This window comes from Streptomyces sp. YPW6 (assembly GCF_018866325.1).
Classification (GTDB): Bacteria; Actinomycetota; Actinomycetes; order Streptomycetales; family Streptomycetaceae; genus Streptomyces.
The window spans coordinates 2,217,397-2,332,739 of the sequence record NZ_CP076457.1 but is presented as its reverse complement, the minus strand read 5'-3'; the positions used below and the strand labels follow the sequence as shown (position 1 = coordinate 2,332,739).

Genomic DNA, 115,343 nt, shown 5'->3' with positions numbered 1-115,343 from the left:
CTTCTCGTAGACCTCGGCCACGTCCGCGAGCTTCTCGCCCTCCGCCCCCATCGCCCACACGGTCAGCGTCTGCTGCTCGTCGGCCGCGACGTCGCCGCCGGAGGAGCCGCAGGCGGAAAGGGTCACGGCGAGGGCGAGCGCTATGCCGGCGGGAGCGGTTCTGGCGATGCGGGACATGGGAGGGCTCCTCCTTGAGCATTCCGGATGCTGCGCGATGCGCTATGTATGCGCTGCCTGTAAGCGCATACATCACTCTGCTCCAGACGTTCGGGAATCCGCAAGAGGGTGGTGGGTCACACTCGTGCAACGTGCTCGACATCCCGGCGTCGCTCCGCCCGGCCTCCCGGCGGCTTGTTGTTGAACCGTAAACGCGGGGTTTGTGGAACAACAGGCGATGTGACCGATTCGTCGCTCAGAGGCTGCGGTCCGCAGCCTGCGGCCTGCCGTCCGCGGCCTGAGACCTGAGGAGCGTGGGGCCCGCGGAGCGTGGGGTCCGCGCCGGGCGGGGGACGGCCGGCGTCTACGCTCGCGGCATGGCCTCATCCGCCGAGCTCTCCCACGACTTCCCGTTCGACCCGGCCTACGGATACGACGCGCCGGACGCGCTGTTGAGGGTCCCCGCCCCGCCCGCCCCCGACGACTTCGACGCGTTCTGGCGCGACCGGTACGCGCGAGCCCGTGCGGTGGACCCGCGGCCGGTCCTCGGGCCGGTGGAGGAGGAGCGCGACGGGGTCCGCGTCCACGGGGTCACCTTCACCTCCGTGGGCGGCGTCCGGCTCGGCGGCTGGCTCGCGCTTCCCGTCGAGGGGCCGGTCCGGTACGGATGCGTCGTCGGGCACGGGTACGGCGGCCGCAGCGCCCCCGGCCGTGCCCTGCCCGCGCCGCTGCCCGGGGCCGCCGTGATCCTGCCGTGCGTACGGGGCATGGGGGAGCGGAGCCGGGTGGACGGCATCCCGGACGCGGCCGACGCCCACGTCCTGCACGGCATCGGCTCCCGCGCGTCGTACGTCATCGGGGACTGCGCGGCCGACCTGTGGTGCGCCGCCTCCGCCCTCACCGCGCTGGTACCCGCGCTGGCGGCGAGCGGACAGCCGGGCGGGCCCCGCCTCGGCTATCTCGGCGAGAGCTTCGGCGGCGGGCTCGGGGCCCTCGCGCTGCCCTGGGACGACCGCTTCGGCGCGGCCCAGCTCACCGTCCCCACCTTCGGCAACCACCCGCTGCGGCTGACCCTGCCCTGCGCGGGCAGCGGCGAGGCGGTCCGGGCGTACCACCGCGAACACCCCGAGGTCACGGAGGTCCTGCGCTACTTCGACGCGGCGACGGCGGCGACCCGGCTGACCCTGCCCACGTTCGTCGCGGCCGCGCTGTTCGATCCGTCGGTGCCGCCGCCGGGGCAGTTCGCCGTACACAACGCGCTGGCCGGGGAGCGCGAGCTCCAGGTGCTGACGGCGGGGCACTTCGCGTACCGGGGGATGGTGGCCGAGGCGGCGGAACTCGACGCCCGGCGGACGCGGTTCTTCGGGGAGTGGCTGGGGTCGGCGGGCAGCGGCTGAGGGCGGCGGGCTGACGGCGGTGGCTGATTCCGGCGCGCAGTCGCTGGAGGGCCCGACGCCCCCGGCGCGCCACCCCCGAGGAGCGCGCCCCCTCAGGCGCAGCCGCAGCTCGCCCGGCGGGTCACCGAGACCGGAAGCTCCAGGGAGACCGGGGCGCGGCCCGGGTCGGCCAGGCGTTGGACCAGGAGCTCCACCGCCTCCTCGCCCAGCCGCCGGATCGGCTGGCGGACGGTCGTCAGGGGCGGGCGGACCAGACGGCTCAGCGGGATACCGTCGAATCCGGTCACCGCCATGTCCTCGGGGACCCGCACCCCGCGCCGCTCCAGCGCCTGGAGCGCCCCGACCGCCATCTGGTCGTTGGCGAACAGCATCGCCTCCGGCCGCTCCACCCCCGTACCCTCGGATCGGTCCAGCAGGGCGTCCGCCGCCAGTGCGCCCTCGGCCTGCGTCATCATCCCCGCGCGCACCTCCGGCCGGGAGGGCGCCGGAAGGCCTGCGTCCCGGCATGCCTCCTGAAAGCCCCGGAACCGGGCCTCGGCGTCCGGCGCCTGCTCCTCGCCGCCGATGAACGCCAGCCGGCGCAGTCCGTGGTCCTCGATCAGATGGCGGGTCAGTTCGCCTTCGCCCTCGGTGTTGGCCACCACGATGTGGTCCAGGTGGTCGATCTCGCGCGGCCCGGCGAGCATCACCACGGGCAGCCGGCGCGATATCACCTCCAGGTCCGCGGTCGGCACGGTCCGCGCCAGTACGGCGAATCCGTCGACCCGGCCCGCCACCTTCGCCACCAGGCTCTCCGGGCCGCCGTCCAGCGAGGCGGCGATCAACAGGGCGTAACCGTGCCGCCGGGCCGCCCGTTCCATGCCCCGGATGATCTGGTCGGAGTAGAGCATGACGGCCTGGTCGTCATCCGCGTCGCTCGCCGCCGCCGCGGACTCGGCGTCCGGGTCCGCGTAGTCCGGGAAGCACAGCCCGAGCACGCCCGTCGTCCGGCTGGCCAGGCCCCGGGCGCTGCCGCTCGGTACGTACCCCAGCTCGCGGGCCGCCTCCATGACCTTCTCGCGGGTCCGGGCGCGTACGGAATCGGGGTTCCGGTAGACCCGGGAGACCGTGGCAATGGAGACGCCCGACCGCTCGGCGACGTCGTACACCGTGGGGGCGCTCACTGGACCCACCGTCCGTCCGCTTCTTCTTCCGCAGCCCCGCGTCCGGCGGTGCGGGTGCGGGGCTGGATGTGCTGGTACCGGCCCGGTGGTCTGTGTGCCGGGCATGGCGATCACGAGGCTCGTGAAAGCGCATTCACCCTAGGTCCTGGGCCGCGCGGGGGGCAAGGTCGCCCGGGTCACGCCGGCTGCCCCTCCGGTGAGGTCCGGGCTGCCTCTCCGGCGCGGTGCCGCCCCCGTCGGCAGGGGGCAGGTCGGCCGTGCGGGGCGGAACGTTCCTCCGGGCGGGTGAGCTTGCGGGCCCGGCCGTCGTGTCGGCGCCCTCTCGCGCGAGGGGGCGCTTTCAGTAAACGGAAGGAATCAGTGTGATCAACTGCAAATGCCACCACATACGCACTATCCGGTCCATTCCGGTACGGGGTGGTCCGGGCCGGCCCCGGAGGTATCAGCCATGTCCCACGTCGGCGTCCCGCGCGGGACGGTCCGAAAGCGCCGATCGCTCGCGCTCCTCACGGCGGGGGTGCTCACGATCCCCGTGCTGGCGGGGTGCAGCTCCGGCGGCGAGGAGACCTCCCGCGGCGTGCCCCAGGACATCGCGCCCGCCGCCCGCGAGACGGTCGCCGACGGTTCGACGGCGAACTGGGCGGTCGACGCGCTGCCCGCCACCTTCAACGTCTTCCAGGCGGACGCGGACAGCGCCACCACCCGGATCACCGGAGCCCTGCTGCCGACCCTCTTCCCGATGGACCGGACGGGGCGGCCGAAGCTCAACCCGGACTACCTGGAGTCCGCGAAGATCATCGAGCGGGAGCCCCGGCAGGTCGTGCTCTACAAGCTCAACCAGCAGGCGGTGTGGAGCGACGGGCGGGAGATCGGGGCCCCCGACTTCGTCGCCCAGTGGCGGGCGCTGCGGGGCAAGGACTCCGCGTTCTGGACCGCGCGCAACGCTGGTTACGAGCGCATCGAGAAGATCGAGCGGGGCGCGGACGACCTCCAGGTGCGGGTCACGTTCTCCAAGCCGTACGCCGACTGGCGCGCGCTGTTCTCGCCGCTCTACCCGAAGGAGATCACCGGGTCGCCGGACGCCTTCAACGACGGCGCGCGGACCACCCTGAAGAACACCGCCGGGCCCTTCGTCCTGCGCGGCGTCAGCAAGTCCAAGGGCACCGTCACGCTGGCCCGCAACCCGCGCTGGTGGGGCGACAGGGCCAAGCTGGACACCCTCGTCTTCCGGGCGGTCGCCCCGAAGGACCGCACCGAGGCCCTCGCCGAGGGGACGGTGGACATCGCCGACATCGACGCGGCCACCGCCGACCGCATCACCCTCGCCCGCCGCGACCGGGGCGGCAACGGCCAGCCCCTCAACCACGGTCCGGGCTCCGAGATCACCCCCGCCCAGGCCCTGCGCTCCTGGGCCCTGGCGCACGGCTCCGACGAGGAGGCGGCGGAGACCGCGCAGGCCGCCCGGAAGAAGAACCGCAAGGCCGTCGCCGCGTACGCCACGGAGCAGAAGGCCCTGCGCGACTTCGCCGTACGCAAGTCCCTGGAGCCCGCCTACACCCAGCTCGCGCTGAACGGCGAGTCCGGCCCGCTCGCCGACGACCGGGTCCGCCGGGCCGTCGCCCGCGCCCTGGACCGTGAGGAGCTGGCCCAGACCGTGCTGGGGCCGCTGGGCCTGCCGGCGAAGCCGCTCGGCAGCCACCTCGCCCTCGCCGGGCAGCCCGGCTACAAGGACGGCAGCGGGGCGCTCGGCGAGCAGAACACCAAGGAGGCCCAGGCCCTGCTGGCGGACGCCGGCTGGACCCGGGGCGGTGCGGCCGAGCCGCCCAAGGACACCAAGGCGGGCAGCGAGGCGGAGAAGAAGGGCGGCAAGGACGACGAGGCCGAGGCGGAGAAGAAGACCGCCGAGGACGAGAAGGACGCCAAGGACGCCAAGGACGCCAAGAGCGAGAAGGACGGGAAGAAGGCCGAGGAGGACGGCGCCGAGGACTCCGCCGCCGAGCGCGAGAAGGACGACCGGGACTCCGAGGACAGCGCCGCCTCCCGCGAGGAGGGCCTCTACATCGTCGGCGACGACAACAAGCCCGGCGCCCCCGCTCCCGCCGCGGCGAACGCCGCCTCCGCCGGTCACGTCCTGGCCCCCGCCCGGACCGCCGCGGTCCAGGGCACCGCCCTGCTCCGCCAGGCCGGTCTCCTCGCCGAGGACGGCGCCGTCGCCGCCACCGACAAGCAGCGCGGGGGAGCCGCCGGGGCGTACGCCCCCGTCGGAACGGCCGCCCCGGCGCCCGCCGCGGCCAAGGGGCAGCTCGGCAAGGACGGCAAGACGCTGACCCTGCGCTTCGTCCTCCCCTCCGGGCCCGGCTCCCAGTCGCTGCGCAGCGTCGGCGACAAGATCGCCGCGATGCTGGAGAAGATCGGGGTCGGCACGGAGATCACCAAGGTCCCCGACGAGAGCTACTTCAAGGACCACATCGCCTCCGGCGCGTACGATCTGGCGCTGTACTCCTGGCCGGCCACCGCCTACCCCGCCACCGACGGACGTCCGATCTACGCCAAGCCGGAGCCGGCCACCGACGGCTCCCTCCTGGTGGAGCAGAACTACACCCGGGTCGGCACCGACCACATCGACCAGCTCTTCGACAAGGCCGCCGCCGAGCTGGACGAGAAGGCGGCCCGGGAGCTGATGAAGCAGGCGGACGCCCGGATCTGGGCCGCCGCCGGATCGATTCCGCTCTTCCAGCGACCGCAGCTCGTCGCGGTCGACAAGAAGCTCGCGAACGTCGGGGCGTTCGGCTTCGCCGCCCCCCGGTACCAGGACATCGGGTTCAAGAACCGGCAAGCGGCCGGTTCCCCCGCAGACCGCAAGAAGTAGCGGGTAACCACCACACCCTCCCGCCGCCAAGCTCAGATACACCTCAAAACCCTTGCCCGCCGGTTTGCCCGGCGGGCAAGGTGGTTTCTGCCCTGACCCGGGCCCTCTCCTCGCTCCCCTTCTCCTCACCCCCCCCCCACAGCTCCACCGCGGTCCCTCAGGACCTGCGCCCACCATCCGGCCACGCCATGGCCCGCAGTACCCCCCCGCCCTGGCTCCGCACCAGGCCGGATCACGGAACCAGACCCTTGACACCGGCTGAATATCGCCTGAATCACACGGGAAGACCGCCCTCGCGGATCAGCCCGGGAAGCCCGGCGCGCCCGAGGCCCGTACGATGGGACAAGCCGTGGCGTGCCGCCCGGCGGGCGTACGAGGACTCGAAGACCGACTGAGACGCCTGATCCCACGATCCGAGAGAAGCGCAAGCCACCCATGCCCACGCGCCACGACATCCGTAACGTAGCCATCGTCGCCCACGTCGACCACGGCAAGACCACGCTGGTCGACGCCATGCTGAAGCAGGCCGGCTCCTTCGCCGCGCACGCTGCCGAGTCGCTCGACGACCGCATGATGGACTCGAACGACCTGGAGCGTGAGAAGGGCATCACGATCCTCGCCAAGAACACGGCGGTGAAGTATCACCCCAAGGACGGCGGGGACCCGATCACGATCAACATCATCGACACCCCCGGTCACGCCGACTTCGGTGGCGAGGTCGAGCGTGGTCTGTCGATGGTGGACGCCGTCGTGCTGCTCGTCGACGCCTCCGAGGGCCCGCTGCCCCAGACCCGCTTCGTGCTGCGCAAGGCGCTGGCCGCGCGGATGCCGGTCATCCTCTGCATCAACAAGACGGACCGCCCCGACTCCCGGATCGCCGAGGTCGTCGACGAGACGTACGACCTGTTCCTGGACCTGGACGCGGACGAGGACCAGATCGAGTTCCCGATCGTCTACGCCTGCGCCCGTGACGGCGTCGCCTCGCTGACCAAGCCCGAGGACGGCACCGTCCCGCAGGACAGCGACAACCTGGAGCCGTTCTTCAGCACGATCCTGGCGCACGTCCCGGCCCCCGAGTTCGACGAGGCCGCGCCGCTCCAGGCCCACGTCACCAACCTGGACGCGGACAACTTCCTCGGCCGTATCGCGCTCTGCCGCGTCGAGCAGGGCGAGCTCCGCAAGGGCCAGACCGTCACGTGGATCAAGCGCGACGGCACCATGTCCAACGTCCGCATCACCGAACTGCTGATGACGGAGGCGCTCACCCGCAAGCCCGCCGAGGTGGCGGGCCCCGGTGACATCTGCGCCATCGCCGGTATCCCGGACATCATGATCGGCGAGACGCTGGCCGACCCGGAGAACCCGATCGCGCTGCCGCTGATCACGGTCGACGAGCCCGCCATCTCGATGACCATCGGCACCAACACCTCGCCGCTCGTCGGCAAGGGCGGCAAGGGCCACAAGGTCACCGCCCGTCAGGTGAAGGACCGTCTGGACCGCGAGCTGATCGGTAACGTCTCGCTCCGCGTCCTGGACACCGAGCGCCCCGACGCCTGGGAGGTCCAGGGCCGTGGTGAGCTGGCGCTCGCCATCCTGGTCGAGCAGATGCGCCGCGAGGGCTTCGAGCTGACCGTCGGCAAGCCCGAGGTCGTCACCAAGCAGGTCGACGGCAAGACGTACGAGCCGATCGAGCGCATGACGATCGACTCCCCCGAGGAGCACCTCGGCGCCATCACCCAGCTCATGGCGACCCGCAAGGGGCGCATGGAGACCATGACGAACCACGGCTCCGGCTGGGTGCGCATGGAGTGGATCGTCCCGTCCCGCGGCCTCATCGGCTTCCGTACGGAGTTCCTGACCCAGACCCGCGGCACCGGCATCGCGCACTCCATCTTCGAGGGCCACGAGCCGTGGTTCGGCGATCTGCGCACCCGTCACAACGGTTCGCTGGTCGCCGACCGCGCGGGCTCGGTCACGCCGTTCGCGATGGTCAACCTCCAGGAGCGCGGTGTCATCTTCACCGAGGCCGGCACCGAGGTGTACGAGGGCATGATCATCGGCGAGAACTCCCGCGCCGACGACATGGACGTCAACATCACCAAGGAGAAGAAGCTCACCAACATGCGTGCGGCCTCCGCGGACACCACGGAGAACGTGGTCCCGGCCCGCAAGCTGTCGCTGGAGCAGTCCCTGGAGTTCTGCCGCGAGGACGAGTGCATCGAGGTGACCCCGGAGACCGTGCGTATCCGCAAGGTCGTCCTGGACCAGCGCGAGCGCAGCCGCGCCGCCTCGCGCGCCAAGCACGGCTGAGCCCGCGCCGGATGACGTTCCTCCGTCTTCCCTGAGCCCCTCCGCGGGGCCCGGGGCGGCCGGAGGCGTACGCTCCGTATGAGCAGGCCCGTCCCGGGGCAGGTCACCCCGTCGGACGGACCGTCAGCACAGGCATTGACACGAGGCCCGGCCCACCACGGACACTGTGGTGGGCCGGGCCTTCGTCAATCGCTTTTCCCGACCGGGGTGTCCGGATATCGGGGGTCGCTCTCCGGAACATGTGTTAACAGTCCGTTTCGGGCGTGTCTGTCTGGGATCACTTTGTCCGGATTTCGGGCACACGAAGGGGTCTGATGTTGTCAAACCGAGACCCTTTAAGTGTGGTTTACAGCCCGGGCGTACTCAATAGTTGGCTGCATTGAGCTCGGGTCAATGGGTCACGCACTGTGGGGAGTGCCGACTCACGAGCACACTCGGGGCACTGAACGATCACCGTCAGGGGTGTCGGTGAATCTCTCCAGTGCCCTTCTTGTAGTCAAAAGTGGACTCATGAGGAGGAAACCCATGCGCGGTGCCAAGAGCGCCAAGTGGGTCGCGGGAGCGGCCGTCATCGCCCTGGCCGCGACTGCCTGTGGCGGCGGCGACAGCAGCGACGAGGGCAAGAAGAACACGTCGGGACAGCCCGCCGGTTACGTCTCGATCGACGTCGGCGAGCCCCAGAAGCCTCTGCTGCCGGCCGACACGAACGAGAGCAACGGCTCCTACGTCATCCAGTCGCTGTTCACCCAGCTGCTGGACTTCGACGAGAAGGGCGAGATCGTTCTCACGAACGCCGAGTCCGTCGAGACCGAAGACTCCAAGACGTGGACCGTCAAGCTCAAGGCCGGCTGGAAGTTCCACAACGGTGAGGCCGTGACCGCGCAGTCGTACATCGACGCGTGGAACTGGTACGCCAACGTCGACAACAAGCAGCAGAACGCGTTCTGGTTCTCGGACATCAAGGGCTACGACGACGTCCACCCGGAGAAGGGTGCGCCCAAGTCCAAGGAGATGTCGGGCCTGAAGGCCGTGGACGACACCACGTTCACGATCGAGCTGAGCAACAAGGTCCCGTACTTCAACTACAAGCTCGGTTACGCGACGTTCGCGCCGCTGCCCAAGGTCTTCTACGACGACCCGAAGGCGTTCGGCCAGAAGCCGATCGGCAACGGCCCGTACACGTTCGAGAAGTGGACCCACAAGAAGCTCATCCAGGTCAAGGCCTGGCCCGAGTACCAGGGTCCGAACAAGGCTGCCAACAAGGGCATCCAGTTCAAGAACTACTCGACCGTCGAGGCCGCGTACTCCGACCTCATCTCCGGCAACCTGGACATGATCCGCCAGGTCGGCCCGCGTGACCTCCCGAAGTACAAGTCGGACCTCGGCGACGGCGCGATCGACCAGCCGTACGCGGCGATCCAGTCGCTGAACCCGGCGTTCTACTCGGACACGTTCAAGGACATCGACCCCAAGGTCCTCCAGGGTCTGTCCATGGCGATCGACCGTGACACCATCACGAAGACCGTCCTGAACGGCACGCGCATCCCGGCGACGAGCTTCACGCCGCCGCAGGTCAAGGGCAACCAGACCCTCGACTCGGACATCCTGAAGTACAACCCGGCCAAGGCCAAGGAGCTCATCAAGGAGGGCGGCGGTGTTCCGGGTAACAAGTTCTCCATCCAGTACAACGCCGACGGTGGGCACAAGGAGTGGGTGACCGCTGTCTGCGAGTCCATCCGCAACGCCACCGGGGTCGACTGCGTGGGCGACGCCAAGCCGGACTTCCCGACCGACCTCGAAGCGCGTGACAACAACGAGGTCAAGGGCTTCTACCGCGGTGGCTGGGTGGCCGACTACCCGGTCAACGTGAACTTCCTCAAGGAGCTCTACCACTCCAAGGCGGAGTCGAACAACGGCCGGTTCTCCGACAAGGAGATCGACGACCTGATGGCGAAGGGCGACAAGGCCGACTCCCTGGAGGAGTCCGTCGCCGCCTACCAGGAGGTCGAGAAGAAGCTGGTCGACAAGATGCCGGCCATCCCGCTCTGGTACTACGCCATCAACGGCGGCCACGGCAAGAACGTCGACAACGTCAAGGTCGACTTCCACGGTGACCTCGAACTGACCGGCGTCACCACCAAGTAACGCCTGCGGGTCATTCCCCAACTGGCCGTCATCCGCCCGCGCCGCCCATCGGCGCGGTCGGAGGCGTGGGGGTCGTCTCTGCGAAGAGGCGGCCCCCACGCCGCAGTTATCCCCACACGGAGGCACCCATGGGGCGCTATGTCGCACGACGACTGCTCCAGATGATCCCGGTCTTCATCGGGTCGACCCTGCTGGTCTTCCTGATGATGTACGCACTGCCCGGCGACCCCGTCAGAGCACTTGCCGGTGAACAGCACGTAGATGCTTCGCAGATCGCGGCACTGAAGGCCGAGTACGGCCTCGACAAGCCGATCTGGCTGCAGTATCTGAACTACCTGGGCAACCTGTTCCAGGGCGACCTCGGCACGCAGATCGGAACGCAGCGTCCGGTCGCCGACGTCATCGCCGACGCGTATCCGATCACCGTCAGACTGGCGATCTTCGCCTTCGTCTTCACGGTCGTCGCCGGTATCTCGCTCGGCATCCTCGCCGGCCTGAAGGCCGACTCGATCCGGGACCGCGGCCTGCTCGGCCTGACGCTGGTGCTCATCTCCATGCCGTCCTTCGTGCTGGGCTTCCTCGTTCAGTACTTCTTCGCGTTCCAGCTCGGCATCGCCAAGCCCAACGTGAGTCTCGAACCCACCAACAGCGAGCTGATCATGCCGGCCATCGTGCTGGCGTCACTGTCGCTCGCGTACGTGGCCCGGCTCACCCGCACCTCGGTCGCCGAGAACATCCGCGCCGACTACATGCGTACGGCTGTCGCCAAGGGCCTGCCGCGCCGCCGCATCGTCGGCATCCACCTGATGCGCAACTCGCTCATCCCCGTCGTCACCTTCCTCGGCACCGACATCGGCGCCCTGATGGGCGGCGCGATCGTGACCGAGGGCATCTTCAACATCAAGGGCGTCGGATCGCTCGTCTTCGAGGCCCTGGCGAAGCGTGAGGGCGCCACGGTCGTCGGGATCGTGACCCTGCTCGTCATCGTCTACCTCGTCTGCAGCCTGCTCGTCGACCTGCTCTACGCGGTCCTGGACCCGAGGATCCGGTATGCCTGACACCACCGCACTCACCAAGAGCACCGACGCTCCGGCCGCCGCGACGCAGGCGCCGACCACCACGGACTCCGGCCCCGCGCCCGGCAAGCCGCGCAGTCTCTGGTCGGACGCCTGGCACGACCTGCGCCGCAACCCGCTCTTCCTCGTCTCGATGGTGCTGATCCTGCTGCTCACCGTCATGGCGATCTTCCCGGGCCTGTTCACCAGCGCCTCGCCGCGCGACGCCAACCTGGCCGAGCACTACCTCCAGAAGCCGAACTGGGGGCACTTCTTCGCCCCCGACTGGCTCGGTTACGACGTCCAGGGCCGTTCCATCTACGCGCGTCTGATCTACGGCGCCCGCGCGTCCATCATGGTCGGCGTGATCGTGACCATCGCGGTCACCATCACCGGCCTGGTGATCGGGATGATCGCCGGCTACTTCGGCGGCTGGATCGACACGATCCTCTCCCGGATCACCGACGTCTTCTTCGGCGTCCCCTTCATCGTCGGCGCCATGGTCATCCTGACCACCTTCGAGGAGCGCTCCGTCTGGGTCGTCATCCTCTCGCTGTCCTTCCTCGGCTGGACCTCGATCGCCCGTGTCGCCCGCGGCTCGGTCATCACGATCAAGCAGGCCGACTACGTGGTCGCCGCCAAGGCGCTCGGCGCCTCCACCACCCGGATCCTGGTCCGGCACATCCTGCCGAACGCCATCGCTCCGGTGATCGTGGTCGCGACCATCGCGCTCGGTGGTTACATCGCCGCCGAGGCCACCCTGTCGTTCCTCGGTATCGGCCTCGCCGAGCCGACGGTCTCGTGGGGTATCGACGTGTCCGCTGCGAAGGACCAGCTCCGCAACGTTCCGACGGTCCTGATCATCCCCTCGGTGATGGTCTCGATCACGGTGCTGTCCTTCCTGATGTTCGGCGATGCGGTCCGCAACGCCCTCGACCCCAAGATGCGCTGAGGGAGGCGTTCGTGACCACCATCGACAAGACGGCTCACGTCCCCGCACCGCGGGAGTCCGTGAGTGGCGACGGTCCACTGCTCGACGTCCGCGACCTGCACGTGGAGTTCCACACCCGCGACGGTGTGGCCAAGGCGGTCAACGGTGTGAACTACACCGTCAGCGCCGGCGAGACCCTCGCCGTCCTCGGCGAGTCCGGCTCCGGCAAGTCCGTGACCGCGCAGACCATCATGGGCATCCTCGACATGCCGCCCGGGAAGATCACGCAGGGCGAGATCCTCTTCCGCGGCCAGGACATGCTGAAGATGTCCAACGAGGAGCGCCGGAAGATCCGCGGCAGCAAGATCGCGATGATCTTCCAGGACGCGCTGTCCTCGCTGAACCCGGTCCTTTCCGTCGGCTTCCAGCTCGGCGAGATGTTCCGTGTGCACCAGGGCCTGTCCAAGAAGGACGCCAAGGCCAAGTCCATCGAGCTGATGGACCAGGTCAAGATCCCGGCGGCGGCGGCCCGTATCTCGGACTACCCGCACCAGTTCTCCGGCGGTATGCGCCAGCGCATCATGATCGCCATGGCGCTGGCCCTGGAGCCGGACCTGATCATCGCGGACGAGCCGACCACCGCGCTCGACGTGACGGTGCAGGCCCAGGTCATGGACCTGCTGGCCGAGCTCCAGCGTGAGTACAACATGGGTCTGATCCTCATCACCCACGACCTCGGCGTCGTCGCCGACGTCGCGGACAAGATCGCCGTGATGTACGCGGGCCGGATCGTGGAGACGGCCCCGGTCGGCGAGCTGTACAGCCGCCCGGCCCACCCGTACACCCGGGGTCTGCTCGACTCGATCCCGCGCCTGGACCAGAAGGGCCAGGAGCTCTACGCGATCAAGGGGCTGCCGCCCAACCTGACGCGTATCCCCTCAGGCTGTGCCTTCAGCCCGCGCTGCCCCAAGGCGCAGGACATCTGCCGTACCGAGATTCCGCCGCTCGCCCCCGTGACCGAGCAGGACGGCCTCGAACTGGTCGGCCGCGGCAGCGCGTGCCACTTCTGGAAGGAGACGATCCATGGCTGAGCTCGACAAGGAGCCCGTGGACGCCGCCCCGAACGTCTCCGACGTGGAGACCGCGGACGCCGCGACCGAGGCGGAGGCCGTAGCCGCCGTCGACGCATCCGTCAGCCAGGGCGAGCCGATCCTCCAGGTGCGCAACCTGGTCAAGCACTTCCCGCTGACCCAGGGCATCCTCTTCAAGAAGCAGATCGGCGCGGTCAAGGCCGTCGACGGGATCTCCTTCGACCTGTACGCCGGTGAGACCCTGGGCATCGTGGGCGAGTCCGGCTGTGGCAAGTCCACGGTCGCCAAGCTCCTGATGACCCTGGAGCGGGCGACGGCCGGCGAGGTCTTCTACAAGGGCCAGGACATCACCAAGCTGTCCGGCCGCGCGCTGAAGGCGGTCCGCCGCAACATCCAGATGGTGTTCCAGGACCCGTACACCTCGCTGAACCCGCGCATGACGGTCGGCGACATCATCGGGGAGCCCTTCGACATCCACCCCGAGGTGGCACCGAAGGGCGACCGGCGCCGCCGCGTCCAGGAGCTCCTGGACGTCGTGGGTCTGAACCCGGAGTACATCAACCGGTACCCGCACCAGTTCTCCGGCGGCCAGCGCCAGCGCATCGGGATCGCCCGCGGCCTCGCGCTCAACCCGGAGATCATCATCTGCGACGAGCCGGTCTCCGCGCTCGACGTGTCGGTGCAGGCCCAGGTCATCAACCTGATGGAGAAGCTCCAGGACGAGTTCAACCTGTCCTACGTCTTCATCGCGCACGACCTGTCCATCGTCCGGCACATCTCCGACCGGGTCGGCGTGATGTACCTCGGCAAGATGGCCGAGATCGGCACGGACACGCAGATCTACGACCACCCGACGCACCCCTACACCCAGGCGCTGCTGTCGGCGGTCCCGGTCCCCGACCCGTCGGCCCGCGAGGGACGCGAGCGGATCATCCTGACCGGTGACGTTCCGTCACCGGCGAACCCGCCCTCCGGCTGCCGCTTCCGCACCCGCTGCTGGAAGGCGGAGGACCGCTGCGCGACGGAGGAGCCCCTGCTCGCGATCCCCGAGCGCTTCGTCTCCGTGGACACCCCGGCGGCGCACGAGTCGGCGTGCCACTTCGCCGAGGACAAGGACGTCGTGCACGCGGCGTGACCGCCTCCGTCGGTCGAACGACGCAGGCCCGGTCCCCCTCCGAGGGGGACCGGGCCTGCGCCGTGTCCGCCGCCCCCCTGCCCGTACGGGGCAACCCCGCATGCGATGTGTGGCGTTATGCGGTGATATGAGGCATTGAGCTACTCGATGACTCTAGGAGGCACTTCATGCGCGGAGCCACACACGTCAGGTGGGCCGCCTGTGCGGTGGCCGTCGCTCTCGCGGCGACGGCCTGCGGCGGCGGTGACGGCGACGGTGGCAGCGGCGGCGGCGCCGACGGCATCGTCAGCTCCTCCTGGGGAGACCCGCAGAACCCGCTGGAGCCCGCCAACACCAACGAGGTCCAGGGCGGCAAGGTCCTCGACATGGTCTTCCGCGGACTCATCCGCTACGACCCGAAGACCGGCGAGGCCAAGAACATGATCGCCGAGTCGATCGACTCGACGGACTCCCAGAGCTTCACGATCAAGCTCAAGGACGGCTGGACGTTCTCCAACGGCGAGAAGGTCACCGCGAACTCCTTCGTCGACGCCTGGAACTACGGCGCCGCCCTGAAGAACAACCAGAAGAACGCCTACTTCTTCCAGTACATCGAGGGCTACGACGAGGTCCACCCGGAGTCCGGCTCCGCCTCCGCCGAGACCATGTCCGGCCTGAAGGTGGTCGACGACCTGACCTTCACCGCCAAGCTCACGCAGAAGTTCTCCCTGTGGCCCGACACCCTGGGCTACAGCGCCTTCGTCCCGCTGCCCAAGGCCTTCTACGACGACCACGACGCCTGGCTCTCCAAGCCCGTCGGGAACGGCCCGTACACCATCGAGGCGTACGCCAAGGGCTCCTCGATGAAGCTGCGCAGGTGGGACGACTACCCGGGCGACGACAAGGCGAAGAACGGCGGCGTCGACCTCAAGGTCTTCACCGACAACAACACCGCCTACACCGACCTCACCGCGGGCAACCTCGACCTCGTCGACGACGTCCCCGCCTCCCAGCTCCGCAACGTCGAGGCCGACCTCGGCGACCGGTACATCAACACCCCCGCCGGCATCATCCAGACCCTGGCCTTCCCCTTCTACGAGGAGGAGTGGGACACCGACGACGCGCGCAAGGTCCGCCAGGGCCTGTCGATGGCGATCAACCGGCCGCAGATCACCGAACAGATCTTCCAGAAGACCCGCACCCCCGCCTCCGACTGGACCTCCCCGGTCCTCGGCGAGGACGGCGGCTTCAAGGAAGGGCTCTGCGGCAAGGAGTGCACGTACAACAAGGACGAGGCCAAGAAGCTGATCGACGAGGGCGGCGGCATCCCCGGCGGCCAGCTGAAGATCTCGTACAACGCGGACACCGGCTCCCACAAGGAATGGGTCGACGCCGTCTGCAACAGCATCAACAACGTGATGGGCAACAACAGGGCCTGCGTCGGCGGCCCCGTCGGCACCTTCGCCGACTTCCGCGCCCAGGTCTCCACCCAGAAGCTCACCGGACCCTGGCGCGCGGGCTGGCAGATGGACTACCCGCTGATCCAGAACTTCCTCCAGCCGCTCTACTACACCAACGCCCCGTCCAACGACGGCAAGTGGAGCAACCAGCAGTTCGACGACCTGGTCGACCAGGCCAACGCCGAGAGCGACAAGGCCAAGGCGATCACCACCTTCCAGGACGCGGAGAAGATCCTCGTCACCGAGATGCCGGTCATCCCGCTCTGGTACCAGAACGGCAGCGCCGGCTACTCGGACCGCATCGACAACGTCGAGCTGAACCCGTTCAGCGTCCCGGTCTACGAGGAGATCACCGTCAAGTGACGCGCTGAGCGACGCGGACGGCCGGGACGCCCGACACGCCGGCGCCCCGGCCGTCTTCGCACCTCCCGCGCCGTCCGCGCCTCCCGTGCCGTCCGCGCACCCGTGCCCCTCGCGCACGCGTGCCGTCCGCGCACCCCGTGACCTTCGCGCACGACCCGCCCGGTACTGCTAGCCACGACCCCCCGGAGCCCCTCATGGGACGTTATGTGATCCGGCGGCTGCTGCAGATGATCCCCGTCTTCTTCGGCACCACGCTGTTGATCTTCCTCATGGTGAACGTGATGGGCGACCCCATCGCGGGCCTCTGCGGCGACCGCCAGTGCGACCCGGCCACCGCTGCCCAGCTGCGCTCCGAGTTCGGCCTCGACAAGCCGGTCTGGCAGCAATACCTGACCTACATGGGCAACGTGTTCACCGGCGACTTCGGCACCGCGTTCAACGGCCAGAAGGTCACCGAGCTGATGGCCACCGCTTTCCCCATCACGATCCGGCTCACCATCGTCGCGGTGGTCTTCGAGATCGTCATCGGCATCACGCTCGGCGTCGTCACCGGTCTGCGGCGCGGAAGGCCCGTCGACACCACCGTCCTCGTCCTGACGCTGATCGTCATCGCCGTCCCCACCTTCGTCACCGGCCTGCTGCTCCAGCTCCTCCTGGGCGTCAAGTGGGGCATCATCAAGCCCTCGGTCTCCGCCGACCCCACCTTCAACGAACTCCTCGTCCCCGGGCTGGTCCTGGCCTCCGTCTCGCTCGCCTACGTCACCCGGCTCACCCGGACCTCGATCGCGGAGAACGCCCGCGCCGACTACGTACGCACCGCCGTCGCCAAGGGGCTGCCCCGGCGCCGGGTCGTCGTCCGGCACCTGCTGCGCAACTCCCTCATCCCCGTCGTCACCTTCATCGGCACCGACGTGGGCGCGCTGATGGGCGGGGCCATCGTCACCGAGCGGATCTTCAACATCCACGGCGTCGGCTACCAGCTCTACCAGGGCATCCTGCGGCAGAACTCCCAGACCGTCGTCGGCTTCGTCACGATCCTCGTCCTCGTCTTCCTGGCCGCCAACCTGATCGTCGACCTCCTGTACGCCGTACTCGACCCGAGGATCCGCTATGCCTGAGCCGCAGACCCCGGACGAAGCGATCTCCCAGGGGGGCGCCGGCGGGCCGACGGACCTCGCCATGGAGGAGGGCACCAGCCTGGAGAAGAACCTCGACGGACCCGACGGCACCGGGCCCACCGGAAAGCCGCGGAGCCTCTGGTCGGACGCCTGGCGCGACCTGCGGCGCAACCCGGTCTTCATCATCTCCTCGCTGGTCATCCTCTTCCTGGTGGTCATCTCGATCTGGCCATCGCTCATCGCGAGCGGCGACCCGCTCCAGGCGGACCTGGCCGACGCCCAGAAGGGGTCCGAGCCCGGCCACCCCTTCGGCTTCGACCCGCAGGGCCGCGACGTCTACACCCGCGTCGTCTACGGCACCCGCACCTCGGTGACCGTCGGCGTCTGCGCGACCCTCGGCGTGGCGATCCTCGGCAGCGTCCTCGGCGGACTCGCGGGCTTCTTCGGCGGCTGGTGGGACGCGGGCCTCTCCCGCCTCACCGACGTCTTCTTCGGCATCCCCGTCGTCCTGGGCGGTCTGGTCTTCCTCTCCGTCGTCACCAGCTCCACCGTCTGGCCCGTCGTCGGCTTCATCGTCCTGCTCGGCTGGCCCCAGATCGCCCGTATCGCCCGCGGCTCGGTCATCACCGCCAAACAGAACGACTACGTGCAGGCGGCCCGCGCACTCGGCGCCTCCAACTCCCGCATGATGCTGCGCCACATCACCCCGAACGCCATCGCGCCCGTCATCGTCGTGGCGACCATCGCGCTCGGCACGTACATCTCGCTGGAGGCGACCCTGTCCTTCCTCGGCGTCGGCCTGAAGGACCCGGCCGTCTCCTGGGGCATTGACATCTCCGCGGCGGCCAACTACGTCCGCAACGCCCCGCACATGCTGCTCTGGCCCGCCGGAGCGCTGGCGATCACGGTGCTCGCGTTCATCATGCTCGGCGACGCGGTGCGCGACGCCCTCGACCCCAAGCTGCGCTGAGGAGCCGATTGCCATGTTGCTCGAAGTGCGCGACCTGTACGTGGAGTTCCACACCCGCGAAGGCGTCGCCAAGGCCGTCAACGGGGTCAACTACTCGGTGGCCGAGGGCGAGACGCTCGCCGTCCTCGGCGAGTCCGGGTCCGGCAAGTCCGTCACCGCCCAGGCCGTCATGGGCATCCTCGACATGCCGCCCGGGAAGATCGCCGGCGGGGAGATCCTCTTCAAGGACCAGGACCTGCTGAAGCTCAAGCCGGACGAGCGGCGCAAGATCCGCGGCCAGGAGATGGCCATGATCTTCCAGGACGCCCTGTCCTCGCTGAACCCGGTCCTCACCGTCGGCCAGCAGCTCGGCGAGATGTTCGTCGTGCACCGCGGCATGTCCCGCAAGGACGCCAGGGCCAGGGCGGTCGAGCTGATGGACCGGGTCCGCATCCCCGCCGCAAAGGAACGCGTCAACCAGTATCCGCACCAGTTCTCCGGCGGGATGCGCCAGCGCATCATGATCGCCATGGCCATGGCACTCGAACCGTCCCTGATCATCGCCGACGAGCCCACCACGGCCCTCGACGTGACCGTCCAGGCCCAGGTCATGGAGCTCCTCGCGGAACTCCAGCGCGAGCTGAACATGGGACTCATCCTGATCACCCACGACCTCGGCGTCGTCGCCGACGTCGCCGACAAGATCGCCGTCATGTACGCGGGCCGCATCGTCGAGACCGCCCCCGTCCACGAGATCTACAAGGCGCCCGCCCACCCGTACACCAGGGGCCTTCTCCAGTCGATCCCGCGCCTGGACCAGAAGGGCCGGGAGCTGTACGCGATCAAGGGCCTGCCGCCCAACCTCACCCGCATCCCGCCCGGCTGCGCCTTCAACCCCCGCTGCCCGATGGCCCGGGACGTGTGCCGCAGCGATGTGCCGCCGCTCTACGAGGTCGACGAACAGCGCCGCAGCGCCTGCCACTTCTGGAAGGAGACGCTCGATGCACGCTGACCGCGAGGGGAACGGGAAGACCGGTGGCGGCGCGGCCGGCTCCACCCTGCTGTCCACCGCGGGCGAGGACACCGCCGCCCCGTACACCGAGGGCGACCCGATCCTCCAGGTGCGCGGCCTCGCCAAGCACTACCCGCTCACCCAGGGCATCCTCTTCAGGCGGCAGATCGGCGCGGTCAGGGCCGTCGACGGCGTCGACTTCGACCTGTACGCGGGCGAGACGCTGGGCATCGTGGGGGAGTCGGGCTGCGGCAAGTCGACCGTCGCCAAGATGCTCGTCCACCTGGAACGCCCCACCGCCGGGGCGATCCGCTACAAGGGCGAGGACATCTCCCGGCTGTCCGGCCGCGCGCTGAAGGCGGTCCGCCGCAACATCCAGATGGTGTTCCAGGACCCGTACACCTCGCTGAACCCCCGGATGACGGTCGGGGACATCATCGGGGAGCCGTACGAGATCCACCCCGAGGTCGCCCCCAAGGGCAGCCGGCGGCAGAAGGTGCAGGACCTGCTGGACGTCGTCGGGCTCAACCCGGAGTACATCAACCGCTATCCGCACCAGTTCTCCGGCGGCCAGCGCCAGCGCATCGGGATCGCCCGCGGTCTCGCGCTCAACCCCGAGATCATCGTCGCCGACGAGCCGGTCTCCGCGCTGGACGTCTCCGTGCAGGCCCAGGTGGTCAACCTGCTGGACCGGCTCCAGGCGGAGTTCAACCTCAGCTTCGTCTTCATCGCGCACGACCTGTCCATCGTCCGGCACATCTCCGACCGGGTCGGCGTGATGTACCTGGGCCGGATCGTGGAGATCGGCTCCGACGCGGAGATCTACGACCACCCCACCCACCCGTACACGCAGGCGCTGCTGTCCGCCGTGCCCGTCCCGGACCCGACCGCCCGCGAGCACCGGGAACGGATCATCCTGCACGGTGACGTCCCCTCGCCCGCCAACATCCCCTCCGGCTGCCGCTTCCGCACCCGGTGCTGGAAGGCGCAGGAGCGGTGCGAACTGGAGGTGCCGCTGCTGGCGGTCCCCGCGGAGTTCCGGCTCGTTGACACTCCGGCCCGGCACGATTCGGCGTGCCACTTCGCGGAGGAGAAGCTCGTGGTGCCGCCGGAGGGCGAACTGGAGACCTCGGGACCGGCGGAGTCACCGGGGCGGGCGGAGTCCCCGGGGCCGGTGGGTACTCCGGGGCCGGAGCAGACCCCGGGATCGACGGGTACCGCCGGACCGAAGGAGCCCCCGGGACCGGGGGAGACCCCGGGGCCCGGGGAGGACGAAACGTCATGAAGCGGCGTCAGGATCGTTAACACGTCAGCAACTCCGCCGTCGCCGCTCCGATATACGAACGCCTCATCCTGAACAGCGTACGGCCGTGCGGGTGCCGTGGTCCGGCCGGAGCGTCGTCCTGGCGCTCCGGCCGGTCGCCCGCCGCCACCTCCACCAGCCTCGTCCTCCTGCTCGCCTGTGCCGCCGCGGCCGTGGCGGCACTCCGCTCCGCCTCCGGCCGTCCCGGTCCTGATGGTCACCGGCGTCGTGGCCTTCGTCCTGCGGCTGCCCGGCATCTGGACCGTCGCCGACGCCCCGGCCCCGGAAGAGCTCCGCGACCGGGCGCTGCTCACCCCGCACGCCGCGCTGGTGGCCGGACTCGCCCCGATCGTGGTGGGAGCGGCGGGCCGCCGTCCCGTGCCGCAGGGCGAGGAGCCCCCGGCCCGTACGGGCCGCAGGGCCACCGGCCGCCCCAGGCCCCCGGCTTCGGCCCTCCGCCGGGCGGCTTCGGGCCCCCGCCCTCGTCCCCGCCGCCCCGCTGGTGAACCGGGGTCGGGCGGGGCGCCGCGGGCGGTTCAGGCGCCGGTCAGCCCCAGCGACCGCTTGAGGAAGTCCACCTGGAGCAGGAGCAGGTTCTCGGCGACCTGCTCCTGCGGCGTCATGTGCGTCACCCCGCTCAGCGGCAGCACCTCGTGCGGCCGCCCGGCCGCCAGCAGCGCCGAGGACAGTCGCAGGGCGTGCGCGACCACCACGTTGTCGTCGGCCAGACCGTGCACGATCATCATCGGCCGCACCTCGGACGCGGGTTCGGACAGCCCGTCGTCGGTGACCAGGGAGCTGGCCGCGTACACCTCCGGCTGCCGGGCCGGGTCGCCGAGGTAGCGCTCGGTGTAGTGGGTGTCGTACAGCCGCCAGTCCGTGACCGGGGCGCCCACCACGGCCGCGTGGAAGACGTCCGGGCGGCGCAGCACCGCGAGGCCCGCCAGGTAACCGCCGTACGACCAGCCACGGATCGCCACCCGGGACAGATCCAGCGGGAACCGCCCCGCGAGCCCCTCCAGCGCCTCGATCTGGTCGTCGAGGGTCAGGGTGAAGTCGTCCCGCACCGCCTTCTCCCAGGCCGGCGAGCGGCCCGGCGCGCCCCGCCCGTCCGCGACGACCACCGCGAAGCCCTGGTCGGCGAACCACTGCGAGGTCAGGTGAGGGTTGTGGGCGGCGAGGACCCGGCGGCCGTGCGGCCCGCCGTACGGATCCAGCAGGACCGGAAGGGGACCGTCCGACTCCTGGTAGTCCGACGGAAGCAGAACGGCGCACGGAATCCGCCGTGCGCCCCCCTCGGTGAGGGTCACGCGGGCGGCGAGCACCGGCTCCTGGGCGAAGCTCGCGACGCGGACCAGGCGCTTCCCGTCCCGCACCACCCACGCGGCGGTTCCGGGTTCCTCGGGGACGGCCGAGACCACCACCGCGAGGGTGCCCGAGCGGACCGCGGAGTGCACACCCACCCCTTCGGAAATCCGCTCGATTCCCAGCTCGTTGACCCGGTACACATGGATCTGCCCGACCTCCGGCTCGACCGCGTCCTCACCGGCCACCGCCGAGACCAGGATGTCCGACTCCCCGATGTCCAGCACCGCCTGGACGTGCAGCTGCGACCCGGTGAGCGGCCGGTCCCCGACCGCCAGCACCCGCGCGCCGCCCTCGTCGGCGATCCGCACCAGCCGCCCGTCCGGCGCCCACGCGGGCACCCCGGGGAAGAGATCGAGCCAGACCGGGTCCTCGTCGACATGGACGATCCGGGTCGCACCCGTCTCCGGGTCCACCGCCAGATACCGCTGACTGCGCTGGTCGCGGGCCTGCACCAGCAGCAGCGGAGCACCCGCGGACGACCAGTGGACCTGGGCCAGGTACGGGAACGCCTCCCGGTCCCAGACCACTTCGGCACGGTCCCCCGCCAGGTCCACCACGAAGAGCCGCACCTCCGCGTCGGGCGTCCCCGCCGCCGGGTAGGCGACCTCGGCCGGCCGGCGCTCCGGGTGGGCCGGATCGGCGATGTACCACCGCTGTACGGGGCTCTCGTCGGCCCGCGCGACCAGCAGCCGGTCCGACTGCGGCGACCACCAGAAACCCCGGTGGCGCTGCATCTCCTCGGCCGCGATGAACTCCGCCAGCCCGTAGGTGACCTCGGGGCCCTCCGGCTCGGCCAGCGCCCGGTCGCCCTCGCCCGCCGCGTCCACCACCCGCAGCGCGCCCTTGGTCACGTACGCGACGTGCCGGCCGTCGGGGGACGGGCGGGGGTCGATCACCGGGCCCGGCACCGGCAGCGCCCGCGCGGTCCCGGCCCGCAGCTCGGCGACGTACACCTTCCCGGACAGCGCGAACGCGGCCAACTCCGCCGCCGCGTCCACCGCGTAGGAGACGATCCCCGACGAACCCTCCCGGGTCCGCTCCCGCCGTGCCCGCTCCCGCGCCGACAGCTTCTCCGTCGAACCGCCCAGCAGAACGTCGGGATCGGCGGCGATCCGCTCCTCGCCGGTCGCCGGGTCGAGCACCCAGAGCCGGGTGGTCCGGTCCGTGCCGGACGTGGAGCGGAGGAAGATCACACGCGTCTCATCCGGTGAGACGGTGAAGGCGCGAGGTGCGCCGAGAGTGAAGCGCTGGGTCCGGGCGTGCTGGCGGGGAAAGGACAGCTTCTGCGAGGTCATGGCTCCGAACCTAGCCGTGAACTCGGCCGCGCGGCACGGTTCGTGCGCCCCTCGTGCTGCCGTGCCCCGATCAATGCGTCGGCACGGAAAGTTATGATCCGTAGCGCTCGGTGGGTAGGAACCTGCTGACCGCTTGTACCCCCGTTCCGACCGTCCGAACGTACCGATGGAGGTGAACCGCCGTGGCGCTCTCGATTTCGGCGGTAGTGCTGCTGGCGATCATCGTCTTCCTGCTGATCCGGAAATCCGGACTGAAGGGAGGGCACGCGGTGGTCTGCATGCTGCTCGGGTTCTACATCGCGAGCTCGTCCATCGCACCGACCATCTCCGATCTGACGACCAACGTGGCGGGAATGATCAGCAGCATCAAGTTCTGACCCGGCCGTCGCCCGACGGGGCGGCGGGCGGGCGCGGGGGCGCGGGGGCACGGGGGGCCTCCGGGCTCGTAGGGTGGTCCCCATGAAGGACCTCCCCGCCCGCCGTCTGCTGCTCGTGCACGCGCACCCCGACGACGAGTCGATCAACAACGGCGCCACCATGGCCAGGTACGCGGCCGAGGGCGCCCACGTCACCCTGGTGACGTGCACGCTCGGCGAGGAGGGCGAGGTCATCCCGCCCTCGCTCGCCCGCCTCGCCGCCGACCGGGACGACGCGCTGGGGCCCCACCGCGTCGGGGAGCTGGCCGCGGCGATGCAGGAGCTCGGCATCACCGACCACCGCTTCCTGGGGGGTGCGGGCGGCTACCGGGACTCCGGGATGATGGGCGCCGAACAGAACGGCCGCCCCGGCTCCTTCTGGTCCACGCCGGTGGACGAGGCCGCCGCCCACCTCGTCGAAGTGATCCGGGAGATCCGCCCCCAGGTCCTGATCACCTACGACCCGGACGGCGGTTACGGCCACCCCGACCACATCCAGGCCCACCGCGTCGCCATGCGCGCCGCCGACCTGGCCGCCGACCCCGCGCACGGCTCCGGCCCCCCGCACGCCATCGCCAAGATCTACTGGAACCGGGTGGAGCGCGAGACGCTGGAGGCCGCCTTCGACCGGCTGCGCAGCACCGCGCCCGACGCCTTCCCCGGCATCGCCGCCGTCGCCGACGTCCCGGGCGTGACCGGAGCGGAGCGGATCACCGCGGAGATCGATGGATCGGCGTACGCCGCGGCGAAGTCCGCGGCGATGCGTGCCCACGCCACCCAGATCACGGTCGACGGCCCGTTCTTCGCCCTCTCCAACGACCTGGGCCAGCCCCTGCTGACGACCGAGTGCTACGAACTGGTGCGCGGCGGACGCGGCGTGGCCGCACCCCGGCGCGAGAGCGACCTGTTCGCGGGCCTCCCGGGCGCGGGCGCGGCGGACACCGAGGGAGGCCCGGCATGAGCGGCACCCCCGACAAGCCCCGCGGCCGCGCTGGCTCCTCCCACGCGCCGCGGCGCAACGCCCCGCCCCGGGAGCCCGAGCACGTCGGGTTCGCCGCCCGGCCGAACCCGGCCCGGATCGCGGCCTACTTGGGCCTCGCGATCCTCGGCGCGCTCGTCGCCCTCGCCGGAACCCTCGTCCAAGCGGCCTGGTTCCCGGGAGGGTTGATCATCGCTCTGGCGGGTTCCGGGGGCCTCTTCTACGGCGGCCGCATCCTGACCCGTACCCAGATCGGCGCACTCGCCCCGGCGGCCGGCTGGTTCATCACCGTGTTCCTTCTGCTGAGCGGCCGGCCGGAGGGCGACTACGTCTTCGGCGACGAACTCGGCCTGGTGCTCTTCATGCTCGGCGGGACGGCCGTCGCTGTGATCTGTGCCACCACCTCCAAAGTGCCTCAATCAGCCATCCACAGCGGCCGGTCCGGTACATGAAGTGCCACGTCCGGGTCCGGAACGACCCTCACAGGTGTGACGCACGGGTGGAGGTTTCACCCGGTCGCGGAGTGTCCGACGGCGGCGGCCAGTATGGTGGTGCGCGCGCCGAGCCGTCCCCTGGCCTGCGGCATGGGGGAAGTACGGGCGGCGGAGCCAATCGGGAGAACCTGCTTTGAGTCGTGAAACTGACAGTTCGTCCTCCGGGCCCCAGGGCCGCGGCGGAGCCGCGTACCCCTCGGGTACGCCGCCGTACGGATCCCGCCAGTATCCGTCGCAGGACGGCTCTGACGAGAACCCGGAATCCGTGGATCCGCCCCGGCCCGAGGAACCCAGGACCGAGACGACGCTGACGACGCGCATCCGGATCAACATCCCCGGTTCGCGCCCCATCCCGCCCGTCGTGATGCGGACGCCGATGGCGGAGAGCGACATCTCCGGCGGCGGCCGTCCCGACGCGGAGCGCACCGGCGCCACCCCGCGCCCCGGCACGCCGCCGGCCGCGCCGGGCGCCGGTGCGGGACGGGCCCCGGCCCGAACGGCGGCGCGCCCGCGGACCGGCCCGGGACGGCGGCCCGGCCGCGGACCCGACGCCCGCGGACAAGCCGGCCCGGGAGAAGAGCGGCAGCGACTGGTTCGCCCGCGCAAGGCGCCGACCGCCGCACCGGCGGCGGGCACGGGTGCTCCCGGCGGCCCCGGCGCCGGCGGTCCGACCGGTCCTGGTGCGGGCGGTCCGGGCGGTCCGGGCGCCGGCAGTCCCGGCGACGCGGGCCACCAGAGCGGACTGGGCGGTCCGGGCTCCGGTGGTCCGGCTGGTCCCGGCTCCGGCGGTCCCGCCGGTCCGGGTGCCGGTGGTCCGGCTGGTCCCGGCGGTCCCGGTGCCGGGGCCGACGGCGGTGCGGGCCGCTCGCGCCCCGACCTGCCGTACTTCTCGGACGCCCCGGCGTCCGGCGGCGGTCCGGGCGCGCCCGGTTCCGGCCCCGCCCGCAGCGCGCTCGACAGCTACGGCACCGAACCGCCCGGCGGCGGACCACGGTCCACCCCCGGTCCCGGTGTGCGTACGCCCGGCCCGGCCGGCCCCACCGCGGGACCGGTCACCGGCTCCTCGTCGCTGACCCCGAACCTCGACGGCGTCCCGGGCCTCGGCGGCCCCGGCCCGATGGTCCCGGGCACCCCCGGCGGCGTACCGCCCCGGATGTCCGACGACACCGCGATCCTCACCCCGCAGGCCCCGGCGCCCGAACCCGGCCCCGGCGGCCACGTCTCGGGCGACACGCTGACGAGCGGCATCCCCGTGGTGCCCAGCGAGCCCCGCGCCACGTTCCCGGGCACCCCCGGCGCCCCCGGCGCCCCGGTGCCGGGCCTCGGCGGTCCCGGCGGTCCCGGCGGACCGGGTGCTGCCGCGCCGGGCCCCGCCGCCCAGCGCCCGGCGCCCCGGCCGCCCCGGCCCCCGCCGCCCCCGCGAAGAAGGGCCGCTCCAAGCTGGTCCTGCTCGGGGTGGCGGTCGTCGCGCTGCTCGGCATCGCGTACGGGGCGGGTCTCCTGCTCAACCACGCCGAGGTCCCCAAGGGCACCACGGTGCTCGGGGTCGACATCGGCGGAGGCACGAAGGAAGAGGCGGTCACCAAGCTCGAAGCCGCCCTCGGAGAGCGGGCCAAGACGCCGCTGACGCTGTCCGTGGACGGCAAGGAGGAGAAGCTCGACCCCGAGAAGGCCGGTCTCACCCTGGACAGCCAGGAGACCGTGCGCGGCGCGGCGGGCAGCGACTACAACCCCGTCTCGGTGATCGGTTCGCTGTTCGGCGGGGAACGCCCCGCCGACCCGGTGATCCCGGTCGACGAGGAGAAGCTCGGCGTGGCGCTGTCCGACCTGGCGGGTGCTTCCGGCTCGTCCAACGACGCCACCATCCGCTTCGAACCGAACAAGGCCATCGCGGTGCCGGGCAAGCCGGGCAAGACGCTGGACGCCGGCCAGTCCCTGATCTCGGTCCGGGACGCCTACCGCGCCCAGGTGCAGACCGGGGAGGCCAACGTGGTCGAACTCCCCGTCACCACCAGCGAACCCACCATCACCCAGGCCGAACTGGACCGGGCGATGAGGGAGTTCGCCCAGCCCGCGATGTCCGGTCTGATCACCATCAAGGCCGGCCCCAAGCAGATCCAGTTCGGCCCGGCCCGGTCCCTGCCGCAGATCCTGTCCATGAAGCCGGTGGACGGCCGACTGGTCGACGTCTACGACAAGAAGGCGATCGAGACGCTGCTGGACGGTGTCTTCGACGGGATCATGGCGGTCAAGGCCGACGGGAAGAAGCACCAGGTCGGCCCGGACGACGTGGCCCAGGCGATGAAGACCGCCCTGAGCGGGACGACCCCGGCCGAGCGCACGGTCACCATCAGCCTGACCGGCGAGGGCTGAGCCCCGGCCGTACTCGCACCACGGCTCCGCCCCCGCCCGGGACTCCCGGCCGGGGGCGGAGCCGTTCCCGCTCCCGGGGGGTCGCGTCGGCAGGCGGCCCGCCCCCGCCCGCCCCATCATGGAGAGACGGGGGCAGGAGACCGGGATCGTCGACGTCTGGGCGGGTGCCGGACCATGGCTGTGTGGCATGTGCGGGACTTCGTGCCGGAGGACCTCGAAGCCGTCGTGCGTCTCGACGGGGAGAGCGGGACCACGGAGGAGCCCGCCGTGTTCCGGCTGTCGGAGGTCGTCGCCGCGCTCCAGGGCCAGAACCCCGGGGTCGTGGCCGTGGCCGACGGGCACCTGGTCGGGGCCGCCGTGGGGCGGGTCGACGGGGAGCGGGCGTGGCTGCTGCGGATCGCCCTGCATCCCGCCTGGCGGAATCTGGGGCTGGGGACCGCGCTGCTGTCCGCGCTGGAGCACCGCGTGCAGGGGGCCGGTGCGGTGCTCGTGGCCGCGGTGCTGCCCGAGGACGAGACCGGGGCCACCGCGCTCGCGAATTCCGGGTTCCGGGTGCACCGGGGGCTCACCTACTACGAGAAGGTCCAGTCGGTGACCGCCGAGGGCTCCGCCGTACTGGCCTCGCTCGGCGCGACCGTACCGCCGGCCGGGCTCTGGGAGCGGCTCGCGGGGATGGCGGAGGAGAAAGGGCTCGTCGAGCGGCGGATCGTCCTGCCGCTGGCGCATCCCGAGATCGCCGACGAGCACGGGGTCGAGCCGCCGCAGGCCGTCGTGCTGTTCGGCCCGCCCGGCACCGGCAAGAGCACCTTCGCCCAGGCCGTCGCCAGCCGGCTCGGCTGGCCGTTCGTCGAGCTGTTCCCCTCCCGGCTCGCCCTGGAGGACGGCCTCGCCAACGGGCTCGGCCGCCGATTCGAGGAGATCGCCCGGCTCGACCACGTCCTCGTCTTCATCGACGAGGTGGAGGAGGTCGCGGGGGCGCGCAACCTCGCCGACCCGGTGTCCGTCGGGGTGGTCAACGAGCTGCTCAAGTCCATCGTGCGGTTCCGCGACCGTGACGGGCGGCTGCTGATCTGCGCCACCAACACCGTCGCCGCGCTGGATCCCGCGTTCCTGCGCCACGGCCGGTTCGACTACGTCCTGCCCGTCGGTCCGCCCGACCACGAGGCCCGGACCGCGCTCTGGGCCAGCTATCTCGCCCGTACGGGAGCGGAGGCCGACACCGCGCTCCTCGCCGACGCCAGCGAGGGGTTCACCCCCGCCGACATCAAGCAGGCCGCCCGGACCGTCGCCCAGGCCGTCTTCGAGCGCACCCTCGAATCCGGCACCCGCGCCCACCCCACCACCGAGGAATTCCTGCGCACCATCAGCCGCACCCGACCCACCGTCACCACCGAGATGGCGCTGGAGTTCGCGGACCACACCATCCGTTACGGGCGTACCTGAGCGGCGCGGGCGCGGCGGCCGTCGGGTACGGCGCCGTCGCGGTCCTTCCCGTACGGGGGACGGTCGGGGAATCCGCCGGGCACCGCGGCGCGAGCGGCCGTCGGCTCCGGAAGCCGATGCCGTGGCCGGGGCGCCGCGGTGGACAGGCGGCGGCGCCACGAGCGGGGGACCATGGGGCCATGAGTCCTCCCGCCGGACCGCCGCGCCCACCCGGCGAAGCCGACCAGATCAAGGTCTGGTTCCGGGTGGCCGCGCGCGGGGACGGGCCGCCGCCGTACGCGACCGAGGGGCTGTGGGCGACCCGGCTCGGCCCGGACACCGCGCGGGTGGACAACGTGCCCTTCCTCCGGGACGGGGTCGCCGAGGGCGAGACCGTACGGTTCCGGACGGACGGCGACGGCGTGCACTGGGCCGCCGGCCGGGTGGCGGACTCGGGCAACTGCACGGTCCGGGTGCTGCCCGTGCCGGACGGTCCGCTCGGGCACGACGTGCGGGCCGTCCACGAGCGGCTCGCCGGATTCGGGCTCACGGGAGAGGTCTTCAGCGCCGATGTCCCGCTGGTCGCCCTGACCGTGCCCGGCGGCGCGGACCTGCGCGGCGTGAAGGCGCTGCTCGCGCGGGGCCGGGACGAGGGCTGGTGGCACTTCGAGGTCTCCTGCGCCACGGACGCCTGGCGGTCGGCGTGACCGTACGGGGCCGGGCGCGCCGGTGGGTCACGCCTCCGGACCGCCGAGCGTCCGGATCACGCGGGCCGGGTTGCCGACCGCCACCACGTTCGCGGGGAGGTCCTTCGTGACGACCGCCCCCGCACCGACCACGGTGTTCTCACCGATGCTCACCCCGGGGCAGACGATCACCCCGCCGCCCAGCCACACGTTGTCGCCGATGGTGATCGGCTCGGCGGCCTCCCACTTGGCGCGGCGCGGTTCGGGGTCGAGGGGGTGGGTCGGGGTGAGGAGCTGGACGTTCGGGCCCAGCTGGACGTCCGCGCCGATGGTGATGCGGGCGACGTCCAGCAGGACCGCGCCGAAGTTGATGAACGTACGCGGCCCGATGGTGGTTCGGTAGCCGTAGTCCACCCGCAGCGGCGGCCGCACCACCACGCCCTCGCCCACCTCGCCGAGCAGCTCGGCGAGCACCGCGCGCCGGGCCTCATGGTCGGCGGCCGGCGTGGCGTTGTAGCGCTCGCTCAGCACGGCCGCGTGCAGGGCGTCCGCCGCCAGTTCGGGGTCGTCGGCGAGATAGGGCTCACCGGCGAGCATGGCTTCCTTCTGGCCGGGCCTGGCGTTGTCGCTCATGAGGTCTTTTCCGTCCGGGGGGTGCGGGACGCTCGCGGTGCTCCGTTCGCTGCGAGCAGTCTGCCCCCGTCGGCGGCGACCGGCGTACGCAGCCCCGGCGCCAGTGCCAGCGTCACCGCCACCGAGAGGCCCGCGACCACCGCCATGCCCGCCGCGGGCGACGTCAGCTGGGCGACCCCGCCCGCCACGGCGGCCCCCACCCCCTGCATCGCGAGCATGCCCGAGGAGCCCAGCCCGAGCGCCTGGCCGCTCAGCTCCCGCGGGGTGAGGGCCAGCAGCCGTTCCTGGAGCAGCAGGCTCGCGGCGAAGCCCACGCTCGCCACGACGACCAGCGCCAGTGCGAGGGGCGGCCCCGGTCGCAACGCGAAGAGCAGATAGGGCGCGGCCAGCAGCAGCCGCAGCGGAGCCCCGAGCCGTGCCCGCGACCCGGGGGCCGTCGTCCGGATCGATCCGGGCTCGCCTGCCCCGGTACGCGCGTCCGCGGCGTCGTCCCCGGTCACCGGCGCTCCGCGTCGCGTCGCTCCGCCGCCCCGCCGCTGTACGCGCCCGACCCCGCACCCTGGTCCGGCCTGAACCGGACGGCCGGCCCCGGCCGCGGCGAACCGCCCGACCAGCGCGTCCCCGGCCAGCATCCCCACGGCCCCGCCCGCGAAGAGGAGCCCCGCGTGCCCGGGGGCGTACGCCACGTACAGGGACTCGCAGCCGACGACGAGCCCGTTGGGCACCCACAGCGCCAGGAACACGTACCGGCGCGGCGTGGACGACCACAGCAGCGCGTTCGTCCGCCAGGTCTCCCGGACCGAGGGCCGCCCGGCCGCCCTGGGCGGCCGGGCGGTCAGCCCGAGCCGGGTCACGGCCGCCGCGACGGCGTACAGGGCCGCCCCGGCCAGCAGCGTGCCGCGCGCCGAGACCAGCGCCACCAGCGCCCCGCCCGCCGCGAAGCCGCAGATCTGCATCGCGCCGCCCGTCATGTTCAGCACCGAGCGGCCGAGCAGGTACCCCTCACGCGGCAGGATCTCGCCGAGCAGCCCGTACCGCACGCCCCCGCCCGGCGACGCGGCCACCCCCGTCACCAGCAGGACGGCGAACGCGGCCCACAACGGCAGTCCGGGGACGGCCTGGACGCAGGCGGCCCCCGCCGACAGCAGGGCCAGCCCGGTCAGCGCGGCGCGTGGCGGGAGCCGGTCCGCCGCCGACAGCAGAGTGAGCGCCCCGGCCACCTGGGCCAGCGAAGGTCCGAACATCGCCAGCGCCGAGAGCAGGGGCGAGCCCGTCCGGGCGTACACGAGGGTGCCCAGGGCCAGGCCGGTCGCGGTCCCGGCGGCCGTCTGCGCGGCGACGGCCGCGAAGAAGGGGGTGAACTCCGGAGTGCGGAACAGTTCGCGGTAGGTGCGCATGGACGGAGTCTCCGGACGGCGTGCCCAGGGCCGTTACTGTTTCGCGCGGACGCGAAAGCCTGGGACGGCCGGGTGGCGCGGGGGTTTCCTGAGCGGAGGCGGCCGGGGCCGATCCGGCCGGCCGGCGACGGGTCGCGGGCCGGCCAGTCCGACCAGGGCGCGGCCAGTCCGACCAGGGCGCGGCCAGTCCGACCGGGGCCGGCCGCCGGGGTCGGCCCGGCCCGGCCGGGCGACGGAGAACGGGGCGGTGGTGGGTGTGGGCTGGTGGCAGGTCAGTGCGGACACGCTGGCGAGCAGCCGGTTCGTCGTCTCGCCGCTCGCGGAGACCGTCGCCTGCCTGCTGCTCCTGGAGCGGGCCACCGCCGCACACCCGGGGGAGCGCGCCTGGCTGAAGACCCATCTGCCCGCCTACCGGCAACGCGCGGCCGCCGATCCGGTCTCCGCGCTGGTGATCCGCTCCGCCCTCGCGCCCCGCTGGACCGCCGACTTCCTCACCCCCGCACCGGTCCCCGCCCCACCGGGCCAGGCCCCGTCCTCCTTCGACGAGGAACTGGCGCGGGTCCGGGCCACCCCACCGGGCCGGGCGCGCGCCGATCTGGCCGAGGCGCTGGGCGGGCCGCTGCCCGCCGCGCTGGACCGGGACGACCTCGCCGAACGCGCCGCCGACACCCTCGCGTGGGTCTGGACGCACACCGTGCGACCCGACTGGCAGCGACGGCAACGGGTCCTGGAGGCCGATGTCATCGCCCGTACCGCCCGGTTGGGGAGGTCCGGCTGGGCCGAGGCCCTGAACGGGATGCGGCCCGGCGTCCGCTGGCTCGGCGACAGCCGCCTGCAGATCAACCCCCATGACAACCCGCCCCGCGAACTGGACCGCGCCCAGCTGCTGTTCATCCCCGTCACCCCGGACCAGTGCTGGGTCTGCTGGGACATCCCGCACCGGTACGGGCTGGTGTACCCGTGCTCCGGCACGCTCGCCGAGGCCCCACGCCTGCCCGTACCCGCCGCTCTGGGGGCGCTGATCGGCCCGGCGAGGGCGGCCGTCCTGTCGCTGCTGGCCAACCCGCTCAGCACGACGCAGCTCGTCGCGCTGACCGGCCAGGGGCTGGGCTCGGTCGGCCGCCATCTGCGCATCCTGCTGGACGCCGGACTGGTCCGCCGTCGCCGGGCGGGCCGGTCCGTGCTCTATTTCCGTACGGAGGCGGGCGACGTCCTGGTGCGCGGCGCGGGCTGAGGAGAGGCGGGAGCGCCCGGTGCACGCCCCCGCGCGCCCCCGGGCCGCGGCCTTGCCTGGCGGGGCGGCGCGCGGATACGCATCAGTACGGGGTGCGCTCCGCATGGTGGGTGCGCATGTACGAGTCGTGACAACGGTGACTATGGGCGCCGCCGGTCGTTGTGACAACTTCTCTCTCGCCGCGACCGACGCGGAGGGACCGAGTGAGGGGGCTGTGCGTGAATCCGGAGTACGCCGCGTACTGCCAGGCGGACCGCCGCTTCTACGACGCACCCCACCGTTCCCTCGGACCGGGCCCGGCCGCCGGTGAGGACAGCTCGTTCTACGCGGCCGTCCGTGGCTCCGCTCCCGAGGGGTGGACCCGCTCCCGGCGCGGTGACTGGCTCTCCTACCACCCCGACGGGCTGCGCCTGCCGCCGCAGGGCTGGAAGATCCACGTCTCCGCCGCGCTCGACAACGCGGCCTCCGTGCTCGACCGGGTCACCGCCCACTGCCTGGAGCACGGGCTCGCCTTCAAGTGCATACCCAGCGCCGGTCTGCTGGGCCTGCGGAACGCCAAGTACGCGGACCGGGCGGGCAGCGGGAAGTTCATCACGGTCTACCCGCCGTCCGAGGAAGCGTTCCCCGAGGTGTGCACCGCCCTGATGCAGCTCCTGGAGGGCGAGCACGGGCCGTACATCCTGAGCGACCTGCGGTGCGGGAACGGGCCCGTGCACACCCGCTACGGCGCGTTCGCCGCCCGCTTCTGCTCCGGTCCCGACGGGCGGCCCGTGCCCGCCGTCGCCGACCCGCAGGGCCGGCTCGTCCCGGACGACCGGAGCCCCGCCTTCCGGGTCCCCTCCTGGGTGACCCCGCCCGGCTTTCTGATGCCGCACCTCGAAGCCCGCGCCGCCGTGGGCCTCGGTGACCTCCCGTACACCGTGGAGAAGGCGCTGCACTTCTCCAACGGCGGCGGGGTCTACCTCGGCCGCGACACCCGCACCGGCGAGCAGGTCGTCCTGAAGGAGGCCCGCCCGTACGCTGGTCTGGCCGCCGACGGAGCGGACGCCGTGGCCCGGCTGGAGCGCGAGCGGACCGCCCTGGAGCAACTGGCAGGGCTGGACTGCGTCCCCGACGTCCGGGACGTGTTCGAGGTCGGCGACCACCACTTCCTGGTCCTCCAGTACATCCCCGGCACCACCCTCAACACCGTCTTCGCCCGCCGCTTCCCGCTCGCCCGGCAGCACCCGTCCGCGGAGCTCCTCGCCGAACACGCCGCGTGGGCGGAGGAGCTGTACGCGAAGGTCGAGCGCGCGGTCGACGCGGTGCACGAGCGGGGCATCGTCATCAGCGATCTGCACATGAGCAACGTGATGGTCGACGAGGAGGCCGGACACATCGTTTTGCTCGACTTCGAGGCGGCCTCCCCGGCCGCCGAACGCCGCCGCCAGATCGTCGCCAACCCGGCCTTCGTCGCCCCGGCCGACCGGCGCGGCACCGACATCGACCGCTATGCGCTCGCCTGTCTGCGGCTCGCCCTGTACCTGCCGCTGACCACGTTGTTCGGCATCGACCGCACGAAGGCCGCCGGGCTCGCACGGGACATCGCCCGTGCCTTCCCGGTCCCGGAGGAGGCGCTGCGACCCGCGGTCGAGGAGATCCTGCGGGACGCGGAGGACGCGGAGGACGCGGAGGACGCGGGGAACGCGGAGGACGTGCGGGATCCGGGGGACGTGCGGAACGCTCGGGACGCGGGATACGCGGGGGAGGGCGACGCGTCCGGGCCCGCTCCGGCAGCGCAGTCCGGTGCGGTTTCGGCCGCGGCCGCCTCGGCTTCGGCCTCCGGCCGTGATTCCGGCAGGGCATCGGCGTCCGCCTCCGGCCGTGATTCCGACGGGGCTTCGGCGTCCGCCACCGACCTCCGCGACTGGCCGCGCGCCCGGGACGCGCTGGTCCGCGCCATCACCGCCTCCTGCACGCCGGAGCGCGACGACCGCTGCTTCCCCGGGGACATCGCCCAGTTCGCCACCGCCACCGGAGGCCAGTCCTTCGCGTACGGCGCCGCCGGGGTCCTCTACGCCCTCCACGAGACCGGCGCCCCGCCCTGCGCCCCGGCCGAGGACTGGCTCCTGCGCCACGCCAAGGACCCGGCGTCCGGCAGCCCTCTCGGCTTCTACGACGGCCTCACCGGCATCGCCTGGACCCTGCACCGGATCGGCCGCACCGCCGAGGCAGCCGATCTCCTCCGGATCGTCCTCGACCAGCCCCTGGAGGGCCTCGCCCCCGGGCTGCACAACGGGTACGCCGGCATCGGCCTCGCCCTGGACGACCTGGCCCGCACCTGTGCCGCCGACGCGCCGGCCCTGTCCGCCGCCGCGGCCCGCTGCACCGACCTCGCCGCCCGCGCGCTCGACGGTCCGCCGTCGCCCCGCACCGGGCTGCTGCACGGCGCGAGCGGCGTCGCGCTGCTGCTGATCCGCCGTTACGCCACCACCGGGGACACCGCCCTGCTCGACCTGGCCGCCGCCGCACTCCGCCGCGACCTGGAACGCTGCCGGGCCGGGGACGACGGGGCGCTCCTGGTCGTCGAGGGCAAGCGGCTGATGCCGTACGCCGGTTCGGGCAGCGTCGGTATCGCGGCCGTCATCGACGCCTACCTCGCCCACCGCCCCGACCCGGACCTGGAGGCGGCGGGCCGGGCCCTGCTCCCGGCCGCGCTCTCCGCCTTCTACATCCAGCCCGGACTGCTCAGGGGCTCCGCCGGACTCCTGCTGCACCTGGCGGCCACCCCGCTGTGCGACCCGGCCGACCGGCAGCGCGCGATCGACCGCCACACCGACCTGCTGGGCAGCCACGCCCTGGCCCACGGCGGCGGACTCGCCTTCCCCGGCGAGCAATTGATGCGCCTGTCGATGGACCTGGCCACCGGAACCGCCGGGGTCCTCCTCGCCCTGGGCGCCGCATCCGGCCGCCCCACCGGACTTCCCTTCCTGCCCGCCGCTCCGGCGGCGGCACACCCCGGCCGCGCGAGCGGCCCCACGAACCGGCCCCGCCAGGGGTCGTCGGACCGGCCCCACCCGGGATCGGTCTAGCACCACCGCCCAAAGCACCACCAATCGTCCCCGAAAGGACATATCATGGCGCTTCTCGACCTTCAGGCGATGGACACCCCGGCCGAGGACTCCTTCGGCGAGCTCGCCACGGGCAGCCAGGTCTCGCTGCTGGTCTGTGAGTACAGCTCCCTCAGCGTGACCCTCTGCACCCCGTGAACCACCCCGGCCGGCCCGTCGGTGAGCACCACCGACGGGCCGGTCGGCCACGTGCCCGCGGGGGCCGTCCCGCCGACCCGAAAGGCGACCACGTGCCGCTGCCGCACCCGGACCCGAGCCCCGGCAGGGCGTCCGGGCCCCGACGGCTCGCCCGGCAGCACCCGGCCGCCCTCACCTGGCTGTTCCTCTGCTCCACCGGCGGAGCGCTGGCCGCCCTCGCCCTGCCCGCCGCCCTGGGCCACACCGTCGACCGGCTCGTCTCCGGCGGGCCCGTGCCCTGGTCCGGGCTGCTGCTCTGCGCCGCCCTGACCCTCGCCGAGACCGGGTTCGACGCGGCGGCCGCCGTGACCGGCACGACCACCACCGCCCGGCTCACCGCGTCCCTGCGCACCCGCACCGCCGCCCGTGTCCTGGCCGCCGAGCCCCGCCGGGCGCTCGCCCTGCCCACCGGCGACCTCACCGCCCGGCTCACCGCCCGCACCGCCGACGCCGCCTCCGCGCCCGTCACCGCCGCCGGAGCCGTCGCGGGCGTCCTCCTCCCGCTCGGCGCGGTCGCCGGGCTCCTCCTCATCGACGTGTGGACGGCCGCCGCCCTCCTCCTGGGCGCCCCCCTCCTCGTCGTCCTGCTGCGCACCTTCTCCCGGGGCACAGCCGACGCCGGGGCCGACTACCAGCGCGCCCAGTCGCTCATCGCCCACCGGCTCACCGAGGCCCTGGAGGGAGCCGACACCATCCGGGCCGCCGGTACCGGCGCCCGCGAACACCGCCGCGTCCTGGAACCCCTGACCGCGCTCGCCGAACACGGCCGCCGGACCTGGACCGTGTACGGGCGGGCCGTCGGCCGCAGCGGCCTCCTGCTGCCGCTGCTCATGCTGCTGGTCCTCGCGGTCGCCGGACTCCGCCTCGGCACGGGCGCGATCGGCGTCGGCGACCTCGTCGCCGCCTCCCGCTACGCGAGCCTCGCCGTCGGCATCGGGTCCCTCACCGGCGCGCTCGGCTCCCTGGCCCGCAGCCGCGCCGCAGCCCGGAGCCTCGACCCCCTCCTCACCCTCGCCCCGCTGCCGCACCGCGGCCTGGGCCCGGTCCCCGACGCCCCCGGGCGCCTCGAACTCCGCGACGTCGGCGTCGAACAGGACGGCCGGCCCCTGCTCGCCGGCGTCCACCTGACCGTCCCGGGCGGCACATCCCTGGCCGTCGTCGGACGCTCCGGCTCCGGCAAGTCCCAGCTCGCCGCGGCCGCCGGGCGGCTGCTCGACCCGGACACCGGCAGCGTGCTGCTGGACGGCGTCCCGCTGGACGCCATGGACCCGGCCCGGCTCCGCCGCGAGGTGGCGTACGCCTTCGCCCGCCCCGCCCTCCTCGGCACCACCGTCGAGGACACGATCGCCCACGGGCCGTGGAACGCCTCACCCGACGCCGTCCGCGAAGCGGCCCGCGCCGCCCGCGCCGACGGGTTCCTCGGGCTGCTCCCGTACGGATACGCCACGCCGGTCGCCGACGCCCCGCTCTCCGGCGGCGAGCGCCAACGCCTGGGCCTGGCCCGTGCGTTCGCCCATCCGGGGCGGCTGCTGATCCTCGACGACGCGCTGTCCAGCCTCGACACCGTGACCGAGCACCACGTGCGCCGCGCCCTCGACGCGCGGGCCGGGCGCTGCACCCGGATCATCGTCGCGCACCGGCTGTCCTCGGCCGCGCGCGCGGACCGGGTCGCCTGGCTGGAGGACGGCCGGCTCCGCGCGACGGGCCGCCACGACGAGCTGTGGGAGGACCCGGGCTACCGGGCGGTCTTCGGCACGGACAGCGGCGGTGCGGACGAAGCGACCACCGACACGGACAGCGGCGGTAGGGACGAAGCGACCACCGACGGAGGCAGCGGCACGGGCGCCACCGCCGACCGCGCGGACACCGGCACGGGCGCCACCGCCGACGGAGCGGACACCGGTACGGACGCCACCGCGCGCTCCCTCACCGCGGCGGAGACACGATGAAGCGCGGCCACGACCGGACGCGCCCCTCGCGCGACACCGCGCGCCGCGTGCGCCCCGCGCGCGACACCGCACGAGAGCCGCGCCCCGCGCGCGACTCCGCCCTGCGCCGGGTCGCCCGCGAGGCGCGGCCCTTCCTGCGGGCGCGTACCGGGGCGATCCTGCGGCTGGCCGGGTGGTCCCTGCTGGAGTTCGCGCAGACCTTCCTCAGCGGCTACGGGGTCGCCCGCGCCCTCGACGACGGCTTCCTCGCCGGACGTCCGGCGACCGGGCTGATCTGGCTGGCGGTCGCCGCCGTCGCCGTGCTGCCCGCCGTCCTCGCCGCCCGCGGGGTGTTCGGCCGGCTCGCCGACCTGGTGGAGCCGCTGCGGGACGGGCTGGTGCGGCGTGCGGTGGCACGGGCGCTGTCGGGCGCCCTCGGCCGTGGCGGCGACGTCAGTACCCGGTCCCTCTCCCAGGTCACCCATCAGAGTGAGATCGCCCGGGACGGCTGGGCCGGACTCGTCCTGACCCTGCGGTCGTTCGTGTTCACGGCCGCCGGAGCCGTCACCGGCCTGCTGGCCCTCTCGCCCGCCCTCCTCCTCATCGTGCTGCCGCCGCTGGTCCTGGGCGCCGCCCTGTTCGTCGGCACCCTGCCGCCGATGGCCGCCCGCCAGCGCGCCTATCTCGCCGCCGACGAGGCGTACGCCGCGCACGCGGGCGAACTCGCCGCCTCCGTGCGCGACATCGCCGCCGCCGGGACCGCCGAGCCGACGGTGGACCGGTCCCGGGCCCTCGCCGAGACCCAGCTCGCCGCCTCCCGTTCGCTGGCCCGCTGGTCGGCCGTCCGCGTGGTGGCCCTCGCGGTCTGCGGCCGGTTTCCGCCGCTCCTGCTTCTTCTGGGGGCGCCCTGGCTGCTGCGGAACGGGCTCACACCGGGAGGGCTCGTCGGCGCCCTGACCTACCTCACCCAGGCGCTGGCCCCCGCCGTCCAGGCGCTGATGACCATGCTGGGCACGGCGGGCGGCCGCCTCGTCGTGGTCCTGGACCGGTTCACGGACGCCCCGCCCCCGCCCGCCGACGCCCCGCGCCCGGCCGCCGAAGCCCTGCCCCCGGCCGCCGAAGCGCCGCTTCCGCCCGCTGACGCCCCGCGCCCGGCCGTTGACGCCCCGATCCCGCCCGCCGCCGACGGCTCGCCGCCCCCACACAACGTCGCCCGCGCCACCCCGGTCGCCGAACTCCACGCGGTCTCCTTCGCGTACGGGCCCCGCGCCCACCCCGTCCTGGACCGGCTCTCCCTGACGGTCGGAGCGGGCGAGCACCTCGCGGTCGTCGGACCGAGCGGCAGCGGCAAGTCGACCCTGGCCGCCGTCCTCGCCGGGACCGAGCGGCCCACCGGGGGAGCGGTGCGCTGGCGGGGGCGTCCGGCACGGCCGGCCGACGCCACATCCGTACGGGTCCTGCTGCCCCAGCACGCCTACGTGTTCAGCGGCTCGCTGCGGGACAACCTCCGCTACCTCCGGCCCGACGTCGGCGACCGGGAGATCGCGGCCATGGCGCAAGCGGTCGGCCTGGACGCGCTGCTCTCCCGGCTCGGTTCCCTCGACGCGGACGTCGAACCGGAACGGCTCTCCCAGGGCGAACGGCAGCTCGTCGCGCTCGGCCGGGCCTATCTCGCCGCCCCGCCGCTGCTGATCCTCGACGAGGCCACCAGTCGGCTCGACCCGGCCGCCGAGACCCGCGCCGAGCTGGCGTTCGCGGCCCTGCCCGGTGCGCTGGTCGTCGTCGCCCATCGGCTCAGCTCGGCCCGCCGCGCCGACCGCACCCTCGTGATGGACGGCCCGCGCACCCGATGCGGCACCCATGGCGAACTCCTGCGCTCCAGTGCCCTCTACCGCGATCTGTCCGGTCTCTGGGAGCCGGAGGACGAGCCGCATGAGGCGGATGCGACACCGGAACCGAAAGCGCCGGAGGAAGAGCGGCCGCGTGGCGGGGAACAGGCCGTCACAGCCACCCCGCCTCCTTCGCCCGTCTGATCGCGTCCAGCCGGTTCCGCGCCCCGGACTTCCGGATGGCGGCGGCCAGATAATTGCGGACGGTCCCCGGGGTCAGGTGCAGTCGTGCGGCGATCCCGGCCACGTTGTCACCCTCCTCGGCCATCGAGAGCACACTCAATTCCCTGGGAGATAACGGCATGTCGGCCACCTGAAGGAGACTGAAGGCCAGCGATTCGTCGATATGCCGTCCGCCGTCCGCCAGCTTGTGCATCACCTCGGACAGGTCGTCCACGGGACGGTACTTGTCGATGTAGCCGAGAGCTCCCGCCTCGTACGCCCGCCGCAGGCCGCGCGGCTGGTCGCTGCGGGTGAGCACGGCGAGCGGATACGTTCCTCCATGCGGTGCGGTGACCGTCTTCACCTCGTCGAGCACGTCCCGCGCGCCCGGACAGTCGAGATCGGTGAGCAGCACATCGGGACCGCGACCGTTCACCGCTGCGCGTATCGCGCCGCACTCGGCGGTGCGGACCTCTATGCCCCGCCCCGTGCCGAGGAGCGATGCCAGCGATGCGCGCCACAACGGCACGGTGTGGACCAGCAGCACGGTTGTCATCAATCTGCCCTCAGCTCTTCTCTCCCGGCCGCCCAACGCGGAATGCGATGGGCTGTGCGCGCCCCGTGACGGGTTTCCAGTTGAGCGCATGGGCATTCGTGTACGCCGACGAACGGGCCGAATATCGCCACCGTTGGGCGCGGAAGGGGGCGTTCGGATGTAAACCGGGAGCGCACATCGCTCACGGACCCATCCGTCTCGCTACGGCAGGGCGCTGGCACGAGTGACGTCAGGCTGATTTCCGCGGATCCACGGGTTCCCGGCCCCGTCAATCCGGGGAATTCCTGTTCGAAGCTCCGGATTCAGTTCAGCAGGGCGCGCGCCGCGTGAGCCTTGCGCCGGATGTTCTCGGCCGTCGTCGGTTCGATCCCGGCGAGGATCTCCGCATATTCCTCCATCTCCGCCGCCCCGCGCAGGAATTCACCGCGCTGGACGAGGAGCTGGGCGCGCTCGTAGCGGAGTCTGGCCGGATGTGCCGGCAGGAGCAGCGACAGCTCGACCGCCCACAGGGCCACGTCCGTGCGCTCGGGCCGGGCCGCCGCCCAGGCCCGGATGTTGTTCAGGATCCGCAGGACGATCTCCAGCGGGCGGGCGGGCGCCATCATCGACGGCTCCAGCGCCGCCCCGGTCGCCCCCGTGACCAGCAGCTCCGCGTCCTGGCCGGTCAGCGGCGCGCCCCCGGCGAACGGATCAACCAGCACCGGGTGCTCCCGGTCGCCGAAGCCGACCACGAAGTGTCCGGGCAGCGCCACCCCGTACACCGGTGCGCCCGCCCGCCTCGCGACCTCGATCCAGACGACCGACAGCAGGATCGGCAGGCCCCTGCGGCGCCGCAGCACCTGCTGGAGGAGCGAGGAGTCCAGCCGCTGGTAGTCGGCCGACGAGCCGCCGAATCCGCAGCGTTCCCCCAGTAGTTCGGCCAGGGCCGAGGCCCAGCCGGCGGGGGAGCGGGAGCCGTGGGGCAGCAGCCCCGCCAGCCGGTCCAGCTCGATCTGCGCGGCGTCCATGCCGTACGGGTCGGGGACGGGCTCCCCCGGCGTCACCGGGACGACCTCGGCCGGGCCCACCGGTCCGGCCTCCGCGCCCAGCAGCAGGCACAGGAAGGCGAGGTCCGGCCGCTCGGACCGGGCCTCCTCGGCGAACTGCCGCCGCCGCTCGGCCGCCCCGGAATCCAGCCCGCTCATGTCCGACCCACGCCCCTGCTCGTCCTGTGCCCGCCCCGGTCCCGGCCCTCGTGCCCGCGGCCCCTCACGCCGAGCGGTAGTGGTGGTAGCGGTGATGGTCCGTGAAGCCCATGCCGTCGTACAGCGCCCGTGCCCCCTCATTGTCCTCCTCGACCTGGAGCCAGGCCGCCGAGGCGCCCTCGTCCAGCGCGCGGCGGGCCAGCGCGGTCATCACCGTCGTGGCCAGTCCGCGCCGTCGCTGCGCGGGGGCGACCTCCACCGCCATGAACCCCGCCCACCGGCCGTCCACGACGCACCGCCCGATCGCGTCCGGCGCGTCGCCGCTCCCCGGCACCGAGGCGAACCAGACCGAGGGGCCGCTGCCCAGCACCCGCAGCACATGCGGTCCTGGGGTGGAGAAGCGCTGGTAGCGGGCGAGCCAGGCCGCGTCCGGCTCCCGGCTCAGACGGACCGCGGACACCTCCGCCTCCCGGTCCCCGACCGGCGCCAGCGCGGCGATCCGGACCTCCGCGGAGACCTCGCGCCGCCAGCCGTGCCGTTCCAGCTCCGCGCACAGGACCTCCTGCGCGCCCTCGGCCCCGGTCGCCGTCTGGATGTACGCGGGCAGGTCCCGCTCCCCGTACCAGCGGCGGACGCGCCCGAACGCCTCGCCGAGCGGCAGACCCGGATCGCCCAGCGGCAGGACGGAGTTGGCGCGCCGGGTGAAACCCCCGGCCGCGCGCAGCCGCCAGTCGCCCAGCGCCTCGCTCTCCACCGGCTGCCAGGCGCGCGCGGTGACGGCCGCCAGCTCCTCGAAGGACGCCGCCGGACCCCGGCGCCGGGCCGGCGCCGCGGGCACGACCTTGCCCGCGACCAGGGAGGATTCCACGATGTGGACGGATTCCCCGCTCTTTCGTGTGATCGACACCACACCGCTCTGCCATGAGGTGAGCACGCCGACCACGTCGGTGAACTCCACGCCCGTGCCCCCGCCGTCCGTCCGCCGTCGCACGGACACGCGTTTGCCCACGTCAGCGGGTGTGATGCGGACTTCCAGCCGTCCGCCGATGGTGAATTCCACAGCTCTGTCCGCCCCTCCTGTTCGGATCGTGCCCGAGAACGGAGATACTAGGGGCGGGCATCGACGACGCCGCGCTCCCGCGCGAGAGCCAACGCCCTACCGAGGAGGAACGACAGCGTGACCTACGTCATCGCGCAGCCTTGTGTCGACGTGAAGGACAAGGCCTGCATCGAAGAATGCCCCGTCGACTGCATCTACGAGGGCCAGCGGTCCTTGTACATCCACCCGGACGAGTGCGTCGACTGTGGAGCCTGTGAGCCGGTGTGCCCGGTCGAGGCCATCTTCTACGAGGACGACACCCCGGAGGAGTGGAAGGACTACTACAAGGCCAACGTCGAGTTCTTCGACGACCTCGGCTCGCCCGGCGGTGCTTCCAAGCTCGGGCTCATCGAGCGCGACCACGCGTTCATCGCCGGACTGCCGCCGCAGAACCAGTAAGCGGCGGCACCCCGCGCGCAGCCCGGTCCCGTACGGCTCGTCCCCGTGCGGGGCCGAGCCGTTTCCCGGTCCCCGCACGGGGGCCGGCGCCGCCGGTCCCCGGCCCGTAGCGCGCCGGTCCCCGACCTGAAGCGTCCGTACCCGAACAGCCCGGGAACGCCCCGAGAAAGCAGAGCCCCGTGTCCGCAGTCTCCTCCCGCCTCCCCGTCTTCCCCTGGGACAAGCTCGCGCCCTTCAAGGCGACGGCCCAGGCCCATCCGGACGGCATCGTGGACCTGTCGGTCGGCACCCCGGTCGACCCGGTCCCCGAGCTGATCCAGCGGGCGCTGGTCGCCGCCGCGGACAGCCCCGGCTATCCGACGGTGTGGGGCACCGAGGCCCTGCGGGACGCGCTCACCGGCTGGGCGGAGCGCCGCCTCGGCGCGGTCGGCGTCACCCACGCCAACGTGCTGCCGGTCGTCGGCTCCAAGGAGCTGGTGGCCTGGCTGCCGACGCAGCTCGGGCTCGGCGCGGGCGACAAGGTGGCCTATCCCCGGCTCGCCTACCCGACGTACGAGGTCGGCGCCCGGCTCTGCGGCGCGGAGCCCGTCGTCTACGACGACCCCACGGAGCTGGACCCGGCGGGGCTGAAGCTGCTCTGGCTGAACTCGCCGTCCAACCCCACCGGCAAGGTGCTGGCCAAGGACGAGCTGACCAGGATCGTCGCCTGGGCGCGCGAGCACGGTGTCCTCGTCTTCAGCGACGAGTGCTACCTGGAGCTGGGCTGGGACGCCGAACCGGTCTCGGTCCTCCACCCGGACGTCTGCGGCGGCCACTACGACGGCATCGTGGCCGTCCATTCCCTCTCCAAGCGCTCCAACCTGGCCGGATACCGGGCCGCGTTCATCGCGGGCGACGCGGCCGTCCTCGGTGAGCTGCTGCTGATCCGCAAGCACGGCGGGATGATGACGGCCGCCCCCGTCCAGGCGGCCACCGTCGCCGCCCTCGGCGACGACGTGCACGTCTCCGAACAGCGCGCCCGGTACGCCGACCGGCGCCTCGCTCTGCGGACGGCCCTGGAGGCGCACGGCTTCCGCATCGAGCACAGCGAGGCCAGCCTCTACCTGTGGGCCACCCGCGACGAGCCGTGCTGGGACACCGTGGCGTACCTCGCGGAGCGGGGCATCCTGGTCGCGCCCGGCGACTTCTACGGTCCGGCCGGCGCGAGCTTCGTCCGGGTGGCGTTCACCGCCACGGACGAGCGGGTGGCGGCGGCGGTCAAGCGCCTGTCCTGACCCCTGCGTCAGGCACGTGCGGCACACGCGGGAGGGCCTGAGGGGTGCGCACCCCTCAGGCCCTCCCGCGTGTGCGTGAGCCGGTCAGCCGATCGGCAGGCCGTTCAGCGGCAGGCCGTCGGTGGGCAGCCCGCCGCCGAGACCGTCGGTCGGCAGCCCGCCGCCGGCGGCCTCGGTCACCCCGCCGACGGCCTCGCCCGCGTTGCCCGCGGCCTGGCCGGCGGTCTCCTGGGCGGCGGGCACGGCGACCTTGGCGGACGTGCCGGCGGTCTCGCCCGCCGCCGGGAGCGCGGTGCCGACGAGCCGGCCGCCGGTCTCCCCGGCGGCCTGGGTGCCCTGCTGGGCGGTGCTGTCCAGGGTGTTGCCGACGTTCGCGCCGTCCAGTGCGGTCAGGCCGCCCAGCTCCGGGGCCGCCGGGAGATCTGCGGCGCTCGCGGCGCCGGCCGCACCGACCACGGGGGTCGCGCCAGCGGCGATCAGCAGCGCGGCACGAGCGATCCGACGGGTCAGGGGGAGGGACATGATGCTCCTTCAGCGGGTTGTGCACGAATCTGTCTGTCCGGTGATCGGACGCACTGACAACCGCTGCGGGGGAGGGGGAGGTTGCGGCGGACCAAGGTAAAGACTGAGTAATGCGTCCGATTATCCGCAGCGGAAGAACCCGGGCAAATAATCCATACCGCCGGGACCCGATGAACCGTCACTTCCCTTGTGGGGCAAGGGGATCGGTGCAGACGGGCACGGAGGCGAGGAGTCGCGCCGAAAGGGCGTGGCCGACCGGGCTCCTTGGCCCGTACGAGTGACGGGGCGTACTACTGAACGACCTGGATCCTGACCGCGGTCGCGCCCGATTCCTCGTCCTTCGCGCGTTCCGTCCGCCAGCCCGAAGCGGCGTCCCAGACCTGGCCGGCATAGCGCACGCGCTCGATCCGCAGCGCCTCGGACTGCGCCACGGCCCAGTGCGCCAGCTCCCAGCCGCGCCGCGGCGAGGCCTTGTCCTCGGTCCGCGAAGAGGCCGCCGGGACGGGCACCGAGACGGTCGAGGCGGCGGAGCTGCCCGCGGTCTTCGCGGCGGGCAGCACGTCCTTGCCGAAGGCCCGCACCAAAGCGGCCCGCACCCGCCCGGCATCCCCCGGGCCCTTCGCCGTGGCGGTCGACGGGGTGCAGTTCAGCGAGGCCGGCCTGCGCCCGGTCAGCGCCGCCGCGAGGAGCGCGGCATCCGGCTCGTGCTTCGCGTACGCCTGCGGGAACCCGCTGCGCTGCACGCGCTGCGCGGCCACGGTCAGCGGCAGCCGGGAGTAGCCCGGGACCTCGGCGAGGTGGTCGTAGAACTCACCGGCGGCGTAGACCGGGTCCATGAGCTGCGCGGGCGTCCCCCACCCCTGCGAGGGCCGCTGCTGGAAGAGCCCCAGCGAGTCCCGGTCCCCGTAGTCGATGTTGCGGAGCGTGGACTCCTGGAGCGCGGTCGCCAGCGCGATCGTCACCGCCCGCTCCGGCATGCCCCGCGTGGTGCCGACCGCGGAGATCGTCGCCGCGTTCACGGCCTGGGCCAGGCTCATCTCGTACCGCTGGGTCTCACCCTCGTCCCCGTCCTTCGCCTCCACCACACAGCGCGGCGGGTTCGAGCCGGAGGAGTCGTACTGCACGACCAGATATCCGCCCAGCGCCGCGAGCACGGCGAAGGCGACCCCGGAGCGGAAGAGGCGTCGTCGGCGAGGGCTGGCTGTCCTGGACACGGGCCCACCGTACTGGAGGGGCCGGGCGGGGCCGCTACCCCTGTCGCTTAGGGTCGGGTCCATGGCCGACAGCATCCTTGACCTCACCCTGGACGGACCGGCGCTCACCGCCCGGCTCGTCGACCTCCCCTCGGTCAGCGGGGAGGAGAAGGCCCTCGCGGACGCGATCGAATCGGCCCTGCGCGCTCTGCCGCACCTCACCGTCGACCGGCACGGCAACAACGTCGTCGCCCGCACGAACCTGGGCCGCGCCGAACGCGTCGTCCTCGCCGGGCACATCGACACGGTGCCGATCGCCGACAACGTCCCCTCCCGCCTCGACGAGAACGGCGTCCTCTGGGGCTGCGGCACCTCCGACATGAAGTCCGGCGTCGCCGTCCAGCTCCGGATCGCCGCGACGGTCCCCGAGCCCAACCGCGACCTGACCTTCATCTTCTACGACAACGAAGAGGTGGCCGCCCACCTCAACGGCCTCGGCCACATCGCCGACGCGCACCCCGAGTGGCTCGCCGGAGACTTCGCCGTTCTGCTGGAGCCCTCCGACGGCGAGGTCGAGGGCGGCTGCCAGGGCACCCTGCGGGTCCACCTGCGGACGACGGGGGAGCGGGCCCACTCCGCGCGCGGCTGGATGGGGTCCAACGCGGTCCACGCGGCCGCCCCGATCCTGGCCGCCCTCGCCGCGTACGAGCCCCGCCGCCCCGTCATCGACGGCCTCGAATACCGCGAGGGACTCAACGCGGTCGGCATCGAGGGCGGCGTCGCCACCAACGTCATCCCGGACGCCTGCACCGTCGTCGTCAACTACCGCTACGCCCCCGACCGCACCGAGGAGGAGGCCCTCGCCCACGTCCGCGAGGTCTTCGCCGACTGCGGCGTGGCCGAGATCGTCGTCGACGACCACTCCGGCGCCGCCATGCCCGGCCTCGCCCACCCCGCGGCCCAGGCGTTCATGACCGCCGTCGGAGGCACGGCCCGGCCCAAGTTCGGCTGGACCGACGTCTCCCGCTTCGGCGCGCTGGGCGTGCCCGCGGTGAACTACGGACCCGGCGACCCGATGTACGCCCACAAGCGCGACGAACACGTGGCCGTCGAGAAGATCACCCACTGCGAGAACCGCCTCCGGGCCTGGCTGACCGGCTGACCTTCCGGCCGGCGGGCGACCGTGTGGACGCACGACATTCCCCCCTCCGTAACCTCCGCCGATCTACGCTGGCCGCACGCAGCACGACCATGACGACCCGGCACGAAGCAGGTCGGTGGAGGGAGCGGAACATGGGCAACGCCGAAGACGCACGGATCCCCGAGGGTGCGGAGGTCCCCGAGGGCGCCGTGAGCCCCGGAGAACAGTGGCTGGGCCCCGTCCTGCGCCGCAGGGAGCAGGTCCAGCCCGGCACGACCGATCAGCGGCTCCTGGACTCCGAGGGCGATTCCGAGTGGGTGCACACCGACCCCTGGCGGGTGATGCGCATCCAGTCGGAGTTCGTCGAGGGCTTCGGCGCGCTCGCCGAACTGCCGAGCGCGATCAGCGTCTTCGGCTCGGCCCGCACCCCCGCCGGATCGCCGGAGTACGAGGCCGGGGTGGCGATCGGCAAGGCCCTGGTCGACGCGGGCTTCGCGGTGATCACCGGCGGCGGGCCGGGCGCGATGGAGGCGGCCAACAAGGGAGCCAGGGAGGCCAGGGGCGTCTCGGTCGGCCTCGGCATCGAGCTGCCCTTCGAGTCGGGCCTCAACCCGCACGTCGACATCGGCGTCAACTTCCGCTACTTCTTCGTCCGCAAGACGATGTTCGTGAAGTACGCCCAGGGCTTCGTGGTCCTGCCCGGCGGCCTCGGCACTCTCGACGAACTCTTCGAGGCCCTGACGCTCGTCCAGACCGGCAAGGTCACCCGCTTCCCGATCGTCCTGTTCGGCACGGCGTACTGGGGCGGCCTGGTCGACTGGCTCCGCGACACGGTGGTGGCCCAGGGCAAGGCGTCGGAGAAGGACCTGGTGCTCTTCCACGTGACGGACGACGTGGAGGAAGCGGTGATGCTGGTCACCAAGGAGGTCGGGCGGTAACTGCCGACGACCGACGACCAGCCGGCCGGGGATGCCGTCGGCAGTCCGCCCGGCGTTCGGGACACCTCCGGCCGGCACGTTCCGAAGGGGCCTTCCGAAGAGACCCTCCGGAAGGCCCCTTCCGTAGGGCCTCTTCGGAAGGCCTCTTCGGAGGGGCCGGCCAGATCCCGCCCGTCCGGCGGCCGAGGACATCTCCTCAGCCCCGCCGGCGCTTGAGGTGCGGGGGCCCGGGGCAGCTCCCGGGCCCCCGCACCCCGGGCAGGCGCCCGGCGGCCGGAGCTGGGCCAGCCCCCCGCACCCCGGGCAGGCGTCGGGCGGCCGGGAGCTACGCCAGTCCCCGCCGCGCCACGGCCGGCGCCCGGTGCCCGGCGATGGACGCCACCATGTCCAGCACCTGCCGTGTCTCCGCCACCTCGTGCACCCGGTACACCCGCGCGCCCAGCCACGCCGACACCGCCGTCGTCGCCAGCGTGCCGATGACCCGCTCCTTCACCGGCCGGTCGAGCGTCTCCCCGACGAAGTCCTTGTTGGACAGGGACACCAGCACCGGCCACCCCGTGTCCGCCATCTCCTCCAGCCGGCGCGTCGCCTCCAGGGAGTGCCGGGTGTTCTTCCCGAAGTCGTGCCCCGGATCGATCATGATCCCGTCCGTCCGCACCCCGAGCTCCACCGCCCGCTCGGCGAGGCCCACCGTCACCCGCAGGATGTCCGCCATGACGTCGTCGTACGCGATCCGGTGCGGCCGCGTCCGCGGCTCCGCGCCGCCCGCGTGCGTGCACACGAGCCCGGCCCCGTAGCGCGCGGCGACCTCCGCCAGCTTCGGGTCCACCCCGCCCCACGCGTCGTTCAGCACATCCGCCCCGGCCTCGCAGACCGCCTCGCCCACGTCGTGCCGCCAGGTGTCCACGCTGATCACCACGTCCGGGTGGCGGCGGCGGACCTCGGCGACGAACCCGACCGTGCGGCGCGCCTCCTCCTCGGCGGTCACCTCCTCGCCGGGGCCCGCCTTCACCCCGCCGATGTCGATGATCGCCGCGCCCTCGGCCACCGCCTGCTCGACCCGGGCGAGCGCCGGCTCGTCCCGGAACGTGGCGCCCTGGTCGTAGAAGGAGTCCGGGGTCCGGTTCACGATCGCCATGATCACCGGCTCGTGCGGACCGAATTCCCGCCGCCCCAGCCTCAGTGCACCGCTGCCCATCCCGTGTCTCCTCCGCTAGCCGCCTGCGAACCGCCTGCCGACCCTACGGCCTTTCGTGGTCGGCCCCGACTTTTGTCGGTGCCGCATGGCACGATCTGAACCGGACGAGGTTGTTGCCCCCGGGGAGATGCGCGTGTTCTGGTTCTTGCTGCTCACGATGGTCGTGGTCGTCACCGCGGTCACCCTCGCGGTGGTCGGAGGCGGTGGGAGCGCGGTGCTCCAGGACGTGCCGCCGGAGCGGTTCACCGACCCCCTGCCCGCCGCCCGTCCGGTCGGCCGGGCGGACGTCGAGGCGCTGCGCCTGCCGATGGCGATGCGCGGCTACCGGATGGCGGACGTCGACGAGGCGCTGTCCCGGCTCGGCGCCGAGCTGGCCGAGCGCGACGCCCGGATCGCGGAGCTGGAATCCACCCTGGCCGGGGACCGGGCGGCCGCGGTGACGACGGGCACCGAGCTGTTCGAGCGGCCCGGTGACCGGCCCGCGGCGGAGCCTGCCGACCCCGCGGACGGCCCCGACCGCACCGAGGAGGACGGCCGATGAGCGGCGCGGCCGCGGCCGCCCCCGACGGCGGGCTGCGCTGCCCCTGGGGCCTGTCCACCGAGGACTACCTCGCCTACCACGACACCGAGTGGGGCCGGGCGGTCCACGGGGACGACGCCCTGTTCGAACGGCTCTGCCTGGAGGCCTTCCAGTCCGGGCTCTCCTGGCTCACGATCCTGCGCCGCCGGGAGACCTTCCGTACCGCCTTCGAGGGATTCCGGATCGAGGCGGTCGCGAAGTTCACCGACGCCGACCGGGAACGGCTCCTGGCCGACCCGGGCATCATCCGCAACAGGGCCAAGGTCGACGCGACCCTCGCCAACGCGAAGGTGCTCGCCGGCTGGCGGGCCGGGGAGCTGGACGAGCTGATCTGGTCCTACGCCCCCGACCCGGCCGGCCGGCCCGCCCCGCGCACGCTGTCGGACGTCCCGGCCGTCACCCCGGAGTCCACCGCGCTCGCGAAGGCGCTCAAGAAGCGCTCGATCCGCTTCGTCGGTCCCACCACCGCCTACGCGCTGATGCAGGCCTGCGGACTGGTCGACGACCACCTCGCGGACTGCGTGGCGCGCGGCGGCGGCAGCAGCACGCCGGGCTGAGCCGCCGCTACTTCCCCAGGTAGACCGGCTTCTCCTTGGCGAGGAACGCCTCCACCGCGATGACGTGGTCCTGCGACGCGCCCGCCCGGGTCTGGAGTTCGTCCTCCTTCTCCAGCGTCTCGGCGAGCGTGTGCCCGGCGCCGTACGCCATCGACTCCTTCAGCGCCGCGTACGCCACCGTGGGGCCGGCGGCCAGGGCGCGCGCCCTGGCCGCCGCCGCCTCCGCCAGCTCGGCCGCCGGGACCACGGTGTTCACCAGGCCCAGTTCGTGCGCCTCCTGCGCGGAGAACGGCCGGGGATCGACCAGCAGCCCGAAGGCGCGGGTCTGCCCGATGAGCCGCGGCAGGGTCCAGGACACGCCCGAGTCGGCGGTCAGCGCGACCCCCGCGAAGGAGGTGCTGAAGGTGGCGGTGTCCGCGACGATCCGGTAGTCGGCCGCCAGCGCGAAGCCGAACCCGGCCCCGGCCGCGACCCCGTTCACCCCGGCGACGACCGGCTTCGGCATCTCCGTGATCGCCCGCACGATCGGGTTGTAGTGCTCCCGTACGGTGCTGAGCGCGTTGCCGTCGCCCGCCTCACGGGTCGCCCGGAGCGTGGCGACATGCTCCTTGAGGTCCTGGCCGACGCAGAAGGCGCGCCCGGTGGCCGTGAGCAGCACCGCCCGTACCGCCGGGTCCGCCTCCGCCTCCAGCAGCGCGTCCCGGAGGGCGACCTTCGCCGCCGTGTTCAGCGCGTTCATCGCGTCGGGTCGGTTGAGCGTGATCGTCGCGAGCCCCTCGCTCACGTCGTACAGAACGGTGTTCGCCTGCTCGTCGGCCATTCCGGTTTCCCCTCGCTGCTCGGGCGTCGTTGCTCCTTGCAGGCAAGCATGGCCGACGCCGACCGGGGCAGGGATGTGACCTGCGTCTAACAATTGGTGCTCACCCGGGGGTCCGAGGTGGCGCAGTATCGCAGCCGGATCGCCGAATTGGGTGGTTTTGGGAAAGCGCGTTGCGCAAGCGATGCAGACCGATGTTGGTCATCGGGGTCGTTGATGCGGGATAATGGCGAAGAAGCAATGTGTTCGATGCCGGTGAGGCAGCGCCTGTCATGGGGCCGCCGGTTGCGATGAGCTGGTTTCAGGAAGGGGAACGAGCATGGCGGCCATGAAGCCGCGGACGGGCGACGGCCCGCTCGAGGTGACAAAGGAGGGGCGGGGCATCGTCATGCGCGTTCCGCTCGAAGGCGGCGGTCGGCTTGTTGTCGAGCTGACTCCGGACGAGGCCGATGCCCTCGGCGACGCGCTGAAGAAGGTCGTCGGCTGACGCGGAACGCCCATCACCTTCACGACTGCCCGGCACGGTTCCGTGCCGGGCAGTCGTGCGTCAGGTCGCGGTCGCCGGTCCCGCGCCGCTCAGCCGCGCCGGACCGCGCAGAGCAGCCCGTCACCGACCGGCAGCAGCGTCGACTTCAGCTCCTGGCTCTCGCGCACCGTGCGCAGCAGCTCCCGCAGCCGCAGCACCTCGGCCGGCTGGGCGGCCGAGTCGACCGTACGGCCGTCCGCGAAGACGCCCTCGAAGCAGACCAGGCCGCCCGGACGCAGCAGGCGCAACGATTCAGCGAGGACGTCGAGGCTCTCCAGCCGGTCCCCGTCGCAGAAGACGAGGTCGTAGCCGCCGTCCGCGAGCCGGGGCAGGACGTCCAGGGCGCGGCCGGGGATGAACCGGGCCCGGTTGGTGGCGAAACCCGCCGCGCGGAACGCCTCCCGGGCGAACTGCTGGCGCTCGGGCTCGGGGTCCACCGTGGTCAGGACCCCGTCCGGCCGCATTCCGTGCAGGAGGTGGATGCCGGACACGCCGGTGCCCGTGCCGATCTCCGCCACCGCTTTGGCGTCCGCGGCGGCGGCCAGCAGGCGCAGCGCGGCGCCGGTGCCCGGTGACACCGGGCGGAGCCCCAGCTCGTGAGCCCGCTCCCGGGCCACGTGCAGTGCTTCGTCCTCGGCGACAAAGGCGTCGGCGAACGCCCAGCTCGTCTGCCGGTTGGCGGTAATGACCCTCTCCTGTCCCCGTAGTTGGCGCAACGGTGACTGTATCCGCTGGACCCGGGAACCCGCAGATGGGACCGGGCGTTGTGCAAGGAGTGGGGAAAGCGCAGCGACCGGGTCCGCGGACCGGACCGGGGAGCTGGGTGGAAGTCCCGGGCGACGCCCGGCCCCAGCAGGGAAAAGGCTTATCCGGAGCTAACGGGCGAGGTGGCTATGGTAGGGGCTCCACTGGACACCACCAGAGCCGACAGGGGAGGTGCGGCTGCGCCTGTGGACCGGAGAGGGGTGCTGCGGCGCCTGCTCGGGTCGGCCGGTGAGCCGAAATCCGTGACCAACATCGCTGACCGTTCTTCCGAAGACTCCGCACCGACCGCGACCTTCGCCTCTGATGCGGACTCTCAGGCGTGGACCCCGCCCTCATGGGAAGAGATCGTCAGCACGCACAGCGGTCGCGTGTACCGCCTCGCCTACCGGCTGACGGGAAACCAGCACGACGCCGAGGACCTGACCCAGGAGGTCTTCGTCCGGGTCTTCCGCTCGCTGTCGACGTACACGCCGGGCACCTTCGAGGGCTGGCTGCACCGCATCACGACCAACCTCTTCCTGGACATGGTCCGGCGCAAGCAGCGCATCCGCTTCGACTCGCTCGGTGACGACGCGGCCGAGCGGCTGCCGAGCCGCGAGCCGTCCCCGCAGCAGATCTTCAACGACACCCACTTCGACGCCGACGTGCAGCAGGCGCTGGACACCCTGGCGCCCGAGTTCCGCGCCGCCGTGGTCCTCTGCGACATCGAGGGCCTCAGCTACGAGGAGATCGCCGCGACCCTCGGGGTGAAGCTCGGGACCGTACGCAGCCGGATCCACCGCGGCCGTTCGCATCTGCGCAAGGCGCTCAAGCACCGTTCGCCCGAGGCCCGCGCCGAGCAGCGCTCCCTGGCGGACGCGGTCCTGGCGGGGGAGGGCGGACTGGCGTGAGTGGCACAGGTCCCACCGGTCCCACCCCTGCCGAAGCGCACCTGGGGGACCGGCTCGCCGCGCTGGTCGACGGCGAGTTGAAACACGACGCCCGGGAACGGGTCCTGGCGCACCTGGCGACCTGCGCCAAGTGCAAGGCCGAGGCCGACGCCCAGCGCCGCCTCAAGAGCGCCTTCGCCATGTCCGCTTCACCCTCGCCCTCCGAGGGCTTCCTGGCCCGCCTGCAGGGCCTTCCCGGGGGTCCCGGCGGCGACGACACGGGCTCCGGCGGACCGCTCGGCGGACCCGCGCCCTTCGCCGACGCGTTCTTCCCCGCGCTGCGCCCCTCCGGCCCCGGCACCCGGGCCGACACCGCGCCCTCGCCGCTGGACGGGTTCGGCTATCTCCCCGCCACCCACGGCTCCACCGCCGTGCTGCGCGGAGGGCCTGCCGCGAGTTCGGCCTTCCGCATACACGAGGTGAGCCGTGACGCGGACCGCTCGCCCTGGCGCGGGCGGCGCTTCGCGTTCGCCGCGGCCAGCGCCGTCTCCCTCGCGGCGATCGCGCTGGGCGGCACGCTGCCGCTGGATTCCGGTCCGGAGTCCCTGCGCGCCGAGGGCGCGGGGAACAACGTCACCCCGCTCGACGCCGGGACCCGCGTCGACAGCGGCGCCCAGGCGGTCAGCCGACAGGGCGGCGGCGCTCTCGCGGTGACCGGCGACGGCCGGGCGGCCCAGCAGCCGGGCTCCGACAGCTCCGGCGCCGGGACGAACGCGGTACCCCCGTCGCTCACCGGGACCCCGGTCGCCCCCGCCGTCACCCCTCCGGTGAACCTGCAGGGACCGCCGACCGCTCCGACGCCGCTGTGCGGCACCTCATCTTTGGGCGCACATCCGTTCACGCTGCCCACGCTGAACCTGTCCGTGCCCCCGCTGATACGCCCGGCGGCCTCCGGCACCCCGCTGCTGGCGGCGGCGCTCGGCAGCAGCGGGGTGCCGAAGACGGTTCCCTCCTCGCTGCCTTCGGGGCCGCCCCCGGCCTCGCCCGCCAACGATCTGGCGAGCCCGCTTTCGCCCCGGCCCTGACGGGACCCTGCGCGGGGTTTCGTAAACCTGGTTGAATTCCCGGGAGGGACGCCTCTGTGGGGCGTACGACAGAGGCCAGTTGCGGGGAGAGCATGGACGACGGGAAGCCCACCGGGCCGCAGGCGAAGTGGTGGAGCCGCCCCACGGCGAGGCGTGCCGACCACGCGGAGCCGGACAGCGGCCCGGCCCAGGCGGGCGCCCCGGACCCGGCGGAACGCAGCGCGCCGGCCCCGGCGGCCGTGCCTGACCCCGCCCCGGCGGCGGACGCCGATGTGCCGGCCCCGACCCCGGTGGCCGAGGACCAGGCGTCCTCCCCGGCGTCAGCAGCCCCGGATCAGGCGTCCACCCTGGCCCCGGCGCTGTCCACCCCGGACCAGGCGTCCTCCCCGGCCCCGGCGTCAGCCGCCCCGGACCAGGCCGTTCCCGGGCCCCGGGCGGGCGGGCAGCCGCTGCACGAGCCCGATGAGTACGGCACCCCGCCCTACGGCGGCCCCGGGCCCTGGGCGCCCGCTCCGCCGGTGCAGCGGCCGACCCCGGCCCACGGCACCGCCGTACCCCCGGAGGCCGCCCAAGCGCCGTCCGCGCAGTACGCCGCGACGAACGGCGCCGGAGCCCCGGCCCCGGCCCCGCGCCGCACTCCGTGCCCGCCGACGGCCACACGCCCCGTACCCCAGCCCGCCGGAGGCTTCGCGGCCCCGCAGCCCGCGCCCGCCGACGCCTTCCCCGCCCCACGCCGCGCCCGCCGACGCCTACGCGCCCCCGCCCCCGCAGCCCCCGGCGGCCCATCTGAACGCCCCGCACACGCCGGTCCCCGGGCAGCAGCCCGCCCACCCGGCGCACGGGCAGCACCAGCAGACGCCGTGGCTCCCCTACGATCCGTGGGGCGCCCCCGGGCAGCCGCTGACCCGGCCCGGTCCCCCCGAGGGCGCCGAGACCAGGCGGAAGAAGAAGCGGCGCGGCGGAGCGTTCGCCGGCGTCCTCCTGCTGGCCCTGGTCGCCAGCGGCATCGGCGGCGGAGTCGGCGCGTACATCGAGCGCAACGGCGGACTGACCACCGTCGAACTGCCCCAGGCGGGCCGCGACAACGGCGACCGGGCCCCCGACAGCGTCGCGGGCATCGCCGCCAGCGCCCTGCCCAGCGTGGTCACCCTGCACGTCAGCGGCACCACCGAGTCCGGCACCGGCACCGGCTTCGTCCTCGACGGCCAGGGGCACATCCTCACCAACAACCACGTCGTCGCCCCGGCCGGATCCAGCGGCGACATCACCGTCACGTTCAGCACCGGTGAGACCGCCTCCGCCGAGCTCGTCGGCAAGGACAGCGGCTACGACCTCGCGGTCGTCCGGGTCCGCGGGGTCTCCGGCCTCAAACCCCTGCCCCTGGGCAACTCCGACAACGTCCAGGTGGGCGACCCGGTGGTGGCCATCGGCGCGCCCTTCGACCTGTCCAACACGGTGACCTCGGGCATCATCAGCGCCAAGGAGCGGCCCATCACCGCGGGCGGCGAGAAGGGCGACGGCAGCGACATCAGCTACGTCGACGCCCTCCAGACCGACGCCCCGATCAACCCGGGGAACTCCGGCGGCCCCCTCGTCGACTCCCGGGCCCAGGTCATCGGCATCAACAGCGCCATCCGCGCGGCCGACAGCGGCCGGGGCCCGGAGTCCGGCGGCCAGTCCGGCTCCATCGGCCTCGGCTTCGCCATACCCATCAACCAGGGCAAGCGCGTCGCCGAGGAACTGATCAGCACCGGCAAGGCCACCCACCCGGTGATCGGCGTGACGCTGGACATGAAGTACACCGGCGACGGGGCGAAGGTCGGCACCAAGGGCGCCGACGGCGGGCCCGCCGTCGCGAAGGACGGCCCGGCGGACCGGGCGGGCATCCGGTCCGGCGACGTCATCACGCAGGTCGACGGCCAGCGCGTGCACAGTGGCGAGGAGCTCATCGTGAAGATCCGGGCCCACCGTCCCGGCGACGATCTCGACCTCAAGCTGACCCGCGGCGGCAAGGAGCAGACCGTGACCCTGAAGCTCGGCTCGGCGAGCGGCACGTGATCCGGTACCCGATCCGGCACGGGCGCGCCACCACGAGGTACCGCACGGACACCTTCGACAGGTACCTTTGAGCGGTCCGGGCAGCAGGCGGCCCCGGGCCGCGATCGCACGGAGAACACGCGGAGAACACGAGGAGCAACAAGGTGTTCAATGACATAGGCGCACTGGAGCTGCTGACGCTCGGGGTGCTGGCCGTGCTGGTCTTCGGCCCCGACAAGCTGCCCAAGCTGATCCAGGACGTCACGCGCACCATCCGCAAGATCCGCGAGTTCTCGGACAGCGCCAAGGAAGACATCCGTTCCGAGCTGGGCCCGCAGTTCAAGGACTTCGAGTTCGAGGACCTCAACCCCAAGACGTTCGTCCGCAAGCAGCTGATGGACGGCAACGACGACCTGGGGCTGAAGGAGATCCGCGAGAGCTTCGACCTGCGCCAGGACCTGGCCGACGTCACCGACGCGGTCAACGGCCGCACCCCGGCCGGGTCCGATACCGCCAACAGTGCGGCGAACGGCTCGGCGGGCGCGTCGGCCGCCGCCCCCTCCACCAGCCTGACCAAGACCGGCGACACGGCTCCTGACCTGCTGAAGAAGGCCCCCGCGCCCGACCGGCCCGAGCGTCCGCCGTTCGACTCCGACGCCACCTGAGCCCCGGTCAATCCCGACTCGTCCGGACGGTATCGCTATTCTCCATCTGTCCGGTTGCGAGGACGCCCAAGCCCGCGGGGGGCGGGCCGCTCCGGATCTTGACCGATCGAGGAGGCGGCCGCGCACATGGAGACGACGAGTCGGACGGATACGGACGGTGTCCCGGGCACGGCCACGGTGGAGGAAGCGCCGCAGGAGGCCCCGGCCGCCCGGCGGGCCGTCGACGGCTACCTGGCGGCGGCCTTCCCCTGGTACGGGCTGGACGAGGCCTTCACGGGCCCGCGCTGGCTGATGCAGGTCGGCACCGCGGCCGACGGCACCGTGCAGCACGGTGCGACGGGGCACGGCGACGAGCCGTCGGTGAAGACGGACGGTTCCGTGGACAAGGAGCGGTTCGCCGCGGTGATCACGGTGGCCGCGAGCCCCGTGCGGCGCACCGGTGACGGGACGGGCGTGCTGGACGCCACCACGGTGTCCTCGGCGGCCTGGCTCGCGGGCTCCGGCCTGCTGGCCTACACCTGGCCGCCGCAGATGGACCACACCCTGCGCGACGACTGGCTCGACCAGCAGACCGAGACGGCCTTCACCCTCGCCGACGACCTCGGCAGCGCGCCCTGGACGACGCTCTCCCTGCCGGTGGACGGGGTTCCGGTGGACTTCCACTACCGCGAGTCCGAGTTCGGCTGGGTGCTGGCCGGGTCCGCCCACGAGGGCGTGCACATCGGGGCGTACGGCCGGGGGATGAGCGCGTACGGCCTCGGCTTCGCCGTCATCAAGGACATCGAGACGTACGGGTAGCGACGGCGAGCAGCACCCCACGCACGCGACAGGGCGGGCCGGATGACCACCGGCCCGCCCTGTCGCGTGCTGTCGCCCTGCCGGAGCCTCAGAACTTGTTGCGCGGGGTGATCCCCAGCGACATGCCCGACAGACCGCGCTGACGGCCGCCCAGCTTCCGCGCGATCTCCCGCAACGCGCCGCCGGCCGGGGAGTCGGGGTCGGACAGGACGACCGGCTTGCCCTCGTCGCCGCCCTCACGCAGCCGTACGTCGATCGGGATCGCGCCCAGCACCGGAACCTCGGCGCCGACCGTCCGCGTCAGCCCCTCGGCGACCCGCGCGCCGCCGCCCGAGCCGAACACGTCGACCATCTCGTCGCAGTGCGGGCACGGCATGCCCGACATGTTCTCCACCACGCCGACGATCTTCTGGTGGGTCTGCACGGCGATCGAGCCGGCCCGCTCGGCCACCTCTGCCGCCGCCTGCTGCGGGGTCGTGACGACCAGGATCTCCGCGTTCGGCACGAGCTGCGCCACCGAGATCGCGATGTCGCCGGTGCCCGGCGGCAGGTCCAGCAGCAGGACGTCCAGGTCACCCCAGTACACATCGGCGAGGAACTGCTGGAGCGCCCGGTGCAGCATCGGACCGCGCCAGACCACGGGCGCGTTGCCCGGGGTGAACATGCCGATGGAGATGACCTTCACGCCGTGCGAGGACGGCGGCATGATCATGTTCTCGACCTGGGTGGGCTTGCCGTCCGCGCCCAGCATCCGGGGGACGCTGTGCCCGTAGATGTCGGCGTCCACGACACCGACCTTCAGCCCGTCGGCCGCCATCGCCGCGGCGAGGTTCACCGTCACCGAGGACTTGCCGACGCCGCCCTTGCCGGAGGCGACCGCGTACACCCGGGTCAGCGAGCCGGGCTGCGCGAAGGGCACCTCGCGCTCGGCGTTGCTGCCGCGCAGCGCGTTCGCCAGCTCCTTGCGCTGTTCGTCGCTCATCACGTCGAGGGTCACCTCGACGCGCGAGACGCCCTCGACCCGGGCGACCGCGTCGGTCACGTTCCGGGTGATCGTCTCGCGCATCGGGCAGCCGGAGACCGTGAGATACACGGTGACAGCGACCACACCGTCAGGATCGATCTCGACCGATTTCACCATGCCCAGCTCGGTGATCGGGCGGTGGATCTCCGGGTCGTTCACTGTCGACAGTGCCTCAAGCACCGCGTCTTCCGTAGCCATACGGAGATGGTACGGCGCGCGGGCCTACGGACGGGTAGCCCCTCAGCGGTCGCCTTCGTCACTCTCGGCCGGGAACAGCACCTGCCGCTCCTCCATGTCCTTCACCATGTCCTGGAGCTCCGAGCGGATCCAGTCCCGGGTGGCGACCTCGCCCAGGCCCATCCGCAGCGCGGCGATCTCCCGCGTCAGGTACTCGGTGTCGGCGATGGAGCGCTCGTTCTGCTTGCGGTCCTGCTCGTGGGTGACCCGGTCGCGGTCGTCCTGCCGGTTCTGCGCGAGGAGGATCAGCGGCGCGGCGTACGAGGCCTGGAGCGAGAGCATCAGGGTCAGGAAGATGAAGGGGTACGGGTCGAACCGCAGGTCCGCGGGCGCGAAGATGTTCCACAGCACCCAGAGGATGATGATCAGCGTCATCCAGACGATGAACCGCCCGGTGCCCAGGAAGCGGGCGATCCGCTCCGAGAACCGGCCGAACGCCTCCGGGTCGTACTCCGGCACCAGCCGCCGGCGCGGCGCCTTCGGCTGGTCCAGCCGGGTGCGCGGCGGCCGCACCAGACCCGAGGAGCCGGTCGAGGACGCCTTCGCCCGCTCATCGCCCGCCACGGCCGACCCCCTCCTCCCCGTGCAGACGCGTCTCGCCGTGCAGATCCGTCAGGTCCGTCTCGCGCCAGTCGTCCGGCAGCAGATGGTCCAGGACGTCGTCCACGGTCACCGCGCCCAGGAGCGAACCGCTCTCGTCCACGACCGGGGCCGAGACCATGTTGTACGCGGCCAGATAGCTGGTGACCAGCGGCAGCGGGGTGTCCGGCGGCAGCGGCACCAGATCGCTGTCGACGATCGAGCTGACCAGGGTGAACGGCGGATCGCGCAGCAGCCGCTGGAAGTGCACCGTGCCCAGGTACTTGCCCGTCGGGGTCTCGTCGGGAGAACGGCACACGTACACCTGCGCGGCCAGCGCGGGCGACAGGTCCGCCTGCCGCACCCGGGCCAGCGCGTCGGCCACCGTGGCGTCCGGGCGCAGCACGATCGGCTCGGTCGTCATCAGACCGCCCGCCGTGCGCTCCTCGTACGACATCAGGCGGCGTACGTCGGCGGCGTCGTCCGGCCGCATCAGCGCCAGCAGCCGTTCCTTGTCGTCCTCCGGCAGCTCGGAGAGCAGGTCCGCCGCGTCGTCGGGGTCCATCGCCTCCAGGACGTCGGCGGCCCGCTCCTCGGCGAGCTTGCCGATGATCTCCACCTGGTCGTCCTCGGGCAGCTCCTCCAGGACGTCGGCGAGCCGGTCGTCGTCCAGGGCGGAGGCCACCTCGACCCGGCGCTTGGGCGAGAGGTGGTGCAGGGCGTTGGCCACGTCGGTGGGGCGCAGCCGCTCGAACGTGGCGACCAGGTTCTCCGCGCCCTGCCCGTGCTCCTCCAGCGAGAAGCCGCTGACCGCCGACCACTCCACCGTCAGCGTCTCGCCCTTGCGGCGCAGCGCCCCGCCGCGCCCCTTGCGGACGAAGTACTTGTCGATCTCCCAGTCGCGGCGGGCCGGCAGCTGCTGGATGGCCACGTCCAGGACGGTGACCTCCTCGTCGTCATCCACCAGCCGGACCCGGCGGTCCAGGAACTCGCCGAGGACGAGCCGTTCGGTGGGCCGCTGCTCGAAGCGCCGCATGTTCACCACACCGGTGGTGATGACCTGGCCGGACTCGACGCCCGTCACCCGGGTCATCGGCAGGAAGATCCGGCGGCGGCTGATCACCTCGACCACCAGGCCCAGGATGCGCGGCGGACGTCCGCCGACCCGCAACATCGCCACCAGGTCGCGGACCCGGCCGACCTGGTCGCCGTTGGGGTCGAAGACGGGCACGCCGGACAGGTGCGAGACGAAGACCCTCGGGGTGACCGCCGCCATCCGCCGCCTCCCTTCGTCCGTCCGTGTCCGTGTGGTCCCGTATCCGGCCGGAACCCGTCGCGCCACCCGACCGGAACCGTTTCGTCCGGTCCGTGGCCGTGCGTCCCCGACCGTCCCGGCCCGCCATCGCCGACCAGCGGGTTTCGCCGGTACGCCGGGATCAGGCTAGCCCGTACCGGCGCGGCGCGCCCCGGCGGACCCGACCGTACGGCTGGCTGCCGGGCGGTGTGCGCCGCACGGGTACGCTGCCGTCTGCTACCCCCGATCGCAGTGGAGAGGCAGTGCGCCCGTGACCTCTTTTGCCCCGGCCGTGCGGAACCATCGCCGGACCGCCCTCGCGCTCGTGCTGTGCGGAGGGCTCACCGTGGCCATGGCCGCCTGCGGCACGGAGGAGGATCCGGACAAGGGGACCAACGGCGTCGCCAAACTCTCCGCCGCCGAGATCGACAAGAAGGCCAGGGCGGCGGCGGACGCGGCCAGTGCCGTACGCCTGTCGGGCACGCTCGTCAGCAAGGGCGGCACCTACCGGCTGGACATGAAGCTCAACGCGGAGGGCGGCATGGGCTCGGTGACCTCGAAGAAGCAGAGCTTCGCCCTGCTGCGGGTCGAGGACGACCTCTTCCTGAAGGCGCCCGCCGAGTTCTGGACCCACGAGGGCAGCGGCGACGACAACGGGACCGCCGACGCGGCGGCCGCCGACAAGCTGGGCGGCAAGTACGTGAAGATCCCCGAGGACGACCCCAGCTACGGCCAGCTGCGCGGTTTCACCGACAAGGAGGTCCTGCTCGACGGGCTCCTCGCACTCCACGGCACGCTCGACAAGGGCGGCCGGGACACGGTCGCCGGACAGCGCACCATCCGGATCCTCGGCGGCAAGGGGGAGGGCGGGGCCTTCGACGTCTCGCTGGAGAACCAGCCGTATCCGGTACGGGTGGCCCGCGGCGGCGGCGGGGGCACGGTCTCGCTGGCCGACTGGGGGCAGGCCTTCCCGCTGGAGGCCCCCGACAAGGACGACACCGTCGACTACGGCGGGCAGCTCCCGAAGTCGTCCGGCTGAGCCCGCGCGGCCGGTCGTCGGGCTGAGGCCCGGGGCTCCGTCGCGGGCCGGTTCAGCGCTTCCCGCGGCGCTTCAGCAGCAGCCGGGGGACCGCCGCCGGGACGGGCTCGCGGGTGGTGGCCGCGGTCGGCAGCGGAACGGCCGCCAGCGAGGAGTCCGGCAGTGCCGTGCTCACGGACCGCGGCGTCAGCCGCACCACCGTGCACGTGCGCGCCCAGCGCTCGGGCATCGCCTCGGCGTCCGGAGCGTTCAGCCGCTTGCCCTTCAGCTCGGCGACCGCCGCCTCCCACTCCTCGGAGCGCGGCGCGAGGAAACGTACCGCCGCACTCCAGGCGACGATCCGGCCCCCCTTGTCCTTGCTGCGTACGGTCACCTCGGCGGTGCCGCCGTCGGCCAGGCCCTCAGGCAGCGGCTGCTCGCCCGGCCCGCCGCCCACCAGGAGCGCCCCGCCCTCGTGCCAGACGTGCCAGACGGCGCGGGCGGGGCCGGAGCACCGGACCCAGACCAGGCCGGACTTCTTGGTGGCCTCCTCGGCGAGGGCCCGCTCCAGCAGGCCGGCGGCGGGGTCGGTCGCGGCGGCGTCAGTCATGGGGCGAGCTTAGACGGGTGGTGCGGGTTCACAGCCAGCCGTTGCGCTTGAGGATGCGGTGGATCGAGAAACAGACCGCCCCGATGACGCCCAGCACCAGCGGATAGCCGTACCGCCAGTGCAGCTCCGGCATGTGGTCGAAGTTCATGCCGTAGACCCCGCAGATCATCGTCGGGACGGCGATGATCGCCGCCCAGGAGGTGATCTTGCGCATGTCCTCGTTCTGCGTGACCGTCGCCTGCGCCAGATTGGCCTGGAGGATCGAGTTCAGCAGCTCGTCGAAGCCGAGGACCTCCTCCTGGACCCGGGCGAGGTGGTCGGCGACATCGCGGAAGTACTTCTGGATGTCGGGGTCGATCAGCCGCATCGGACGCTCGCTCAGCAGCTGCATGGGCCGCAGCAGCGGGGACACGGCCCGCTTGAACTGCAGCACTTCGCGCTTGAGCTGGTAGATCCGGCCCGCGTCCGAGCCGCGCCGGGAGCCCTTCGCCGGGGTGGAGAAGACATCGATCTCGACCTCGTCGATGTCGTCCTGCACGGCCTCGGCCACCGCGATGTACCCGTCGACCACCTGGTCGGCGATGGCGTGCAGCACGGCGGACGGACCCTTGGCGAGCAGCTCCGGATCGTCCTGGAGGCGGTGGCGCAGGGCCCGCAGGGAGCCCTGGCCGCCGTGCCGGACCGTGATGACGAAGTCCTGACCGGTGAAGCACATCACCTCGCCGGTCTCCACGACCTCGCTGGTCGCGGTGAGTTCGGCGTGCTCCACGTAGTGGATCGTCTTGAAGACGGTGAACAGCGTGTCGTCGTACCGCTCCAGCTTGGGCCGCTGGTGCGCGTGGACGGCGTCCTCCACGGCCAGCGGGTGCAGCCCGAACTCCCGCGCGATGCCCGCGAACTCGGCCTCCGTCGGCTCGTGCAGGCCGATCCAGGCGAAGCCGCCCTCCTCGCGCACCCGGAGCATCGCCTCGTGCGGGGTCGGGGTGGCGGGCGTCACCAGCCGGCGGCCGTCGCGGTAGACCGCGCAGTCGACGACGGCGCTGGAGGCGGACGGGTCGCGGGTGGTGTCGTACGCGCTGTAGGGGGCGCTGTTCTTGCGGAAGGACGGGCGCAGGGACGGGCGCACGGCGGCGCGCAGGTCACGGATCATCGACATGCTGGCTCCTTCACGGAGGGCCGTCGGCGAGGGCGTGGAACAGCCCGGAATGGGGACGTGTGCTCACGTCCGCAAAGCGGGCTCCACCGCGCGGGCGCGATGACGGCGTTCGCTACAGACAGGCAAAAGGCGCTACAGGCAGGCAGGAACGAAGGGCTCTTCCGTCACGCGAACCGCTGTCGGGGAGTCGTCCGGACACGACGGTGCCGTCGGCCCCGGGCGACCGACGAGAGGCGTCGGATCAACGGGAAAGGCGAAGCGCGGAAGAGCGGTCGGTACTGCACGGTCGACTTGGATCCATAGCAGTCCCCACCTCCTCCGGCCGGTCCCCCGTGAGGGACGACGTGTCGTCGGGACGAAGAAGAGCGACGCTTCTGCGTGCTGTCCCGACCGGCGGCCAGGCTATCAGCCGCTCAAGGCCCAATCCCGTACTTTGCCCATTCGCTACGCGATCTATGCTCGCCGCATGGCAGAAATTCTCGCTCTGGTCGAGGCCCGGCTCCGTTCCGCCCTCGGGGAACCGGACGCCCGCGCCGATGTGACGTTCCTCGGCACGGACCGTATCGAGGTGCTGCGTTTCCTCGACGGCGACATCGTGCGCTACGCGACGCTCGGCATGTCGGGCGCGCCGATGGCCGACCCCACCTCCCCGCTGGCCGATCCGGTGAAGGGCCCCCGCGCCGAGCTGATCCTCTCCGTACGGGGCGGACTCGCCGACACCGACCAGGTGCTGCGCCCGCTCGCCGTGCTGGCCGCCTCCCCGCAGGTCGAGGGATTGATCGTGGCCCCGGGCGCCTCGCTGGATCTGGGCGAGCCGCTGTGGACCGGGGCGCCGTTCACCTCGGTCCTGGTCGCGGAGCCCGGCGGCCTGGTGGCGGACCTGGAGCTGGACGAGCCGATGGAGGCGGTGCGCTTCCTGCCGCTGCTGCCGATGACGCACAACGAGGCCGCCTGGAAGCGGGTGCGCGGCGCGCAGGAACTCCAGGAACGGTGGCTGACGCACGGTACGGACCTGCGCGACCCGCTGCGCACGTCCGTACCGCTGGACTGACGAACCCTGGTGAGGGGGCGTCAGTCGGCGAAGACCGTCACGCTGTCCTCCAGCGCGTGGGCCGGCTCCAGTTCCTCGGCCTCGTGGGTCAGTGCCGTACGCCGGGCGCCGACGACGGCCGCTCCGGCGAGAGCGGCGAGCGCGGCCACCACGAACGGGACGTGGATGTCGGTCCACTCCTCGATCTTCGGGGCGAGGAAGGGGGCGGCCGCCGCGGCGAACCAGCGGACGAAGTTGTATCCGGCGCTGGCCACCGGGCGCGGGGCGTCGGAGACCCCGAGGGCCAGTTCGGTGTAGACGGTGTTGTTCATGCCGATGAACGCGCCGGAGGCGATCGTGGCGCCGATCGCCGTGGCGTGGCTGCCGTACCCGAGGACCAGCAGGTCGGCGGCGAGCAGCACCAGCGAGCCCCCGAGCACCTTGAGCGAGCCGAAGCGGCGCTGGAGGCGCGGGGCGATGAGCACCGAGAAGACGGCGAGCAGCAGACCCCAGGCGAAGAAGACCGCGCCCGACCTGTACGGGGTCATGTCCAGCACGAACGGCGTGAAGGCCAGGACGGTGAAGAAGGCGTAGTTGTAGAAGAACGCCGAGGCCGCCACCGAGGCCAGACCGCCGTGGCCCAGCGCCTTCACGGGATCGAGCAGCGAGGTCGTGACGGCGGGCTTCGGCTGCTCCTTGAGGAACGCGGCGATGCAGAGGAAGCCGACCGCCATCAGCGCCGCCGTGCCGAAGAACGGGTAGCGCCAGCTGGCGTCCCCGAGCAGTGCGCCGAGCAGCGGCCCGCACGCCATGCCGAGGCCGAGCGCCGACTCGTACAGCAGGATCGCCGCCGCGCTGCCGCCCGCCGCCGCTCCGACGATCACCGCGAGGGCGGTCGAGACGAACAGGGCGTTGCCCAGGCCCCAGCCGGCCCGGAAGCCGACCAGTTCGGCGACGGAGGACGAGGTCCCCGAGAGCGCGGCGAAGACGACCACGAGCGCGAGGCCGGCCAGCAGGGTCCTGCGGCCGCCGATGCGGCTGGAGACGAACCCGGTGACCAGCATCGCGAAGGCGGTGATCAGGAAGTACGAGGTGAACAGCAGCGACACCTGGCTCGCCGAGGCGTTCAGTCCCTGGGCGATGGACGGCAGGATCGGGTCCACCAGGCCGATGCCCATGAAGGCCACGACCGAGGCGCCCGCCGTGGCCCAGACGGCCTTCGGCTGGCGCAGGATGCCGCCTCCCGTCGCTCCTTCGTCGAAAGGATCCTCTTCCACCATGGGCTCTCTCCTTCGCTTCTCCGGCTCGCGAGGTCGACGCGAGGTCGATGCGTCCTGCACAGAATAAGTTAGACAATCTAATAAATGCAAGCTACATGCATTTCCGCCGGGCGGGGCCGCGCTGCGGACGGGTGATCGTCCTTGACGGGAGGGGCGGCGGGGAGGACGGTTGGTGGTTATGAGGGGCGAACCCAGTTGCCCGAAGTGCGGTGGCCGGGTCAGGGCGCCCGGTCTCTTCGCCGACGCCTGGCAGTGCTCCACGCACGGCCAGGTCCACCCGATGCAGCCGGTCGTCCCACCCAGCGTCGAGGCGCTCGGCGTCGTCGTGCACCGCACCCGGGTCCCCGTCTGGATGCCCTGGCCGCTCCCCGTGGGCTGGCTGTTCACCGGCGCCGCCAGCGCGGGCGACGACCGCGGCGGCGGACGGGCGAGCGCCGTGGCCTGCTCCGGACCCGGTCCGCTGGGCGGGATGGGGGAGCTGCTCCTCGTCGCCGAGGAGCTCGGCGTCGGACTCGGCGCCCGCTACGCCGGTATCGAGGGCCCCGACCCCGGCCACCACCTGAACGTCGACGCCGCCCCCGACGCCAAGGTCCACGCCGCCGGCCGCCCCACCCCGCTCTGGCACGTCCGGAACGCCCCGGAGGACCGGGCCGTCTTCGCCGGCGAGGCGCGAGGGCTGTGGCTCTGGGCGATCCTGTGGCCCGAGCAGTCCGGTCTCCTGATGTACGACGAACTGGTCCTGACCGATCTCCGGGACGCCGGGGGAGAGGTGGACCTCGTCCCCTGCGGCGCGCTCACCCCGCGCCTGCTCGCGGTCCCGGAGGCGCCGCCCCGGCAGGGGGCGGGCGAGCGCTAGATCACGTGGCCCGGGGGGCTCGTGCGGCCGGGGGCCCGGCCCGGCGCGGTTATCCTTGACCGGTCCCCCTGTCCGCCCGCGAGCCCCGGAGTCAGCCGTCGTGCGTATCGACCTGCACACCCACTCCACCGCGTCGGACGGCACGGACACCCCCGCCGAGCTGGTCGCGAACGCCGCAGCCGCCGGCCTCGACGTCGTCGCGCTCACCGACCACGACACCGTGGGCGGCCACCGCCAGGCCGTCGAGGCGCTGCCCGAGGGGCTCACCCTCGTCACCGGCGCCGAACTCTCCTGCCGGGTCGACGGCGTGGGCCTGCACCTGCTGGCCTACCTCTTCGACCCGGCCGACGCCGAGCTGGAGCGCGCCCGGGAGCTCGTCCGCGACGACCGGGTGCCGCGCGCCCGGGAGATGGTCCGCAAGCTGCGCGCCCTCGACGTCCCCATCACCTGGGAGCAGGTCGCCCGGATAGCCGGGGACGGCTCGGTCGGCCGCCCGCACGTCGCCGCCGCCCTCGTCGAACTCGGCGTCGTCCCCACCGTCTCGGACGCCTTCACGCCCGACTGGCTGGGCAACGGCGGCCGGGCGTACGCCGAGAAGCACGAGTTCGACCCCTTCGAAGCCGTCCGCCTGGTGAAGGCGGCGGGCGGGGTCGCCGTCTTCGCCCACCCGGGTGCGGTGAAACGCGGCGCGGTCGTCCCCGAGTCCACCATCGCCGCCCTCGCGGAGGCGGGCCTCGACGGCCTCGAGGTCGACCACATGGACCACGACGAGCCCACCCGGGCCCGGCTGCGCGGCCTCGCCCGCGACCTGGACCTGCTCACCACCGGCTCCAGCGACTACCACGGCAGCCGGAAGACCGTCGAACTCGGAGCGTGCACCACGGACCCCGAGATCTACGGTGAGATCACCCGGCGCGCGACCGGGGCCTTCCCGGTGCCGGGCGCCGGTGGAGCCGTCCGCCGCTAGGCCACCAGCACTCCCGCCGTACCCGTTCTCTCCCCGCGCGCCCCTGTGCGTACCGCCGCGTGCCGACGCGCCGCGCCGCCCGCTGCCCCGACCCGCGCCTCCTCCGTACCGCCCGCTCATCTCTCGCAAGGCTCACTGTGTTCGACGTCGCTGTCTTCGGATCCCTTTTTCTCACCCTATTTGTCATCATGGACCCCCCGGGGATCACGCCGATCTTCCTCGCCCTCACCGCGGGCCGCCCCGCCAAGGTGCAGCGCAGGATGGCCCTCCAGGCGGTCACGGTCGCGTTCGGCGTGATCGCCGTCTTCGGTCTGCTCGGCCAGCAGATCCTCGACTACCTCCATGTCTCCGTGCCCGCGCTGATGATCGCGGGCGGGCTCCTGCTGCTGCTCATCGCGCTCGACCTGCTGACCGGCAAGACGGACGAGCCGACGCAGACCAAGGACGTCAACGTGGCGCTCGTACCGCTGGGCATGCCGCTGCTCGCCGGGCCCGGCGCCATCGTCTCGGTCATCCTCGCGGTGCAGCACGCCGACGGCGTGGGCGGCCAGCTCTCGGTCTGGTCCGCGATCGTCGCCATGCACGTGGTCCTCTGGCTGGCCATGCGCTACTCGCTCGTCATCATCCGCGTGATCAAGGACGGCGGCGTCGTGCTGGTGACCCGGCTCGCGGGCATGATGCTGTCCGCCATCGCCGTCCAGCAGATCATCAACGGCGTCACCCAGGTCATCCAGAACTCCTGAGCCGCGCCGGTGCCCCGCACACCACAGCACCCCCGCACGGACCGTCCGTGCGGGGGTGCCTCGTCTTCGGCGGCGCTGTGCGGTGCGCCCCGGGGTGCGTTACGAAGCCGAACTGTCGGCCGGCCGGATGTAGATCCGCTGGCCCGTCGCCGCGGCCTTCTGCACGATCCGGTTGACGGAGGCGGCGTCCACGACGGTGCTGTCCACGGCGGTACCGTCGACGTCGTCGAGTCGCATGATCTCGAAGCGCACAGTGCTTCCCTTCGTCTGATCCTCCTGCTGGAGAACTGCTGGCGCCGATGGGACGTCCCACCGGCAAGACTAGGAACGCGAGGTTTCCCTCGCGTTCCACATGGGTGACAACGATTTGCCACCGTGAAACATTCCCTACGCTAAGGAAATTTTTCGAATGTCTAAATACCCGCCGGTAGCCACGCCGCCACAGACCATGAGGACCGTATGAACGAGGCGGACCCGCAGCTGACCGGAGCCCCCGGAGGAGCCGGCCTCGCCGCCCGTCTGGACCGCACCAACGAACTGCTCCAGCGCATGCTCGTCGAGGTGGCCAAGACCCCCTCGACGCACGCCATCTTCGTGGACGCCGGCTACGTCTACGCCGCGGCCGGGCTGCTCGTCACCGGCACCGAGGACCGGCGCTCCTTCGACCTCGACGCCGAAGGGCTGATCGAGGCCTTCATCGACAAGGCCCGCACGATCTTCGCGGACAGCAGGCTGCTGCGCGTCTACTGGTACGACGGGGCCCGGCGCCGTATCCACACCACCGAGCAGCAGGCCATCGCCGAACTCCCCGACGTCAAGGTGCGGCTCGGCAACCTCAACGCCAACAACCAGCAGAAGGGCGTCGACTCGCTCATCCGCACCGACCTCGAATCCCTCGCCCGGCACCGTGCCATCAGCGACGCGGCGCTCGTCGGCGGCGACGAGGACCTCGTCTCGGCGGTCGAGGCCGCCCAGGGGTACGGGGCCCGCGTCCACCTCTGGGGCATCGAGGCGGGCGAGGGCCGCAACCAGGCCGAACCCCTGCTCTGGGAGGTCGACAGCCAGCGCACCTTCGACCTCGACTTCTGCCGCCCCTACGTCACCCGGCGGCCCGTCACCATGTACGAGGACGACACCCCGGCCCCCTCCCGGGAGGACGTCCGCTTCGTCGGCGCGCAGATCGCCGCCGCCTGGCTCGCCTCCCGGGGCCGGGAATCGCTCGCCGACCTGCTGCCCGGACACCCCTTCCTGCCGGGCTCCGTCGACCAGGATCTCCTGGTGGAGGCCGAGCGGCTCCTCCAGCACTCGCTGCGCGGCCACGCGCATCTGCGACGGGCGCTCCGCGACGGCTTCTGGCAGCACCTGCAGGCGCAGTACTGACCCCGCGGCTTCTCCGGCGGGGTGCGGCCAGGGTCTACCGCGGTCCGGGCGGGCCCGTCAGACGTCCGGCAGGCCGTCCCAGAACGCGGCCAGGGCCTTCGCGGTCTCCTGCGGACGGGCGGTGTTGGGGGAGTGCTCGGCCCCGGCGATCGTCGTACGGCGGGCGCCGAGACGCCGGGCCATGGCGTCGAACAGCTCCACCGGCCACACGTCGTCGCGCTCCCCGGACAGCACGTGGACGGGCAGCCCGGCGGCGGCCAGCTCGTCCACCCGGTCCGGCTCGGCCGCCAACTGGGCCCCGGTGGCGATCAGCTGGGCCGGGTCGTGGGCCAGCCAGCGGCGGCGCAGGTCCGCCCCGTCGCCGGTGTCCGCGTCCTGCGGGGGCTCCATCGCCTGCATCGCCTGCCACACCTCGTCCATGGACAGCGCGGACAGTGCTTCGCTCAGCAGCCGCACCTTGTCCCGCTGGGCCGCGACGACCTCGGCGGGACCCGAGGACATCAGCGTCAGCGAGCGGAACGGGGTGGCGTCCAGCAGGACAGCGGCGCGGGCGATCTGGCCGCCGAGCGAGTGCCCGAGGAGGTGCAGCCGGCCCGGCCCCTCGCCCAGAGCAGCCGCCTGGGCCTGTACGTCCCGGGCCAACTCGGCCTGGGAGTAGCTGTCCTGACGGTCCGTCCCCTGTGACTCGTACTGCCCGCGGCCGTCCACGGCGACCACGCGGTAGCCCGCCCCGGTCAGCGGTTCCAGCAGCGCGATGAAGTCCTCCTTGCTGCCGGTGTACCCGGGCAGCAGCAGGGCGGTGGCGCGTGCCGGGGCGGCCGGCACGGCGTCCAGGACGGCGAAGTCGCCGCGCTCGGTGGCCAGGACACGAGGGCGGGCGCAGGGCGGCGGGGTGAAGGTGGGCGGGCGGCTCATACGGCGAGGCTATCCCCGTCCCGCCCCGCCCCACGCCAACGGGGCGTCCGTCACCTGCCGGCGCCCGCCCGTCCGGGCAGCGGAAACGGCCCCGGCCCCCGCGCGGTGCGGGGGCCGGGGCCGTGGTCGTGCGGTGGTGCCGGAAGCGTCAGCTCTCGGTCGTCACCGAGGCGGCGCCCGCCGGGCGGGTGGCCCGGCGGCGGCGCGGCTTCGGCTCGGCGGCGGCCTCGCTCACCACGGCCTCGGCCGCGGAGACCACGGCCTCCTGCGGCGCGGGCGAGGTGACGCTGCGGGTGGCCCGGCGGCGGCGCGGCCTGGCCCCCGCCTCGTCGGCCGGAGCCTCGGCGGCGGGCTGCTCGGTGGCGACGGCCTTCGGCGCGTCCTTGACCGCCTTCGTGGTGGCCTTCTTCGCCGCGGTCTTCTTCGCCGTGGCCTTCTTCTCCGCGGGCTCCGCCGTCTCCGCCTTCGCGCGGGACTTCGCGGTCTTGGCCGCGCGGGCCTTCGGCTCGGCGGCGGGCGCGGACTCGGTGGCCTTCGCCTCGGACTTCCCGGCCCGGGGCTCGGCCTTCGCCTTCGACTCGGCCTTCGAATCCGTCTTCGGCTTCGTGGCGCGGGCCGGGCGGCGACGCGTCCGGACCTCGGGCTCCGGCTCGGCGGCCGGGGCGATCTGGAAGTCGACCTCGTCGGCCGGCTTCGCGATCCGGGCGCGGCGGCGCGGCCGGACGGCCTTCGGCTCGGCGACCGGCTCGATCACTCCCGCCGCGACGGCCACGGTCTGGAACTCGACGGCGGCCGGGGCGGCCGGAGCCGCGGTGACGGACACAGCCGTCTCCTCGGCCACCGGCTTCGACGCGGCACGGCTGCGGCGACGGCGCGGCTTGGTCTCCGCCTTCGGCTCGGCGTCCGGCTCGAAGACCGGTGCGGCCTCCGCCACGGGTGCGGCCTCCGCCACGGGTGCGGTCTCCGCGACCGGGGCGGGAACCGCCGGGGTCTCGGCGACCGCCACGGCAGCGGCCTCGGGGGCGCCGGAACGCGTACGGCGGCGACGGCGCGGCGTACGCGGTGCTTCGGCCGCCTCGTCACCGGCCGGGGCCACCGGGGCGGCCTCCTTCGCGGGCGCGGGGACCGTGGCGGCGCCCGTCTCCGTGCCGGCCCCGCCACGGGTGCGGCGGCGCTGGCGCGGCGTACGGGTGCGCGGCTCGCGCTCCTCACGGGCGGGGGCCGCGGCGGACTTGCGGCCGCGGCCGCCGGTCTCGCCCAGGTCCTCGACCTCTTCGGCGCGCAGCCCCGCACGGGTCCGCTCGGCGCGCGGCAGCACACCCTTGGTGCCCGCCGGGATGCCCAGCTCCTCGAACAGGTGCGGAGAGGTGGAGTACGTCTCCGGCGGGTCCGGGAACTTCAGGTCAAGGGCCTTGTTGATCAGCTGCCAGCGCGGGATGTCGTCCCAGTCGACCAGCGTGATCGCGGTGCCCTTGGCCCCCGCGCGCCCGGTGCGGCCGATGCGGTGGAGGTAGGTCTTCTCGTCCTCCGGCGACTGGTAGTTGACGACGTGGGTCACCCCTTCGACGTCGATACCGCGGGCGGCGACGTCGGTGCAGACCAGGACGTCGACCTTGCCGTTGCGGAAGGCGCGCAGCGCCTGCTCGCGGGCGCCCTGGCCGAGGTCGCCGTGGACCGCGCCGGAGGCGAAGCCGCGCCGCTCCAGCTGCTCGGCGATGTCGGCGGCCGTGCGCTTCGTCCGGCAGAAGATCATCGCGAGCCCGCGGCCCTCGGCCTGGAGGATGCGGGCGAGCATCTCCGGCTTGTCCATGTTGTGGGCGCGGTAGACGTGCTGGACCGTGTTCTTGACGGTCGTGCCCTCGTCGTCGGGCGACGTGGCGTTGATGTGCGTCGGCTGTGACATGTAGCGGCGGGCCAGGCTGATCACGGCACCGGGCATGGTGGCCGAGAACAGCATCGTCTGGCGCTTGGCCGGGAGCATGGTGATGATGCGCTCGACGTCGGGCAGGAAGCCCAGGTCCAGCATCTCGTCGGCCTCGTCCAGGACGAGCCCGCGGACGTGGGAGAGGTCGAGCTTGCGCTGCCCCGCCAGGTCCAGGAGGCGTCCCGGGGTGCCGACGACCACGTCGACGCCCTTCTTGAGGGCCTCGACCTGGGGCTCGTAGGCCCGGCCGCCGTAGATCGCGAGCACGCGGACGTTACGGACCTTGCCGGCCGTGAGCAGGTCGTTGGTGACCTGGGTGCACAGCTCGCGGGTGGGGACGACGACGAGCGCCTGCGGCGCGTCGGTCAGCTGTTCGGGCTTGGCGCGCCCGGCCTCGACGTCGGCGGGGACGGTCACGCGCTCCAGGAGCGGGAGACCGAAGCCGAGCGTCTTGCCGGTGCCGGTCTTGGCCTGGCCGATGACGTCGGAGCCGGAGAGGGCCACGGGGAGCGTGAGCTCCTGGATGGGGAAGGGGGACGTGATGCCGACCGCTTCGAGGGCTTCGGCCGTCTCGGGGAAAATACCGAGTTCGCGGAACGTAGTCAGGGTGCTGCCTCTTCTGTGAGACGCGGTCCGAGGCGAACGCTGGGGGTCGTACCGTGCCGGGTTGGTCATCCGGCCGTGGTGGGGCCGGGTGGCGCGGGACCACTGCCGTCGCTCGAGCGCTCGTGCCGCTGAGGGGGCCCCTCATCTGCGGTCGTACGTGTCGTACGCACCGCCTGGAGGGCTGTCGGGTCGGAGCCGATCGGGCCTCCGACCGGGCATCCTCATTCAAGGGCGCGCCTCTGGCACAGCACAGTGCTCAGTAAGCGCAATACCACTGTACCCCGGATTCGCGCATGTGTGTTGGACGAATTCATCGGAACGGTACGGCTGCCCCGGCTGACCAGGCCCTTCCGCCCTGCGCCGGGAGGGCTATCGTTCCGTTTCATGGAGACGCCAGACCACGCCACCGACACCCCCGCCGACTCTTCCGGAGCCACCGGGATCGCCACCCAGGACTGGGCCACCGCGGCCGCCGACCCGCAGTACCGCGCCGCGGTCGTGGACCTGCTCGGCGCCCTCGCCTACGGAGAGCTGGCGGCCTTCGAACGACTGGCCGAGGACGCGAAGCTCGCGCCGACCCTCGGGGACAAGGCGGAGCTGGCGAAGATGGCCGCCGCCGAGTTCCACCACTTCGAGCAGCTGACCGAGCGGCTCACCGCGGTCGACGAGGAGCCGACCACGGCGATGGAGCCGTTCGCCAAGGCGCTCGACGACTTCCACCGCCAGACCGCCCCGTCCGACTGGCTGGAGGGCCTGGTCAAGGCCTACGTCGGCGACTCGATCGCGAGCGACTTCTACCGCGAGGTCGCGGCCCGGCTGGACACGGACACCCGCTCCCTCGTGCTGTCCGTGCTCGACGACACCGGCCACGGCAACTTCGCGGTGGAGAAGGTGCGCGCCGCCATCGAGGCCGACCCGCGGGTCGGCGGGCGGCTCGCGCTGTGGGCCCGCCGGCTGATGGGAGAGGCGCTGTCGCAGGCCCAGCGGGTGGTCGCCGACCGCGACGCCCTCTCGACGATGCTGGTGGGAGGCGTCGCGGACGGCTTCGACCTGGCGGAGGTGGGCCGGATGTTCTCCCGGATCACGGAGGCCCACACCAAGCGGATGGCCGCTCTGGGCCTGGCCGCGTAACGCCGGGGCTACTGGGCCGCCGCCGTCGGCCGGGGGAGCCGGCGGCCGGGCGGCCGGATCAGGAGCGAGAGCGTCACCGCTCCGACCGACAGGGCTCCGGTCAGCGTCGCCAGGACATGGCCGCTGTCCAGCGCGGCATGCGTCAGATACGCGCCGAACAGCGCGCCCAGCGTGCCGGTGGGATAGACCGCACGGCCGGCCGGCAGACGGTCGGCCAGTGAGCGGAGCGCCACCCAGGACAGGGCCAGTCCGAGCACGGCGGCGCCGAAGGATTCCCAGATCACAGAGGATCACCTCGCGGGGGTGTGCGGGGCGGGCAAATCGGTCGTAGGCGGTACTACCCTCCGGCCGCCGCGAGCAACCCTCCGACGGCCCTCTCCGACCCGTACGGGAACGGCGGGCGCCCGGCGCCCGGCAGCCCTCTGCACGATGGCCCCGCCCCGGCCGCCCCGACGCGACGGCGCCCCGCGTGACGCCCCCGTGCGCGACGCCCTCCGCGAGACGGTGTCGTACGCGGCGCCCCTCCCGTGTGACGGCTCCGCGCCCGACGCCGGTAGGACGGCTCCGCACGCGACACGGGAGCGGCCCGGCGGGAAGATCCCGCCGGGCCGCTCCCGTGATCAACGCGTCCGGTGGACTACAGCGTCCCGAACCCCACCCGCCGGGTGGTCGGCTCGCCGATCTCCACATACGCGATCCGGTCGGCCGGCACGAGGACCTTGCGGCCCTTGTCGTCCGTGAGGCTGAGCAGCTCCGCCTTGCCGCCCAGTGCCGCGGTGACCGCGCTCTCGACGTCCTCGGCGGAAAGCCCGCTCTCCAGAACGATCTCGCGGGGCGTGTGCTGCACCCCGATCTTGACCTCCACGGCTATGTCCCTCCGACGGTCAGTCCCTGCGCGGCGAACCGCGCCGTACGCAGCCACATTAGCCCGGCGGAAGCGGCGCTCAGGGCCCGACCGGCAACGCCCGCAGCGAACACGGCGCCGGGCGTCCCGTCACGCGGGGGTCAGTGCTGCTCGGCACCGTGCAGCGGGAAGCCCGCGATGCCCCGCCAGGCCAGCGAGGTGAGCAGCTGCACGGCGGTGTCGCGGGGGACGGCGGACTGGCTGGAGAGCCAGTAGCGCGCCACCACCTGGGAGACGCCGCCGAGCCCGACGGCCAGCAGCATGGACTCGTCCTTGGACAGGCCCGTGTCCCCGGCGATCACGTCGGAGATGGCCTCGGCGCACTGGAGGGACACCCGGTCCACCCGCTCGCGCACGGCGGGCTCGTTGGTCAGATCGGACTCGAAGACCAGGCGGAAGGCGCCGCCCTCGTCCTGCACGTACGCGAAGTAGGCGTCCATCGTCGCCTCGACGCGCAGCTTGTTGTCCGTGGTCGAGGCCAGCGCCGTGCGGACGGCCTGGAGCAGCGACTCGCAGTGCTGGTCGAGCAGGGCCAGATACAGCTCCAGCTTCCCGGGGAAGTGCTGGTAGAGCACCGGCTTGCTGACCCCGGCCCGCTCGGCGATGTCGTCCATCGCGGCGGAGTGGTAGCCCTGCGCGACGAAGACCTCCTGTGCGGCGCCCAGCAGCTGATTCCGTCGGGCGCGGCGGGGCAGGCGGGTGCCCCGCGGGCGCGCCGCCTCTGTCTGCTCGATGGCTGTCACGCCGCCTCCCAAATATGTGTTCCAGCACAGCCGGTCCGTGCACGCTGCGCCGTACAGCCATCGTACTTTTGGGTAACCCGGGTGTGCGCGGCGCGGACGCAGAATTTCACGGACCGGACGACTGTGGAAGCCACAGTTCTCTGCGGTCGCGGGTAAACCGGGGCGTTTCAGCGGTAATCGTCCTCGTCGAGGGGAATCACCCGGCGTTGGTCCGCGATGTCGGCCTCATTGGCGGCGGCCGGATCGGTACTCTCCGTCCGCTCGTCCTGTTCCGGCCGGACCTCCGCGCGCTGCTCGGCGGCGTCGGCCTCCGGGGCCTCCGGGCCGGGTTCGTCCGGCTCCGCGCCCTCGAAGGTGTCCGGGTCGCTCGGGTCGACCGTCATGGGGCAGCTCCCTTCCTGTCGTTCCCCCTGAAGCCTAGGAGCTACCCGTCCACCCCGCGATGCGGCCTTGTGACGGCGAACACATGAATCAGTGCGTGATCGTCTCGTAACATTGGCGCATGTCTTCGACCGAGCTGCCGGGTGTCCAGGCCGCCGCCGCAGCGGTGGCCCCCACGGTCAGTGCCGTCCGGGTCGCCGACGGCGAACGGCTGCGCTCCGTGTCCCTGCCGGGGATCGGTCTGAACGTCCGCTGCCGGCCGGGAGACCGGACCGGACTGCCCCCCGCGCTGTACGTGCACGGGCTCGGCGGCTCGTCCCAGAACTGGTCCGCCCTGATGCCGCTGCTGTCCGGCCTGGTCGACGGAGAAGCGGTCGACCTGCCCGGATTCGGCGATTCGCCGCCGCCCGACGACGGCGACTACTCGGTGACCGGACACGCCCGTGCGGTGATCCGGCTGCTGGACGCGGAGGGGCGGGGGCCCGTCCACCTCTTCGGCAATTCGCTGGGCGGTGCGGTCGCCACCCGGGTCGCCGCCGTCCGCCCCGACCTGGTGCGGACCCTCACCCTGATCTCGCCCGCCCTGCCGGAGTGGCGGGTGCAGCGACCGGCCGTCCCCACCGGCCTGCTGGCGGTGCCGGGGGTCGCTTCCCTGTTCGCCCGGCTCACGAAGGACTGGACCGCGGAGCAGCGGACGCGCGGAGTCATGGCACTCTGTTACGGCGATCCGGCACGGGTCTCCGAGGAAGCCTTCCGCCACGCGGTGGCCGAGATGGAGCGCCGGCTGGAACTGCCGTACTTCTGGGACGCGATGACGCGTTCGGCCCGGGGCATCGTCGACGCGTACACCCTGGGCGGCCAGCACGGACTGTGGCGCCAGGCCGAGCGGGTGCTCGCACCGACCCAGCTCGTGTACTGCGGACGGGACCAGCTCGTCTCGTACCGGATGGCACGCAAGGCGTCCGCGGCCTTCCGCGGCGCCCGGCTGCTGACCCTGCCCGACGCGGGGCACGTGGCGATGATGGAGTACCCGGAGGCGGTCGCCCAGGCGTTCCGGGAACTGCTGGACGAGAGCGGCGGGAGCTGATCCGGGGCGTGGGACGACACAGTCGAAAGGGTGCCGGGGCGATCCGCCCGGACGCGACAGCGGCGGAGCCGGGAGGCGAGCGCCCCGCGGCGCCCCCCGCGTCCGGCACCGGCCGCCGCAGGCGGACCGCGCCCGCACCGCCGGGAGGCGAGCGGGACCGGTTCTCCCCGATGGCCGGCGGTGGGCAGGGCCCGTTCCCGCCCGACGCCCCGCAGGTGCGCGGCGGTCACCCCGAACAGCACGAGAGGGGCGGCGGCTGGGGCGGGACCTGGGGCACCGGACCGCAGCCCCGCCAGGGGCACGGGCCCGGCGCGCCCGGCAGCTCCTCGTCTCCCCGGACACCCCGCCGGGACCCCGGCCCGGACAGCGGCCCCGGCGAGGCCCGCCCGCATCCCGGTGAGTCTGCGGGGGCCGTCGGTTCCCAGGACGCCGCCGCCCGGCAGCAGGCCGTGGCCCGCCGGATCTCCGCCCAGCGGGAGGCCCAGCGCGTCGCGGACGGCCGCGCTGCGCAGCGCCGGCCCGGCGGGCCCCGGTCCCGGCCCGCGCCAGGAGTTCGTCGACGCCTTCGACGGCGAGGGCCCGGGACCGCGTCCGCGCCGTCGGCCGGGGCCCCGGACGGCCCGGACGACACCGTGGCCGCGGAGCCCGGCGAACGGAGCGCCCCCCGGGGCGCCAAGGGCCGGACGTTCACCGGGATCGCCGCCGCCGCGGTGACCACCGTGCTCGCCGTCGTGGTGGCCGGCCAGGTAGCCGAGGACGCCGACGGCCGCGCCGCCGCGGCGCGCGCAGGCGAGGTGGACCGGCAGGGCCCCGGCGACGACGCCTCCCGCTCCGACGCCCGCCCGACCCCGGGGCAGCCCACAGTGAAGCCCGAGGTCAAGCCCCTCTCGTACGCCGACAAGATGGCGCAGCCCTTCTCGATCGCCGCCGATCTGAGGGCCACCGGCGAGTTCGAGGCGGTCCCCGGGCTGGCGAAGGCTCCCGGGAAGGGGCAGAAGCACCGCTACCGGATCGATGTGGAGAAGGGGCTCGGCCTCGACGCCGGCCTGTTCGCCGAAGCCGTGCAGAAGACGCTCAACGACAACCGGAGCTGGGCGCACAACGGGGCGATGACCTTCGAGCGCATCTCGTCGGGGCAGCCGGACTTCGTGATCACGCTCGCCAGCCCCGGGACCACCGGCGACTGGTGCGCCAAGTCCGGTCTGGACACCACCGTCGACAACGTCTCCTGCGACTCCGCGGCGACCGACCGCATCATGATCAACGCCTACCGCTGGGCGCAGGGCGCCGACACCTTCGGCCCGGACAAGCTGCTGCCCTACCGGCAGATGCTCATCAACCACGAGGTCGGCCACCGGCTCGGGTACAACCACGTGAACTGCAGCACGCCCGGCGCCCCGGCCCCGGTCATGCAGCAGCAGACCAAGACCCTCGAACTCGACGGCATCACGTGCAAGCCCAACCCCTGGGTCCACCCCAAGGGCTGATCCCCGGGCGCGCGCCGGCCCCACGGGCAGCCCGACAGGAGCTGGCCCGGGCCTGACCCTCCGTGACAACCGACCGCTGTATCGCGACGGAACGCGACCGGTGCGGGAAAGTTACGACGGTTCACCCCTTTCGGTGGCGCGACGGACAACCGTCCGTCGCGCCACCGGCGTATCCGCATAACGTCGTCCCGCTGTGAGTCGCCGGTCCAACGGCGGCTGCCCACAAGGGAGATCGAGGGTGTACTCGTGCGGATCGGACTGCTCACCGACGGTGGTTATCCGTATGCGACCGGTGAGTCCAGGCTCTGGTGCGACCGGCTGGTGCGCGGGCTGCCGCAGCATGAGTTCGACCTGTTCGCGCTGAGCCGCTCCGCCCGCCAGGAGGCCCAGGGCTGGGTCCGACTGCCCTACCAGGTCAGCCGGGTGCGCACCGCACCCCTGTGGACTCCCGAGGACGGCACCCTGCGCGGCAGTGGCGAACGCGGCCTGGTGGCCCGGCTGGTGACCGGCGGCGAGCAGGCCTACGGGCGGCGCGACCGCAAACGCTTCACCGAGCACTTCACCGCCCTCGCGACCGCCGTCAGCACCCCTGACCGGGCCGGCACGGAAGCGGGCGAGGGCCCCGGCGCCGAGCTCTTCACCGCAGGGCTCTACGGGCTGGCCGAGCTGGCCCGCGAGCGCGGCGGACTCCACCTCGCCCTGCGCTCCGAGACCGCGGTGCGGATCCTGGAGGCGACCACCCGGGCCCACGGCGCCGGCCGGACCGTGCGGAGCGCCACCGTACCCGACCACCTCGCCTGCGCCGCCGAGCTGGAACGCGCGCTGCGCCCGCTCTCGCTCGACTGGTACGACCAGGAGAGCCTCGGCGCGGTCGACCTCTGCCACGCGGCCTCCGGCGGGGCGGCCGCTCTCCCGGGACTCCTGGCCAAACGCTTCTTCGGGGTGCCGCTGCTGGTCACCGAGCACGGCGTCCCGCTGCGCGCGCACTATCTCGCCGCCGCGTCCGGCACTCCCTACGGAGCCCCCGTGCGCGCCCTCCTCGCCGCGTTCCACGGCCGTCTCGCCACCGAGATCTACCGGCAGGCCGCGCTCGTCACCCCCGGCAACACGCATGTCCGCCGCTGGCAGCAGCGCTGCGGAGCCGACCCCGCCAAGCAGCGCACGGTCTACCCCGGCATGGCGGCGGAGCGCTTCGGCCCGGTCGGGGAGGACGCCGAACGGCTCGGTCCGGCGGCCGGTGGAGCCGAGGAGGACGGCCTCGGCACGCTGGTCTGGGTCGGCCGGATCGAGCCCGCCAAGGACCTGATCGCCCTCCTCCACGCCTTCACCGAGATCCGCCGCGCCCGGCCCGACGCCCGGCTGCGGATCTTCGGCGCCCCGGCGGAGGGCGACGAGGCCACCACGTACCTCGCGCACTGCACGGCCCTGGCCGCCCAGCTCTTCCCGGACGAGGCCGCCGGCGCCCACACCGAGGGCAGCAGCCCGGTCACCTTCGAGGAGATCGGCGGCCCCGAGATCCCCGATCTCGCCGAGGCGTACGCGGCGGGCGAGGTGATCGTCCTCTCCAGCACCGTCGAGGGCTTCCCGGTCAGCCTCGTGGAAGCCATGTTCTGCGGCCGGGCCACCGTCTCCACCGACGTGGGCGCGGTCGTCGAGGTCATCGGCGGCACCGGCCTGGTGGTACCCCCGCGCAACCCCAAGGCGCTCGCGGAGGCCTGTGTCGCGCTGCTGCGCGATCCCGAGCGCCGGTCCCGGCTCGGCGCCGCCGCCCGGTCCCGCGCGCTCGAACTCTTCACCGTCGAACAGAACCTCGCGGCATTTCGCGGCATTTACCTGGAGCTGATGTCGCACACGCCGGTGCGCCGGGAGGCCGACACGCTGGACGCCCACGGCGATCCGCTGCCGTTCGCCACGCCGCCGGAGGCCCGCCTCCCCGGCCGCTGGACCCGGCCCGGGGCGCACCTGCGGCCCCCGGAGGACAGGGAGCGCCCCGCCGTCCGCGCAGCCGTCGCCGCCGTACCGTTCGGGCCCGCCCGGTCGGCCGGAGCCCGCCTGCCGGACCGCCCCGGCGAGCCCGAACCGGAGCACACGCGGGAGCCGGAGCCCGAGGGCGTCTGCGCGGTCGCGGCAGGACCGGCGGGGGACGGCGATGCGTGACCACTGGGCGCTCGGCGCCCCGGACCTGCGTGCCCCGGATCTGCGCGCCTCGGACCTGCGCGGTCGGGCGGTGCGCGGGCGGGGCGCCCGCTGCCCGGCTTTCTCCGGCCCGGCGGGCTGCCGCCCGGCCTTCCGCGGCGGCCCGTCCCTGCCCGCCGCGGCGGTTCGCCGCCCAGTCGGTCATGCCCCGGTCTTCCCCGGCCCGGCCGACCCCGGCGCCCCGGTCCTTCGCGGTCCCGGCCTTCGCGTCCGGGCTCTTCCCGCGCGGGGCTTCCGTTGCCCGGTCCTTCCCGGCCCGGCAGTCCGCCGCCCGGCCTTCCGCAGCGGTCAGTCCCTCCTCCCCCCGGCTTTCGGCGCCTTGGCCCATCGCGGTCCCGGCCGTCGCGTCCGGGCTGTCCCCGAGCGGGGCTTCCGCCGCCCGGCCTTCCTCGGTCGGGCGGTCCGCTGCCCGGCCCACCACGGCGGTCCGGTTCTCCCCGCCCCGGACCTCCTCGCCCCGGCGGCTCGCCGCCCGGACCTCCCCGAACCGACGCTTCACGACCACGGAGACCTCCCGATGACCCGTCCGGACACCCCGGCGACGACCTCCACAGCCGCCCCGGAACGCGCTGCGGAGATACCTCACCGCGCCTCGGGCCGCCGGGCGTCGGGCGCCACGGCCCGGCGGGGTCCGGCCGACCCGGTGAAAACCCTGCTGCACGACCACCGCGACCTGTGCGAACGGGCCGTGGACCCGCTGGAGATCGCCGCCGGCCTGGAGGCCCACGGCCTCACCGACCGCACGGCCGCCCGCTACCGCCACCGGGACGTCTTCGCCCTCGCCGAGGAGTTGTACGCCCGTATGCCGCCCCGGGCGCACGCCCCGGCCTTCGGCGGAGCCCCCGGAACCCGGCCCGGCCCCGGTCCCGGCACCGACGGGTGGGCCGGCTGGACCCTCCTCGCCCTGCTTCCCGGGGCCGCCTGTCTCGCGACCGCCGGGCTGCTCCGGGCCACCGAGGGCGTCCTCGGGGACGGGACGCGCGCCCTCGTCACGGTCGTCGGCGCGCTCCTCGCCTGTCTGGCGCTCCGGGCGTGCCTGGGCCGGGGGCCCCTGCGCGCCCCCGAGGGAGCGGGCCGCGCCGGCATGTACGCCTGCTGGCTGCTCAGCTACGCGGTGTACGGCGAGGAACTGCTCGCCCAGGTCATGACCGGCGGCCCGGACGGCCCCTGGGGCGGCAGCCCCGCCCCGCTGCTCGGCCTCGCCGCCGCCGTCGCCCCGGCCGCCTGGTGCGCCCACCTCTTCACCGTCCGTGCCCACCGCAAACTCTCCGGCAGCCGCGCCCTGGAGGAGTTCGGCGCGGGCGTGCGCCCCCTGCTCCTGGCAGCCGTCTCCCTCTTCCTCGGCGCGCTGCTGCCCCTGCTGTATCTGGCCGACCTCGCTCTCGGCGGAGGCGGTGTGCCCGTGGCGGCCGTCGCCCTCGGGGTGCTGTTCTTCGTGGCCCGGCTGCTCGCCGTGCACGGACTGCCCGAGCCGGGCACCGTCGCCCTCGCCGCCGCCTGCGCCGTCGAGGCCGCCGCCCCGGCCCTCGTCCTCGGCGCCCGGCTCCCCGGCCTCGAACCCCTGGCCCAGCCTGTGGACGCTCTCGTCTCGGCAGGCGGGACGGGAGGTGTGTCCGCCCTCGCCTGCGGCGGGGCCGCCCTCGCACTCCTGCTGCACGCCGCCCTCGCGCTCTCCCGCGCCTCCGCCCACACCCGGGTCTGACGAGGGACCCGGGGCCGACAGGGCCCGGTCCCGGCCGGCCCCCCCGACGTACCACCCCGCACGACCCCGTATCACCCCGTATCACCCCCGCGGAGCCGACGCCGCGGGCCTCGCCCGGCACCGTACGACCGACTGACCTAGGAGAAACCCGCCATGACCCCCCAGTCCCCCGCACCGGCAGTGAGCCGTCGGCACCGAGGCGGTGCGCGATGAGGGTGCTGCTGCTCGGAGCCAACGGATTCCTCGGCCGATTCGTCGCCGACCGCCTCCTCGCCGACCCCGCCGTCCATCTCACGGCCCTCGGGCGCGGCGACGACGCCGACGTCCGGTTCGACCTCGCGGGCGGCAGCCCCGGGGCCCTGACCCGATTCCTGGACGCCGTCCACCCGGGGGTCGTCGTCAACTGCGCGGGCGCCACCCGCGGCAACGCCCGGGACCTCACCCGCCACAACACCGTCGCCGTCGCGACCGTCTGCGAGGCGCTGCGCCGCAGCGGCTGCGGGGCCCGGCTCGTGCAGGTCGGCTGCGCCTCGGAGTACGGGCCCTCGCAGCCCGGGTCCTCCACGGCCGAGGACGCGGCCCCGCGCCCCGGCGGCCCGTACGGCGTCAGCAAGCTCGCCGCCACCGAACTGGTCCTCGGCTCCGGACTCGACGCCGTCGTCCTGCGCGTCTTCTCACCGGTCGGCCCCGGCACCCCGGCCGGCTCCCCGCTCGGCCGGCTCGCCGAGGCCATGCGCCGGGCCATGCAGGCGGGCGACGGCGAACTCAAGCTCAGCGGGCTCGGCGTGCAGCGCGACTTCGTCGACGTACGGGACGTGGCGCGGGCCGTCCACGCCGCCTCGCTCTCCGCCGCCCAGGGCGTCGTCAACATCGGCACCGGGCGCGCCGTCCGGCTCCGGGACGCCGCCGCGGTGCTGGCCCGCGTCGCCGGGTACGCGGGCGCGCTCCACGAGCTGGAATCGCCGCCGCCGCGGCTGCCCATCGGAGCCCCGCGCACCTCCGCCGAATCCGTCATGGAACACCTCTCCGCCACCCCGTCCCCGTATCCGGACGGCTGCGGAGCCTGGCAGCAGGCCGACGTGCGCACCGCGCGGGACCGGCTCGGCTGGCGGCCCCGGATCAACCTGGAGGAGTCCCTCGCGGACATCTGGATGGAGGCGGCGTGCCGCATCTGACCGCCCCCGCGGACGCCCGCCGGACCGCGGGCGGCGAACAGCTCGGTTTCGGTGTCCCGGGCTACGCCCATCCGCTGCTCGCCCCCGCCGAATGGGCCGAGCTGGCCCGCCCCGGCACCCCGCTGCACTGGGCCGTCCTCAACATCGCCAACGGCCCCGGCTCCCGGCCCGACCCGCACTGCCTGGAGGCGGCGGGCCGGCTGCGCAACGCCCGTGAACGCGCCCTGCACGGCGAGGCCCCGGACGACACCGTCCGCGCCTTCGGCGGCCGACTGCTCGGCCATCTCGACCTGGCCCACGGCGAGCGGCCCTTCGAGGAGCTGATCGCCGACGCCCGGTCCTTCATCGACTGGTACCGCATCGGCGGCTTCTACCTCGCCCGCTGCCCCGCCGACCGCGCCCGGCTGCCCGCCGTCCGGCGGCTCACCGGGACCCTGCACGCCCTCCTGGCGGAGAGCGACAGCGCGGACGGCGGGGGCCGCCTCGTGCTGGGCCACGGCGCCCACCCGTATCCCGGGTACGCGGAGGCCGCCGACCAACTGGTCACCTTCCAGGGGCCGTGGACCGACTACCGCTGGTCCCAGGTGGCCGAGTGGACGGCCGACTACCCGCCGGAGCGGTTCGCGCACTTCGTCCACGGCGTCCCGCGCACCCACCTGGAGGAGGCCATGCGCGTCGCCCGCTGGCAGGGCGCCGGGACGATCTTCTTCACCGACCGGAACGACCGGGACGGCCGAAGCGGACAAAGTGATCCCTTTGCGGCGCTGCCCAGCTACTGGGACGAAATCGTCTCGCGGATCGGACCTGGTATCTCGGAATGAGAAGGGGCGTGGCAGTGTTACGGGGAGAACAACCGTACGTAGCCGACCGTAAGAAGCCGGTCTGCGTAGAATCCGACCACCTGCATTGTTGAGGTTCCTGTGTCGCTGCCACCCCTGGTCGAGCCAGCTGCTGAGCTCACCGTCGACGAGGTCCGCAGGTACTCCCGCCACCTGATCATCCCGGATGTCGGGATGGACGGACAGAAGCGTCTGAAGAACGCCAAGGTGCTGTGTGTCGGCGCCGGCGGCCTCGGCTCGCCGGCCCTGATGTACCTGGCCGCGGCCGGTGTCGGCACGCTCGGCATCATCGAGTTCGACGAGGTCGACGAGTCGAACCTGCAGCGCCAGATCATCCACAGCCAGTCCGACATCGGCCGCTCCAAGGCGCAGTCGGCCAAGGACTCGGTGCTCGGCATCAACCCGTACGTGAACGTCGTCCTCCACGAGACGCGGCTCGAAGCCGACAACGTGATGGACATCTTCGCGCAGTACGACCTGATCGTGGACGGCACGGACAACTTCGCCACCCGCTATCTCGTCAACGACGCCGCGGTGCTGCTGAACAAGCCGTACGTGTGGGGCTCGATCTACCGCTTCGACGGCCAGGCCTCCGTGTTCTGGTCCGAGCACGGCCCCTGCTACCGCTGCCTCTACCCGGAGCCCCCGCCGCCGGGCATGGTCCCCTCCTGCGCCGAGGGCGGCGTGCTGGGCGTGCTCTGCGCGTCCGTCGGCTCCATCCAGGTCACCGAGGCCATCAAGCTGCTCGCCGGTGTCGGCGACCCGCTCGTCGGCCGGCTGATGATCTACGACGCCCTGGAGATGCAGTACCGCCAGGTCAAGGTCCGCAAGGACCCCGACTGCGCCATCTGTGGCGAGAACCCCACCGTCACCGAGCTCATCGACTACGAGGCCTTCTGCGGTGTCGTGTCCGAGGAGGCACAGGAGGCGGCGCTCGGCGCGACGATCACTCCCCAGCAGCTCAAGGAGTGGGTCGACGGCGACGAGAAGATCGAGATCATCGACGTCCGCGAGCCGAACGAGTACGAGATCGTCTCGATTCCCGGCGCGAAGCTGATCCCGAAGAACGAGTTCCTCATGGGGACCGCCCTCCAGGACCTCCCGCAGGACAGGCGCATCGTCCTGCACTGCAAGACCGGTGTCCGCAGCGCCGAGGTCCTCGCGGTCCTCAAGTCCGCGGGCTTCGCCGACGCGGTGCACGTGGGCGGCGGCGTGATCGGCTGGGTCAACCAGATCGAGCCCGAGAAGCCGGTCTACTAGGAAGCGCAGGGCGTTCGGTCCACCAGCACGGGCAGGACGTCGAAGGGGCCGGTCCGCACATCGCGGACCGGCCCCGTTCGCATGCCGGGCCCCGCAGGCCGCGGTGTCCGCCGGGGCGGGATCGACCGCAGACTGGGCGGCCGGACACTCTCCGCAGGCCCTCCCGCCCGCCGGGGCGGGATCGGCGGCGATGTCCGCAGACTGCGCCGGACCCCTCTGCGGCCCTCCTGTCCGCCGGGGCGGGATCAGCCGCAGACCGTGCCGGACTCCGGGACCCGGCCGTTCAGCAGATAGCCGTCCACGGCCCGCTGCACGCACGTGTCCCCGCTGTTGTACGCCCCGTGCCCCTCGCCCCGGTACGTCAGCTCCACGCCGACGCCTTGGCCGAGCTGCCGCACCATCGCCTTCGCGCCGGCGTACGGGGTCGCCGGGTCGCCGGTGTTGCCGATGACCAGGATCGGCGCGGCTCCGGGGGCGCTGACGTCCGGGGTCTCCCAGGCGCCCGCCACCGGCCAACCGGTGCAGCTCATCAGCCCCCAGCCCAGATACTCCCCGAACAGCGGGGACGCCTTGCGGAACTCGGGCAGCGCCGCCTTCGTCTGCTCCAGGGTGAACCGCTGCTTGCTGTCGGCGCAGTTGATGGCGATGTTCGCGGCGTTGGAGTTGTCGTACCGCCCGTCCTCCGAGCGGCCGTTGAGGGAGTCGGCCAGAGCGAGCAGCAGCCCGCCGTTCCCGCCGCCCGCCTCGTCCAGGCCCTGCTCCAGCAGCGGCCAGGTCTCCTGGGAGTAGAGCGCCGACGCGATACCGGTGGTGGCCAGCGTCTGTGTCAGGACCCGGTCGCCGAGCCCGTCGACGGGCTCCTCCTCCAGCTCGCCCAGGAGGTCGGCGATGCCCTGCTCCACCTCCTGCGGGGTGGCCCCGGGCAGGGCGCAGTCGTCGCGTTCCGCGCAGTCCTTCGTGAAGTTGTCCAGGGCGAGCTGGAACCCCTCGGCCTGGCCGAGGGAGGACTGCTCGGCGTTCTTCGTGGGGTCGACGACCGCGTCGAAGACCGCCCGGCCGACCTTGTCCGGGAACAGGTGGGCGTACACGCCGCCCAGCTCGGTGCCGTAGGAGATGCCGAAGTAGTGCAGCTGGTCGTCGCCCAGCACCGTCCGCAGCAGATCCATGTCGCGGGCGGCGTTCGTCGTGCCCACGAAGGGGAGTTCGGGGCCGGAGTTCTCCTCGCAGTCCGCGATGAAGTCCTTCTGCCCCTGGACGAACTGCTTCTCCTCGGCCGCGTCGTCCGGGGTGGAGTCCTCCTGGTAGAGGGCGTCCAGCTGGGCGTCGTCGGCGCACTGGACGCCCTCGCTGCGGCCGACCCCGCGCGGGTCGAAGCTCACCAGGTCGTACCGGGTGCGGAGCCGGTCGTAGTCGGTGCCGAACGCGGGCAGCGTCGCGACGCCGGACGCGCCGGGCCCGCCGAAGTTGAACACCAGCGAGCCGATCCGCCGCTGCTGGTCCTTGGCCCTGGCCCGGACCAGCGCCAGTTCGATCGTGCGGCCGTCCGGCTTCGCGTAGTCGAGGGGGACGTCCATGAAGGAGCACTCCCACACCACACCGCCGGGCAGCGGGGACGGTGACTCGCCGCCGCCCTGGGCCGTGTTCGGGGCCGGGCAGGGGGACCACTCCAGCTCCTGCGAGGACAGGTCGTCGGCGGTGGCGGTCGGCGAGGCGGTCGAGGCCCCGGTCGGTGTCGAGGACCCCTCCCCGTCGCCGTCGTCCGAACAGGCCGCCAGCGGCAGCAGCACGGTGGCGGTGGCGGCGAGGGCGGCGGCGCGCAGGGCGGGGGAAGTCCTCATGCCCCCATCGTGCTGCGGGCCGCCGGGGCGCGCGGCCGGGCGCGGTCCATGCGGGTGGCGGCGGGGCCGGTGCCGCCGTCCGGAGGCGCCTGTTCCCGACCCGCCCTCACAGCTCGCCCTTGCGGGTCAGCTGGTTGAAGGCGAGCCACCCCGGCAGCACCGGCAGCCACAGCGTCATCACGCGGTACAGCAGCACCGCGGGCGCCGCGACCTCCTTCGGCAGCCCGACCGCGATCAGGCCCAGCGTCAGGGCCCCCTCGACCGCACCCATACCGCCCGGCGTCGGGGCGGCCGAGCCGAGCGCGTTCCCGGCGAGGAAGACCACCGCGATGCTCGCGTAACTCAGCTGGGGGACGTCCGGCCCGCTGAACGCCCGGATCGAGGCATCCAGACAGAGCACGAACAGCCCGGTCAGCAGCAGCATGCCGCCGATGCCGGTGAGCAGCTTCTGCGGCCGCTGCACCACGTCCAGCATGCGCGGCACGACCCCGGCGAACAGCGAGCGCACCCGGGTCACGACGAACTTCCGCAGGAACGGGATCGCCGTCACCACCAGCACCAGGACCGCGACCGTCAGCAGACCCGCGATCACGGTCCGGGACGGGGTCAGCGAGTCCGGCGTCTTCTCCGTACCCGTGAGATAGCCGAACAGCGCCAGCAGCATGATGTGGGCGCCGAGCCCGAAGAGCTGGGAGGCCCCGACGCTCGCCACCGCGAGACCGGGGCGTACCCCGGCCCGCTGGAGGAAGCGCGTGTTCAGCGCCACGCCGCCGACCGCCGCGGGGGCGACGATCTTCACGAACGAGCCGGCCACCTGCGCCTGCACGGTCTTCAGGAAGGACACCCGCTCGGGCACGAAGCCCAGCAGGCTCATCGCCGCCGCCACGTAGCTCAGCGCCGAGAAACCGAGGGCGGCCGCCACCCAGCCCCACTCCGCCTGCTCCACGACCGTCCCGAAGTCGGCCTGGGTGACCTGCGAGATCAGGAAGTACGCGGCGATGGCCCCGGCGATGAAGCTGAACAGGGTGCGCGGCTTGATCCGCTCCAGACGGACCGGCTCGACCGGGGCCTGCGGGCGGATCAGCAGCACCTGACGGCGGATCTGGGCGAGCAGATCCTCCTCGCGGGCCTCCTCCAGCGCATCGTCGATGGCGCGCTTCTCGGCCTGCTTCTCGGTGCGCTGCGACTTCCGCTCGGCCTTGGACTCCGCCTTGGACCCGGGCGCGGGGCCGCCCGCCGGCTGTTCGGTCCTCGCCTGCTCCGCCCGAGCCTGCTTGGCCGCGTGCGAGGCCTCCACCACCGCCTCCCGCTCGCGCTGGGAGCGCTCGCGGGCGATCCGGCGCAGCGCCGCCCGCGTGGAGCGGCTCAGCGCGATCGGCTGGAGCAGCGGCAGGCAGTCCGCCACCGCGTCCGGGCCGAGCACGGCCAGCGCCCCGGCGACCGACCGCTCGGCCCCCACCCGCAGGCCCAGCGTGGTCAGCAGCTGGGCCACGTCCATCCGCAGCACCAGATCGCCCGCGGCGATCTCGCCGCCGCGCAGGTCCGTCACGAACGCCCTGCCGGAACGATCCACCAGCAGCGCGTCGCCGGTCAGCCGCCGGTGGGCGATCCGTCGCGACTGGAGGGCCTCCACCTGACGCCAGGCGCCGCGCACCAGATCGTCGGTGATCTCCTCGTCCTCCATCTGGTCCAGCGACCGGCCGCCGATGTGCTCGTAGACCAGCATCACCGCGTCGGGGCCCAGCTCCGACGTGGCGATCAGCTTGGGCGCGTTCGCCCCGGCGGCGATGGCCGCGTACGCGAGCAGCGCCTCCTGCTCCAGCGCCTGGCGCAGCGACTGGATCGAGCGCCGCTGGGTGAGGGTGCGCAGCGTGATCCGCCGCCAGGCCCGGTAGAAGAACCCCTGGGCCTGCTGTTCCCGGTCGACGACGGTGACGTCCAGCGGCGGCCCGTCCTCCAGCGTGACCAGGTAGCGCCGCCCCCGGTCGCCCTGGTCGGTGCTGTCCTTGTCCAGGGCCTCCTCGGTGCGCATCGCCGCGACCGGGCGGAATCCGACGTGCCGCAGACCCGCCATCAGGTGCTGGCCGGTGGGACGGACGTTCGGCGAGCCGACCGCGTACAGCGTTCCGTACGCCACCGTCCAGCCGATCAGCACGGTGAGGACGATCGAGAACGGAGTGGTGTACCCGCCGACCAGCATCGCGAACGCGTCGAGCAGCAGCACCACCCACAGCACCACGCGCCAGCGCGGCCGCCGCGCCATCCCGACCGCCGTCATGTACGCGATGACCGGCGCGAGATAGCCGTGCACCGGATCGGTCAGACCTCCCGTCGTCTGCGGCTGGGTCAGTGCGTCCTGGATGGTGCCGGGCGCGGTCCGCGAGACCCAGAGGTCGGTCGCGAGGGTCACCCCGTGGGCGAGCACGGCGGCGAGCACCCCGTCCGCGATACGGAGCCCGTCCCGTTTGATGAGGCGTTCGATGGCGAAGGCGACCGGCACCAGCAGCACGGCGATGCTGGACACCAGACCCGCCATCTTGATCAGCAGATCGGGCGCCTGCTGGGTGCCCTTGGAGATGTCGTCCTCAAGTCCGGTGGTGGTGCCCTGGGCGAACGCGGCGATCGACAGCAGCACCGCGATCGCGCAGACGCCGATGAGCAGCCGCAGCAGGTCGGAGGGGCGGTGCACCCGGGCGGGGAGCAGCGGCTCGTCCCCGGAGACCCGGTCGGTCAAGGCGGCCTCGGCGGAGGCGAGCGTCGAGCCGGCCAGATGCCCGGTGGTGGACGCCGTGGGGCCGTCGGCACGGGCCGGTCCGGCGGCGGCACGGGGCGACGCGGAGGACTCGGGAGCACCCTGCGGGCGCTCTCCGGCATCGGAGGCGTCCGCCGCCTTCGGTGGCTGCACGCCCTGCTCCTTCGTCGCCTCTGGTTCGTCTTCGTGTTCTGGTATCACCGGTCACCGCCCGCATGATGGTGGCACGGCCCGTAGACGGAGGAGGGCATCAGGGTGCATCGCACGGGCGCGGGAAGCGCAACATACGCTCCTTTGCCCCCACGTGCACGCTGTGTACCCGGGCGGACACCGTTTCGGCCGGGCTGTCGGTGGCGTACGGCAGGATGGGGCGGATGAGCCAGGACCAGACGGACGGGGGCGGCCTCGGCACCGCCCCGCCCGGCGCCGGACCGCCGGACCATCCGGAGCTGCCGGAGTACGCGGAGCGGGTGCTCGACGTGGCCGAGCTGATTCCGCCCGGCCGGGTGATGACGTACGGCGACATCGCGGAGTGGCTGGGCGAGGGCGGCCCCCGGCAGGTCGGCCGGGTGATGGCGCTGTACGGGGCGGCCGTGCCGTGGTGGCGCGTCGTCCGCGCCGACGGCACGCTGCTCCCCGCCCACGAGCTGCGGGCGCTGGACCACTACCGCGCGGAGTCGACTCCGCTGCGCGAGGCGTCCCGCCAGGCGGAGGGCCACCTCCCGCGCATCGACATGCGCCGTGCCCGCTGGGACGGCCGGCAGCCGGGCGGGACCGGTGACTCCGGCGGCACGGGCTCCGGCGGCACGGGCAGGCCCGGCGTCCCGGGCTCCGGCGGTACGAAGGAACGTGGCGCGGGCTCCGCCGGTCCGGGCGGTGCGGGCTCCGCCGGTACGGGCGAGCGTGGCGCGGGCGGTCCGGGCGAGGAAGCTCACACCTGACAGCTTCCGCCATGCGCCCCCGGCAGGAGCGGCCCGACGCGGCCGCCGACGTGACGAGGGACGCAGCGCGGCCGCCGCCTCCCGCGCCGTCGCTGGCGTAGCGTCGTCATCGCGCGGCACGCTCCGCCCCTCTCTCCGGGCTGTTCCGCCTGCCCCGAATCAGTTCCTCATCACCTGTACACCCACCAGGACCGGCGATCCACGTGAGCTCCTCCTCCACCCGGCACAGTCCGCACCGCGAGTCACGGCCGCGGACCACGGCCGCGTACCGACTGGTGCGCACCCCGCCGGGTTCGGTGGATCCCCCTCTCCTGGACGCAGGCCAGCGCGCGGTGGTTGATCACCCCGGCGGCCCGCTGCTGGTCCTCGCCGGTCCGGGCACCGGCAAGACCACCACCCTCGTCGAATCCGTCGCCGCCCGGGTGAACCGCGGCGGCGACCCCGCCCGCATCCTCGTCCTCACCTTCAGCCGCAAGGCCGCCGTCGAACTGCGCGACCGGATGGCGGCCCGTCTCGGGGCGGCCCGGGGCCCGCAGGCCACCACGTTCCACTCGTACTGCTACGCCCTGGTCCGGGCCCATCAGGACGCCGACCTGTTCGCCGATCCGCTGCGCCTGCTGTCCGGGCCCGAACAGGACGTCACCGTCCGCGAACTGCTCGCGGGCCAGCTCGACCTGGAGAAGGAGGGCCTGGCCCGGGTCCGCTGGCCGGACGAACTGCGCGCCTGCCTGACCACGCGCGGCTTCGCCGACGAGGTGCGGGCCGTGCTGGCCCGCAGCCGTGAGCTGGGCCTCGGCCCGGACGCGCTGGCCGACTTCGCCCGCCGCACCGGCCGCCCGGACTGGGGCGCGGCGGCCCAGTTCCTCGCCGAGTACCTCGACATCCTCGACGCCCAGGGCGTCCTCGACTACGCCGAGCTGGTGCACCGCGCGGTCCTGCTCGCCGAGCGCCCCGAGGTCGCGGCGGAGCTGGCCGGCCGGTACGACGCGGTGTACGTCGACGAGTACCAGGACACCGACCCCGCCCAGGTGCGCCTGCTGCACGCGCTGGCCGGAAACCGGGGGCGCGCGCCGGAGCAGACCCGGGGGCGCGGAGAGGAGGCGGGAAGCGGGAGCGCGCCCGGCCAGGGCGCGCGCGCCGGGCGGACGCTGATCGCCTTCGGCGACCCCGACCAGTCGATCTACACGTTCCGCGGCGCCGATGTGAACGGCATCCTGGACTTCCCGGACACCTTCCGCCGGGCCGACGGGCGTCCCGCGCCCGTCGGCGTCCTCACTACCTCACGCCGCTCCGGGGCCGCGCTGCTGGCGGCGACCCGGCTGCTCACCCGCCGGATGCCGCTGAACCGGCTGCCCGCCGACACGGTCCGCGCCCACCGCGAGCCGCACGCCGTCCGGGACGGCGGCCACGTCGAGACGTACACCTACCCGACCGCGTCCACGGAGCTGGAGAACATCGCGGACCTGCTGCGCCGCGCCCACCTGGAGGACGGGGTGCCGTGGCAGGAGATGGCGGTGCTGGTACGGGCCGGAGGCCGCTCCCTGCCCGCCGTCCGCCGCGCCCTCACCTCCGCCGGCGTCCCCCTGGAGGTCGACGGCGACGACCTCCCGCTGCGCCACGAACCGGCCGTCGCCCCGCTGCTGACGGCGCTGCGGGCGGTGGCGACGGCAGCACTGCACCCCCAGCCCCCGGAGGCGGAGGCGTACCCGGAGCGGGACCAGGGCCAGGGCCCGGAGCACCAGGAGGGCCAGGGCCGGGAGCAGCAGCGGGGCCCGGACCCGGAGCAAGACCAAGGCCCGGAGCAGCAGCGGGGCCCGGAGCAGGAGCAGGGCCCGGACCCGCAGCAAGGCCAAGACCAAGACCAAGGCCTGGACCCGGCAGCGGAACTGGACCCGGCGGCGGACCCGGACCCTGATCAGGTCCCTGGCCCGGAGCAAGACCGAGGCCACGGCCCGGACCCGGCGGCGGACCCGGACCAGGAGCAGGGCGCTGAGGCGGACCGGACCGAGGGCGGAGCGGCCCCGGGCGGGACCGGCGGTCCGGGCGGTGCGGAGGCCGGGACGACGTCCTGGCTCGACACCGAGACCGCGCTCACCCTCCTCACCTCCCCGCTCGGCTCCATGGACGCCGCGGACCTGCGCCGCCTCGGCCGCGCCCTGCGCGACGAGGAACGCGCCGCCGGGATACGGATCCCCGCCCCCTCCGACGAGCTGCTGGCCCGCGCCCTCGCCGAGCCCGAACGCCTCGTCACGCACGACCCGGCGTACGCCCACGGGGCGCAGCGACTCGGCGCGCTCCTGCGCAAGGCCCGCGAGCTCCTCGAAGGCGGCGGCACCGCCGAGGAGGCCCTGTGGACCCTGTGGAACGGCACGCCCTGGCCCGGCCGGCTGGAGCGGGCCGCGCTGCGCGGCGGGGCGGGCGGGCGCAACGCCGACCGCGATCTCGACGCGGTGTGCGCCCTGTTCGACACGGCCGCGCGCGCCGAGGAGCGCACCGGCGGCCGCGGGGCCCTCAACTTCCTGGAAGAGGTCGACGCCCAGGACATCGCCGCGGACACCCTCTCCCGGCGGACCGCCCGTCCCGACGCCGTACGCCTGATGACCGCCCACCGCTCCAAGGGCCTGGAATGGCGGCTCGTCGTCGTCGCCGGGGTCCAGGAAGGGCTGTGGCCCGACCTCCGCCGCCGGGGCTCCCTCCTGGAGGCGGACCGCATCGGCCGCGACGGCCTCGCCGAACCCCTCACGCCCGGCGCCCTCCTCGCCGAGGAGCGCCGGCTCTTCTACGTCGCCGCCACCCGCGCCCGCGACCGCCTGATCGTCACCGCAGTGAAGGCCCCCGCCGACGACGGGGACCAGCCGTCCCGCTTCCTCACCGAGCTCGGTGTCGAGCCCCGCGACGTCACCGGCCGCCCGCGCCGCCCCCTCGCCGTCGCCGCGCTCGTCGCCGAACTGCGCGCCACCACCGTCGACCCGGCCGCGTCCGCCGCGCTGCGCGAGGCCGCCGCCGAGCGGCTCGCCCGGCTCGCCGCGCTCACCGACGACGAGGGGCAGCCGCTGGTGCCCGCGGCCCACCCGTACCGCTGGTGGGGCCTGGAGGAGCCGACCCGCTCCGCCGTCCCGCTGCGCGACCGCGACCAGCCCGTCGCCCTCTCCGGCTCCGCCCTGGACCAGCTCGCCAACACCTGCGCCCTCCAGTGGTTCCTGGGCCGCGAGGTGAAGGCCGACGCCCCGGCCACCGCCGCCCAGGGATTCGGCAACGTCGTCCACGTACTCGCCGACGAGGTCGCCTCCGGCCGGACCCCCGCCGACCTGGACGTCCTCATGGAACGCCTGGACTCCGTCTGGAACGGCCTCGCCTTCGACGCCCCGTGGAAGTCCGAGCAGGAGAAGGGCGAGGCCCGCGCCGCCCTGGAACGCTTCCTGCACTGGCACGTCCTGGACCGGGGCGGCCGGACCCCCACCGCGAGTGAGCAGGACTTCGACGTGACGCTGGAGGCGGGGGAGTACGCCGTCCGCATCCGGGGCTCGATGGACCGGGTCGAGCAGGACACCGAGGGCCGGGCGTACGTCGTCGACTTCAAGACCGGCAAGGGCGCGCCGACCAAGGACGAGGTCGCCGCCCACCCCCAGCTCGCCGTCTACCAGCTCGCCGTCCGCGAGGGCGCGGTCGACGAGGCCTTCGGCGGCGACCGCCCCGAACCGGGCGGCGCCGAACTGGTCCAGCTCCGACAGCCCGCCCCCAGGAAGGAGGGCGGCGACGCCTTCCCCAGGGTCCAGGCACAGGAGCCGCTGGCGGGGGAGTGGGTCCTGGACCTCCTCGCCACCGCCGCCGGGAAGGTCCTGGACGAACGGTTCACGCCCACCACCGGGACGCACTGCTCCCACTGCACCTTCCGGGCCTCGTGCAGTGCGCAGCCGGAGGGGCGGCAGGTGGTGGAGTAGCGCCTTCGTCCCCTGCGGCCGGGCTTTCGCGGGCGTGGGCCCGAGGTGTCGGCGGTCCCGGTTACCGTTGTCCGGGTGTCCCCGCGCATCACCGATCCCGAGCAGCTCAAGGAGCTCCTCGGGATTCCGTTCACCCCGGAGCAGACGGCCTGCATCATCGCGCCGCCCGCCCCGCAGGTGATCGTGGCCGGGGCCGGGTCGGGCAAGACCACGGTGATGGCCGCCCGCGTGGTCTGGCTGGTGGGCACCGGACAGGTCGCGCCCGAGCAGGTCCTCGGTCTCACCTTCACCAACAAGGCGGCGGGCGAGCTGGCCGAACGCGTGCGCAAGGCCCTGATCGCCGCCGGGGTCACCGACCCCGACGTCATCGACCCGGACCACCCCCCGGGCGAGCCCACCATCTCCACCTACCACGCCTTCGCCGGCCGCCTCCTCACCGAGCACGGCCTGCGCATCGGCCTGGAGCCCTCCACCCGCCTCCTCGCCGACGCCACGCGTTACCAGCTGGCGGCCAAGGTGCTGCGCGAGGCCCCGGGGCCGTATCCGGCGCTCACGCGCTCTTTCTCCACCCTGGTCAGCGATCTCCTCGCGCTCGACGGGGAGCTGTCCGAACACCTCGTACGGCCGGGGACCCTGGAGACGTACGACACCGGACTGCTGCGCGACCTGGCCGCCGCCAAGCTGAGCAACGCCGATCTGCGCAAGATCCCCGAAGCCGCCGAGGCCCGCCGCTCGCTCCTCGGCCTCACCGAGCGCTACCGGGCCGCCAAGCGCAGCCGCGACCTGCTGGACTTCGGCGACCAGATCGCCCTCTCCGCCGAGCTGGCGCTGACCCGGCCGGAGGTCGGGAGGATCCTGCGCGAGGAGTTCCGGGTCGTCCTCCTCGACGAGTACCAGGACACGTCGGTGGCCCAGCGCCTGCTGCTCTCGGCGCTGTTCGGCAGCGGCGGAACCGGTAGGGACAGCGGCGGAATCGGCAGGGACAGCGGCGGAACCGGTAGGGACAGCGGCGGTGGCACGGAGCCGGGGCCGGCCGCCCGGCCGGCCCCGGGCCGTGCGCCCACGGGTGACGCGGTGACCGGCCACGCCCCTACCGGCCACGCCCCTACCGGTCACGTGCCCACCGGCCACGCCCCCACCGGCCACGCGGTGACCGCCGTCGGTGACCCCTGCCAGGCGATCTACGGCTGGCGCGGCGCGTCCGTCGCCAACCTCGACGACTTCCCCGAGCACTTCCCGCACGCCGACGGCACCCCCGCCACCCGCTACAGCCTCAGCGAGAACCGGCGCAGCGGCGGCCGCCTCCTCCAGCTCGCCAACGGCCTCGCCGAACCGCTGCGCGCGATGCACGAGGGCGTCGAGGCGCTCCGCCCGGCGCCGGGCGCGGAGCGCGACGGCGTGGTCCGGTGCGCCCTGCTGCGCACGCACACCGAGGAGATCGACTGGCTCGCCGACTCCCTCGCCCACCTCGTGCGCACCGGCACCCCGCCCGGCGAGATCGCCGTCCTGTGCCGCACCGCCGGGGACTTTCCCGAGATCCAGGCGGCCCTGGTCGCCCGGGACATCCCCGTCGAGGTCGTCGGCCTCGCCGGACTGCTGCATCTGCCCGAGGTGGCCGACCTGGTCGCCGTCTGCGAGGTGCTCCAGGACCCGGGGGCCAACGCGTCCCTGGTCCGTCTCCTCACCGGCCCGCGCTGGCGCATCGGCCCCCGCGACCTCGCGCTCCTCGGCCGCCGCGCCCGCCTCCTCGTCCACCGGTCGGGCCAGGAGGACGACGCCGACGCGGACCAGCGGCTCGCGGAGGCCGTCGAGGGCACGGACCCGGCGGAGGTGATATCGCTCGCGGACGCCCTGGACACCTTCCTGGTCGCGGGGGACACGGCCGACGACGGGCTGCCGTTCTCCGCCGACGCCCGCGTCCGCTTCGCCCGACTCGCCGGAGAGCTGCGCGACCTGCGCCGCTCGCTCGCGGACCCCCTGATGGACGTCCTGCACCGGGTCCTGGCCACCACCGGCCTGGAGGTCGAGCTGTCCGCGTCCCCGCAGGCACTGGCCGCCCGCCGCCGCGAGACGCTGGCCAACTTCCTGGACATGGCGGCCCGGTTCGCCGCCCTGGACGGCGAGGCGTCGCTGCTCGCCTTCCTGGGCTTCCTGCGGACCGCCGCGCAGTACGAGAAGGGCCTCGACAACGCGCTTCCCGGCGGCGAGAACACCGTCAAGGTCCTCACCGCCCACAAGTCCAAGGGCCTGGAGTGGGACGTCGTCGCCGTCCCCGGCCTGGTCACCGGCCAGTTCCCCAGCAGCCGGTCCCGGGACGCCTGGACCGCCCAGGCCAAGGTGCTCCCGCACGCCCTGCGCGGCGACGCGGCGACGCTCCCCGCCCTGGACACCTATGACGCCCGGGGGATCAAGGCGTTCAAGGAGGAGATGAAGGAGCACCAGCACACGGAGGAGCTGCGCCTCGGCTACGTCACCTTCACCCGCCCCCGCTCCCTGCTCCTCGGCTCCGGTCACTGGTGGGGGCCGTCCCAGAAGCGGACGCGCGGACCGTCCGCCTTCCTGGAGGCGCTGTACGAGCACTGCGCCGCGGGCCACGGCGAGATCGAGGCATGGGCGGACGAGCCCGTCGAGGACGAGGAGAACCCGGCCCTCGCCGAGCACGACGCCGACCTGGCCTGGCCGCTCCCGCTCGACGCCGACGCCCTGGCCCGCCGCCGCGCCGCCCGCGACACGGTGCTGGCGCACCTGGAGCGCATGGCCGGCCAGGGGGAGGACCGGGTGCCGGAGTCCGGGCCCGGCCCCGAGGGCCTGCCGGCGTACGAGCCCTGGCACGACGAGCCCCCTCTCGACGAGCCCTCTCTCGACGAGCCACCGGCCGACGAGGGCTGGGACGGGGACTGGGACACGCTCCCCGCCGAACGCCCCGCGGGACCCGTTCCGGACACAGCCTCGGAGCCCGTACGGGAACGGGCGCCGGCCCCGGGCGCAGCACCGCACATCCCGGCCGCCCGCCACCCGGAGGAGGCCGGCCGGGCCGCGCGCGAACCGCAGAGGGACCCGCAGGAGGACCCGCAGGGGCGGCCGACCCCGGACCACCCGGACGACCCGGACGACCCGCTCACCCCCGAGGAGGCCCGCACCCTCGCCTCCTGGGACCGGGACCTGGACTCCCTCGCCGGAGAGCTGCGCCGTGCCCGCGCCACCGTGCGCGAGGTCCTCGTGCCCGCCGCCCTCTCCGCCACCCAGCTGCTCCGGCTGGCCGAGGACCCCGACGCCTTCGCCCGGGAGCTGGCCCGGCCCATGCCCCGACCGCCGCAGCCCGCCGCCCGCCGGGGCACCCGGTTCCACGCCTGGGTGGAGTCCCGGTACGAGGAGCTGCCGCTGCCCATGCTGGGCCCCGACGAACTGCCCGGCGGCGACGGGAGCGATCCGGAGATCGCCGACGAGCGGGACCTCGCCGAGCTGAAGGAGGCCTTCGAACGCACCGCGTACGCCCGGCGCACGCCGTACCGCGTCGAGACCCCCTTCCAGATCACCCTGGCGGGCCGGGTGATCCGGGGCCGGATCGACGCCGTCTACCGCACGGGCGACACCTACGAGATCGTCGACTGGAAGACCACCCGCCACCGCACCGCCGACCCCCTCCAGCTCGCCGTCTACCGGCTGGCCTGGGCCGAGCTGCACGATCTGCCGCTGGACGCGGTCACCGCCACCTTCCTCTACGTCCGCACGGGCGAGACCGTCCATCCACGGGGACTGCCCGGCCGGGCCGAGCTGGAGCGGATCCTGCTGGAGGAGCCGGACCTCTAGCCGGAGGCCCCAGGGCCGTCCGGCAGGACGCCCCCGGGGCCGGATAGGCTCAAGAACATGAGCGAGACCCCGGACAGCGCCGTCCGTACGTACACCGAACAGCACCGCGCCGCCTTCCTCGACGACCTCGCCGAGTGGCTGCGCATCCCCTCCGTGTCCGCGCAGCCGGAGCACGCCGGGGACGTACGGCGCAGCGCCGAGTGGCTGAACGCCAAGCTCAAGGAGACCGGCTTCCCGGTCACCGAGATCTGGGAGACCCCCGGCGCCCCCGCGGTCTTCGCCGAGTGGCCGAGCGATGACCCCGGCGCCCCGACCGTCCTGGTCTACGGCCACCACGACGTCCAGCCCGCCGCCCGCGAGGACGGCTGGGCGACCGACCCGTTCGAGCCGGTGATCCGGGACGGCCGGATGTACGGACGCGGCGCGGCCGACGACAAGGGCCAGGTGTTCTTCCACACCCTGGGCGTCCGTGCCCACCTCGCCGCGACCGGCCGCACCACCCCCGCCGTCACCCTCAAGCTGCTGATCGAGGGCGAGGAGGAGTCCGGCTCCGCCCACTTCCGCGCCCTGGCCGAGCAGCACGCCGACCGGCTCGCCGCCGACGCGGTGATCGTCTCGGACACCGGCATGTGGGACGAGGACACCCCGACCGTCTGCACCGGCATGCGCGGCCTGGCCGAGTGCGAGATCCGGCTGTCCGGGCCCGCCCAGGACATCCACTCCGGATCGTTCGGCGGCGCCGTCCCCAACCCGGCCACCGAGATCGCCCGGCTGGTCGCCGCCCTTCACGACGAGGACGGAAGGGTCGCCGTCCCCGGCTTCTACGACGGTGTCACCGAGCTCACCGACCGCGAACGGGCGCTCTTCGCCGAACTGCCCTTCGACGAGGCCGCATGGCTGCGCACCGCCAAGTCGGGCGCCGCGTCCGGCGAGGCCGGGTACTCCACGCTGGAGCGCGTCTGGGCCCGCCCGACCGCCGAGGTCAACGGCATCGGCGGCGGCTACCAGGGCGCGGGAAGCAAGACGATCATCCCCTCCTCCGCCCTGGTGAAGATCAGCTTCCGGCTGGTCGACGGCCAGGAACCCGACGACATCGAGAAGGCCGTCCGCGCCTGGGCGGAGTCCCGCGTACCGGCGGGCATCCGGCACACCATCACCTTCCAGCCCGCCACCCGCCCCTGCCTCACCCCGCTGGACCACCCCGCCCTCCAGGCCGTGGCCCGCGCGATGGGCCGGGCCTTCGGACGCGAGATCCTCTTCACCCGCGAAGGAGGCTCCGGACCCGCCGCCGACCTCCGGGACGTGCTCGGCGCCCCCGTCCTCTTCCTCGGCGTCTCCGTACCCTCCGACGGCTGGCACGCCCCCGACGAGAAGGTCGAGCTGGACCTGCTGCTCAAGGGCGTGGAGACGACCGCCCACCTGTGGGGCGAACTGGCCGCGGCGCTCGGCCGATGAACCCCGCCCCACCTCCGTACGACCGAATCCGTACGCCCGATCCACCCAGGGGGAGTAGAAAGCACCTGTGAGCACCTTCGACAACGCCACCGCAGACCGCCCGATCGGCCTCACCGCGCCGAGCGGCATCGACCGCGCGGCTCACCACCGTCTCGACGAAGCGTGGCTGGCCGTGGCGTGGAGTCACCCGACGACCCGCGTGTTCGTCGTCTCCGGCGGGCAGGTGCTGATCGACGACACCCCCGACGGGGGCACCGAGATCGTCATGACCCCGGCCTTCGAGGCCCCGGTCACCGAGACCCACCGGTACTTCCTCGGTACCGACGAGGACGGCGTCAGCTACTTCGCGCTCCAGAAGGACTCGCTGCCCGGCCGCATGGACCAGTCGGCCCGCCCGGCCGGACTCCGCGAAGCGGGTCTGCTCCTCGGCCCCCGGGACGCGGGGCTGATGGTGCACGCCGTCGCCCTGGAGAACTGGCAGCGGCTCCACCGGTTCTGCTCCCGCTGCGGCGAGCGCACCGTCATCGCGGCGGCCGGCCACATCCGCCGCTGCCAGGCCTGCGGGGCCGAGCACTACCCGCGCACCGACCCGGCGGTGATCATGCTGGTCACCGACGACCGGGACCGGGCGCTGCTGGGCCGCCAGGTGCACTGGCCCGAGGGCCGCTTCTCCACGCTCGCCGGATTCGTCGAGCCGGGGGAGTCCATCGAGCAGTCCGTGGCCCGTGAGGTCTACGAGGAGGCCGGGATCACGGTCGGCGAGGTCGAGTACATCGCCAGTCAGCCGTGGCCGTTCCCCTCCAGCCTCATGCTCGGATTCATGGCGCGGGCCACGTCCTTCGACATCCAGGTCGACGGCGAGGAGATCGAGGAGGCCCGCTGGTTCTCCCGCGAGGACCTCACCGCCGCCTTCGAGTCCGGCGAGATCATGCCTCCGTTCGGCATCTCCATCGCGTCCCGTCTGATCGAGCTCTGGTACGGCAAGCCGCTCCCGAAGCCCGGCGCCGTGAACCGGACGACCTGAGGCCGCCCCCCGGACACACGACTGCCCCCGGCGGTGCCGGGGGCAGTCGTACGCGCGACGGACCGTCGCTCGTGCCGGATCAGGCGGCGAGCGCCTGCTTCACCTGGGCGAGCGAGGGGTTCGTCATGACCGACTCGGTGCCCGAGGGGGCCACGATCAGCAGGGTGGGGACCGTCTGGTTTCCGCCATTCGCCTTCTCGACGAACGCGGCCGACTCCGGGTCGTGCTCGATGTTGACCTCGTTGTACGCGATGCCCTCGCGGTCCATCTGGCTCTTCAGCCGACGGCAGTAGCCGCACCAGGTGGTGCTGTACATCGTCACAGTGCCCGCCATGTCGCTGGCGCTCCTTCGTCTCGTCCGTACCGCTGCGCGGCCGGCAGCGTCACATGCGGCCCGGCCGCTCACCGCAGCGCTCCCGCAAGGTTAAGGAACGTACGCGAGGCGACCACCATTCCCGCGACGCCGGCCCGGACCCGCGACCGGCCGCTCCCGCCCGCCCGGGACCGGCGCCGGGGCTGCTCGGGAATGACTCGGCGCCGGGGCTGCGCTGGGACCGGCCGGCCTCCGGGCTGCTTCGGGATCGGCCGACCTCAGGGCTGCTCCGCTGCCGACGGACCTCCGGGCTGCTCCGGGACCGACCGGCACCAGCGCTGCTCCGGCCCCGGCCGGCCTCCGGGCTGCTCCCGGACCGGCCCCGTGCCCGGCCTCGCACCGCCCGCACCGGTACGACGAACAGCTCACGCCTGTGGACAACCGCCGCATCCGCCCCCGGGAACCTGGCAGCATGGCGGGGTGACAGCAGCAACGCACTCCACCCTCTTCCCGCAGGTACCCGAGACCCCGGACGCCGTGCTCGACGGGCTCGACCCCGAGCAGCGCGAGGTGGCGCTCGCCCTGCACGGACCGGTGTGCGTCCTGGCCGGAGCCGGTACGGGCAAGACCCGCGCGATCACCCACCGCATCGCGTACGGGGTGCGGGCGGGCATCCTCCAGCCCGCCACGGTCCTCGCCGTCACGTTCACCAACCGCGCCGCCGGAGAGATGCGCGGCCGCCTCCGCCAGCTCGGCGCGACCGGCGTCCAGGCGCGCACCTTCCACTCCGCCGCGCTCCGGCAGCTCCAGTATTTCTGGCCGAAAGCCGTCGGCGGCGAGCTGCCCCGGCTGCTGGAACGGAAGGTGCAGCTCGTCGCCGAGGCCGCCGCCCGCTGCGAGATCCGGCTCGACCGCACCGAGCTGCGGGACGTCACCAGCGAGATCGAGTGGGCCAAGGTCACCCAGACCGTCCCCGCCGACTACGCGGCGGCCGTCGCCAAGACCCAGCGGGACGCCCCCCGGGACCCGGCGGTGCTCTCCCAGATCTACTCCGCGTACGAACAGCTCAAGCGCGACCGCTCGGTGATCGACTTCGAGGACGTGCTGCTGCTGATGGTCGGCATCCTCCAGGACCGGGGCGACATCGCCGACCACGTGCGCGGCCAGTACCAGCACTTCGTCGTCGACGAGTACCAGGACGTGAGCCCGCTCCAGCAGCGGCTGCTCGACCTCTGGGTCGGCGACCGGGACAATCTCTGCGTCGTCGGCGACGCCAGCCAGACGATCTACTCCTTCACCGGGGCCACCCCCGACCACCTGCTGAACTTCCGCACCCGCCACCCCGGGGCGACGGTCGTCAAGCTGGTCCGGGACTACCGCTCCACCCCCCAGGTCGTCCACCTCGCCAACGGCCTCCTCAGCCAGGCCCACGGGAAGGCCGCCGACCACCGCCTGGAGCTGGTCTCGCAGCGCGACAAGGGACCCGAGCCGGTCTACACGGAGTACGGGGACGAGCCCACCGAGGCCGAGTCGACCGCCCGGCGCATCCGCGACCTCGTCGCCGCGGGCGTACCGGCCGGTGAGATCGCCGTGCTCTACCGGGTCAACTCCCAGTCCGAGGTCTACGAGCAGGCCCTCGCGGACGCCGGGGTCCCCTACCAGCTGCGCGGCGCCGAGCGGTTCTTCGAGCGGGCCGAGGTCCGGGAGGCGGGCACCGCCCTGCGCGGCGCGGCCCGTGCCGGGCGCAACGACTCCCTCCTCGACGGGGCGGAGGACCTGGCCTCCCAGGTGCGGGCGGTGCTCTCCACCAAGGGCTGGACCACGCGCCCGCCCGCCGGATCGGGCTCCGTGCGCGACCGCTGGGAGTCGCTGGCCGCGCTGGTGCGCCTCGCCGAGGACTTCGAGGCCGCGGCCCCGGGGGCGACCCTGACCGACCTGGTCCGGGAGCTCGACGAACGGGCGGCCGCCCAGCACGCCCCGACGGTCCAGGGGGTGACCCTGGCCTCGCTGCACGCCGCCAAGGGCCTCGAATGGGACGCCGTGTTCCTGGTCGGCCTGACCGAGGGCATGATGCCGATCGCCTACGCCAGGACGGACGAGCAGGTCGAGGAGGAGCGCCGCCTGCTGTACGTCGGGATCACCCGCGCCCGCGTCCACCTCTCGCTCTCCTGGGCGCTCTCCCGGTCGCCGGGCGGCCGGGGAGGCCGCAAGCCGACCCGCTTCCTGAACGGGCTGCGGCCGGGCTCGACGGGGTCCGGCGGGCGGGGCGGCGTCGGCGGGGGCGGCGGGATCGACCGGGGCACCGGCCGGGCCGCTGCGATCGGACGGTCCCCGGCCGTCGAGCGCAAGCCGCGGAGCCCGGTGCGCTGCCGGGTCTGCGGCCGGACGCTCACCGACGCGGGCGAGATGAAGCTGATGCGCTGCGTGGAGTGCCCCTCCGACATGGACGAGGCGCTGTACGAGCGGCTCCACGACTGGCGCGCCGGCCAGGCGGCGCTGCTCGGCCAGCCCGACTACTGCGTCTTCACCGAGAAGACCCTCATGGCGATCGCCGAGGCCGTGCCGTCCACCGAGGGCGAGCTGGTCGTCATCGCCGGTGTCGGCAACCGGAAGCTGAGCCGCTTCGGCGCCGATGTTCTGGCTATCTGCGCAGGTGAGACGCTTGATCACGAGCCTGAAGAGGGTGCCGACGGCACCTGAGGAAAACTCGTCCAGAAAATAGTTTGCGCCCGCACCAGTCGTCACCATAGGTTCTTAACCACGGGAACAGCGACTTCTCTGAAGCCCTGGTTCCGTGCTGTACTCAGCTGTACTTATCCGAATACGCAGGACCGGCCCCGGCCGGTCCCATGAGACGCCGAGAGGAGGCGATTGAAGTGATCAGCATCATCGAAACCCAGAAAATGACCGATCTTTCGGTCGTCTCCGCCTGCTCGCTCGATCTCACCCGCTCTGCGGCTGTCTCGCTCCACGCCACCGGTCTGTCCGGCATTTCCGCCGCGCGTCCGCTGTGCCCGGCGAGCCTCCCCGTGACGCGGGAGCGTAATGAGCGACCGATCGAGGCACCGGCGGCAGCAGTAGCGAAGGCAGCACAGGCTCAGGCCTATGCCTTTGCGGCAGCCGGTGCCGGAGTCAAGACGCAGACGCAGATGCAGAACCACACGATGTGGGCCTTCCGTGGGCCTGAACCCTGGAGCGATCCAGCCTGATCCAGCATCAGGCCGGCGCCTTCAGGGCCGCGGAACCCCACTCGGGATCCGCGGCCCTTTTGTTTTGTCCGAACGGACGGAACGGAACGAAGGAGCCTCGGGACAAGCAGGACCTGGTACCAGAAGCCGCCAACCGGCCAACAGGCCGGCACGACCAGACGAGGACACCACCCACCGTGCACACCGAAACGCACGCCCCGTCAGTACCTCTTTCCACCCCGATCGCGCCGCCCGGCTCCACGGAGGACTCCACCTTGACCCCGCTCACCACGCTCACCGCGCTCGACGACGCCATCGAGAACCTCGGTGTGCCCGTCCCGTGCCGCTCCTACGACCCGGAGGTCTTCTTCGCCGAGTCGCCCGCCGACGTCGAGTACGCCAAGTCCCTCTGCCGCACCTGCCCGCTCGTCGAGGCCTGCCTCGCCGGTGCCAAGGACCGCCGCGAGCCGTGGGGTGTCTGGGGCGGCGAGCTCTTCGTCCAGGGTGTCGTCGTGGCCCGCAAGCGTCCGCGTGGCCGTCCGCGCAAGAACCCGGTCGCAGCGTGAACACGGTCTGTGGGGTCCCCGCCCCCGCCCGCAGTCCGCGCTTCGGAACGATCGACCGTCCCTCCACACATGACCCCCGGAATCAGGCACTCATGACCACCCCCACGAAGGAGCCCGTCGGCTCCGCAACCCCCGACGTCACCATCATCGGCGCGAACGACTCGCGCCAGAACAGGACCCGCGAAATGCAACTCATCCCAGAAGCCCTGGCACGTGCGCATATGCACGACCGCCTGCGGGAGGCCCAGGAGGACCGCCAGTCGGTCCGCCTGCTCTCCGCCCGCCGGATGCAGCGCCGGGCGGAGCGCGCCTCGCTGCGCGCCCGCCGCGCGCTGGCCATGGCGGTCATGCACTGACGGACTCGCACGGACCGTCAACGCACTGATCAGCGCAGCCATCACGCCCTGGGGGGCTGTCCGGACACGGGCGGCCCCCCAGGGCGTTCGCGCTGCCGGGCGTCCGGTCGCGGGGATATCGTCAGCAGGTGGACGAACAACCCGAGCCCCCCGAACAGCCCGAGAGGCTGGAACACGCAGAGAAGCCGGAACACGCCGAGGAGCCGGAACACGCCGAGGAGCCGGAGCAGGCCGAACCGCCCGTTGCGGGAGGTGCGGTGTGCGCCCGGTGCGGCACCACCGCCGAAGGCGACACCGTCCCCGTGACCTGGCTCAGCTCCGTGGAGGACGGACGCCGTCTCCACTTCTGCGAGAGCTGCGCCCGCCTGCACATCCGCGCCATCGAGAGCCGCCTCGACTCACTCTGGTGGTGACCGCGGAGATCCCCGGCTGGCCAGGGCCTGTCCGGTGGATCTTGCCCAGGTCCTGATCCGCTGGTCCTGATCCGCCGGGCAGGTCCTATGCCTGAACGGCCTCGCCCTCCGGCTCGCCCGCGTTCTCCGACTTGCCCTCCGGCCCGCCGTCCGCCTCCGGCGCTTCGGCCGCCTCGGCGAGGAATCCCGGCAGCCACTCCTCCAGCTCATCGCGCATCCGCACCGTCGCACCGAGCTGGCACAGAACCCCGATCGTGCTGAGCGTCACGCGGTGGATGAGGACATAGGACGGGGGCAGGTTCAGCTGCCTGCCGAGCTGATGGGCGGGGGAGCGGGGGTCCGCCACCCGGGCCGCCTGGTCGCGGATCCAGCCACGGGTGAAGGCGAACTCCTCCGCCTGCGTGGGCTCGATCAGCGGAAGCAGGTAGTCCAGGACCTCGTCCGAGTCCAGGTCGATGGACTCCTTGACGAAGTTCTCGTCGCACAGCATCTCGTACACACCCGCCGCGTCGCCCGCCAGCGCCATCCTCAGAGAGTCGCCGATGGTGCGCGGCAGCCCACCCGGAAGCCGGTCGACCGTGCCGAAGTCCAGTACGCCCAGCCGCCACGAACCGGCCGGGGCACCCTCTTCCTCCGGATGCCCCGCGTCCTGCGCCGGGGGAAGCAACCGGAAGTTGCCCGGGTGCGGGTCGGCGTGCAGCAGTCCGGTGCGTGCCGGACCGGAGAAGAGGAAGCGGGCCAGCAGCTGACCCGCGCGGTCCCGCTGCTCCGCCGTACCCTCCACGATGACCTCGGACAGCGGGATCCCGTCGATCCACTCCGTCACCAGCACCTGGTCGGCCTGGTGCACCACCTGGGGGATCACCACATCCGGGTCGTCCGCGAACTCCACCGCGTGCTCCCGCTGCGCCTGCGCCTCCAGCTCGTAGTCCAGCTCCTCCGACACCCGGTCGCGCAGCTCCTTGATCAAGGGCTTGACGTCCACCCCCGGGACCAGCGGACCGAGCAGCCGGGCGAAACGACCGAGCTGGGCGAGGTCGGAGAGCAGCGCCTCGCCCGCCCCGGGGTACTGCACCTTCACCGCGACGTCGCGGCCGTCGTGCCACACCGCTCGGTGCACCTGTCCGATCGAGGCGGCGGCCGCGGGAGCGTCCTCGAACTCCAGGAAGCACTCCCGCCAGTCCTCTCCCATCCGCTCGGCGAGCACCCGGTGGACCGTGCGCGCGGGCAGTGGCGGTGCGGCCTCCTGGAGCTTGGTCAGCGCGGCCCGGTAGGGGCCGGCGATCTCCTCGGGGAGCGCCGACTCGAAGACCGAAAGGGCCTGGCCCACCTTCATGGCCCCGCCCTTCAGCTCACCCAGGGTCTTGAACAGCTGGTCCGCCGTCCGCTGCTGCACCTCGCGGGCGACCAGCTCGGCCGACTTGCCGCCGATCCGCTTGCCCAGACCCCAGGTGGCACGGCCGGCGAAGCCGAGCGGAAGCGCGGCCAGCTTGGCCGTACGCGTAACCGCCTTCCGGGGAAGATCAGACATGTGCCCCTCCAGTTCCCAGACTGCCGTGCCGGTCGGGCCTCCGGTGTCACTCCGGCGCCGACGGTCACCCCGCCATTGTGTCCTGCGCCGGAATGCCATTGGAGGGCCGTGTCTCTCCAGCACCCCCGGCCGCTCCGCAGGAGCAGTCCGCATGCGGGCCGATCCGCTCGGAACGCCAGTCCAGCAGCGGCAGAGCGGCCTCCCAGCGGGTGCCGGTACAGGCGGGCAGATCCCCGTCCAGGAACGCCAGAGCATGTGCCGCGGCGAGACCGGCGACCGCCGTCGCGAGCCCCAGATCGCAGGCGGGCACCGTGCCCCGCCGCCCGGAACGCCACTGCGCCAGCATCCGGGGCCACTGCGGATCCCGGTCCGCACGGTTCAGCTCCAGGCACCCCGCGCAGCCCGTGCCGCCGGGCAGGACGAGCGGCCCGACCACCCCGGTGGCCTCGATCACTCCCGCGTAGAGATGAGGAGTGCCCGACGCGATCCAGGGGCCCGCGGTGTCCGTGACGGGTGCGTACACCGCGAGGCCGTCCCGGGGAGCGACGACGATCAGGGACAGGCCGGGCTCTCCGGCGCTCTCCACCGGGCCGGGACCGGGTGCCGAGCGGCGGACGAGCCGACGGGCAGCCACATCGCGCCGCTCTCCCACGGACGCCGGAGACAGGCCACCGGGCGCCACGTCCCAGGGCTCGGTCCGGCCCCCGTCGAGCACCTGCACATGCCCCACTCCCGCACCGGAGAGCACGGAGGCGACGGACGCCCCGACCCGCCCCGCACCCCGCACCTGGACCCGCATCGCCCGACGGGCCTCCATCCGGCGCAGCCCGCCGCCCGGCTCGGGCCGTACGACCGACAGCGAAGCCACGTCGGGACGCCGACGGTCCATCACGTCGGCCCGGCGGCGCAGCACATCGGCTTCCGGACCGGCCGGCCTCGGGTCGTCGAGGAGGCCGGCCTCCGTCAACCGGGCCAGCAGAACGTCCACATGATGCTCCGACAGGTCCAGGGAGCGCGCCTCCTCGTACAGCAGAGGCAGTCCGCGCGTGCCGTCGAGCAGTTCGAGAAAGCTCCCTGTGGCGATGTCCACCGGCCCGAGCGTCACGGCGTGCGCGGGGGTCACACCGAACTGCACGGTGTTCCGCCCGCGCCAGGCGCGACGCAGCGCGGGCTTCAGCATCGGATACATGACTTCTCCCCCCGGGAAACGCCACGGGCACGGGTGCGCCCGTGGGCCTGCTGATCCGCGGAATTCCGTATCGCTGGATCTCCGGATCTCTGGATCTCTGGATCTCCGGAACTTTCCGCTCTTTCCGCAGGACCACCGCCAGCATGCGGGCCCTCCGCGAACCGTGCGCGGAGTTGTCCACAGGTGCGGGCTGTTCATCGGGTAATCCGGTGATGGCGGTCGGCCGTTCCCGGGGCGGGACTTCCCGCCCGGACAGCGGGTAACGTCGTGGCGTGCCCACCGATCCCTCGTACGGCTCCGCCGGGGAGACCCCCGCGCGCAGCGCCGGAAGCCATCAGAGCAGCGCGGCAGCCCATCCGGCCCGCGCCGCGGCGACGAGCGCGGTCGAGGTCCGCCGGAGCACCCGGCGCAGGAAGTCGGTCTCCGCCTACCGTGAGGGCGACCGGACGATCGTGCTCATCCCCGCCCGGATGTCGCAGGCGGAGGAGCGGCGCTGGGTGGGCGTGATGCTGGACAGGCTCGCCGCCCAGGAGAGCAAGCGCCACCTGGGCGATGCGGAGCTCACCGAGCGTGCCGACCGGCTGTCCGCCCAGTATCTCGACGGCCGGGCCAGGCCCGACTCGGTGCGCTGGGTGACCAACCAGAACACCCGCTGGGGCTCGTGCACTCCCGCCGAGGGCAGCATCAGGCTCTCGCACCGGCTGCAGGGCATGCCGGAGTACGTCGTCGACTACGTGCTCCTGCACGAACTGGCGCATCTGCTCGTTCCCGGACACGGCCCGGGGTTCTGGCGGCTGCTGGAGGCGTATCCGCGCACCGAGCGCGCCCGGGGGTTCCTGGAGGGGGTCGTGGCGGCCGATCGGCTGCCGCAGCTGCCCGCCGCCCGCGAGGAGTGAGCCGGGGTCGTCCGCGTTCGCCGATTCTGTACCGGGTGTGTACCGGCTTGGTCCGTTGTCGCCGTTTGCGGTTAGCCTGACGCGACGCATTCACCTTCGGGATGGGGGACGGTCGTTACGCATGGCCAGGGAATTCCAACGCGGCCACAAGGCCAGGATCAGTGATCTCACGGCAGGGACAGACCTGTACGTAGGCGTACAGATCGCCGCACCGGGGCTGACCTTCGACATCAGCTGCTTCGGCCTCGACGCCGACGAGCAGCTCTCCGACGACCGGTACTTCATCTTCTTCAACCAGCCGAAATCGCCCGAGGAGTCCATCCAGCTCCTGGGGGCGCAGTCCGGTGACACCGAGTCCTTCCGCGTCACGCTCGACCGCATCCCGGCAGCCGTCCAGAAGCTCTCCTTCACCGCGACGCTCGACGGCGCGGGGCAGATGTCCCAGATCGGCCCGGGGTACATCCGGATCGTCGCGGGTGGCGAGGAAGTGGTGCGGTACTCCTTCACCGGATCGGAGTTCACCACCGAGCGCGCGGTGATGCTGGGCGACTTCTACCTGAAGGACGTCTGGCGGTTCGCCGCCGTCGGGCAGGGCTTCGACGGTGGTCTGGAAGCGCTCCTGAAGAACTTCGGCGGCGAGGTCGCCGAGGAAGAGGCGCCGCCCGCCCCGCCGGCCGCCGCCCCGGGCTTCGCCCCGCCGGCCCAGGCCGCCGCGCCCCGGCCTTCGGCGTGCCCGCCGCCCCGTCCGCCCCAGGCCCCGCAGCCCGCACCGGCCTTCGGCGCCCCGTCCGCACCCACGCCACCGCCCGCGCCGCAGCAGCCGGTGCACGCGGCACCGACGATCGCCGCCCCGCTGGCGCCTCCCGCCCCGCAGCCCCCCGCACCTCCGCAAGCGCCCCAGGCCCCGTCCCCGTACGGTCAGCCCCAGCCGCAGTTCGGCCAGGTTCCGGGACAGGCCGCCCCGCCGCCCACCGCTCCTTTCGGCCAGTCGGCCCCCGCTCCCTACGGTCAGCCCGCTCCGGCCCCGTACGGCCAGCAGCCCCCCGGCGTCCCGCAGGGCGTCCCCGCCGCGGGCGCGGGTCTCCAGGCGGCCCTGCAGCCGTACAAGGAGGCCGCGACCGGGCAGCGCTGGACCCCGCAGAACCAGCAGCTCATGCGGGTCGACCTGACCATGGGCGGAGCCGGTGTCCTGGCCCGCCAGGGCAGCATGGTGATGTACCAGGGCAAGGTGGACTTCGGCTACAAGGGCGCCGGGTTCGTCGGCCGCGCCGTGGGCAACGCCACCGGCCAGGAGATGCAGCTGATGCGCTGCACCGGCCGCGGCCAGGTCTTCCTCGCCGAGGAAGGCTCCCACCTGCACCCGATCGAGCTCCAGGGCGACGGCATCTGCGTCTCCGCCGAGAACGTCCTCGCCTTCGACGAGTCCCTCCAGTACGAGGTGCGCAGGGTCGAGGGCCACGGCATCCCCGGCGGCGCGCTGTTCACCATGCTGTTCCAGGGCTCCGGCACCGTGGTCGTGAAGACCCACGGCACCCCGGTCGTCCTGCCGGTCACGCCCACCACCTTCGCCGACTGCAACGCGGTGGTCGCCTGGTCGGCCGCCTCCCAGGTGATCGTCTCCAGCCAGGTCCGGCTGCGCCGCAACGCCTACCCGGGACACAGCGGCGAGACCGTGAACCTCCAGTTCCGGGGAGCCCCCGGCAACTTCATCGTCGTCCAGCCCTACGAGGTCTGAGGGAGCCCGTCATGAACCAGCAACTCGCGGGCTTCGCCCCGACCCCCGTCACGGCCCGGATGGAGAACCACGGTTCGGCCATGCTCAAGGTCGCCATGGCTTCCGGGCAGGACCTCTACGCGCGGACCGGCTCGATGGTGGCGTACGAAGGGTTCATCCAGTACGAGCCCAACCCGCCCGCCGCCCGGCAGATCGCCTCCCAGTGGATCACCGGCGAGGGCGCTCCCGTCATGAAGTGCTCCGGCGACGGGCTGCTCTACCTCGCCGACTACGGCGCCGACGTCGTCGTCCTCAACCTGAACAACGAGTCCATCTCGGTCAACGGCACCAACCTCCTCGCCTTCGACGCCCACCTCACCTGGGGCGTCGAGAAGGTCAAGGGGATGGCCAAGTTCGCCGGACAGGGGCTGTGGAACGTCGCCGTCCAGGGCACCGGATGGGTTGCCATCACCTCCCGGGGCACCCCGATCGTCGTCGACTGCGGACGCGGCGAGGACGAGACGTACGTGGACCCGGACGCCCTCGTCGCCTGGTCCACGAACCTCAAGGTCAAGGGGAAGCGCAGCTTCAAGGCCGGGTCACTGATCGGCCGCGGCAGCGGCGAGGCGTACCAGATGGCCTTCTCCGGGGAGGGCATCGTCGTCGTCCAGCCGAGCGAGGACAGCACGGACCGCCTGCGGATCCGGAACTGACGGGGAGGGGGAGCACATCATGCAGAGTCCGCTTTTCAGCCACACCGAGCAGCAGACCCAGGACCGGTACGCGATCCAGAACCCGCAGCTCCTGCGGGTCTCGCTGACCGGCCACGACGACGTCCTCGCCCGCAAGGGCGCGATGGTCGCCTACCAGGGCCTGATGGACTTCGACGGGGAATACCGGTCCAGGAGCCAGCACAGCGCCCGCGTGCGCACCGGCGAGGGCCTGGACCTGATGCGCGTGTCCGGCCAGGGAACCGTCTACCTCGCCAACCTCGCGCAGTACATCCATGTCGTGGACGTCGACCGCGAAGGGCTGACCGTGGACAGCTCGTACGTCCTCGCGCTCGACTCCTCGCTGCACACCGAGGTCATCGCGGTCGACAGCCAGTACGGCATCTCCGGCAGCGGGAAGTACCAGCTCAACATCTCCGGCTCGGGCAAGGTCGCCCTGATGACCTCGGGCCAGCCGCTGATGATGCAGGTCACGCCGGAGAAGTACGTCAACGTCGACGCGGACGCCATCGTCGCCTGGTCCAGCTCCCTGCGCGTGCAGATGCAGGCCCAGACCCACTCCTCCGGCGTCTTCCGGCGTCGTGGCAACACCGGCGAGGGCTGGGAGCTGAGCTTCCTCGGCCAGGGCTTCGCACTGGTCCAGCCGAGCGAGGTCATGCCCCCGCAGAACGCCCAGATCGGCCAGGGCGCCCGCGCCCAGTTCGGCATGGGCCAGCAGGGCTCCCACGGTCAGAACCAGAACAACGCCTGGAACTGACCGGCGCCCGCGGGACACCGCAGCACAGGGCACAGCGGTAAGGGGCGGCCTCCCGAGAGGCCGCCCCTTACCGCTGTCGACCGCGGTCCGCCGCTACAGCCGGGACCGCGTCGCCTCCAGCAACCGGACGACGGAGGTGTCGGCCACGGCGGGCACGTCCTCGTAGCGGAACCAGCGCAGCTCCAGGGACTCCTCGCTGATCCGCTCCGCCGCCCCGGCCGGGGCCAGAGCGGCGTACTGCACATCGAAGTGCCAGTTGCAGGGGGACGGGATCGGGTGCCGGTCCAGCCGGACCGGTCCGCCCGACAGCAGGGTGAGCCCCGTGACGCCGGACTCCTCCGTCGCCTCCCGGAGCGCCGCGGCCTCCAGGGTGGCGTCCTGCGGCTCGCAGTGGCCGCCCATCTGGAGCCACATCCGGAGCTTGCGGTGCAGGGTCAGCAGAACCCTGTCCCGCTGCGGGTCGATCACCAGGGCGCTGGCCGTCAGATGCCCGGCCTCGCACGCCTTCCACATGCTGTCGTCGTGGAGCGCCAAGTGGTCCAGATACGCCTGACGCAGCTGAGCCTGTTCACCGCGCGTGCCGTCGTACTCCTCGGGGGCGTACCCCTTCAGGACGAGGGCGGCGTCGTCGTGCAGGGTCACCGGTCGCGGCCGTCCTTGCCGTCCTCGTCGTCGCCCTTGCTCCCGTCCTGGTCACCGGCGCCCGCCTCGGGCGCCTTCGGCGTGCCGGAGCCCTTCGCCGCCTCCCCGAGCATCTTGTCCAGCTCGGAGAAGTCGGCCTGCTCGTGGTGGACGAAGCCGTCCGGGTCGTCCAGGTCGTGGGCGGTCGGCAGCATGTCCGGGTGCTCCCAGAGAGCGTCCCGCCCCTCCAGACCCCGGGCGTCGGTGAGCGAGGCCCACAGACGCGCGGCGTCCCGCAGCCGGCGGGGGCGCAGCTGGAGACCGATGAGCGTGGCGAATGTCTGCTCGGCCGGCCCACCGGACGCCCGCCGCCTGCGCATCGTCTCGCGCAGCGCGTCGGACGAGGTCAGCCGGGACTTCGCGGCCTCGTGGACCACCGCGTCCACCCAGCCCTCCACCAGGGCCAGAGCCGTCTCCAGCCGGGCCAGGGACGCCTTCTGCTCGGGCGTGTCCTCCGGCTGGAACATGCCCTGCTGCAGGGCGTCCTGCAACTGCTCCGGCTGCGAGGGGTCGAACTGGCC

95 protein-coding genes and 2 pseudogenes (2 of these 97 only partly in view) are annotated in these 115,343 nt (G+C 73.0%); 64 read left to right on the top strand and 33 right to left on the bottom strand.

What is annotated here, in order from left to right; genetic code table 11:
• Positions 1 to 177: the 5' portion of a sugar ABC transporter substrate-binding protein gene (locus KME66_RS10080; protein ID WP_216321119.1), read on the bottom strand. Its footprint begins 1,068 nt before the window's first position; only the first 177 of its 1,245 coding nucleotides appear in the window; the start codon lies at positions 175 to 177; its stop codon lies off the left edge, out of view.
• A 356-nt stretch (positions 178 to 533) separates the two neighbouring features.
• Between KME66_RS10080 and KME66_RS10075 the strand changes: the two genes are divergently transcribed.
• Entirely contained in the window at positions 534 to 1,553 is a 1,020-nt protein-coding gene (locus KME66_RS10075) for an acetylxylan esterase (RefSeq protein WP_216321115.1), read from the top strand.
• A 92-nt stretch (positions 1,554 to 1,645) separates the two neighbouring features.
• Here the strand turns inward: KME66_RS10075 and KME66_RS10070 are convergent, their stop codons facing one another.
• Positions 1,646 to 2,716: a LacI family DNA-binding transcriptional regulator gene (locus KME66_RS10070; RefSeq protein WP_216321112.1), complete on the bottom strand. Its 1,071-nt coding sequence runs from the start codon at positions 2,714 to 2,716 to the stop codon at positions 1,646 to 1,648.
• Between the two features lie 448 nt (positions 2,717 to 3,164).
• Here KME66_RS10070 and KME66_RS10065 point away from each other — a divergent pair, with 448 nt between their 5' ends.
• The 12 genes from KME66_RS10065 to KME66_RS10010 all read left to right on the top strand — a co-directional run bounded on the left by KME66_RS10065 (position 3,165) and on the right by KME66_RS10010 (position 20,418).
• A complete protein-coding gene (locus KME66_RS10065) occupies positions 3,165 to 5,585 on the top strand; it encodes an ABC transporter family substrate-binding protein (RefSeq protein WP_216321109.1) in 2,421 nt (806 codons plus the stop codon).
• A 435-nt stretch (positions 5,586 to 6,020) separates the two neighbouring features.
• On the top strand, positions 6,021 to 7,895 hold the full coding sequence (typA, locus tag KME66_RS10060) for a translational GTPase TypA (RefSeq protein ID WP_073215068.1): 1,875 nt from the start codon (positions 6,021 to 6,023) through the stop codon (positions 7,893 to 7,895).
• A 525-nt stretch (positions 7,896 to 8,420) separates the two neighbouring features.
• Entirely contained in the window at positions 8,421 to 10,040 is a 1,620-nt protein-coding gene (locus tag KME66_RS10055; RefSeq protein WP_216321106.1) for an ABC transporter substrate-binding protein, read from the top strand.
• Between the two features lie 128 nt (positions 10,041 to 10,168).
• Entirely contained in the window at positions 10,169 to 11,098 is a 930-nt protein-coding gene (locus KME66_RS10050) for an ABC transporter permease (RefSeq protein WP_073215063.1), read from the top strand.
• The gene (locus KME66_RS10045) at positions 11,091 to 12,047 is read left to right on the top strand and encodes an ABC transporter permease (RefSeq protein WP_216321104.1); all 957 of its coding nucleotides are present in this window, start codon (positions 11,091 to 11,093) and stop codon (positions 12,045 to 12,047) included. Before KME66_RS10050 ends, KME66_RS10045 begins: the two co-directional genes overlap by 8 nt.
• 11 nt (positions 12,048 to 12,058) lie before the next feature.
• Positions 12,059 to 13,117: an ABC transporter ATP-binding protein gene (locus KME66_RS10040; RefSeq protein ID WP_073215058.1), complete on the top strand. Its 1,059-nt coding sequence runs from the start codon at positions 12,059 to 12,061 to the stop codon at positions 13,115 to 13,117.
• Complete coding sequence (locus KME66_RS10035) at positions 13,110 to 14,252, top strand: ABC transporter ATP-binding protein (protein WP_216321101.1); 1,143 nt, start codon at positions 13,110 to 13,112, stop codon at positions 14,250 to 14,252. The genes KME66_RS10040 and KME66_RS10035 overlap by 8 nt, the downstream gene beginning before the upstream one ends.
• Positions 14,253 to 14,419: 167 nt before the next feature.
• Positions 14,420 to 16,054 (top strand): ABC transporter substrate-binding protein, encoded by a 1,635-nt coding sequence (locus tag KME66_RS10030; protein ID WP_216321098.1) that lies wholly within the window; start codon positions 14,420 to 14,422, stop codon positions 16,052 to 16,054.
• 194 nt (positions 16,055 to 16,248) lie between these two features.
• The gene (locus KME66_RS10025; protein WP_073215048.1) at positions 16,249 to 17,172 is read left to right on the top strand and encodes an ABC transporter permease; all 924 of its coding nucleotides are present in this window, start codon (positions 16,249 to 16,251) and stop codon (positions 17,170 to 17,172) included.
• Positions 17,165 to 18,142, top strand: a complete 978-nt coding sequence (locus tag KME66_RS10020; RefSeq protein WP_073215045.1) for an ABC transporter permease — start codon at positions 17,165 to 17,167, stop codon at positions 18,140 to 18,142. Before KME66_RS10025 ends, KME66_RS10020 begins: the two co-directional genes overlap by 8 nt.
• 13 nt (positions 18,143 to 18,155) lie before the next feature.
• Entirely contained in the window at positions 18,156 to 19,133 is a 978-nt protein-coding gene (locus KME66_RS10015; protein WP_073215043.1) for an ABC transporter ATP-binding protein, read from the top strand.
• A complete protein-coding gene (locus tag KME66_RS10010) occupies positions 19,123 to 20,418 on the top strand; it encodes an ABC transporter ATP-binding protein (protein WP_216321096.1) in 1,296 nt (431 codons plus the stop codon). Before KME66_RS10015 ends, KME66_RS10010 begins: the two co-directional genes overlap by 11 nt.
• A gap of 554 nt (positions 20,419 to 20,972) precedes the next feature.
• Here KME66_RS10010 and KME66_RS10005 read toward each other — a convergent pair.
• Positions 20,973 to 23,099 (bottom strand): S9 family peptidase, encoded by a 2,127-nt coding sequence (locus KME66_RS10005; RefSeq protein ID WP_216321093.1) that lies wholly within the window; start codon positions 23,097 to 23,099, stop codon positions 20,973 to 20,975.
• Between the two features lie 182 nt (positions 23,100 to 23,281).
• Here KME66_RS10005 and KME66_RS10000 point away from each other — a divergent pair, with 182 nt between their 5' ends.
• The 6 genes from KME66_RS10000 to KME66_RS09975 all read left to right on the top strand — a co-directional run bounded on the left by KME66_RS10000 (position 23,282) and on the right by KME66_RS09975 (position 29,490).
• Complete coding sequence (locus tag KME66_RS10000) at positions 23,282 to 23,476, top strand: hypothetical protein (protein WP_010063247.1); 195 nt, start codon at positions 23,282 to 23,284, stop codon at positions 23,474 to 23,476.
• Between the two features lie 82 nt (positions 23,477 to 23,558).
• Positions 23,559 to 24,476: an N-acetyl-1-D-myo-inositol-2-amino-2-deoxy-alpha-D-glucopyranoside deacetylase gene (gene mshB, locus KME66_RS09995; protein WP_216321090.1), complete on the top strand. Its 918-nt coding sequence runs from the start codon at positions 23,559 to 23,561 to the stop codon at positions 24,474 to 24,476.
• On the top strand, positions 24,473 to 24,946 hold the full coding sequence (locus tag KME66_RS09990) for a DUF6113 family protein (RefSeq protein ID WP_216321087.1): 474 nt from the start codon (positions 24,473 to 24,475) through the stop codon (positions 24,944 to 24,946). Before mshB ends, KME66_RS09990 begins: the two co-directional genes overlap by 4 nt.
• Positions 24,947 to 26,443: 1,497 nt before the next feature.
• Positions 26,444 to 27,361 carry a hypothetical protein gene (locus KME66_RS33875; RefSeq protein WP_253208279.1) on the top strand — a complete coding sequence of 306 codons (918 nt, stop codon included), beginning with the start codon at positions 26,444 to 26,446 and terminating at the stop codon, positions 27,359 to 27,361.
• Positions 27,362 to 27,535: 174 nt separating this feature from the next.
• Positions 27,536 to 28,804 (top strand): ATP-binding protein, encoded by a 1,269-nt coding sequence (locus KME66_RS09980; protein ID WP_073215027.1) that lies wholly within the window; start codon positions 27,536 to 27,538, stop codon positions 28,802 to 28,804.
• Positions 28,805 to 28,983: 179 nt separating this feature from the next.
• Entirely contained in the window at positions 28,984 to 29,490 is a 507-nt protein-coding gene (locus KME66_RS09975; RefSeq protein ID WP_073215024.1) for a DUF4265 domain-containing protein, read from the top strand.
• A gap of 27 nt (positions 29,491 to 29,517) precedes the next feature.
• Here KME66_RS09975 and KME66_RS09970 read toward each other — a convergent pair whose 3' ends face one another.
• Both KME66_RS09970 and KME66_RS33870 read right to left on the bottom strand, forming a co-directional pair.
• A complete protein-coding gene (locus KME66_RS09970) occupies positions 29,518 to 30,102 on the bottom strand; it encodes a sugar O-acetyltransferase (protein WP_073215022.1) in 585 nt (194 codons plus the stop codon).
• The gene (locus KME66_RS33870) at positions 30,099 to 31,499 is read right to left on the bottom strand and encodes an MFS transporter (RefSeq protein WP_253208278.1); all 1,401 of its coding nucleotides are present in this window, start codon (positions 31,497 to 31,499) and stop codon (positions 30,099 to 30,101) included. Before KME66_RS33870 ends, KME66_RS09970 begins: the two co-directional genes overlap by 4 nt.
• A 256-nt stretch (positions 31,500 to 31,755) precedes the next feature.
• Here KME66_RS33870 and KME66_RS09955 point away from each other — a divergent pair, with 256 nt between their 5' ends.
• From KME66_RS09955 to KME66_RS09935, 5 genes are all read left to right on the top strand, one after another.
• The gene (locus tag KME66_RS09955) at positions 31,756 to 32,733 is read left to right on the top strand and encodes a helix-turn-helix transcriptional regulator (RefSeq protein WP_216329192.1); all 978 of its coding nucleotides are present in this window, start codon (positions 31,756 to 31,758) and stop codon (positions 32,731 to 32,733) included.
• A 218-nt stretch (positions 32,734 to 32,951) separates the two neighbouring features.
• On the top strand, positions 32,952 to 35,804 hold the full coding sequence (gene lanKC / locus KME66_RS09950) for a class III lanthionine synthetase LanKC (RefSeq protein ID WP_216321083.1): 2,853 nt from the start codon (positions 32,952 to 32,954) through the stop codon (positions 35,802 to 35,804).
• A gap of 45 nt (positions 35,805 to 35,849) precedes the next feature.
• Positions 35,850 to 35,981: a SapB/AmfS family lanthipeptide gene (locus KME66_RS09945; protein WP_073215017.1), complete on the top strand. Its 132-nt coding sequence runs from the start codon at positions 35,850 to 35,852 to the stop codon at positions 35,979 to 35,981.
• A 92-nt stretch (positions 35,982 to 36,073) separates the two neighbouring features.
• Positions 36,074 to 37,969 carry an ABC transporter ATP-binding protein gene (locus KME66_RS09940; protein WP_253208277.1) on the top strand — a complete coding sequence of 632 codons (1,896 nt, stop codon included), beginning with the start codon at positions 36,074 to 36,076 and terminating at the stop codon, positions 37,967 to 37,969.
• A complete protein-coding gene (locus tag KME66_RS09935; protein WP_253208276.1) occupies positions 37,966 to 39,981 on the top strand; it encodes an ABC transporter ATP-binding protein in 2,016 nt (671 codons plus the stop codon). The genes KME66_RS09940 and KME66_RS09935 overlap by 4 nt, the downstream gene beginning before the upstream one ends.
• On the opposite strand, the gene KME66_RS09930 is transcribed toward KME66_RS09935, so the two are convergent.
• From KME66_RS09930 to KME66_RS09920, 3 genes are all read right to left on the bottom strand, one after another.
• Entirely contained in the window at positions 39,950 to 40,555 is a 606-nt protein-coding gene (locus tag KME66_RS09930) for a response regulator transcription factor (protein WP_073215014.1), read from the bottom strand. The two genes, KME66_RS09935 and KME66_RS09930, sit on opposite strands and share 32 nt — an antisense overlap.
• A 302-nt stretch (positions 40,556 to 40,857) precedes the next feature.
• Positions 40,858 to 41,739 (bottom strand): transglutaminase-like domain-containing protein, encoded by an 882-nt coding sequence (locus KME66_RS09925; protein ID WP_216321080.1) that lies wholly within the window; start codon positions 41,737 to 41,739, stop codon positions 40,858 to 40,860.
• A gap of 64 nt (positions 41,740 to 41,803) precedes the next feature.
• Complete coding sequence (locus KME66_RS09920) at positions 41,804 to 42,799, bottom strand: GNAT family N-acetyltransferase (RefSeq protein ID WP_216321077.1); 996 nt, start codon at positions 42,797 to 42,799, stop codon at positions 41,804 to 41,806.
• A 117-nt stretch (positions 42,800 to 42,916) separates the two neighbouring features.
• Here KME66_RS09920 and fdxA point away from each other — a divergent pair, with 117 nt between their 5' ends.
• Positions 42,917 to 43,237 (top strand): ferredoxin, encoded by a 321-nt coding sequence (gene fdxA / locus KME66_RS09915; RefSeq protein WP_007446848.1) that lies wholly within the window; start codon positions 42,917 to 42,919, stop codon positions 43,235 to 43,237.
• Between the two features lie 179 nt (positions 43,238 to 43,416).
• Positions 43,417 to 44,511: a succinyldiaminopimelate transaminase gene (gene dapC, locus KME66_RS09910; RefSeq protein ID WP_216321074.1), complete on the top strand. Its 1,095-nt coding sequence runs from the start codon at positions 43,417 to 43,419 to the stop codon at positions 44,509 to 44,511.
• Positions 44,512 to 44,595: 84 nt separating this feature from the next.
• On the opposite strand, the gene KME66_RS09905 is transcribed toward dapC, so the two are convergent.
• Both KME66_RS09905 and KME66_RS09900 read right to left on the bottom strand, forming a co-directional pair.
• Positions 44,596 to 45,033, bottom strand: coding sequence for an ATP-binding protein (locus tag KME66_RS09905; RefSeq protein ID WP_216321071.1), 438 nt, complete (start codon positions 45,031 to 45,033; stop codon positions 44,596 to 44,598).
• Between the two features lie 290 nt (positions 45,034 to 45,323).
• A complete protein-coding gene (locus KME66_RS09900) occupies positions 45,324 to 46,187 on the bottom strand; it encodes a hypothetical protein (RefSeq protein ID WP_216329188.1) in 864 nt (287 codons plus the stop codon).
• A gap of 121 nt (positions 46,188 to 46,308) precedes the next feature.
• On the opposite strand from KME66_RS09900, the gene dapE reads away from it, so the two are divergent.
• Positions 46,309 to 47,388: a succinyl-diaminopimelate desuccinylase gene (gene dapE, locus KME66_RS09895; RefSeq protein ID WP_216321067.1), complete on the top strand. Its 1,080-nt coding sequence runs from the start codon at positions 46,309 to 46,311 to the stop codon at positions 47,386 to 47,388.
• Positions 47,389 to 47,519: 131 nt separating this feature from the next.
• The gene (locus tag KME66_RS09890; protein WP_073214993.1) at positions 47,520 to 48,305 is read left to right on the top strand and encodes a TIGR00730 family Rossman fold protein; all 786 of its coding nucleotides are present in this window, start codon (positions 47,520 to 47,522) and stop codon (positions 48,303 to 48,305) included.
• A 325-nt stretch (positions 48,306 to 48,630) separates the two neighbouring features.
• Here the strand turns inward: KME66_RS09890 and folP are convergent, their stop codons facing one another.
• Positions 48,631 to 49,503 (bottom strand): dihydropteroate synthase, encoded by an 873-nt coding sequence (gene folP, locus KME66_RS09885; protein WP_073214990.1) that lies wholly within the window; start codon positions 49,501 to 49,503, stop codon positions 48,631 to 48,633.
• 85 nt (positions 49,504 to 49,588) lie between these two features.
• On the opposite strand from folP, the gene KME66_RS09880 reads away from it, so the two are divergent.
• Together KME66_RS09880 and KME66_RS09875 are read left to right on the top strand one after the other, a co-directional pair.
• Positions 49,589 to 50,044, top strand: a complete 456-nt coding sequence (locus tag KME66_RS09880; protein ID WP_073214987.1) for a DivIVA domain-containing protein — start codon at positions 49,589 to 49,591, stop codon at positions 50,042 to 50,044.
• A complete protein-coding gene (locus KME66_RS09875; protein ID WP_253208275.1) occupies positions 50,041 to 50,640 on the top strand; it encodes a DNA-3-methyladenine glycosylase I in 600 nt (199 codons plus the stop codon). The genes KME66_RS09880 and KME66_RS09875 overlap by 4 nt, the downstream gene beginning before the upstream one ends.
• A 7-nt stretch (positions 50,641 to 50,647) precedes the next feature.
• On the opposite strand, the gene KME66_RS09870 is transcribed toward KME66_RS09875, so the two are convergent.
• Positions 50,648 to 51,460, bottom strand: coding sequence for an enoyl-CoA hydratase-related protein (locus KME66_RS09870; protein WP_216321061.1), 813 nt, complete (start codon positions 51,458 to 51,460; stop codon positions 50,648 to 50,650).
• 316 nt (positions 51,461 to 51,776) lie between these two features.
• Here KME66_RS09870 and KME66_RS09865 point away from each other — a divergent pair, with 316 nt between their 5' ends.
• On the top strand, positions 51,777 to 51,944 hold the full coding sequence (locus KME66_RS09865) for a DUF3117 domain-containing protein (RefSeq protein ID WP_003966491.1): 168 nt from the start codon (positions 51,777 to 51,779) through the stop codon (positions 51,942 to 51,944).
• Positions 51,945 to 52,033: 89 nt separating this feature from the next.
• Here the strand turns inward: KME66_RS09865 and KME66_RS09860 are convergent, their stop codons facing one another.
• Positions 52,034 to 52,699, bottom strand: coding sequence for an O-methyltransferase (locus KME66_RS09860; RefSeq protein ID WP_073214977.1), 666 nt, complete (start codon positions 52,697 to 52,699; stop codon positions 52,034 to 52,036).
• Positions 52,700 to 52,876: 177 nt separating this feature from the next.
• On the opposite strand from KME66_RS09860, the gene sigE reads away from it, so the two are divergent.
• From sigE to KME66_RS09835, 5 genes and pseudogenes are all read left to right on the top strand, one after another.
• Positions 52,877 to 53,638, top strand: a complete 762-nt coding sequence (gene sigE, locus KME66_RS09855) for an RNA polymerase sigma factor SigE (protein ID WP_236726212.1) — start codon at positions 52,877 to 52,879, stop codon at positions 53,636 to 53,638.
• The gene (locus tag KME66_RS09850; RefSeq protein ID WP_216321058.1) at positions 53,635 to 54,702 is read left to right on the top strand and encodes an anti-sigma factor; all 1,068 of its coding nucleotides are present in this window, start codon (positions 53,635 to 53,637) and stop codon (positions 54,700 to 54,702) included. Before sigE ends, KME66_RS09850 begins: the two co-directional genes overlap by 4 nt.
• Before the next feature lie 92 nt (positions 54,703 to 54,794).
• Positions 54,795 to 56,760: pseudogene (locus KME66_RS09845) on the top strand (trypsin-like peptidase domain-containing protein).
• A gap of 143 nt (positions 56,761 to 56,903) precedes the next feature.
• The gene (locus KME66_RS09840) at positions 56,904 to 57,404 is read left to right on the top strand and encodes a sec-independent translocase (protein ID WP_073214969.1); all 501 of its coding nucleotides are present in this window, start codon (positions 56,904 to 56,906) and stop codon (positions 57,402 to 57,404) included.
• Between the two features lie 126 nt (positions 57,405 to 57,530).
• The gene (locus KME66_RS09835) at positions 57,531 to 58,202 is read left to right on the top strand and encodes a hypothetical protein (protein ID WP_073214967.1); all 672 of its coding nucleotides are present in this window, start codon (positions 57,531 to 57,533) and stop codon (positions 58,200 to 58,202) included.
• An 88-nt stretch (positions 58,203 to 58,290) separates the two neighbouring features.
• Here the strand turns inward: KME66_RS09835 and KME66_RS09830 are convergent, their stop codons facing one another.
• The 3 genes from KME66_RS09830 to KME66_RS09820 are packed head-to-tail and all read right to left on the bottom strand — an operon-like array spanning position 58,291 to position 61,318.
• Positions 58,291 to 59,424: an Mrp/NBP35 family ATP-binding protein gene (locus KME66_RS09830; RefSeq protein WP_073214965.1), complete on the bottom strand. Its 1,134-nt coding sequence runs from the start codon at positions 59,422 to 59,424 to the stop codon at positions 58,291 to 58,293.
• A 42-nt stretch (positions 59,425 to 59,466) separates the two neighbouring features.
• Positions 59,467 to 60,027 carry a DUF1003 domain-containing protein gene (locus tag KME66_RS09825; protein WP_073214962.1) on the bottom strand — a complete coding sequence of 187 codons (561 nt, stop codon included), beginning with the start codon at positions 60,025 to 60,027 and terminating at the stop codon, positions 59,467 to 59,469.
• Positions 60,014 to 61,318, bottom strand: coding sequence for a CBS domain-containing protein (locus tag KME66_RS09820; protein WP_073214959.1), 1,305 nt, complete (start codon positions 61,316 to 61,318; stop codon positions 60,014 to 60,016). Before KME66_RS09820 ends, KME66_RS09825 begins: the two co-directional genes overlap by 14 nt.
• Positions 61,319 to 61,607: 289 nt before the next feature.
• Between KME66_RS09820 and KME66_RS09815 the strand changes: the two genes are divergently transcribed.
• A complete protein-coding gene (locus KME66_RS09815; RefSeq protein WP_216321052.1) occupies positions 61,608 to 62,375 on the top strand; it encodes a hypothetical protein in 768 nt (255 codons plus the stop codon).
• Between the two features lie 52 nt (positions 62,376 to 62,427).
• Here KME66_RS09815 and KME66_RS09810 read toward each other — a convergent pair whose 3' ends face one another.
• Positions 62,428 to 62,964, bottom strand: coding sequence for a hypothetical protein (locus KME66_RS09810; RefSeq protein ID WP_073214954.1), 537 nt, complete (start codon positions 62,962 to 62,964; stop codon positions 62,428 to 62,430).
• A gap of 28 nt (positions 62,965 to 62,992) precedes the next feature.
• The gene (locus tag KME66_RS09805) at positions 62,993 to 64,120 is read right to left on the bottom strand and encodes a magnesium and cobalt transport protein CorA (RefSeq protein WP_073214951.1); all 1,128 of its coding nucleotides are present in this window, start codon (positions 64,118 to 64,120) and stop codon (positions 62,993 to 62,995) included.
• Between the two features lie 466 nt (positions 64,121 to 64,586).
• Here KME66_RS09805 and KME66_RS09800 point away from each other — a divergent pair, with 466 nt between their 5' ends.
• Complete coding sequence (locus KME66_RS09800) at positions 64,587 to 65,171, top strand: suppressor of fused domain protein (protein WP_216321049.1); 585 nt, start codon at positions 64,587 to 64,589, stop codon at positions 65,169 to 65,171.
• Positions 65,172 to 65,191: 20 nt separating this feature from the next.
• Here KME66_RS09800 and KME66_RS09795 read toward each other — a convergent pair whose 3' ends face one another.
• The gene (locus KME66_RS09795) at positions 65,192 to 66,430 is read right to left on the bottom strand and encodes an MFS transporter (protein WP_216321047.1); all 1,239 of its coding nucleotides are present in this window, start codon (positions 66,428 to 66,430) and stop codon (positions 65,192 to 65,194) included.
• A 178-nt stretch (positions 66,431 to 66,608) separates the two neighbouring features.
• On the opposite strand from KME66_RS09795, the gene KME66_RS09790 reads away from it, so the two are divergent.
• The 3 genes from KME66_RS09790 (at position 66,609) to KME66_RS09780 (ending at position 68,996) form a co-directional block, all read left to right on the top strand.
• On the top strand, positions 66,609 to 67,286 hold the full coding sequence (locus tag KME66_RS09790; protein WP_216321044.1) for a DUF6758 family protein: 678 nt from the start codon (positions 66,609 to 66,611) through the stop codon (positions 67,284 to 67,286).
• Between the two features lie 100 nt (positions 67,287 to 67,386).
• On the top strand, positions 67,387 to 68,253 hold the full coding sequence (locus KME66_RS09785; RefSeq protein WP_073214941.1) for a PHP domain-containing protein: 867 nt from the start codon (positions 67,387 to 67,389) through the stop codon (positions 68,251 to 68,253).
• A 137-nt stretch (positions 68,254 to 68,390) separates the two neighbouring features.
• Entirely contained in the window at positions 68,391 to 68,996 is a 606-nt protein-coding gene (locus KME66_RS09780; protein ID WP_073214938.1) for a MarC family protein, read from the top strand.
• A 99-nt stretch (positions 68,997 to 69,095) separates the two neighbouring features.
• On the opposite strand, the gene KME66_RS09775 is transcribed toward KME66_RS09780, so the two are convergent.
• Positions 69,096 to 69,248, bottom strand: a complete 153-nt coding sequence (locus tag KME66_RS09775; protein WP_178378895.1) for a hypothetical protein — start codon at positions 69,246 to 69,248, stop codon at positions 69,096 to 69,098.
• 207 nt (positions 69,249 to 69,455) lie between these two features.
• On the opposite strand from KME66_RS09775, the gene KME66_RS09770 reads away from it, so the two are divergent.
• Positions 69,456 to 70,376 carry an NYN domain-containing protein gene (locus KME66_RS09770; protein WP_073214936.1) on the top strand — a complete coding sequence of 307 codons (921 nt, stop codon included), beginning with the start codon at positions 69,456 to 69,458 and terminating at the stop codon, positions 70,374 to 70,376.
• A gap of 57 nt (positions 70,377 to 70,433) precedes the next feature.
• On the opposite strand, the gene KME66_RS09765 is transcribed toward KME66_RS09770, so the two are convergent.
• A complete protein-coding gene (locus tag KME66_RS09765) occupies positions 70,434 to 71,291 on the bottom strand; it encodes an alpha/beta fold hydrolase (RefSeq protein ID WP_216321041.1) in 858 nt (285 codons plus the stop codon).
• A 148-nt stretch (positions 71,292 to 71,439) separates the two neighbouring features.
• Positions 71,440 to 73,890, bottom strand: a complete 2,451-nt coding sequence (locus KME66_RS09760; RefSeq protein ID WP_253208274.1) for a DEAD/DEAH box helicase — start codon at positions 73,888 to 73,890, stop codon at positions 71,440 to 71,442.
• A 315-nt stretch (positions 73,891 to 74,205) separates the two neighbouring features.
• Here KME66_RS09760 and KME66_RS09755 point away from each other — a divergent pair, with 315 nt between their 5' ends.
• The gene (locus KME66_RS09755) at positions 74,206 to 74,952 is read left to right on the top strand and encodes a ferritin-like fold-containing protein (protein ID WP_073214932.1); all 747 of its coding nucleotides are present in this window, start codon (positions 74,206 to 74,208) and stop codon (positions 74,950 to 74,952) included.
• A gap of 8 nt (positions 74,953 to 74,960) precedes the next feature.
• Here the strand turns inward: KME66_RS09755 and KME66_RS09750 are convergent, their stop codons facing one another.
• The 4 genes from KME66_RS09750 to KME66_RS09735 all read right to left on the bottom strand — a co-directional run bounded on the left by KME66_RS09750 (position 74,961) and on the right by KME66_RS09735 (position 76,982).
• Positions 74,961 to 75,236 (bottom strand): hypothetical protein, encoded by a 276-nt coding sequence (locus KME66_RS09750; protein WP_073214930.1) that lies wholly within the window; start codon positions 75,234 to 75,236, stop codon positions 74,961 to 74,963.
• 353 nt (positions 75,237 to 75,589) lie between these two features.
• Positions 75,590 to 75,817 carry a DUF3107 domain-containing protein gene (locus tag KME66_RS09745; RefSeq protein WP_073214927.1) on the bottom strand — a complete coding sequence of 76 codons (228 nt, stop codon included), beginning with the start codon at positions 75,815 to 75,817 and terminating at the stop codon, positions 75,590 to 75,592.
• A 140-nt stretch (positions 75,818 to 75,957) separates the two neighbouring features.
• Positions 75,958 to 76,599 (bottom strand): TetR/AcrR family transcriptional regulator, encoded by a 642-nt coding sequence (locus KME66_RS09740; protein ID WP_073214924.1) that lies wholly within the window; start codon positions 76,597 to 76,599, stop codon positions 75,958 to 75,960.
• A 167-nt stretch (positions 76,600 to 76,766) separates the two neighbouring features.
• Positions 76,767 to 76,982: a hypothetical protein gene (locus tag KME66_RS09735; protein ID WP_073214922.1), complete on the bottom strand. Its 216-nt coding sequence runs from the start codon at positions 76,980 to 76,982 to the stop codon at positions 76,767 to 76,769.
• Between the two features lie 119 nt (positions 76,983 to 77,101).
• Between KME66_RS09735 and KME66_RS09730 the strand changes: the two genes are divergently transcribed.
• The 7 genes and pseudogenes from KME66_RS09730 (at position 77,102) to moeZ (ending at position 86,726) form a co-directional block, all read left to right on the top strand.
• Positions 77,102 to 78,067, top strand: coding sequence for an alpha/beta hydrolase (locus KME66_RS09730; protein ID WP_216321038.1), 966 nt, complete (start codon positions 77,102 to 77,104; stop codon positions 78,065 to 78,067).
• Between the two features lie 8 nt (positions 78,068 to 78,075).
• A pseudogene (locus KME66_RS09725) lies at positions 78,076 to 79,554 on the top strand (DUF3152 domain-containing protein).
• A 246-nt stretch (positions 79,555 to 79,800) separates the two neighbouring features.
• On the top strand, positions 79,801 to 81,711 hold the full coding sequence (locus KME66_RS09720; RefSeq protein WP_216321035.1) for a DUF3492 domain-containing protein: 1,911 nt from the start codon (positions 79,801 to 79,803) through the stop codon (positions 81,709 to 81,711).
• A 556-nt stretch (positions 81,712 to 82,267) separates the two neighbouring features.
• A complete protein-coding gene (locus KME66_RS09715) occupies positions 82,268 to 83,452 on the top strand; it encodes a hypothetical protein (protein ID WP_253208273.1) in 1,185 nt (394 codons plus the stop codon).
• Positions 83,453 to 83,661: 209 nt separating this feature from the next.
• Entirely contained in the window at positions 83,662 to 84,627 is a 966-nt protein-coding gene (locus KME66_RS09710; RefSeq protein ID WP_073214911.1) for an NAD(P)-dependent oxidoreductase, read from the top strand.
• Positions 84,615 to 85,448 (top strand): spherulation-specific family 4 protein, encoded by an 834-nt coding sequence (locus KME66_RS09705; protein WP_073214908.1) that lies wholly within the window; start codon positions 84,615 to 84,617, stop codon positions 85,446 to 85,448. Before KME66_RS09710 ends, KME66_RS09705 begins: the two co-directional genes overlap by 13 nt.
• A 99-nt stretch (positions 85,449 to 85,547) precedes the next feature.
• Positions 85,548 to 86,726: an adenylyltransferase/sulfurtransferase MoeZ gene (moeZ, locus tag KME66_RS09700; RefSeq protein WP_073214905.1), complete on the top strand. Its 1,179-nt coding sequence runs from the start codon at positions 85,548 to 85,550 to the stop codon at positions 86,724 to 86,726.
• A 245-nt stretch (positions 86,727 to 86,971) separates the two neighbouring features.
• On the opposite strand, the gene KME66_RS09695 is transcribed toward moeZ, so the two are convergent.
• Positions 86,972 to 88,564: an alpha/beta hydrolase gene (locus tag KME66_RS09695; protein WP_073214903.1), complete on the bottom strand. Its 1,593-nt coding sequence runs from the start codon at positions 88,562 to 88,564 to the stop codon at positions 86,972 to 86,974.
• Between the two features lie 106 nt (positions 88,565 to 88,670).
• The gene (locus tag KME66_RS09690; RefSeq protein ID WP_216321033.1) at positions 88,671 to 91,469 is read right to left on the bottom strand and encodes a lysylphosphatidylglycerol synthase domain-containing protein; all 2,799 of its coding nucleotides are present in this window, start codon (positions 91,467 to 91,469) and stop codon (positions 88,671 to 88,673) included.
• A 221-nt stretch (positions 91,470 to 91,690) separates the two neighbouring features.
• Between KME66_RS09690 and KME66_RS09685 the strand changes: the two genes are divergently transcribed.
• From KME66_RS09685 to nudC, 5 genes are all read left to right on the top strand, one after another.
• The gene (locus KME66_RS09685) at positions 91,691 to 92,257 is read left to right on the top strand and encodes an MGMT family protein (protein ID WP_216321030.1); all 567 of its coding nucleotides are present in this window, start codon (positions 91,691 to 91,693) and stop codon (positions 92,255 to 92,257) included.
• Positions 92,258 to 92,460: 203 nt separating this feature from the next.
• Positions 92,461 to 96,198 carry a UvrD-helicase domain-containing protein gene (locus KME66_RS09680; RefSeq protein WP_216321026.1) on the top strand — a complete coding sequence of 1,246 codons (3,738 nt, stop codon included), beginning with the start codon at positions 92,461 to 92,463 and terminating at the stop codon, positions 96,196 to 96,198.
• Between the two features lie 75 nt (positions 96,199 to 96,273).
• On the top strand, positions 96,274 to 100,008 hold the full coding sequence (locus KME66_RS09675; protein ID WP_216321023.1) for an ATP-dependent DNA helicase: 3,735 nt from the start codon (positions 96,274 to 96,276) through the stop codon (positions 100,006 to 100,008).
• A gap of 57 nt (positions 100,009 to 100,065) precedes the next feature.
• Positions 100,066 to 101,463: a dipeptidase gene (locus KME66_RS09670; RefSeq protein WP_216321019.1), complete on the top strand. Its 1,398-nt coding sequence runs from the start codon at positions 100,066 to 100,068 to the stop codon at positions 101,461 to 101,463.
• A 67-nt stretch (positions 101,464 to 101,530) separates the two neighbouring features.
• A complete protein-coding gene (gene nudC, locus KME66_RS09665) occupies positions 101,531 to 102,487 on the top strand; it encodes an NAD(+) diphosphatase (protein ID WP_073214891.1) in 957 nt (318 codons plus the stop codon).
• A gap of 79 nt (positions 102,488 to 102,566) precedes the next feature.
• On the opposite strand, the gene KME66_RS09660 is transcribed toward nudC, so the two are convergent.
• Positions 102,567 to 102,821, bottom strand: a complete 255-nt coding sequence (locus tag KME66_RS09660; RefSeq protein ID WP_006127421.1) for a glutaredoxin domain-containing protein — start codon at positions 102,819 to 102,821, stop codon at positions 102,567 to 102,569.
• 459 nt (positions 102,822 to 103,280) lie between these two features.
• Here KME66_RS09660 and KME66_RS09655 point away from each other — a divergent pair, with 459 nt between their 5' ends.
• From KME66_RS09655 to KME66_RS09635, 5 genes are all read left to right on the top strand, one after another.
• On the top strand, positions 103,281 to 105,500 hold the full coding sequence (locus KME66_RS09655; RefSeq protein ID WP_216321017.1) for an ATP-dependent DNA helicase UvrD2: 2,220 nt from the start codon (positions 103,281 to 103,283) through the stop codon (positions 105,498 to 105,500).
• 176 nt (positions 105,501 to 105,676) lie between these two features.
• Complete coding sequence (locus tag KME66_RS09650; protein ID WP_216321014.1) at positions 105,677 to 106,009, top strand: hypothetical protein; 333 nt, start codon at positions 105,677 to 105,679, stop codon at positions 106,007 to 106,009.
• A 176-nt stretch (positions 106,010 to 106,185) separates the two neighbouring features.
• Positions 106,186 to 106,554 carry a WhiB family transcriptional regulator gene (locus KME66_RS09645; protein WP_073214882.1) on the top strand — a complete coding sequence of 123 codons (369 nt, stop codon included), beginning with the start codon at positions 106,186 to 106,188 and terminating at the stop codon, positions 106,552 to 106,554.
• Between the two features lie 92 nt (positions 106,555 to 106,646).
• Positions 106,647 to 106,910, top strand: coding sequence for a hypothetical protein (locus KME66_RS09640; RefSeq protein ID WP_236726210.1), 264 nt, complete (start codon positions 106,647 to 106,649; stop codon positions 106,908 to 106,910).
• 128 nt (positions 106,911 to 107,038) lie between these two features.
• Positions 107,039 to 107,323: a hypothetical protein gene (locus KME66_RS09635; RefSeq protein ID WP_216329813.1), complete on the top strand. Its 285-nt coding sequence runs from the start codon at positions 107,039 to 107,041 to the stop codon at positions 107,321 to 107,323.
• An 85-nt stretch (positions 107,324 to 107,408) separates the two neighbouring features.
• On the opposite strand, the gene KME66_RS09630 is transcribed toward KME66_RS09635, so the two are convergent.
• Positions 107,409 to 108,854, bottom strand: coding sequence for an AarF/ABC1/UbiB kinase family protein (locus KME66_RS09630; protein WP_216321011.1), 1,446 nt, complete (start codon positions 108,852 to 108,854; stop codon positions 107,409 to 107,411).
• Between the two features lie 64 nt (positions 108,855 to 108,918).
• Positions 108,919 to 110,043 (bottom strand): ThiF family adenylyltransferase, encoded by a 1,125-nt coding sequence (locus KME66_RS09625; RefSeq protein WP_216321008.1) that lies wholly within the window; start codon positions 110,041 to 110,043, stop codon positions 108,919 to 108,921.
• 272 nt (positions 110,044 to 110,315) lie between these two features.
• Between KME66_RS09625 and KME66_RS09620 the strand changes: the two genes are divergently transcribed.
• The 4 genes from KME66_RS09620 (at position 110,316) to KME66_RS09605 (ending at position 114,141) form a co-directional block, all read left to right on the top strand.
• The gene (locus KME66_RS09620; RefSeq protein ID WP_073214867.1) at positions 110,316 to 110,939 is read left to right on the top strand and encodes a M48 family metallopeptidase; all 624 of its coding nucleotides are present in this window, start codon (positions 110,316 to 110,318) and stop codon (positions 110,937 to 110,939) included.
• Positions 110,940 to 111,060: 121 nt separating this feature from the next.
• The gene (locus KME66_RS09615) at positions 111,061 to 112,674 is read left to right on the top strand and encodes a TerD family protein (RefSeq protein WP_216321007.1); all 1,614 of its coding nucleotides are present in this window, start codon (positions 111,061 to 111,063) and stop codon (positions 112,672 to 112,674) included.
• 11 nt (positions 112,675 to 112,685) lie between these two features.
• Positions 112,686 to 113,366, top strand: a complete 681-nt coding sequence (locus KME66_RS09610) for an AIM24 family protein (protein ID WP_216321005.1) — start codon at positions 112,686 to 112,688, stop codon at positions 113,364 to 113,366.
• A 19-nt stretch (positions 113,367 to 113,385) separates the two neighbouring features.
• Positions 113,386 to 114,141, top strand: a complete 756-nt coding sequence (locus KME66_RS09605) for an AIM24 family protein (RefSeq protein ID WP_073214858.1) — start codon at positions 113,386 to 113,388, stop codon at positions 114,139 to 114,141.
• Positions 114,142 to 114,234: 93 nt separating this feature from the next.
• On the opposite strand, the gene KME66_RS09600 is transcribed toward KME66_RS09605, so the two are convergent.
• Both KME66_RS09600 and KME66_RS09595 read right to left on the bottom strand, forming a co-directional pair.
• The gene (locus KME66_RS09600) at positions 114,235 to 114,783 is read right to left on the bottom strand and encodes an NUDIX hydrolase (protein WP_216321003.1); all 549 of its coding nucleotides are present in this window, start codon (positions 114,781 to 114,783) and stop codon (positions 114,235 to 114,237) included.
• Positions 114,780 to 115,343: the 3' portion of a zinc-dependent metalloprotease gene (locus KME66_RS09595; RefSeq protein WP_073214852.1), read on the bottom strand. 891 nt of this gene lie beyond the right edge of the window; only the last 564 of its 1,455 coding nucleotides appear in the window; its start codon lies off the right edge, out of view — the gene reads right to left on this strand; it ends in the stop codon at positions 114,780 to 114,782. Before KME66_RS09595 ends, KME66_RS09600 begins: the two co-directional genes overlap by 4 nt.

Excerpts from the sequence above, each read along its gene's own strand:
- KME66_RS10075 (WP_216321115.1), top strand. The coding sequence starts at position 534 with ATGGCCTCATCCGCCGAGCTCTCCCACGACTTCCCGTTCGACCCGGCC.
- KME66_RS10065 (WP_216321109.1), top strand. The coding sequence starts at position 3,165 with ATGTCCCACGTCGGCGTCCCGCGCGGGACGGTCCGAAAGCGCCGATCG.
- typA (WP_073215068.1), top strand. The coding sequence starts at position 6,021 with ATGCCCACGCGCCACGACATCCGTAACGTAGCCATCGTCGCCCACGTC.
- KME66_RS10055 (WP_216321106.1), top strand. The coding sequence starts at position 8,421 with ATGCGCGGTGCCAAGAGCGCCAAGTGGGTCGCGGGAGCGGCCGTCATC.
- KME66_RS10050 (WP_073215063.1), top strand. The coding sequence starts at position 10,169 with ATGGGGCGCTATGTCGCACGACGACTGCTCCAGATGATCCCGGTCTTC.
- KME66_RS10045 (WP_216321104.1), top strand. The coding sequence starts at position 11,091 with ATGCCTGACACCACCGCACTCACCAAGAGCACCGACGCTCCGGCCGCC.
- KME66_RS10035 (WP_216321101.1), top strand. The coding sequence starts at position 13,110 with ATGGCTGAGCTCGACAAGGAGCCCGTGGACGCCGCCCCGAACGTCTCC.
- KME66_RS10030 (WP_216321098.1), top strand. The coding sequence starts at position 14,420 with ATGCGCGGAGCCACACACGTCAGGTGGGCCGCCTGTGCGGTGGCCGTC.
- KME66_RS10025 (WP_073215048.1), top strand. The coding sequence starts at position 16,249 with ATGGGACGTTATGTGATCCGGCGGCTGCTGCAGATGATCCCCGTCTTC.
- KME66_RS10020 (WP_073215045.1), top strand. The coding sequence starts at position 17,165 with ATGCCTGAGCCGCAGACCCCGGACGAAGCGATCTCCCAGGGGGGCGCC.
- KME66_RS10015 (WP_073215043.1), top strand. The coding sequence starts at position 18,156 with ATGTTGCTCGAAGTGCGCGACCTGTACGTGGAGTTCCACACCCGCGAA.
- KME66_RS10010 (WP_216321096.1), top strand. The coding sequence starts at position 19,123 with ATGCACGCTGACCGCGAGGGGAACGGGAAGACCGGTGGCGGCGCGGCC.
- KME66_RS10005 (WP_216321093.1), bottom strand. The coding sequence starts at position 23,099 with ATGACCTCGCAGAAGCTGTCCTTTCCCCGCCAGCACGCCCGGACCCAG.
- mshB (WP_216321090.1), top strand. The coding sequence starts at position 23,559 with ATGAAGGACCTCCCCGCCCGCCGTCTGCTGCTCGTGCACGCGCACCCC.
- KME66_RS09990 (WP_216321087.1), top strand. The coding sequence starts at position 24,473 with ATGAGCGGCACCCCCGACAAGCCCCGCGGCCGCGCTGGCTCCTCCCAC.
- KME66_RS09980 (WP_073215027.1), top strand. The coding sequence starts at position 27,536 with ATGGCTGTGTGGCATGTGCGGGACTTCGTGCCGGAGGACCTCGAAGCC.
- KME66_RS09975 (WP_073215024.1), top strand. The coding sequence starts at position 28,984 with ATGAGTCCTCCCGCCGGACCGCCGCGCCCACCCGGCGAAGCCGACCAG.
- KME66_RS09970 (WP_073215022.1), bottom strand. The coding sequence starts at position 30,102 with ATGAGCGACAACGCCAGGCCCGGCCAGAAGGAAGCCATGCTCGCCGGT.
- KME66_RS33870 (WP_253208278.1), bottom strand. The coding sequence starts at position 31,499 with ATGCGCACCTACCGCGAACTGTTCCGCACTCCGGAGTTCACCCCCTTC.
- KME66_RS09945 (WP_073215017.1), top strand. The coding sequence starts at position 35,850 with ATGGCGCTTCTCGACCTTCAGGCGATGGACACCCCGGCCGAGGACTCC.
- KME66_RS09935 (WP_253208276.1), top strand. The coding sequence starts at position 37,966 with ATGAAGCGCGGCCACGACCGGACGCGCCCCTCGCGCGACACCGCGCGC.
- KME66_RS09930 (WP_073215014.1), bottom strand. The coding sequence starts at position 40,555 with ATGACAACCGTGCTGCTGGTCCACACCGTGCCGTTGTGGCGCGCATCG.
- KME66_RS09925 (WP_216321080.1), bottom strand. The coding sequence starts at position 41,739 with ATGAGCGGGCTGGATTCCGGGGCGGCCGAGCGGCGGCGGCAGTTCGCC.
- KME66_RS09905 (WP_216321071.1), bottom strand. The coding sequence starts at position 45,033 with ATGTCCCTCCCCCTGACCCGTCGGATCGCTCGTGCCGCGCTGCTGATC.
- dapE (WP_216321067.1), top strand. The coding sequence starts at position 46,309 with ATGGCCGACAGCATCCTTGACCTCACCCTGGACGGACCGGCGCTCACC.
- KME66_RS09890 (WP_073214993.1), top strand. The coding sequence starts at position 47,520 with ATGGGCAACGCCGAAGACGCACGGATCCCCGAGGGTGCGGAGGTCCCC.
- folP (WP_073214990.1), bottom strand. The coding sequence starts at position 49,503 with ATGGGCAGCGGTGCACTGAGGCTGGGGCGGCGGGAATTCGGTCCGCAC.
- KME66_RS09880 (WP_073214987.1), top strand. The coding sequence starts at position 49,589 with ATGGCACGATCTGAACCGGACGAGGTTGTTGCCCCCGGGGAGATGCGC.
- KME66_RS09875 (WP_253208275.1), top strand. The coding sequence starts at position 50,041 with ATGAGCGGCGCGGCCGCGGCCGCCCCCGACGGCGGGCTGCGCTGCCCC.
- KME66_RS09870 (WP_216321061.1), bottom strand. The coding sequence starts at position 51,460 with ATGGCCGACGAGCAGGCGAACACCGTTCTGTACGACGTGAGCGAGGGG.
- KME66_RS09865 (WP_003966491.1), top strand. The coding sequence starts at position 51,777 with ATGGCGGCCATGAAGCCGCGGACGGGCGACGGCCCGCTCGAGGTGACA.
- sigE (WP_236726212.1), top strand. The coding sequence starts at position 52,877 with ATGGTAGGGGCTCCACTGGACACCACCAGAGCCGACAGGGGAGGTGCG.
- KME66_RS09835 (WP_073214967.1), top strand. The coding sequence starts at position 57,531 with ATGGAGACGACGAGTCGGACGGATACGGACGGTGTCCCGGGCACGGCC.
- KME66_RS09830 (WP_073214965.1), bottom strand. The coding sequence starts at position 59,424 with ATGGCTACGGAAGACGCGGTGCTTGAGGCACTGTCGACAGTGAACGAC.
- KME66_RS09820 (WP_073214959.1), bottom strand. The coding sequence starts at position 61,318 with ATGGCGGCGGTCACCCCGAGGGTCTTCGTCTCGCACCTGTCCGGCGTG.
- KME66_RS09810 (WP_073214954.1), bottom strand. The coding sequence starts at position 62,964 with ATGACTGACGCCGCCGCGACCGACCCCGCCGCCGGCCTGCTGGAGCGG.
- KME66_RS09805 (WP_073214951.1), bottom strand. The coding sequence starts at position 64,120 with ATGTCGATGATCCGTGACCTGCGCGCCGCCGTGCGCCCGTCCCTGCGC.
- KME66_RS09800 (WP_216321049.1), top strand. The coding sequence starts at position 64,587 with ATGGCAGAAATTCTCGCTCTGGTCGAGGCCCGGCTCCGTTCCGCCCTC.
- KME66_RS09795 (WP_216321047.1), bottom strand. The coding sequence starts at position 66,430 with ATGGTGGAAGAGGATCCTTTCGACGAAGGAGCGACGGGAGGCGGCATC.
- KME66_RS09790 (WP_216321044.1), top strand. The coding sequence starts at position 66,609 with ATGAGGGGCGAACCCAGTTGCCCGAAGTGCGGTGGCCGGGTCAGGGCG.
- KME66_RS09770 (WP_073214936.1), top strand. The coding sequence starts at position 69,456 with ATGAACGAGGCGGACCCGCAGCTGACCGGAGCCCCCGGAGGAGCCGGC.
- KME66_RS09765 (WP_216321041.1), bottom strand. The coding sequence starts at position 71,291 with ATGAGCCGCCCGCCCACCTTCACCCCGCCGCCCTGCGCCCGCCCTCGT.
- KME66_RS09760 (WP_253208274.1), bottom strand. The coding sequence starts at position 73,890 with ATGACCAACCCGGCACGGTACGACCCCCAGCGTTCGCCTCGGACCGCG.
- KME66_RS09755 (WP_073214932.1), top strand. The coding sequence starts at position 74,206 with ATGGAGACGCCAGACCACGCCACCGACACCCCCGCCGACTCTTCCGGA.
- KME66_RS09735 (WP_073214922.1), bottom strand. The coding sequence starts at position 76,982 with ATGACGGTCGACCCGAGCGACCCGGACACCTTCGAGGGCGCGGAGCCG.
- KME66_RS09730 (WP_216321038.1), top strand. The coding sequence starts at position 77,102 with ATGTCTTCGACCGAGCTGCCGGGTGTCCAGGCCGCCGCCGCAGCGGTG.
- KME66_RS09715 (WP_253208273.1), top strand. The coding sequence starts at position 82,268 with ATGACCCGTCCGGACACCCCGGCGACGACCTCCACAGCCGCCCCGGAA.
- KME66_RS09710 (WP_073214911.1), top strand. The coding sequence starts at position 83,662 with ATGAGGGTGCTGCTGCTCGGAGCCAACGGATTCCTCGGCCGATTCGTC.
- KME66_RS09695 (WP_073214903.1), bottom strand. The coding sequence starts at position 88,564 with ATGAGGACTTCCCCCGCCCTGCGCGCCGCCGCCCTCGCCGCCACCGCC.
- KME66_RS09685 (WP_216321030.1), top strand. The coding sequence starts at position 91,691 with ATGAGCCAGGACCAGACGGACGGGGGCGGCCTCGGCACCGCCCCGCCC.
- KME66_RS09670 (WP_216321019.1), top strand. The coding sequence starts at position 100,066 with ATGAGCGAGACCCCGGACAGCGCCGTCCGTACGTACACCGAACAGCAC.
- KME66_RS09660 (WP_006127421.1), bottom strand. The coding sequence starts at position 102,821 with ATGGCGGGCACTGTGACGATGTACAGCACCACCTGGTGCGGCTACTGC.
- KME66_RS09640 (WP_236726210.1), top strand. The coding sequence starts at position 106,647 with ATGACCACCCCCACGAAGGAGCCCGTCGGCTCCGCAACCCCCGACGTC.
- KME66_RS09630 (WP_216321011.1), bottom strand. The coding sequence starts at position 108,854 with ATGTCTGATCTTCCCCGGAAGGCGGTTACGCGTACGGCCAAGCTGGCC.
- KME66_RS09625 (WP_216321008.1), bottom strand. The coding sequence starts at position 110,043 with ATGTATCCGATGCTGAAGCCCGCGCTGCGTCGCGCCTGGCGCGGGCGG.
- KME66_RS09615 (WP_216321007.1), top strand. The coding sequence starts at position 111,061 with ATGGCCAGGGAATTCCAACGCGGCCACAAGGCCAGGATCAGTGATCTC.
- KME66_RS09610 (WP_216321005.1), top strand. The coding sequence starts at position 112,686 with ATGAACCAGCAACTCGCGGGCTTCGCCCCGACCCCCGTCACGGCCCGG.
- KME66_RS09605 (WP_073214858.1), top strand. The coding sequence starts at position 113,386 with ATGCAGAGTCCGCTTTTCAGCCACACCGAGCAGCAGACCCAGGACCGG.